We start from the raw sequence: 114,810 nt of genomic DNA on the forward strand, positions 1-114,810 counted from the left end.
CATCTGCTTTGATATCCTTATAGATTACCTGTCGACGATATTTTGGTGCAAAAACCAGATGATACTTGCATTCCCATTTAGTATGGGCTAAACTATTGTTGTCCATTTTGGACCTCCTATGCTTTTATATTTGTGGTTTGCAGACCTACTTTTATTCTAGCATAGGAGTACTTTAATCTAAAGAACTGCCCTCCCCCTGCATAGCAGGGGGTTTATTTTTACTGTGACACAATACAAGCAGAAGGCCCGAAGAATCTGCGGACTCTTCGGGCGTTCTGCTTTTGTACATAGGAATTACTGCTTCTTGTACCCACACTTCGGGCATACACCTTTTTCGTTCAGGGCAATGCCGCACAGGGGGCAGCGATCCTTCGTGCCTTCCGGCTTGTATTCCTGGGATGCAGCATTCACGCCGCTGGTGAAAGTCAGCTTGGCGATATTCAGCTTGTCCTTCAGGAGTTCATAGACGATCTTAATCATGCCCTCGACGGTCATGGTCTCTTTCGTTACGACCAGGCGGCAATCAGGATATGCGGTGGCAAGTTCGGTCTTGAATGCGGGGCCTTTCATCTTGTTGGTCGGAGCGCCATCCTTGATTCCCTGCTCTTCATAGACCTTCAGAATTGCAGGCAGCAGCGGATCGTCTTCCCGCAGAATCAGAGCATGATCGAAATTCTTCAGAACCTCCCATGCTGTCTTCTGAATTTCGTTGCAGGGGAAGACCATATTCACGCCCGGTTCAACAGTGTCCTCAACTTCGATGGTCAGAACGCCGGTATGTCCATGCAGATACTGGGCCTCTCCTTTGAAACCATAAAATCGGTGTGCGTACTGCAGGTCTAACTTAGTAATGCTTCGCATGATAATCCTCCTAAAAATTTGATTTATGAAAAAGCTCGTTTTCGCGCCTTTTCCGAGGTGAATTTATTCCTGAACGGAATCCTGCTGTTTCTTGCATTCCGGACAGACACCATGAAAGATGATGTCATAACCGGTGAAGTCAAATCCATGGGTATCCTTGATCCCATTCTCAAGGCCAGTGACAAAATCCATGTCTACATCAAAGACGCGCCCGCAAACTTCACATTTGACATGGCAGTGGTTGCGGCTGATATGGTCGAAACGGTCGGCGCTCCCTGGAATTTGAAGCCGGCGGATTTCGCCCATTTCAGATAACAGATTCAGATTTCGATATACGGTTGCCTTGCTGATCGTCGGATGCTCCTTGATGATTTCTTCATAAACCTCATCTGCTGTGGCGTGGCAGTGCAATTGATTCACCGCCTCCAAAACTAAGGAGCGTTGGATCGTATTACGTCTTACCATAGCCTTCACCTTATTTATACAAATTTCTTAATGATATAATATATCATTAAGGATCAAAAGTCAAGGTTCTTTTCCGGAAGAATTTTCTGCTCAATCACTTCCAGTTTACCCGCCACTTCAAAGCCATTCCGAACAAAAGGGCGCACTTCTATACTCTTATGACGTAAGTATCGTGCGTCCTTCGACACTTTGTTTCGTCAAGGGAGCTACACTCCCTTGCGACGCTTACGCGTCTATCCCTTGTGACTTGTCAGGCAAATACAAACAAATCCTCCCTATGATCGCTGTGTGATCATAGGGAGGATTTGTTGTTTTATGAGCACCCGTCATTCCCGCAGGGGTGTCGTACAATCAATTATGTAAACAGATGTTTTTCAAAAGGATTCTTATTTGTAGAACTTAACCTTGTCTGCATCGTCAAACAGGTTGATCTTATGACGGATCACCTCGTTCATAGCCTCGATGCACTTAGGATAAATGAACATGGGCTCACGGATTGCCTGATCCTGAAGAACCTTGCGGCACTCCTGATAGAAAGCATCCTTGATATCGCTGGAGATGTTGATCTTGTTTACACCCAGCTTAACGGATTTTGCGATCTCGTCATCGGGATTTCCGGAACCACCGTGAAGAACAAGCGGAATGCTGACGGCAGCCTTGATCTCCTGCAGCCTGTCAAGAGCCAGTTCCGGCTTCTTGTCCTTCGGATACAGACCATGAGCAGTACCGATGGCAATAGCCAGGCAGTCAATGTCAGTTTCCTTGATGAATTTCACAGCATCATCAACCTCAGTGTAGATGATCTCCTTGGAACCAGCCTCACCGTAATCATCAGCAGTACCGATGGTACCAAGCTCTGCCTCTACGGATACGTTAACCGGATGAGCAACCTCTACAACCTTCTTGGTGATGGCGATGTTATCTTCCAGAGAAAGATGAGCACCATCGATCATAACGGAAGTGAAACCGTCCTGGATTGCACGAAGAACCTGCTCAAACTTTGAGCCGTGATCCAGATGTACACATACGGGAACAGTTGCCTTATGAGCCTCCTCGATAACAGCCTTTACAAAGCTGTCCTCAACGAACTCCAGCTCATCGGGATGGATAGCGATGATAACCGGTGCCTGCATTTCCTCACAGGTATGCATAACACCCTTTAAGATCATGTTGCTGCTTACATTGAATGCGGGAACAGCAAAGTTGTGCTCATTAGCTACTGCCAATAAGTCTTTCATGTTCATTAACATAACTTACTTCCTCCTGAATTGCTTTTCTGTTAATTTTTTATAAATACCCTTACGTGTTCATAGTACATCGAATATGTCACGGTGTCAAGTATTAGTTGTATATTTTAGGAGATTTTTTACGATGAGGTTTCGTCAAATTGTGAGGGTTGTATAAATGCATGAAATAATATTTCATTTGTTAGCTTTTTTTATTTTATATTGTATATTGTCTGAAATTTATTTTACAGCACTGATGTGAGCTCCTTTTTTTGTGAATTATTTATCGTATTTTCTCCGGTAACTCCCCGCTGTCTCTTCGCATACCATATAATAACATGACCCTTTCCACCATAAAGGAGGCGCTTTCATGTCCTCTGTCATTACCCTCGATCAGCTAAAGCCAGGTGAAGAGGCAATTCTCACAGGCATCTCCGACACCGTTTCCACAGCCAGACGCTTAAAGGAGCTCGGTTTCCTGCCCGGCACCCCGCTGACCTGTGTACTCATAAAAAAAAGAGGGGAAACCTCTGCCTTCGATCTGCGGGGCACCATGATCGCACTGCGAAGAGAGGACTCTTCCCGGCTCTTCGCCCGCCGCAACGAAAGGAGGAGCTGAACAATGGCTGATCAAGTCAGCACCTCAACTCCAAAACTCTGCCGGGCTGCCCTGGCCGGAAACCCCAATGTGGGAAAAAGCACCCTGTTCAATGCCCTGACGGGTCTTCACCAGCATGTGGGAAACTGGACCGGCAAAACCGTATCCTGCGCCGTCGGACTGTGCCGTTACGAAGACACCGTTCTGGAGCTCACCGATCTTCCCGGCACCTACTCTCTTCAGAGTGATTCTCCCGAGGAGGAGGTCGCAAGGGAAGCCATCCTAAGCAGCTCCTTCCATGTGATCGTGGCGGTCTGTGATGCCACCAGTCTGGAGAGAAGCCTTGGCCTGGTTTTTCAGATCATGGCTCTGGCTCCCAGAGTGATCCTCTGTGTCAATCTCTGCGATGAAGCAAGAAAAAAAGGAATTGTCATTGATTTTCCGGAGCTTGAGAAGCTTCTGGGGATTCCTGTAATTCCTGTAAGTGCAGCCAGACAAGAGGGGCTTACCGGGCTCCTCTCCTGCATTGCCTCCTGCAAAAGCTCCTGCGGCAAAAGCCTGCAAACCTGCGAAGCCCCTCCGGAGCATTACCTGAAAAAAGCATCGGAAGTTTCCCGCCGGGTCACCGTCTATCACTGCCCGGAATATAGAAAAAGAGATCTCCGCATCGACCGGGCTGCAACAGGCCCGGTGACAGGAACTCTCCTTATGCTGATTCTGCTTTTCTTTTTATTCTGGCTTTCCATAAGCGGAGCCAATTACCCCAGCCAGCTGTTGAGCAGCGCCTCCTCCTGGCTGGAAACAAAGCTTCTTGCTCTGGCCAGCCTCGCCGGTATGCCGGACTGGCTTGAGGGGATTCTGATTTTTGGCGTTTACAAGGTTTCCGCCTGGGTGATCTCTGTGATGCTTCCGCCCATGGCCATCTTCTTTCCGCTTTTTACCCTGCTGGAGGATTTTGGTTATCTTCCCCGGGTAGCCTTCAACCTGGATCATCACTTTAAAAAATGCTCTGCCTGCGGAAAGCAGGCCCTGTGCATGTGAAAAGGGCGTACTCTGCCGGCATTCCGGTGCAGATGCAGGTGGTATAGCCCTGAGGAAATTCCCGTTCGCAAAAGCACACTCCCGCTGCCGTCCAGTATCTCTCTCCATCTGCCGATAATGAAAACGGCCGTTCCGGTATCACAGAAAACTGTCCAAAACTGTCTCCGATCCCCTCTCCGGTATATTTCACATAACTTTCCTTGGCAGCCCAGACCATAAAAAACCGTTCATACCGGTTTTTGCAGACCCAGAGGGCCTCCGAAGGATGAAAGAACCGTTCTGCCATTCTGCCGTATCTGGCGGCGGCCGTTTCCTCCTCTTCCCCACGGTTTTTCGTGTGCTCCTGCAGATCCACTCCGATGGGAGTTTCCGAAAGGGCACAGAGCCACCAGTCACCGCTGTGGCTTATGGAAAAATGCAGATCCGGCTGCGCCGGAAAATACGGCTTTCCATAGATGCCTCTGGCCATATGCCAGATATACTCCGGACTGTTCTCCCTCACAAGCCCTGACGCCTCGGCAGCCGCTCTCAGCCGTTCCTCCGGCCTTCTGCTGTCGTCTGCCGGAAACAGGAATATGCCAACTGACGGCCGGCTCATACCTCTGTAACTCCTTTTTTCTTCATATATTATCACCTGTTTCTTACTTCTTATAAATTATACTTATTTTTGCTGATAAAGGCAATAACCATCCGTATTTACGACCTTTTTTCATTTCCATATTTTTCCATTGAAGGAGGTTTTCCCATGTGTCACAATACACCCTCGGCAGGGATCTATATGAGACTCTCCAAAGACGACAAGGACCGGTCCGAAAGCTCCAGCATCACCAATCAGCGAAAGCTTCTTCTGGCCTATGCGAAAGCCCGGAAGCTTCCCGTCACAGAGGAATACGTGGACGACGGTTACAGCGGCACCAATTTCAACCGTCCCGCCTTCCGCCGCATGCTGGCGGATATCGAAAGCCGCAGGATCAATGTGATCCTGACAAAGGACCTGTCCCGGCTGGGCCGGGATTATATCATGACCGGTCAGTATACGGAAGTCTACTTTCCCTCCAGACACGTCCGTTTCATTGCCGTCAACGACGGCTTTGACTCCGCCTCCTCCGACACGGACATCGGTCCATTCAAAAATGTGGTTAACGAGATGTATGCCAGGGATACCAGCCGCAAGATCCGCTCTGCCTTTCTGGTCCGCATGCAGGAGGGAAGCTACGTCGGGAGCCTGGCTCCTTTCGGTTACCGGAAAAGTCCGGAAGACCGGCACCGGCTGATTCCCGACCCTCCGGCTGCAGCCATCGTCCGGAGAATCTTCGAAGCTGCCGGGGAAGGGAGCTCCCCTTCCCAAATCGCAGCTGCACTCAGCCGTCTGGCCCTTCCCACGCCTTCCGCATACCGCACCGGAAAAGAGAGGTCCGGTTCCTGGTCCGCCCGTACCGTCATCAAAATCCTGCGAAACCCTGTTTATCTCGGACATATGGTTCAGGGAAAATCCCGAAAGGTCTCCTTCAAATCCTCCCTTACCATAGCCAATCCTCCGGAAAGCTGGATCGTGGTGGAGCACACCCATGAGCCGCTGATCGATAAGGCTCTCTTTGAAAGAGCCGGAGAATTGCTGGATAGCCGCCGCTGCCGTTCCCTTCCCGATGGCGGCAGGCCCTCTCCATGTGTATGGGGCTCGGATGCAACGCCGTTGGAGTCACCGGCTGCCGGATTATCCATTCCCCACGGGAACGGCTCGTCGCCATTCTGACCAACACCTTTGTGCCCTGCAACGGCCGTTTCCCGACGCTTATCGCCCTGATCTCCATGTTTTTCACCGGAGCGGCCGGCGGCCTTCTGGGCGGTATTGCCGGAGCTCTGATCCTGACTCTGATCATCGCCTTTGCCATTATCATAACTTTTGCCGCCTCCCGGCTCCTGTCAGCCACTGTGTTAAAAGGTAGAACTTCCTCCTTCATACTGGAAATGCCGCCGTACCGGAAGCCCCAGATCAAAAAGGTGCTGCTCCGCTCTGTTCTGGACCGCACTCTGTTTGTACTTGGCCGCGCCGTCATGATTGCCGTTCCTGCCGGTCTGGTCATCTGGCTCATTGCCAACGTCCGGATAGAAGGAATTTCCCTGCTTTCCTACGCTTCCGATTTCCTTGATCCCTTCGGCCGGCTGATGGGACTGGACGGTGTGATCCTTTTGGCCTTTATCCTGGGCTTTCCCGCCAATGAGATCGTCCTCCCCATTATCCTTATGAGTTATCTGTCCGCCGGGACTTTAGTGGAGGCGGGAAACCTGTCCTCCCTTCACAGCCTCCTGACCTCCCACGGCTGGACCTGGGCCACGGCAGTTTCCATGATTCTGTTTTCCCTGATGCACTGGCCCTGCTCCACCACCTGCCTGACCATAAAAAAGGAGACCGGGAGCATCCGGTGGACGGCTGCCGCCGTCCTTCTGCCCACGGTCTTTGGTATTGTTGCCTGTATTGTATTTACTTCCGTCGTAAGGCTCCTTGGAGCAGCCTGATCCGACCGGATTCCTTTAAGGCTCGTCCTTCCACTGTCCAATCACCGGCCATACCTCTGAGGATTCCAGCCCCAGCTTCCAGAAGGCGGCTCCGGCAATGTTGTACTGTTCTACCTTTTCCAGTTTGAGTCTGATGGATTTCTCCTCCTCCAGCCAGATACGCCAGGTGGAACCATCCTCCTCATACTGGCCGTAATACTGTCCCAGCTGCTCCTGCCATTCCGGTGTCACGCCGTGGTCTGCGAGCAGCTGCTTTGCCTCGTCCATACCGACAGCCCTGGAGTCTCTTGCATATCTGCCCTCATAAACCGACAATCCATCATCGTAAAGCACTGCATCGGAAGATGCATGCTCCTCCGGCGTCTCCTGCCATACCCGCATGAAGAAGGGCAGTCCATTGATGATCTTCTCCGCCGGAACGTAATCTAATGTGGAGACGATTCCCTGCTCAGAAAACCCGATGGATGCATTGGTACCTGCGCAGCAGCCCTTATAATGCTCATCGTAGCCCATGATGATCACGTAATCAGCCACCTGCCCCTGTTCCCGCAGATTATACCAGCTTCTTCCCCCTGCCGGAACATAATTGTCGATGGAGAGCACCTTTCCCGCCTGGCGGCAGGCAATGGAGAGTTCCCGGATAAACTGCAGAAAATGGGGCGCGCTTTCTGACTTGATCCCCTCAAAATCCACATTGATCCCGTCCAGATCATAATCCGCTGCTGCCTGCATCAGCTGGCTGACCATATGATTTCTGGCCTCCGTTGAGGAGAGAAGAGTGAGCACATCCACATTACTGTCAAAATCATCAATGAGCGCCCAGACCTGTAGTCCTCTTTTATGTGCCTCAGCCACATAGGAGCTGTCTGCCAGTGAATTCAGGTTTCCCTGATTGTCCGCCACAGAAAACCAGGTTGGAGACAGTACATTTAAGCCCTCCGTTCCTTCCAGATACCAGGAAAGCTCTGCGTTGTCGGCAGCGAAAAACACCTGATGCCAGGCCAGACAGACCTTCTCATCAAGCCTTACAGAGGTATATTCCGGAAGAGATACCTCCGGCTTAAGCTCATATTCTGTACGGTTTTTCAGATATTTTGTCTTCAGATATCCCACAAAACCGTCGGCGGTCCGCACCCTGGTCCAGTCATCCACGCTGTCCATAATGATCAGCGTATCTCCCTTTTTTGTCTTTGTCAGGATCGGACTTTTTATCCCTGCCAGGACCCGGACGGCCGTTTTTCCCGAGGCCTCTGCCTGTTCATACATGCCGTCTCCACCATCAATAAACACTCTTGCCGGAAGGTCCTTCTCTTCGTCGGAAGAAAATTCCGTCATCCTGATTCCGGCAAAGGACGCCATAAAATCAACCGCTATATACAGAGTTCCGTTTTCCTCATAGCAGATCTCGTATCCCACATCCACAGTCTGACCACTCATGGTATAGGTGTGGGAGGACGGTGCAATGGCAAGCGTCTCATTTGCCAGCGAATAGAGAAGCAGTCCCTCATCACTGTAATACCACTTGCCGTCCGCTCCGGCAGCCAGCTCCTCCGACAGGTAAGTCCTGCCCTCTCGGACAGCCGTCAGCCCTTCCTCCTGAAGCCCGTTGCAGAAAACGACTGTGCCATCGGCGCCTTCCCCGTACAGAGCCGCATAATCCGCCCACGCGGTTCCGGGCCCCCATCTGCGGTAAGCCACAAAGGCACAGGCTGCGACTGCCGCCAACAGGCATACAAGGAGCACGATTCCTGCCGGCGATCTTTTTTTCTTGTTTCTTTTCTCAGAAGCCGAACGCTGTCTGCGGTCCGACGACGGCTTACGCACCGTTCTGTCTGATGTTCTGCGAAGCTCTGCCATATCTGTAACCTCATTATCCTCAAATTTCTCCTGCAGACGGCGGCATGTTCCCCGCACAGCGCAGGACAGACTTCTGGATACAGTATAGCATATTTTCGACAAGGGGGTAAAAATTGTGAAAAAAATCAGAGAATATTAAGAATTAAAATGTGTGAGAAAGGAAGCGTTTCCGCTCAGCTGTAATTAAGATTGATTCCTTTTGGCATCTGCGCCGATTCTATCGTATCGTATTTCTTTGAGCTTACCTGTTTCATCCCAGATGTAATCCCCCATGTAGCAGCCGTGTTCCCTCACTGCACAGGCCGAGGCAATCTCCTCCAGGGAACACTCCTCGCCGGACAGGGTGATCTCCACACCGCGTTTTTCGTAGTGCTTCATCTGCTTCAAAAGAGTATCGTAACGCACGCGTTCCTCTTTTGTAAATTTTTTCTTTTTCATAAACCTTCTCCTGTATTTGATTGTAATTTCCATGGGAAAAATCTGCCCGACCGGGCATACTGAAAAGAATGAGAGACTGCTTCTTTTTTATGATAGTATACTCTATGGATTTTTTCAAGGGATAAATCGTAAAAAAATCCCACTTTACATCTGCGCCCTTATTGTTTATACTAATTCCAACCGCAATTTTTGCTCAAGCTTAAGACGAGGAAGTGATTACTATTGAAAATAGAGAAGATCAATGACAATCAGATCCGCTGCACCTTAAACAGCAGCGATCTGACGGACCGGCATCTGAATCTGGGAGAGCTGGCCTACGGAAGTACCAAGGCCCGCAACCTGTTCCGTGAAATGATGCAGCAGGCCTTCAATGACTTCGGCTTTGAGGCCGAAGACAATCCGCTGATGGTGGAGGCGATTCCCCTTTCCGGCGACAGCATCATGCTGATCATTACCAAGGTGGAGGATCCTGAGGAGCTGGATACCCGCTTCGCCAAATTCGCACCTCCGTCCGAGGAAGACCCCCAGGAAGAAATACCGGCTCCCCTTCTGGAGGGTGCGGCCGCTCCCGCTGCCCCGGCAGCGGCATCGGAGTCAAAGGACACCGGAGCCGACAGACTTCGGATTTTCTCCTTCCGTTCCCTGGATGCCGTCACTCAGGCTTCCCAGGTCCTGGGAGATACCTTTGACGGACACAATTCCCTGTACCGGAGCCCTTTAAGCGGAGAGTATTTTCTGGTCATCAGCCGTCAGGGCTACAGCGAAGACGACTTTGCCAGAGTCCTCAACACCCTCTCGGAATTCGGTTCCCGTGTGAAGGGTACTTACGCCAGCGAAGCCTATTATCAGGAGCACTTTGAGCTGATCATCGACGGGCTGGCACTGCAGATCCTGCAGAATATCTGAATCTGTTTTCCAGAAAAAAAGCTCAGGCTGATGTGCCTGAGCTTTTCCTGTTTTTCCTAAACGTTCTTACTGTGCCTTTGCAGCCAGATATTCATTCACTGCATTTACCAGCGCATCGGGATCAATGCCATGTACCATGGCAGCCTCTGCCAGAGACTCGCCCTGTGCGGAGGGGCAGCCGATGCAGTGCATGCCTGCTCCCATGAGAATGGGAATAATTCCCTGGTCCATACGAATTGCCTCGCCGATCAACGTATCCTTTGTCACCTGAGCCATGACGAATTCCTCCTGATTATCTTTAAAATACTTCCGGTGGGTATCACCGACTGTAATGAAAATTATAAACTATTTTCTGTGACATTGCAACCCCGTCATTCTCTCCGATTGCATTGAATTTTGGACTTGAAATTCTATCTTCCATGTATTACAATACACACAAGCAGTAATTTTTACTTTTATATCACAGAAGGAGGATTTCATTATGGCACACGTAATTTCTGATGAATGTGTAGCTTGCGGTACCTGCGCTGATGAGTGCCCCGTTTCCGCAATCACTGAAGGCGACGGCAAGTACGAGATCAACGCTGATGAGTGCGTAGATTGTGGTTCCTGTGAAGCTGTATGCCCCACAGGCGCTATTTCTGCTGAATAATCAGACAGCACTGACCGAGTACATAGAAGCAGCCGACCTCAGTCGGCTGTTTCTTTTTTGTATACATTCTCTGTTCCTGTATCATACTAGCATCAATATTTACAAAAGGAGGCAGCAACATGAAAATCCTGTTTTATGACACAAAAGTTTATGACAAGGAAACCTTCAACCTTGCCCTTCCCGATTTTCCCGAAATCACTGTTGATTACCTGAAAACCGACATTTCTCCCAAAACCGCTGCACTTGCAAAGGGCTATGATGCCATCTGCGCTTTCGTAAGCTCCGATCTTGGAAAAGAGACCCTTGATGTGCTTCATGACTGCAGCGTCCGGCTTCTGCTCATGCGGTGTGCCGGCTTCAACAACATTGATCTGGAAACCGCCAAAAAGTACGGTATGACCATTCTCCGCGTTCCCGGCTATTCCCCGGAGGCAGTTGCCGAGCATGCCATGGCTCTCGCCCTGGCTGTCAACCGTCATCTCCACAAAGCCTACATCAAAGTGAGGGAAAACAATTTCAGTCTCGCCGGCCTCATGGGGTACAATTTTCATCAAAAAACAGCCGGCATCATCGGTACCGGAAAGATCGGTGCTGCCATGGCCAGGATCTGCCACGGCTTTGGCATGAAGGTTCTGGCTTACGATGTATACAAAAATCCTGCTCTGGACTTTGTGACCTATGTGGAGCTTGATGAGCTTCTGGCATCCAGTGATCTGATCTCCCTTCACTGCCCGCTCATGGACAGCACCTACCATCTGATCAACAAGGATACCATTGCGAAAATGAAGGACGGCGTCATTCTGATCAATACCTCCCGCGGAGGCCTGATCAAAACCGACGATCTGATCCTTGGGATCCGCGCCCATAAATTCTTCGGCGTGGGACTTGATGTATACGAGGAGGAGACGCCCAACGTATTTGAAGACCGCTCCGATGAGATTCTGGAGCATTCCACCACGGCAAGGCTTCTTTCCTTCCCCAATGTGATCATCACCTCCCACCAGGGCTTCTTCACCGAGGAGGCGCTGAAGGCCATTGCCTGCACCACTCTTTCCAACGCGAGGGATTTCGAGGCCGGAACGATTCCGGAGTACAATCTGGTGAAATAATGGCAAAGCCGTCCCCGTCAGTGACCTGTCACAGGAAACTGCCGTCGGACGGCTTTTCTTTACTTTTCTTTACTTTTCTTTCTTTTTTCCCCACCACATCCGGTTCTTTTTGATTCCCTTCATGGATATCCTGGTAGCAGCAGCCTCACTCTTCTGCTTCTGGACCCGCTGGCAGGCCCGGATGGTCTCATCCAGCCTGCGGTACCGCTCCTCCTCCCTGTCTTCCCGGTCCCGCATCAGATCATTCATCTCCCTGAGAACCTTTTCTGAGATCTCTCCTCCCATCTCCTGACTCAGGGCGTTTTGATTTCTGCGCAGGGCTTCCGCCAGCACATCCGTCATAATTGCCTGGAACTGCTCCATTTTTTCCGTTGAAGCCGCAAGCGTGCCGTGGTCTTTTTCAGTTCTCTGCAGAGCCGTCACTTCTCCCCGGATTTGACTGTCACCGGCCGCTTCACCAAACACGCGCTCCTGTTCCGCCTCGTTTTCCCACCGGACAGCTTCCTCCTGTTCCTTCTCACGGCCAAAAGGCTTACTCTCGCAGCTTGTCCCCTCTTCCTGCTCCTGACTCATGACCTTCTGCCCATTCTGTTCCTCTGCCGGTTCCGGAGGTGCCTCCTCCGAAGCAGCTCCGGCAGTTCCATCCAACACCTTAAACCGGTTCTTTTCCAATAAAAATCCAGCCTTATCTGCCTCCTCTTTCCTGCTCTCTTCCCGCAGGCTGGTTTTGATGGCCTTCAGCTGGTATCCAAGTTCCTTTAATTCTTTTATCCTCTGAAACAGCGCGATCTGCTTCTCCGTATAGTAACGATGTCCCAACTCGTTCCTGGGTATCTCTAACTTTAACTCTTCCTCCCAATATCGTAACACATGGGCCTCCACCTGAAGCTTTTTGGACGCCTCCGAAATCAAATAATGGGTCAACTTCAAGAAAACTCCTTTCCGTTTTCAATTGATGCAAAGCTTTCGCCCGCGATAAGCCCATTATATCAAAATTATGCCGGTTTGCAATGGCTTTAAACCGGTTTCCTGCCGGTTTTTTTCTGTTTTTTTCCTGACTTTGTCGACTTTTTCCGAATACTGTAGCCAAAAGTTCCTAGCGCCTCGGAAAGACCGCAATAGGCTCCATGGGAATAGGCCATGGGCTTTGCTTTGTCAAAACAGAAGCGGCCCTTTTCATCCAGAAAGGCGCCGTCCACCTGAATGGCCTCCACCTTTGACAGAAACATATGATGGGACCCCAGCTCTTTCACCTCCACCACCCGGCATTCCACATTGACCGGGCTTTCCATAACAATGGGAGCCTCCACGGAGACTGCCGTCCCCGGAGTAAGGCCCGTCTCCTTCCACTTATCCACATTTCTGCCGCTTTTTACACCACAGAAATCCACCGCCCGAACCATGGACTGGGTGGTCAGATTAATGACAAATACCCCGGTCTCCCGGAGCATGTGATAGGAGTAGCGCTCCGGCCGTACAGAAACATAGGCCATGGGAGGGTTTGTACAGACAGTCCCTGTCCACGCCGCCGTAAACAGATTCTGATTCCCCTCTTTGTCCTGGCAGCTCACTAAAACTGCCGGAACCGGATAAATAAAATTTCCAGGTTTCCATATTTCCTTTGCCATTGCGCTCTCCGCTTTTCTTCTATTTTTCCATATTGACAAACTTTGTATAGTCCGGCAGCCAGACCAGATTCACCGTCCCCGTGGGGCCGTTCCTCTGCTTGGCAATGATGATCTCCGCAATATTGGGATTTTCTGTATCCTTGTGATAATAATCATCCCGGTATATGAACATGACCACATCGGCATCCTGCTCAATGGCTCCCGATTCACGAAGGTCTGAAAGCATGGGCCGTTTGTCATTCCGGCTTTCCACCGCACGGGACAGCTGAGACAGGGCAATCACCGGAGCCCCCACCTCTCTGGCCAGTGCCTTTAAAGAACGGGAAATATCCGAAATCTCCTGCTGCCGGTTATCAGAGGCCCGTTTGCCACCCGACATGAGCTGCAGATAGTCGATGATGATCAGATCAAGGCCAAATTCCAGCTTGAATTTTCTGCACTTGGATCGAAGCTCCGAAACCGTAATACCGGGAGTATCGTCGATGATCAGCTTGGAATTGCCGATGATCCCAACACTTTCCACCAGCTTGTCCCAGTCGGAATCCGACAGGTTTCCTGTCCGCAGTGCCTGGGAATCCACCCTGGACTCCATTGCAAAAAGACGGTTCATCAGCTGCTCCTTGGACATTTCCAGACTGAAAATAGCCGTCGTGTAATTCTTTCTAAGCGCCACATACTGAGCGATATTTAAAACGAAGGCTGTCTTTCCCATGGAAGGACGTGCCGCCACCAGGATCAGATCCGACGGCTGCAGACCGGAGAGCCGGTAATCCAGATCCGTAAAGCCGGTGGGAATTCCCGTGATCGCACTCTTGTTGCGGGAAGCTTTCTCAATTTTTTCCAGCGTGTTTAACGCAATCTGACGGATCGGCGTAAAATCTCCGCCGCTTCTGTCCTTTAAAAGATCAAAAATCTTCTTTTCCGTCTCTTCAAGAATGGTGTCTAACTGCTCTTTACCGCCATAACATTCATCGGCAATCTCCTCATTGACCTTAATGAGCCGTCTGAGCACCGCCTTCTCATACACAATCCTCGCATACTGTCTGGCATTGGCCGACGTCGGTACTGCCGTGATCAGATCCCGCACAAATTCCAGACTGCTGATCTCCGGCGGCACATCCTTCTCCCGAAGACGGTCCTGAAGAGTCACCAGATCCACCGGCTTGCCTTCCGTATACAGCTCCACCATGGCCTCAAACATCACGCCATAGCGCCTGTCATAGAAGTCATCGCTGTGAATAATTTCCGTGGCCGTGATGATTGCATCCCGGTCCATGAGCATGGAGCCTATCACTGACTGCTCCGCCTCAATGCTATGGGGCAGTATACGCTTGATTACCGCCTCATCCATGGCTTTCTATGCCTCCGTCACATGAACACGAAGCTTCGCTGTCACTTCCCGGTGAAGCTTCACCAGCACCTCATGGGTTCCCAGGGTCTTGATGGGTTCCTGGATCTGCAGCTTCTTTTTATCCAGCTCCATGCCGTACTGCTCCTTTGCCGCTGCCGCGATCTCCTTGGAGGATACGGAGCCGAATACCTTGCCGCCTTCTCCAGATTTTACCTTGAGCTCCACCGTGCTCTCAGCGATCACAGCGGCAAACTCTTTTGCTGCCTGAAGCTGCTCAGCCGCCACCTTGTCAGCGTGAGCCTGCTGAAGCTTCAGATCATTGAGATTTTTGGCGTTTGCCTCCACTCCCAGCTTCTTGGGCAGGATATAATTCCTTGCATATCCGTCGTTTACCTTTACGATCTGTCCTTTTTTACCCAGGGACTTAACATCCTCCAATAATACAACTTCCATATTACAACTCTCCTTCATCCAGCATTTTTTTGATAGTCGCCTTTACCCGCTCCACGCCCTGTTCAATGGTACAGCCCTTGAGCTGTGCACCGGCAACACTCATATGTCCGCCGCCTCCCAGCTTTTCCATGATCAGCTGCACATTTACCTCGTCAATGGAACGGGCACTGATGTATATTTTATTCTGATACTCTGTGAGAACGATCGATGCTTTGATTCCCACAATGTTAAGAAGCTCATTTGCTGCCTGCGCCCCGATAATGGTAGGGCTTTCCACGCCATCAGCCGGGCAGATGCTGATGGCAAAGGCATCCTCGAAGACCTCCGCATGGCGAACCGCCTCCGCCTTTGCCTTATAATCGGACATGCTGTCGCGGAAGATCTTCCGCACTCTCGTCACATCCGCACCGTTCCTGCGAAGGAAGGCCGCTGCCTCAAAGGTGCGGACACCTGTCTTGTTCATGAAATTGTTGGTATCAATGACGATACCGGCGTACATGGCATCTGCCTCCGCCTGACGGATACGGATATTGTCCCCCATATACTGAAGGATCTCCGCCACCATCTCACAGGTGGAAGACGCATAGGGCTCCACATAGGAAAGCACCGCATTGGTGATGCTCTCTCTCGTCTGACGGTGATGATCAAGCACCACAATGGTGGGAATCATCTCCAGCAGAGGAGAACACTCCGTAAAGTTGGGTCTGTTCACATCAACCACAACAAGAAGAGAATTGCTGTCCGCCATCTCAACAGCCCGGTCGCCGCGGATGAACATATCCTCGGGATAGTCCGGATTGTTCATAAACCGCTCCAGAATCGGCCGGACAGAGGTGGTGATATCATCCAGAACAATATGGGCATTTTTATTCAGAGCGCTGCAGGCCCGGTATATACCGATACCTGCTCCCAGGGAATCCATATCTCCGATCTTGTGTCCCATAATGAACACCTGCTCCCTGGTCTCCACCAGTTCTCTGAGCGCATGGGCCTTCACACGGGCCTTGACCCGGGTGTTCTTTTCCTGAGACTGGGACTTGCCGCCGTAATAGCTGATGGTCTCGCCATCCTTGACCACCGCCTGATCGCCGCCGCGGCCGAGGGCCATGTCAATGGCAGTTCTGGCATACTCATAATTCTGGATATAGCTTCCTCCTCCCATACCCAGGCCGATGGAAAGCGTCACTGCCATGTCATTGCCGATATTGACCGTCTTCACATCCTCCAGGAGGGAAAATCTGGCGGCCGTCAGAGTCTCCATATACTGGTTTTTGATCACAATGAAATATTTATCCTTTTCGATCTTCTTTACAATACCGCCGATGCTGGTAATATACTTATTGATCTTCCGGTCGATCAGGGCGCTCAAAAGAGAACGGCGTACCTCCTCAATACTCTCCAGCGCCTCCTCATAATTGTCCAGATAGATGAGTCCTGCCACCAGCTTCTGATTCTCAATCTCTCTCTGAAACTCGATCTTCTCCGTTTCATCAAAGAGATATGCGGCAATGAGCCCCACCTGGAAGCCGTTTTCCTCCTCGGAGACCTCGTCGCCGGACATATATATGTTTTTCAGATGGAGCCGGTAATACCGGTTTTCATAGGAAACATCAAAGGCCACTTCCTCGTCAAAGGGGGTAAAGGGCCTCTCCCCCACCTCCGGGAACAGATCGGTGATCTTCTTCCTCAGGCTCTTATCCCTCCGCACAACAGCCGCAAAAGCATTGTTGACCCAGAGGATCTTTCCCTGCTCGTCCAGGAGCGCATAGGGAACGTCCAGATCAGACAGAAGCTGCTTCTGTATCTGCGCGTGATTGACCGCGAACAAAAGAAGCTCTCTCATGACCATGGGGCGCTTTGCAAAATAAAACCACAGGGCGATCACCAGATAGATCACTGCCGGTATCGTGCAGATGAGTCCTGCTCTCACATCAAAAATATACGCCACCGCAGTAATGGCGATGACCAGAATCCCCATATATAACGGCCAGCCCAGGAATCCCTGCAGCCACCCTTTCAGCTTCATATCATTTTTCATAGGCTTCTCCTTAAATGGCAGAAAGGCCATCTTGGCTCTATTATACCATTAATAGAGCTTCTTTACAAGAATTTCACTCTCTGAACCGACGGATTTTCCATTGACCTGCTGCCTCCCCGGCATTATAATAGAAACAATGAATAACAGAAAGTCTTTTATAGAAGGCAAGGAGGGTTTTTCTACTATGGTGAACAGAAGCTATTACGGACACGATACTCAGTTTTACGGAGTGGAGGAGCACCGACTGGTGGGTGGTAAGGGTGACGGCATGCGGCTTTTTCAGGTCCGCAACGGAAGCGGCCTGGAATTTACAGTTTCCGCTGACCGTGCCGCCGACATTTCCCGTATTTCCTTCAAGGGTGTGAATATGAACTATATGGGTTCCGCAGGCTATGTGGCTCCCGCTTACTATGACGAGCCGGGCTTTGGGTTTTTGAAGTCCTTCAACTGCGGCTTCCTCACCACCTGCGGCCTTCAGTCCATCGGTACTCCCAGCGTGGACGGCGACGTGCCCTGCCCTTTGCACGGCACCATTTCCAATACGCCTGCCGATCGGATCTATTACACCGAGGAGGATGGAAAAATTGAGCTTCATGCGAAAATAACCGATGCTGAGATCTTCAAGCAGAAGCTTATCTTAAACAGAACGATCTCCTGCGAATACGGCAGCAATAAGCTTACCATCTCCGATACTGTCAAAAATGAAGGTTCCGCAGATGAGCCCTTCATGCTGCTCTATCATATGAATATGGGGTATCCTCTCCTCAGCGAAAAGGCAAGAGTCGCCGTTTCCTCCAAGCATGTGATTCCCCGTGACGAACACGCCGCCAGGGATCTGGACACCTGGGATAAGATGCTGGCTCCCATTCCCAATTTCCAGGAGCAGTGCTATTACCATGAATTTGAAGATCACAAGCCCTGCGCCAAGATCTTCAATCCCGACGCCGGCGTCGGACTGGCCATCCGCTGGGACGAAAAGCAGATCCCTTACATGACCGAATGGAAAATGATGGGCGAGCGCGATTATGTTCTCGGTCTGGAGCCCTGCATCAGCAAGCTGGAGGGCCGCGCAGAGCTTCGCAAAAACGGTACTCTGCAGTTCATCAAACCCGGTGAGGTCCGCCACTTCGAGCTGGAAGTAGAGCTCTTCGACAACGAGGCTGACTGGGAAGCGGCAGAATAACATTCCTGCTCCCATATGCAGAAAGCAGAAAGAAAGTCTCTGTTCCACAGGAGAATAAACATCTGTGGAGCAGAGACTTCTTTTACATAAGACAGCCTCCTTTTAAAGCATCTGATAAACAAGAACGCAAAGCGGCATCGTAATTATGCACAGAAGGGTAGACATCACATTGATAAGCCCTGCGTTCTGCTCATCTTTTTCATACACCTGGGCAAACTGGACGATATTAGACGCCGACGGTGCAGCACTGGCTAAAAAAACCACAAAGAGTATATCCTTTGAGCCCGGCACCATGCCCCAAATGTTACTGAACCACATAAGAAAAGCCACAATCATCGGATAAACGATAAGTCTTCCAAAGCAAACGGCATACACCCGGAGCCTTCTAAAAGCCTCAGAAAAGCGCATGCTTCCGATGATGATTCCAGTGACAAACATACTGACAGGCGCGATGGCCTTTCCTGCAGACGAAACAGCCTCCTCCAGAACTGAGGGCAGTCTCAGCCCCGTCACAGCCATCACAATTCCCGCAAGAATTGCCAGCATACTGCTGTTTAAAAAAAGCTTTCTTAAGGACAGTTGTTTTTCTCCGCTTATCATAAACTTTCCATGGGTCCAGATAAACAGATTCTGTGTGACAATATATGCACTGCAGTAAATGATCATCTCTTCCCCAAGGACAGCACTTACCAGCGGAATAATGAGATTTCCTGCATTTGGATAGATCAACGAAGCCCTCTCAATGACGCTCATCGAAAGCTTTCTGTTCAAAAGCCAGGTCAGAATCAGATAGAGAACATTCACCGCCAGACTCGCTCCGAAGGCAATCAGAAGTCCCCGGAAAGTGTCTTTCGTAAATTCGATCTGAAAGGAATTCACCAGAATGCAGGGTACGATCACATAGAGCGCCAGCTTTGAAATTCCCTTGCTGTCCTCTCTGGAAACTATACCACATTTCACTGCTATAAATCCAAAACCAATCAGGACAAACATTACGCCGATCTGTTTCATCAGCAGCAAAGCCAGATTCATTTTACTCTCCTCTTTTCAGGATCACAGTCCAAACAACCGCTTCGCATTGAGTCCCATTACCTTTTCCGTTGTTTCCTCTCCATAAGCAGACAGCATCTCCAGATAGGCCGCCTTAACCTTTTCTACATTATAAAAGGGAGTATCCGAACCAAACAGAACACGATCTGCTCCTAAGAGGTCAATAGCCCGTTTGACCTTATCCACGCCTATGGCGCTTCCTATCAAATACATATTGGAATAATCCTTTGCTGTCTCAATGACGCGATCGCTGACATCCGGTTCCCCGGCCCCTCCCATATGCACCATCAGGATCGGCATCTCCGGATATCTGGAAGCTGCAGCTGCTGCCCGTCTGGGATCCGTAAACTCCGGATAATCAGCCCCAATATGAAATGCAAGCATCCCGCCAAGCCTGGCAATCACGTCGATGACCTCCATCGCTTCCGGTGAATCAATATAATACTCGTTCTGTGCTCCGTTAAGTTTTACTCCACAGAAGCCGTATTCCTCAAGGCATTTGCGGGCATCTTCTTTGGCTTTCTCCACTCCTTCTCCAATATTCGCCCATCCGAAAGGTACCATACGGGAATTCACCCGGGAAGCTTCATAAATATAGGCATTGCTCTCTGATACATCCTCCACTCCCTGAGGCAGAAGCCATACCAGAGCTTTATCGATTCCGGCCGCTTCCATAATCTTTTCCCATTGCTCTGCCCCTATACTTCCGTCAAAATTTTTATAGGGAGACATGTGGGTATCTGCATCTAAAACGAAATACTTTTTCTCCATCATTTTCTCCTTATTTATATCCTTTATCCATCTCATCCAGCAACCGGATCACATGCTTCGTTCTCTCATCAGTATTTCCCTTTGCCTCAAAAAACGCCTTCAGAAGATCAGGTGCCAGCCATTCTCCAACTATTTTCTCTCCAATACACATCACATTCACATGGTCATGTTCGACACACTGATGAGCACAGTGATAATCATGGACGATAGATGCACGAATCCCCGGAATCTTATTGCAGGCAACCGATGCCCCCACTCCGGTACCGCAGAACATCACCCCCCGCTCTGCCTTTCCTTCCAGAATAGGCGCACATACCTTTTTTGCCATATCCGGGAAATAAACCAGATCATCAGGCCCATTGTTTCCATTGTCGATTACCGTATGCCCCAACGATTCAATATACGGTATCATTACCTTTTTCAAATTGTAGCCTGCATGATCACTTCCAACCGATATAATCATACTCAATTCTCCTGTTCTTTTTTCTGTTTTCCAAGATACGCCTCTGTCACCCGACTGTCATGAAGAAGATCCGCCGACTTTCCGGACAGAGTAATATTTCCTCGCTCCATTATATAAGCACGTTCTGATACGCTCAGTGCCAGGTGGGCATTCTGCTCAACCAAAAGCACCGGCGTTCCATTTTTATTGATTTCCACGATCTTCTCGAAAAGTTCGTCAATAATCAAAGGAGCCAGCCCCATAGAGGGCTCATCCAGCATAAGAAGCTTTGGCTTGCCCATGAGTGCTCTGCCGATGGCCAGCATCTGCTGCTCTCCGCCGGATAATGACCAGGCCAGCTGCTTTCTTCTCTCCAACAACCTGGGAAATATTTCATAAACCATATCCAAAAGCTCTCTGTTATCCCCCGCTCGCAGGCGGATACCCTTTTCGGCAGTAGTTCCCACCAGCAGATTCTGCTCCACAGTAAGTCCCGGAAACACATGGTGCCCTTCCGGAACCTGAAGCAGACTGCTTCTGGATATTTTATGCGGTGCCAACTTTGTGATATCCTTCCCCTGAAAGTGGATACTTCCCGTTTTCGTCACGTGACCGGAGATGGAATTGAGCAGTGTCGTCTTTCCCGCCCCATTGCTTCCGATAAGGGCAACGATCTCCCTGTCATTCACCTCAATCTCCACGCCGTGGAGCGCCTCAATGGTTCCGTAAAAAGAATGCAGTCCCTTAACGTCCAGCATGATTTCCACCTCCCAGATAAGCTTTGATGACCGCCTCATTCTCCTGAACCTCTTTCGGTGTCCCGGTCATGATCTGATGTCCGAAATTGAGCACCGTAATCCGGTCACAGATGCTCATAACAAAATCCATGGCGTGCTCAATGAGAAGTACCGCGATATTTTTGCCGACTGCCGCCTGAATAAGTGCTCCCACATATTCTGTCTCCCGGTTATTCAGTCCGGCAGCCGGTTCATCCAGGAGCATTACACTGGGTTCGCACAGGATTGCGCGGATAATTTCCAGGAGTTTCTGCTGTCCATAGGAAAGCTTATCCACTGTATCCTTCAGATTCACTGTCTCCAGACCGGCAGTTTTCATCAGGACCGCCAGTTCATTGTCCACCTGCCCGCTCTTCTTTTTTCTTTTGTTTGCCAGATCCACTCCCATATAAATATTGGTTTTGATGTCACATCTCCCCAAAAGTCTGGGATGCTGAAAGGTTCTTGCAATTCCCGCCCGCGCCCGCTTATAAGTAGGCTGCTTTGAAATATTCTTATTTCCAAGGACCACCGTTCCCCGGTCGGGCATATAGATTCCTGTGATCAGATTGAGCAGTGTAGTTTTACCCGCCCCATTGGGACCGATCAGCCCGAACACTTCACCCGGGTACATTTCCAGACAGATCTCATCGGCTGCTACAACACCGCCAAAATTCTTGCAGACATCATTCAGCCTTAGGACTGCGTTTTCTGGGTTTGATATATTTTTCATAGAGCGCTTTTCCTCCTCCCAAAATGCCTTCCGGCTGAATAATCATCAGAATCATGATTCCGATTCCATAAATAAACTGCATATAATTCTGTAAAGGCCGTACCCATTCCTGAAGAAGCGAAATAATCAGAGTTCCAATAATGGCTCCGGCCGGAGAAATCGTTCCTCCCAGCATGATCATGATCAAATACATGGTGGACTGCTGATAAGTAAAGGTCTGATAGCTCAGATAGCCGGATAAAAACGCATACAGAGCTCCGGCTGCTCCGCATAATGCCCCCGAAATAGCAAAGGCTATGCTCTTTGTGAGGAGACTGTTGACACCCAGACAATCTGCTGCCAGCTCGTTATCCCGTATCGCCATAAAGGATCTTCCCAGAGGAGAATGGAACAATACCTTGATGATAACATTTACAATCAGACATACCAGAAAAATAATGAAAAATTTTGCTGTCTCGTTATCAGCAGTGAAACCGAAAAGCTGAAACGGCGGAATATCTGATATGCCAAGGGCTCCTCCAGTCACAGGTGTCCAGTTCATGAACAGACCATTTAAAATCGTCATGAGACCAATGGTCGCAAAAGTAAAATAATACTGCCTCAGCCTGAAAAACGCAAAACCAAGAATAAAAGCTAAGAGCGCCGTTCCTGCAATGGCCACTATCATGGCGGGGACAGAACTGACGCCCAGTTTTAATGTCATATTGGCCGTCAGGTAAGCTCCCACCCCCCAAAGCCCTGCTTGGGCAAAAGAATTCTGCCCGCACATTCCAAGGAGTACATACACGCTGAGCACACAAAGATACGCAATCATGGCAATATTCAAAACCCTCAGCATATAACTGGAGGTCACAAATGGAAGCCCGCTGCCAAGAATCAGTACGATCAGGATCGTAATTAAAAAAGGCTTCTTTATGGATTTCAATCCTTCAACCAATGCCGTCACCTACGCTTTCTCCTGTATTTTTTCGCCAAAGATTCCCTGAGGCCGAATCATCAAAATCGCAATGAGTACCACATAGATCAGAACCAGCTGATATGTGCTGGATATATATGCTCCTCCAAAAGCCTCTACAAGTCCGACGATTAGGCCTCCGATAATCGCACCTGGTACACTTCCGAATCCTCCGATGACAATAGCCGCAAAAGCCTTTGCACCGGCTGTGCCACCCATCACGTTGTTAAGAAAGAATATGGGAGCCAAAAGTCCTCCACCCACGCCTGTAATCATTGCAGATAGTGCAAAGGTCAGACCAATGGAAAAAATAACCGGGATTCCTGTGAGAGAAGCCATATACTGATCCTGTGCCGTGGCCTGCATCATATTTCCAATAAAGGTTTTCTCAAGAAGGATATATACTAAAATCATAATTACTGCCGATACAACAATAATCGCAATATGCTGCCACTGAACCGAGGCTGTTCCTATTTTCACGGTTCCTTCCACTACACGGTCCATACTGACCGGAATAGATCCCCAAATCAGTCTGGCTCCTTCCTTAAAAGCGATGGATGCTCCCATGGCGCTGACAATGATAGCCTTAGCCTGGGCATTTCTCAGCGGCCAGTAAGAGCTTCTCATGAAAAGAACACCGACCACTCCCATGGACAAAGACGCAAGGAGCAGTGAAACCACGATTGGCAGATGCAGGATCTGGTTGAAGGTATAGCAGAAATATCCGCCGAACATCAAAAACTCACCCTGGGCGAAATTCATGATTCCCACCGAACGAAAAATCAGAACCATTCCCATCGCAATCAGGCCATACACGATTCCCATTGACATTCCGGAAATCAATAATTGTAGATTCATAGTTCTTCCGCCTTTCTATACTAATGGGGAGCTTGATCCGCTCCCCATCCTCTGTCTGCTATTCGATTACCTTTTCCGACGTAATTTCTGCAATAATTTCCGCCTTCTGGTCTTTCACTCTTACAAGCAGGCCGCCGCGTCCGCAGTCTCCGTTGGTCCGGCAGTCGTAGGTCGTAATCGCACCCGGATAGCTGTCAATGGTATTCATCGCATCTCTTACCGCTGCTCTGTCAGTTGTTCCTGCACGTTCAATTGCCTCACAGATGATAGAAATATGGTCGTAAATCTGAGCTGCAGCCTTACCGCACTCCTCACCATAAAGCTCCTGATATTTCTTTGCAAAAGCATTGCCCTTCTCATTGGGGGTATTCGGAACCCATGCAGACGCGCAGTAAACATCATCAGTGGCATCGCCAGCCAGCTGAATGGTTACCGGATCAGCAAAAGCATTGGAGCCTAAAATCGGAGCTTCAATTCCCATGGACCGGATCTGAGTAACCAGGATCGCCGCTTCTGTCTGGAAGGCTGCTCCGATGATAGCCTCTGCACCCGAATTCTGCACCTGGGCGATCTGAGAGGAGAAATCCTTCGTTCCTGTAGTAAACGGAACCGTTACCATAGGTTCAATGCCGTAATCAGCAAGAGCCTCTGTAAATAATCTTGCCTGGTCAGAGGAAGAAGTCTCTGTATCATGAAGAATCGCAAAACTCTTTAATCCCAGATCTTCAACTGCATATTTAATCAGTGCTTTGCAGAGAGTTTCATCACAGGCCCGAAGCTGGAACAGCCATTTATTATCATTATTGCACATATCCCTCAGCGTAGGAGAAGATCCCTGTGCAGTCGTCAGAATGCTAAATTCCAGGGCGGAGGGTGCCTGAGCCATACCATCATTGGAACTGTCCGGTCCGATTATTGCAACAATATCATCATCCGCAGCCAGTTTCCTGTAAGCATTTACTGCTCCGACATCTGTACCGAGTGCATCCTCGATAACAACCTCAATCGGGCGTCCCAGCACACCGCCTGCGCTGTTGATCTCCTCTTCGATAATCTTTACCGCATTGGATGCATACTGTCCCTCCAGAGCGCGGTCACCGGTCAAAACTGTAGTCAGACCGATTTTAATAGGATCTCCGGACACTTCCGACTCTCCATCTGCTTCTTTGTCCCCTTCTGTTTCTTTTGCCTGTGTTTCCTTTGCTGCTTCTGTTTTTGCCGCAGTTTCTTTCGCTTCTTCCTTACCGGAACCACACCCCACAAGTCCCACCGCGAGGAACACAGCCAACAACAATGCTACTGCTTTTTTCATAGAAATACCTCCCATATTGTATTTTGTAATCCGGCGTTACCATATTTTTATCATCTGTGTAACCGTTTACATTTTAAATTTTATAACCAGATGTGATATTTGTCAATAAAATATTTTTTTATCTTTTTATAATTAGCAATTATGTACATTTATGTGACGAATATTTGTCTATATTGCGTTATGGATTTATCATTTTGTAAACGTTATCATATAGATATTATATTATTGATTGCTTTTAGAAAAGTTTTATATTATAATATTTTTTATTACAGAAACCAAATGGAGGTATTTATGAAAAATATTACCATAAGAGACATTGCCAATCAGGCCGGCGTTTCTGTTGCCACCGTATCCCGTGTAATTAATAATCACTCGAACGTATCCCCCAAAGCAGAAGAACGGGTCCGGAACGCCATTCAGGCCTTCAACTATTACCCAAATCGTGCCGCCAGAGAATTGAAATGTCAGACCTCCAAAACCATCGCCTTTCTGATCGCCGACAGCACTAATGAATACTACAGTCAGATCGCCCAGGCGATCATCCAAATCATAAAAGAATTTGGCTATACTCTGTTCATCTGCAACTGTTTCAATGACAGCGAAATCGAAAAGAATTATCTGACCATGCTGTATGAGCGAAATGTTGACGGTATTATCCTGAACAGCTGCGGAAGCAATGATGACTTTATTGTTGAGCTCAGCCAGAAAATTCCCATAGTTCTGGTTCACAGACGGATAAGCGACCCCTCCTTTCAGGGCGATTTTGTCGATGCAGATTTCGGAAACAGTACCTATGAGATGACCATGCAGCTCATAAGAAATAATCATCGGAAAATCGGAATAATTTCCGGCCCCCTTTCCATCAGTTCTGCCTATGAACGCTTCCGCAATTTCAAACGGGCCATGAAGGAAATCGGCATGGAAATTGATAGCACTTATCCTTATATGGCGGAAGGTCCCCATGATTCCCAGTTCGGTTATCATGCCGCTTCCATTCTGCTTTCTCTCCCCGAGCCGCCTACTGCCATTATTTCCGGCCACAATGAAACCTGTATCGGCCTGCTCCGTTATTGTCAGGAAAAGGGGGTTGCCATTCCGGATCAGCTTTCTGTAGCTTCCCCTTGCAACGTAAACTTAGTGGATCTTTTTTATGTAAATCCTTCTTGTGCACTTCCCGACACCTGGGCTCTCGGTTCCCGAATCGGGCAGATGCTTCTGGATCGAATCCGTTCTGACGATCCAATCCGGAACCGTGAGGTCGTATTTATGCCCAAAATCATTGATGGCAACGCCATTCGTAAATTGCCGGCTGAAAACGAATAATTTTCTCAGATTCTATCATTGAACGTCGGCTCATTCAACCGGAGCATTAAAAGAAGCCCGGCTTAGGCAGACGATTAATTCTGATGCCTAGCTGGGCTCCTTTTCAATTTTTGCATTTTAAAAATCAGATTTTTCCGGATCAATACCGTCCTGTCTTATAACTCCCCGTCCCGTTCTGGAACATGGTCCGGACAGTGGCATAGCTGGCAAAGGCAGTCAACAGATAACCGACAATCAGATCCTTCCAGTACATGGAACTGATCTGCGGCTCCTTCAAAAAGTCCGGAATCGCCCTGTACGCATCAAAGAAGGTAATGGGAACCTCGTTTCGGAAGGCCTTGTAGATCTCATAGGCAAAGCCGATGTTGTGAGCAAAATAAATCATTACGGCAACGATCACCAGACAGACGGCAACACCCGGAACACTGACCTTTCCCCCGAATTTCTCATAGCCCTTCAAAGCGCACACCGCCGATACCAGCCCTGCAATGCCGGCTATATAACCAAACTGATAGATCAGCACCCAGAGGACTCCGCCCAAAAGCGCTCCGAGGAATGCCCCCACAAGGCCGGTCACCATATTGCCCTTTTTCTGTGCCAGATTCTGCCGGTTGCTTTCCAGTTCTCCCACAATGCCGTTATAGCAGCCATCGCACAGCATATCCAGACGGCCGTTTATCACAGAAAGAGTGGTGGGATGATCCTCTCCGCAGGCCGCGCAGCAGGGGGTGTAACCGTTTTCTGTCAGATAAGAGACCAATCTGTCCAGCACCATTCGGATCTGTGAAGCGACCGACCTGGTTCTCTTAAATGCAAGAGCCACCTTTTTCCCGTCATAGGATGCCATCTTGATCTTCTTATTGGCCGAGCGGAGCTCTTCCAGCAGCTTGTCCATGGTATAGGCCGGCGGATTTGCGCCTGCTCTGGCATTGACTGCCACCTCCCAGAGAGTACCGCCATCTCTCACACACACCGGATAACCGGAAATTGTTCCCTGAAGCACATTTTTCGGCCGTTCAACAAGATAATCCGTGCCTTTTATCAGATCTGCTAAAGCCTGTTTCATTCTTCTTTCCCCTCCATAAAATATCTCATACATTCTGCCCCCAGCATGACAACCGTCTCCGCATGGGTAAAATCCGTGACATTCCTGTCATATAACAGGTTGATCTTCGCCGGAAAATCCTCATCGCCATCCCAGAAGATCACGCGCATGGGAATGCAGGAAAAGACCGGCACCTGAAAGGCCGCATCTCCATAGGGGATGGGAAGAAATCCCAGAGCCTCCCCGGCGGCCCGGAACTTAGCAGTCCGCCCGGAAAAATGCTTTGCAAAAGGAATAAGCACCTGTCGTTCAAAAGCCGCCTCAAACACCCCGGCATCTTTCACATCTCTGAAATGCACCCATTCTCCGGAATTTTTCGCTCCCTCTTTGGCATAATAAAGCAGACTGTAGACGGCCATAATCTCATCGAATTCCGGCTCATAATCCGGTTTTTCCGGACAGGTGATACGCCCTGTTTTCCTGTCGATCCGATGAGGGATCCCGAAATAAAGAAGCCGGATGCTGTCCTCATCATAATCATGAATTCCCGCCTTTTCACACAAAGCTGCCGCATCCCAGGTCAGAAATTTCCGCCTCCAGTGCTCCAGCACCTTTTCGTAATTGGAGGAAGGGCTGCCACGTCTTTCCGCTCTGTTTTCTTTTTCCATCAGACAGACACCTCTTTCAAAAACCGGATTTCCTCCGCCCAGCCCGCATCGTCATTTGGTGTTTCCAGTATGCAGGGAAGCCCCTGCACTGCCGGATGGCTGACCAGGCGCCGGAAGGTCTCCTTTCCGATCTGTCCCTCTCCCAGCCTTGCGTGGCGGTCCTTATGACTTCCCAGCCCGTTGAGGCTGTCATTGGTATGTACAGCCTTAAGCCGTTTCAGACCGATCACCCGGTCGAACTCGGTAAAAACGCCGTCCATATCTCCCACAATATCATATCCTGCATCCCACACATGACAGGTATCCAGACAGACCCCCACCTTGTGTGAAAGCTCCACCCTGTCCAGGATTTCTCTCAGATCCTCAAAGGTACCGCCGATCTCACTGCCTTTACCGGCCATGGTCTCCAACAGCACGGTTGTGTGCTGCTCTTCCGTGAGGATTTCGTTGAGGACAGAGGCAATCAGTTCAATTCCCTTTTCTCTCCCCTGTCCCACATGACAGCCGGGATGAAAATTGTAATAATTCCCCGGCGTATACTCCAGCCGCCGGATATCATCAGCCATGGTTTCCCGCGCAAAGGTCCGAAGCTCTTCCCTGGCTGCACAGGCATTTAACGTATACGGTGCATGGGCCACCACCGGCCCCAGTCCGTCGGCCTTTGCCATGGACCGGAATTTCCCTGCATCCTCCGGATCCAGTTCCTTTGCCCTTCCTCCTCTGGGATTTCTTGTAAAAAATGCAAAGGTATCTCCGCCCAGCTTCCGGATCTGCTTTCCCATCGCCTCATATCCCTTTGAGGAAGAAATGTGGCTTCCTGCGTATATCATAAAACGCCCTCCAGTTCCAACAGTTTTCTTTTGATATCCAGTCCTCCGGCATATCCTGTCAGGGAGCCTCCTGCACCGATGACCCGATGGCAGGGAACCACAATGGGAAGAGGATTTTTGTGGTTTGCCATGCCAACGGCCCTTCCGGCCCCGGGATTTCCTATGGTCGCTGCGATCTGTCCGTAGCTTCTGGTCTCTCCGTAGGGAATTTCGGAAAGCGCTGCCCATACCCGGCGCTGAAATTCCGTTCCCTCCGGTCTGAGGGGCAGTTCAAACGTCTTCCTTTTCCCGGCAAAATACTCGGAAAGCTGGCAGACCGCCAGAATAAGAACCGAAGAGGCTTCCCCGCGTGCTTCCTCTGACCTGTCAAAGGCCAATGCTACCGATCCATCGGCCAATTCCCCGGCCGTATTATCGCAGGAAGCTTCTCTCGCAAACAGGATCTTTTTCAGCGCGCCGTCTTCTGCCTCCAGCAAAAGCGGCCCCACCGGCGACTTCATATACATCGTATCCAACTCTTCCGCCCCCCTTTTTCTATACTGTAACATATTTTTTTCTTTTTGACGACCCTTACGGAGAGAAAACCGGCCTACACAGAGCAGGCCCGTATACATCCAGGCTCCGAAAAAGGGGAATGCCCTCTGCCGCCATTTCCTGGATCTGTGTCTTTGCGTAAGCTACTTTCTGATATCCCTGATGTCTGGGGAAGGAATAGTAAACGATGGTCTCAGTTCCCATTTCCTTTGCCCTCTCTGCCATCTGTTTACCGGAAATGTATGCGTCGCCGTCGATAACCAGGTCAGCAGCTGCGTTTATAACATCAGGATTCTCGTTGGGACCGCCTACGATGTACAGAACGTCCGGACGGATCTCTTTTGCCTTGGCAATGGCTGCTGCCGTCTCCGCCGCTTTCGTTTCTGCTGTAATCTCCTCTTGGTTTCACGCGTTAATTCGTTACCTTGTTAATGGTTTTTCCACAAAAAAAACAGGCCCACCAGCCTGCGATCATTCTATCTATCAATGCCAGACTCGTTTCAACAGTACCTTAACTTATGGATATGACAAAAAGACGTACAACAACATACGCCGTTTCTACATTCCATTCTGTTCAGTACCATTATTGTTCTTCCGGTTATCATTTTGTCTCCTTTCTTAAAACCCTATTACCTATCGGTTTTATATGTTTTTGATGGTTATTACACTACCATGGTTGAACTCATTTGCCAATATAAAATTTAATTTTTTTGCACAGACATCTGCAAACACCGGAAACGGGAGGGTCCCCCTCCCAGTTTTTCCATACCACCACAACGGAAATCAGAACATTTCCAAGGCAGATTCCCGGCGTACGCCCGAAGAATAAGGCCGCCGCCGATACCGCTCCCAGAATAAGAAACGCATAAACGCTCCGCCTTTCATTGGGGCGAATCACAACCGCCGCCGAAAAGAAAATATACAGGGACGTCAAAAGCCACACGCTTCTGCTGTAGGGCAGGATTCCCAGAAGTACGCCGAAGCTGACGGCAATGGCCTTTCCGCCATGACCGCTCTTCCAGGCAGGGAAAGCATGGCCGATCACCGGAGCCGCCATAACACCGGCAAACCAGAGACTCACCGGAGCCAGCACCTTTCCCGCCCACATAACAGGCAGCCATCCCTTGCCGATATCCAGAATCAGACACAGGATCCCCATGGGGATCCCTGCATATTTCATCACATTGGAGGTGCCGGGATTGTGATCTTCGCTGACTGCTTCGATATCCATGCCCTTAAAATACCTGGGCAGAATATGTCCGAACAGCACACTTCCCATCCCATAGCCCAGAGCCATGAATAAAAGTGCCGCTATTTCCCCGTTTCTCATCCTGCTACCTCCGTGTTTCAGTAAACTCTCTGTCTCCCCGGCAGTATGCCTCCATATAATCACAGATATCCGACGCAGCCCTTGCATTGATATAATGCTTCTGCGCCTCCTCCATTCTTCTTCTGGCCGCATCGTTTTTGAGAAGTTCCAGCACCTGCCGTCCCGTTTCTTTTTCACCGGCACCCATCACAGACATTCCGTGACCGGAGAAAAAAGCCGCATTTTTTGTCTCGCAGCCGGGAATCGGTGCAGAGTGGACCATGGGGATCCCTTTTGCCGCCGCCTCGGTACTGGTCAGACCGCCGGGCTTTGTCACCAGCACATCGCAGGCATCCATATACAAATCAGCCTGAGGCGTATAGTCAAGGACCAGAACCTTCCTGTTTCCCTGAAACTCCTTCCGGAGCTTTGCCTTTAATTTCTCATTATCTCCTCCAAGAATCAGGATCCTCCCATCTTCGGGAATCCCCTTTTCGATCACTTCCACCATTGCGAAAATATTGCCATATCCCATGCTCCCTGTCATAATCAGAACAAGAGGGCCTTCCGCGCCGATCCCCAGTCCACGTCTTGTCTCCAGCCTGTCCTTCTTCTCCCAGAATCTTTTGGACACGGGAATTCCGACAGGCACCAGCTTTTCCCTGCAGATTCCCCGCTCCTTATATTCCGCGATCAGTTCATCACTGGGAATAAAATAAACATCCATTCCCGTTTCTTCCGTAAATGGAATACAGGTATAATCTGTTGCCACAAAAAAACAGGCGGCATCCAGCGGATAGTGCTTTTTTATATAGGTGATCGCCTCCGCAGGGAACAGGTGAGGCATCACAATACAGTCATATCCCTCTCTTCTGATATAGGAGTACAGTTTTTTGCTGTACAGGATATTGGCAAGATATACCGGAGATTTCCGTTTGGCAGAGCTGATCCTCCCCGCCACCTTGTAAGCTGCACCAAAAGCTTCCGGAAAGCTTGTCGTGGTTTTTACATAAACCTTCGTGGCATGCTTCGATGTCTTCGGACGTGCAAAACGGAGGGCATCCAGCATTTTGCATTCGATGCCCCTCCGCGTCAATTCCTCTTTTACGGCCCGCCCCGCAGCATTGTGTCCCTGGCCGGTATTACAGGAAAGAATTAAAGCTTTCATGACTGCTCCTTTTTATCGATCAATTCAAAAATCGAGTGATTCATCAGAATATAGTAACCACGTATGATCTCCTCAACCGGAATATCCTGCTTTTCGTACATCACCCAGGCTTTGATGACGCTGGCCAGGCTCAGGGAATAATGCTTTGCAATGACTTCCTTTCTCCAGATGTTGAGGCCGGGCTGTTCTTTCAGGGGATATTTCGTCAGACACTCAAGAAAGAAAAGGTACAGATACTGTTCCAGGATTTCCTCAAAGGAATTCTGCCCGGTGACTTCAAAGGCCTTCCGGTAAAAGGCACGCTCCCGCTCCATGTGCAGGACCAAAAGCTTGATCGCTTCCTCCTCCATACCATCATCCAGAAGCTTGCTCATACGCTTCCCCACATCCTCCTGAAACACATCCTCCAGAAGCTCATATTTATCCCGGTAATAATTGTAAAAGGTGGGCCTCAGCACTCCAGCCTCATCGGTGATCATCTTCACGGTGATCTTGTCAAAGGAATGACTCTTCATAAGCTCCTTGAGCCCCTCCTGCAGGAGAACCTTGGTCGCTTCCCTCTTTCGTTCCATTCTGCAACCCCTTCTTCAGTGACCGTTTCCTCATTGCTCAGCAGGTATCATCCGCGCTTCTTGCCATTATATCATAGATCCCCTTTTGCCGAAAGAGACATCTCTCATTTTATTTTGAAGGATCGTCTGACTTCTTCTTGTAATTGCAGTAGCCCTTCTGCACAAAATGCTGTTTCTCCCAGAGAGCTTCTGCCTCCGGTTTCCAGTTTTCTGCATATTCCCGGCATTTATCACAGAGGTGTTCCACGTTCTCCTCTGACTGCAGATCCGTGGAATGAGCTCCGGTCTCATGGACCATTTTCACCAGAATATCCGGATTTTCCAGCATGGGGCAAGGCCTCAGATGATTTTCATTGAAGGGCTGATTATCCCGGTATGCCATAAACAGCGGCTGTTTCAAAGCCTCCAGAAGAGAAACCTCACGAATATTTGCACCGGAATAATGGATAAACACGCAGGGCTCCACGTCACCATTGGGATTGATATGGCAGTAATTCCGTCCCCCTGCAATGCAGCCTCCTACAAATTCCCCGTCATTCTGGAAATCCATGGTATAAATCTGCTTACCTCCCTCTTTTCCGCGAATCTCACGGATCCGGTGGTACATGTATTCTCTCTGTTCTCCGGAAGGTAAAAGCTCGGGAGCAGCCTCATTTCCCACAGGCATATAGTGGAAATACCAGGAAAACCGGCAGCCCTTTTCGATGATCATATCCAGAAATTCATCGGAGGTCACGGTTTCCACATTTTTGCTGGTGTAACAGATAGAGGTCCCAAAGAGCTGACCGCTCTTCTTTAAAAGATCCATAGCTTTCATGACCCTGTCAAACACCCCCTCACCGCGGCGAAGATCATTGACCTCATTAAATCCTTCCAGACTGATGGAAAGAGACAGATTTCCCATCTTCTTCATTTCCTCACAGAAGGCCTCGTCCACCAGGGTACCGTTGGTAAACGCATGGAATGCACAGTCATTATGTTTTCTGCACAGGGCAATCACGTCTTTCTTTCGCATCAACGGTTCGCCGCCGGTCAGCATGTAGAAGTAGATTCCCAGTTCCTTTCCCTGGGTCACAATGTGATCCAGCTCCTCAAAGGTCAGATTCAGCTTATGGCCATATTCTGCCGCCCAGCACCCGGTACAGTGAAGATTGCACGCGCTGGTCGGATCCATAAGGATCAGCCAGGGAATATTGCACTGATGGACCTCCCTCATTTTCCGGATCGTCTTCGTTCCATGAAAAGCCGCTTCAAAGCCCAGATTCAGAGCTGTCATTTTCAGTACTTGAGGATCCAGTTCATCCAGCAGACGATTCACGTACTGCATCCATTTGGAATCCTGATCCCGGATCATCCTTCTGGCTCCCTCATAGGATTCCGAGCGAAACTGATCTCCCATGAATTTTTCCGTCAGATCCACGATCTGCAAAAGTCCGGCTTCCCGATCCTTCTGTACATGCTTCAGTGTTGTATCGATCGCCTTTCCAAAAGCTGCTCTTGCTGCCTTATGTGTCAATGTACCCATAATTTTGTCCTCCGTTTCTTTTTTGTTTCTTTTGTTCCATTGCCAGGGATCCGTCTGTGCCTGTTATGTCAGATACCTGACTGTAATCTCCACGCCGATCCCCGTCAGGATGATTCCGCCAATAATATGTGCCTTGTACTTTTGTTCATATCCCAGCAGATAACCTGTATAAATCCCCAGCACTACGGCCAAAACCGTCATGACCCCCACTGCAGCTGCCTCCTCCAGGAGTCCGGTCTCCATAAAGGCAAAACCAACTCCTGTAAGAAATGCATCCACGCTGGTGGCCATACTCAGAAGACACATTTCCTTTATACTGCCCCAGGCCTCCAGTCGCTCCTGAATCGGACGTCCCCGAATTCCCTTGTACAGCATATAAATTCCGACTCCCATCAGGATAATTGCTGTAAGTCCATACCATATCCTTCCGATTCTGTAAGAGCGCTCTGCAAAAGCCGGAATTACCATAAACAGATTTCCTGCCAGCAAGGAACAGATCTGCCAAACTGAAAAAATCAGACACATCTGCAGCAGCTTTTTCGCCTCAATTTTTCTCACTACCGCGCCCTTGCAGATCGCCACTGCATATACATCAAGGGAAAGTCCTATGGAGGTAAACACAAGCTCCCATCGATTCATACTTTCATCTCCCGTCTCAGATCAGTGCTGTGTTAAATTTAATATTTTATTATTATAAAGTCTTTCGTTTTTTCTTCCCACATACACTTTTCTCGCATTATCGCAAAAAAAATGACACTTTCACAAAAGTGTCATTAAAAGCCGGGTAAAATCGTCTGTTCCGTATGATTGATTTCCTGTTCGAATGCAGGTATACTGTTCTTAGCATCAGTGAACAGCGGCCATCGTGGCCCCTGTTCACCGACGCCGGTATTCCATATGAGATTACATCATCTACCCGCATCACGGGTATCGGAGGAATCTTCCATGAAAAAGATCAAACAAATTGCCTGCATCATCGGCGCAGTTCTTCTGGCCGGTATTTATCTTCTTGCTCTGATATTTTCCATTACCGACCACTCCCAGGCCAAATCCTGGCTGAGTGCTGCCATTTATGCAACTATAGCCGTACCTGTTCTTCTATACGCTTTTCTCCTGATCACAAAGGCTCTGGACAGAAAGCATCACGATGAGGATCCTTCCTGAATCAAAAGCTCCACCGCATGAACGGCTGCCCGGATCGCAAGGGTCGTATCATGACAATGTGGATCGGAAAGTCCCTTCTTTTTCCGTTCCTGATTCCAAACTGTATTCAAAATACATCCGGCCCGAACGCCGAGAACCTGCGCCACGATATAGAGGGCCGCGCTCTCCATCTCCGAGGCCAGGCAGCCGGCTTTGATCCACATCTCCCACTTTTCTTCCAGTTTTTTTCCGCAGGGCATCCGTTCCGGGCTGTGCTGCCCGTAAAAGCTGTCCTTACACTGAACAATTCCCAGATGGAATCTTGCCCCAAGCTCCTTCGCCGACTGGCGGAGTGCAGCTGTCACGTCAAAATCGGCGACCGCCGGAAATGCGAGATCCACATATTCTTTGGAAGTTCCCTCCATGCGGATCGCTCCGTTGGCGATCACCAGATCACCGCCCATGACTTCCTCTGCCATCCCGCCGCAGGTTCCTACGCGAATCATGGTATCCACACCGGTCTGATAAAGCTCCTCCACCCCAATGGCAGTGGACGGTCCTCCCATTCCGGTAGACATAACAAGCACCTTTTCTCCGGACAGCTCCCCGATCCATGTAGTATATTCCCGGTTCTGTCCCAGAAGACGGGGATTGTCCAGATATCCCGCGATTTTCTCTACCCGTCCCGGATCTCCGGGCAGGATCGCATATCTTGCTCCGTGACTGTCGTCAAGTCCGATATGATACATTTTTTCCATGACTACTCCTCCTTCCAGTCCGATGCATATTCCCTCATAATCTCTTCGATCCGCTCCTTCACAAGAGCTGCGATCTCCGTCGTCTTCATTCCCTTGTAATCCTCATAATACAGAGGCTTCAGGTAATGAATCTGCACAGTAAGCTTTTTGATGGAGCTGGTATCGAAAGCCTTATAGCTGTCAATGACCGCCACCGGTACGATGGGACATTTCGCATTGACTGCACTCTTGAAGCTTCCGCCCTTAAAATCCAGAAGATGGTTTCCGTTTCTGCTTCTTGTCCCTTCCGGGAAAATCAGATAATTCCGTCCTTCCTTTACCTCTTTGGTCATCTGGTTGATCACCTTCAGAGACGCCCGGATATCGTCCCGGTCCATGCACTGTCCCTTCAGAAGGATCCGCACCTGCTTCAGAAGAATGGTATTTTCCACCTCCTTTTTCATTACAACCGTAAACGGCTGAGGGGAAGTTTCCAGAAATCCAAGTACATCAAACAGACCCTGATGGTTTGGAAACATAATATAACCGGGTTCCTCAGGCAGATTGGAAAGGCCATGGGGCTCAATAGTCACCCGTCCTGCCCGGTTGGCATGAATGGTAACATGGCGCAGTAGCTCAAACTTTTCTTTCTCCGTATGCCTGTCATTCCTCCCCCAACTCCAGATCTTAAAAAACCAGATGGGAGCCATGATAAACAGCCGAACCACCATCAGCACAATTCGTTTCATTCGGTTCCTCTTTTCTCATCCGAGTTTCGCAGGATCCCGCTTATCGGATACTCGTTTTTCTTTTGGAACATGATACCCCCGGTCTGCCCATCTTACCGCAAACCGGGGGTAATGTTTCTCTTATGCAGTCAAACCGCATCCCTTACCGCTCTATGCGAAAGGATTCTCACTGGGATACAGCATTCCCTTAGGCTGATTAAAACCAATATCTTCTACGCCGAGATAGCGGAAAACATCATAGAGGGCTTTTCCGAAATGACCAAAGGCAACCGCACCGTGATGAGGGAAGTTCTTCTCAACAAGCACATGGCGATAGAAGCGTCCCATTTCAGGAATTGCGAATATGCCGATTCCGCCGAAAGATCTGGTAGCCACAGGCAGAACCTCTCCCTCTGCCACATAAGCCCGCAGCTTGCTGTCGGCAGTGCTCTGCAGACGGAAGAAGGTAATATTTCCGGGTACGATATCTCCCTCCAGAGTTCCCTGGGTGGATTCCTCCGGAAGTGTTCTCGTCATGATCAGCTGGTATTTCATCTCACAGGACACCAGCTTGCCGGATGCAGTATTGCCGCAATGGAAGCCCATGAAGGTATCCTTATGTGTATATTCATATCTGCCCTTAATGCTCTCTGCATACATATCTGCAGGAACTGTGTTGTTGATATCAAGCAGAGTAACCGTATCCTGGCTGACAACGGTTCCGATGTATTCGCTGAGAGCACCGTAAATATCCACCTCGCAGGATACCGGAATTCCTCTTGCAGTCAGGCGGCCATTGACATAGCAGGGAACAAAGCCGAACTGGGTCTGGAAGGCAGGCCAGCATTTTCCGGCGATAGCGACATAGGATCTGGATCCCTTGTGTGCCTCGATCCAGTCTAAAAGGGTCAGCTCATACTGAGCCAGACGGGAAAGCACCTCAGGCTTTTTATTTCCTGATCCCAGGTCTGCTTCCATATCCTTGACCACATCAGGAATTCTCTCGTCATCGGCATGCTTTTTGAAAGACTCAAACAGATCCAGCTCAGAATTCTCCTCAATCTCCACACCCAGATCGTACAGGCGCTTAATGGGTGCATTGCAGGCAAGGAAGTCCTGAGGGCGGGGACCGAAGGTAATGATCTTCAGGTTTTTAAGTGCAACTGCCACCCTTGCCACAGGCAGGAATTCATGGATCATATCTGCACATTCTTCTGCTGTGCCGACGGGATATTCGGGGATATATGCACGGATCTCACGGAGTTTCAGATTGTAGCTGGCATTGAGCATACCGCAGTATGCATCACCACGTCCCTGGATCAGATCCTCCTGGGTTTCCTCAGATGCTGCCACAAACATCACCGGGCCTCCGAACTCTTTGGCCAAAAGAGTCTCAGACGATTCCGGTCCAAAGTTTCCAAGATAAACCACAAGGGCATTGCAGCCCGCTTCGCGTACCTCAGCAAGAGCCCTTCTCATATGAAGCTCATTTTCAACGCAAGTGGGACATTCAAAAATCTCTCCATACTTTTTCTGATATGCCGCAACAAGAGCCTTTCTACGGTTCACAGATAAAGTCATCGGAAAGCAGTCACGACTCACTGCCACTACACCGACTTTAACATCGGGAATATTGTTCATTTTTCCTTCCTCCTTTTATCATGATCATTTCGGCATGCGAATGCCTGTCATGTTTCCAGTATATCACAAACTCTGCTCAAATGCATCCATAATCAGCATTGCAACTGCAGCTCCGGGATCCTTCAGGCTTCTGGAAGCCTCTCCGCGGGTAGCAGCTCTTCCGTGAACAGCGATCATCGACGTGGTATTCTCAAAGCCCTTCTGTGCTGCTTCCTTTGCATCCTTTGCAGCAGCATTCAGATCCTTGCCTGCTGCCTGAGCTGCCTTGAGCGCTTCCACAGCGGGAACCATACCATCCAGGAAGGTCTTATCGCCGACCTTTGCCTTGCCCAGCGCCATAACGCCCTCTGCATAGCCTTCAAAAAGCTCCACGCTCTCAGCCAGGCCTGTTTCGGTCTTTCCGCGAAGCTTCTTGCCTGCCTGCATAAGACCGGAAGCCATCAGAGTACCCATGGTGGAAGGTACTGCGATGGACATGGCCTTGCCTGCCGTGTACAGCAGCTTGCCGGAATCCGTTTCTCCTGTACCGTGAACTGCCTTGTAAGCAGCTGCAAAGCCGTCGGACATGGTAAGGCCCAGATCACCATCGCCTACCACGCTGTCCAGATCAATCAGATAATCCTTGTGTTCCGCCATGATCTCGCTGACCTTCTTGAGGAATTCAACCAGGCTGTTGACATCCTCGCCATTCTTTTCCTCTGCAGAGCCTTCAGCTGCTGTGCCTGCAGCCTTCTTCACATCCATCTTCACAGTGCCTTCCTCAGATACGCTGCCCTGATGGAAGAAGGGAGTCTGTGCGGGTTCCTCAAGAAGAGACTCCAATTCCTCATCCAGCTTCAGAACGGAAATGGATACGCCAGCCATCTCCAGAGCGGTCGCATATTCGCCCACATAATATCTCTTCACTGTAATATTTCTGCTCTTCAGGATCGAATCGATCTTTCTCGTAACGATATACTGCTCATCGAGAGTCGTCGCACCGAGGCCATTGACCAGAACAGCAACACGGCTTCCGTCGATCTCATCAAAATCAGCCAGGATCTTCTCCATCATCTCTTCCACGATCTGATCTGCCGGCTCCAGCTTGCCGCGGCGGATACCGGTCTCACCGTGGATACCCATACCGATCTCCATCTCATCGTCGCCGATGGAGAAACCGGGATGACCCACTCTGGGAACGATACAGGGAGTCAGCGCCACACCCATGGTACGGACGCTTGCCGTAGCTTTCTCTGCGACGCGCTTCACATCATCCAGACTCATCATTCTGTCGGCTGCTGCGCCTGCACACTTGTATACAAAGAAGATACCTGCCACACCGCGGCGGATGCTCTTCTCTCCTTCCGCAGGCAGCGGACCGGAAGCAACATCATCTGCTCCCAGAACAGTCTCCACACGGATTCCCTCCTCAAATTCTGCCATCTCTGCAGCCATATTGAAATTGAAGATATCTCCGTTGTAATTTCCGTAAATATAAAGAACTCCGGCACCGGAATCAATGGCCTTCGTCACTGCCAGCATCTGCTCGGAGCTGGGAGACTGGAACACATCACCCACACAGCAGCCGTCCAGCATACCTCTTCCCACGTAGCCCAGAAACAGAGGAAGATGTCCGGATCCGCCGCCGGTAGCAATACCAACCTTGCCCTCTTTCTTGTTTGCCGTAACCAGGCAGCGCAGATCATCTGCCACATAAGTCACAAGATCCGGATGAGCCACATAAATGCCCTCCAGCATCTCATCTACGTAATTTTCCGGTGCATTGATAATTTTCTTCATTTTAAAACCCTCCACTCAAATTAGTATTGCTAAAATTTTAGTCTTCCTTTTTCTGCTATGATTTAATACTAGCAATTTCCGTTGTTCTTGTCAATATTCTTCCGTCACTTTTTCATTTTCTTTTCCCGTTTTGATCTGTTTTTTATTCAATTCTTCCATATCACCTCCTTCTCAGTCAATAAAATTTTAGATTTCAGAAAAAATTTTTGTTGATTTTAGAACTTTCTCATGCTATAATAATGTCAGTAAACAGAGGACATTACGGTCCTCCTGTACAACGACGCCGAATTCACGAAATATGGGAAGGAGCGAGCCGCTGCAAAACAGTGCCGGCTTGGAGAAACATGAAGGGCAAAAAACAACTGCAGGACATTGCCGCTGAGCTGGGTGTATCACGTGCGGCGGTATCCTTTGTTCTGAATAATAAAAAAGGAGTCAGTGACTCGACCCGCGCTGTCATAACTGCCGCTTTGGAACGATACGGCTATCATGTAAAAAAAGAACTGCCGGACAGCGGAGAGACTTCTTCCGACTCCAGTCATATTTCACGGAGCATCCGCTTTTTAAAATACAAAAATTCTGCCATTCTGGTAGAAGAAAACGGAAATTTTGTCTCTTCCATCATCGATTCCCTGGAGGAAGAATGCCGCAGACTCGGATACAATCTGATCATCACCGCCTTCGGTCCCGAAAACAGGGAAGAGATCTACAGTATGGTATCCGACAAACCTATGGACGGAATCATTGTTCTTGGCACAGAACTGGACGCTGCGGACCTGCCCTTTTTTGAACAGCTTCCCGTCCCTGTCATTCTTGTGGATACCCCCGCTCCGGGTCGTTCCTTAAACTGCGTCACCATGAATAACGAAGAGATCGTGGAAAAGGCCATGGATTATTTTTTCAGTCTGGGCCACCGGGAGATCGGCTACCTGCACAGTTCCATGAATACCGGCAATTTCCGCGTCCGGATGCAGGGCTATCTGAATGCTCTTGCCCGACTCGGGCTGGATTATAAAAAGGAACAGGTGTATTCCATCACCCCGTCTATGACAGGTGCCTACCAGGAAATGAACTCGCTTCTGGAAGAAGGCGCCGATATACCGTCGGCACTTCTGGCTGACAACGACATGATCGCCCTGGGCTGCAGCCGCGCCCTGAAGGATAACGGCCGCCGGCTTCCCGACGACTGCTCCATTGTCGGCATTGATGATATCTCCTTCAGTGCCATCTGCTCGCCGCCTCTGACCTCCGTGCGGATTCCCTGCAAGGAGCTTGGCGCACAGGTCGTGCAGCTTCTTCACTATAAACTGACACATCCCCACACTGCTCCCACCAAAATTCTGGTGGACGGTGAACTGATCGTAAGAGGCAGCGCAGCTCCTGTAAAAAAGGAACCTCACACCCCCAGAGACAGCCGGACTTAAAACCAAAAGGAAACCGCGCCGGCATAAACCGACGCGGCATCAGCTTAATATTTTTCATCGACAGAAAGCATCCGATTAATTGACTTTCTGAATGGAATCAGAATGAAACTTCAGAGAGTACTGAATTTCATGAGGTGTTCCCATAGCTGTCGTATCAGCCAGCACTGCGATATTCCAGTCAAAAACCTCCACTGGAAGTTCAAAGGCAGAATTCCCTTCGCTGTTGATAGGAAGATACTGTTCCTTCCCAATCTTCATATAATCATAATTCTTGCTGCTCCAGATGATCGTGGCATAAGCCCTGCCTTCTGCGACTGTAAACTTTGCCGGCGATTCCACACTGGCTTTTCCGGAGCCTCCGATCAGAGCCACCTCAACGGTATACTCTCCGTCTTCCAGCCCCAGTACATCTGTCGTCGTGACAACCCCCTCATTAAAAGCTTCTGTGGGAAGTGAGTCTGCACGGAACAGAATCGTTCTGTCGTACCATTTTTCCTTCTTTTTGCTGAATGCGGCACAATTCAACGGTTTGTCAAGTGCCTCCACAGGAACCTCAAAGGTATGAACGCCATTCTTCTCCTCGAAAGAAATATAAGAATCCTCCGAAGCTTTCACAGCTTCTTCACCGCTTCCCATGTATACATACAGATAACCGGTTCCTCCCATAGTCATGACAGCCGTCATCTGCCCTTCTTTTACCGTAAGCTCACAGCTCTCAATTTTGAACATGGCAGAGCTGCAGTCTACATTCACCTCATAGCTTCCGTCCTTTACCTGGTCTCCGGTAATAGGAATCATCGTTTCATCACCTACTGCCAGAGTTTCCGCCATCTCATCCGAGGAAGCCACCTTGTTACTTCCTGTTTCAGCCGTTTCTGTCTCTGTAGCAGTTGCCTCTGATGCTTCCGTCTCTGCCGCAGACGTGGATTCCTCTGCAGATGCAGATGTCGTTTCGCCTGTGTTTTTGCTTCCACATCCGGAAAGCAGAAGAATTCCGGCCAGCATCACTGCCAATCCGTATTTCGCAAGTTTTTTCATTTCAAAGCCATTCTCTTTCTCTATTTTTCCGCCGCTGCAGGCCACGTCCAATATCAGTCTGCGATAGAATCAATTGCTTCCTGTGCATGCTGCACGAACAGTTCCTGGATAGCAGGAAGCTCACCAAGCCCCTTGATCACGCATTCGACTTCATAGCCGGCATCTTCAAAAACTGTTTTCCAGCTTCCTTCCTCATCACCTGCCATATCATTGTTTGCATGATCACCGGCAACGATCATCAGCGGCTGAAGAACGACCTTCTTATAATCGCCTTCTTTAACGGCAGCAAGTACGTCATCCAGGGAAGGCGCCGCCTCAACCGTTCCTATAAAATAGTTTTCGTAACCGGCTTCAGTCATCATATCCTGCATCTTCGCATATACCTGATTGGACTCAGCCTCAGTGCCATGGCCCATAAAGCAGATTGCTGTTTCCCCGTCATCATACTGAGTTGTCGCTTCTGTGATTGCCTTAACTACAGCATCGAAATCCTCGTCGCTGGTAAGCAGCGGTTCGCCGATGGCAACCTTCTCAAAAGAATCCGCATATGTGGCGACCTCATCCACAACATCATTATACTCCAGACCGTTCATGAGGTGGGTCGGCTGAATCACCAGATTCTTAACGCCATTGGCAACAGCACGATCCAGTGCCTCAGTCACATTGTCTATGGTAACATTGTCACGGCTTTTCACATGGTCAATGATGATCTGGCTGGTAAAGCCGCGTCTTACAGACCATTCAGGAAAAGCTTTTTCAATAGCCTCCTCGATGGCACCGATGGTAAGCCGACGGTTGTCGTTGAAGCTGGTTCCAAAGCTGATTACCATGAGTTCGTCTTCCCCGATCTCGTCCTGATTTCTCGTGTTGTCAAGGGACGCGTCACCGGTGTCATAGTTTTCCTCATCCTCGTCTTCTTCCGCTGTAGTTTCAGCTGTTGTTGTCTCCTCCGCTTTTTGGGTTTCCACCGCAGTGGTTTCCTCCTTCGTGGTCTCCGCCGCAGTTGTTTCCTCCTTTTTGCTTCCACAGCCGCTTAAAACAGCCGCCGTAAGCATTACTGCCGCAAGCAGTACACTAAACTTTTTGCACATTCTTTTTTCCTCCTGTTTTCTTTCTCTGATGTATATGAATTTTTTCATCAGCAATTCCAGGTACAGGAAAAAGGCACACAAAGTCTATCTGCCATAAAAAAAACCTTTACTCTCATCAAGTAAAGACCTCTCAATCGCACACAGAAAAAAGCTCCGTACAGGCGCATTTTTCAATTTCGGTTAGTCAGTTACTCGTGACCGGGATTTCCCCGCACCTACGACTGGCAGGTTTCCTGACTCATAAGCACCCATGTAAAATCACCTTCCCAGCCTTTCGGCCAGTGGCTGTGTCCAAACACCGGATTTTACACCGCTTATTCACAGTGACGAGTTCGTACAGGACTTACACCTGTTTCCCTTTTACCTGCTCCCAGAGCAGCACCAGACGTTTCTTATTCAATTTTGCGTAATTAATATAACACTTTGTTAATTAAATTGCAAGTTCTTTTATCTGAATTCTTTTCCTTCAGGAAACCAGAAAAAAACGCGGCATACCCTGAGATATACCGCGTTCATTCTTTCACTCTGACGAATCAGGAAATTCTTATTTAAGAGTAACCTTAGCGCCTTCAGCCTCGAGCTTAGACTTAAGCTCCTCAGCCTCTTCCTTGGTAGCCTGAGCCTTAACAACCTTGGGAGCGCCGTCTACTACTTCCTTAGCTTCCTTCAGGCCAAGACCGGTAGCTTCACGAACAACCTTGATAACCTTAACCTTGTTGGGGCCAACCTCGGTCAGCTCAACGTCGAACTCAGTCTTCTCTTCCTCAGCTGCTGCACCAGCACCTGCTGCTGCAACTACAACGCCTGCTGCTGCGGATACACCGAACTCTTCCTCACAAGCCTTTACCAGTTCATTTAACTCTAATACGCTTAACTCTTTGATCGCATCAATAAATTCTGCAGTAGTTAACTTTGCCATTTGATTTTACCTCCATATATTTTTGTATTTTTCTCAAATAATGTCCTATGATATAACCCGGGATACAGCATCGTGTACACCCGGCACGCCGCCACACTCCGCGCGGCAGCAGATCAATTACTCTGCCTTTGCCTCTGCAATCTGGTTGAGAACACGAGCCAGATTGGTAATGGGAGACTGGATGCTGCCAAGCAGCTTGCCAAGCAGTTCTTCTCTTCCGGGGATCGTAGCGATGACCTTGATACCCTCAGCATCATAGTAGGTTCCCTCAACAACACCGGATTTTAACTGCAGCTTGTCTGCCTTTTTTCCAAACTCGTTCAGAATACGTGCAGGAGCAGTCTCATCTGTAGCGGATGTAGCCAGTGCAGTGGGGCCTTCCAAATCTGCCTTCAGGGGCTCGAAAGCTGTACCCTGGATTGCGAAGTTAATCATGGTATTTTTGTATACCTTGTAATTAACGCCGGCTTCTCTCAGCTGTTTACGAAGTGCAGTGTCCTGTTCAACAGTCAGTCCACGATAATCTACAAGTACTGCAGACTTCGCATCCTTCAGCAGGTTGGAAATCTCTTCCACAACAGGCTGCTTCAGTTCTACCTTTGCCATTCTTTTTTCCTCCTTATTTTATTTTCTATCGCCGATGCAGCGCTCCGTCACAGACAAAGCATCTGCATACTGAGGTATACCCTGCGCATCCGAACTGCAGGATATAAAAACCCCCGCATGCCAAGACATACGGGGACATAAGGATTCACATCTGTCAACCTCATTTTCCTCGGCAGGCGCTTACGCTTACACCGGATGGTACCTGCTGTCTACGGCGAGTGTACGGTTTGGCCGTACCAATATAAATTAACACAAAATAATAACTGTGTCAATTTCTTTTTTAAGAAAACAAATCTGTTTTCTCTGTGAAGCCGTCGGTGCCGGAAGCTCACTGTGATCTTCCGGTACCAACCGGCCTCCATGGCTGTTAAGCCATAAACTTCATGGGATTTACCTTCACACCGGGGCCCATGGTGGAAGTCAGAGTCACGCTTCTCAGATACTGGCCCTTCAGTGCGCTGGGTTTTGCTTTTATAATAGCATTCATTAACGTCTGGAAGTTTTCGGACAACTGCTCCTCGGTGAAGGAAGCCTTGCCCAGCGGTACGTGTACAATATTGGTCTTATCCAGTCTGTACTCGATCTTACCGGCTTTGATATCAGCGATAGCCTTTGCCACATCCATGGTAACGGTTCCGGCCTTGGGGTTGGGCATCAGACCCTTCGGTCCGAGTACACGTCCCAGACGGCCAACAACGCCCATCATGTCGGGAGTAGCAACAACTACATCGAAATCCAGCCAGCCTTCGTTCTGGATCTTCGGGATCAGCTCCTCAGCACCTACATAATCAGCGCCTGCAGCCTGAGCCTCGTCAGCCTTCGCATTCTTTGCGAACACCAGAACACGAACAGTCTTGCCGGTTCCATGAGGCAGAACAACAGCACCACGGATCTGCTGGTCAGCGTGACGTCCGTCACAGCCTGTTCTGATATGAGCCTCAATGGTCTCGTCAAACTTTGCAACTGCGGTCTTCTTAACAAGAGCAACCGCTTCTGCCGGATCATACTGGATTGTACGGTCAACTAATTTAGCAGCTTCTGCGTATTTCTTTCCTCTTTTCATGAAATAAACCTCCTAGTGGTAATTGCGGGAATATCCCTCCCACATCTAAATTACATCGTTCAATTAGTCCTCAACTTTAATTCCCATGCTGCGGGCGGTGCCTGCGATCATGCTCATAGCTGCCTCAACGGAAGCTGCATTTAAATCGGGCATCTTAAGCTCAGCGATCTCCTGGATCTTAGCCTTGGAAATGGTTGCAACCTTATTCTTGTTGGGAACGCCGGAACCGGACTTGATATTGCATGCCTTTTTAAGAAGAACAGCTGCAGGCGGAGTCTTGGTTACGAAGCTGAAGCTTCTGTCCGCATATACAGTGATGACAACGGGGATGATCAGATCACCCTTGTCTGCTGTTCTGGCATTGAATTCCTTTGTAAACTGAACAATGTTCACACCGTGCTGACCCAGTGCAGGACCAACCGGCGGAGCGGGTGTTGCCTTACCAGCAGGAATCTGTAATTTAATATAACCTGTTACTTTCTTTGCCATTTTAGGCACCTCCTAAATACTTGTGGTAACGGACGGGATTCCGTCCCAAATAACGGCTTAACGCCTCCCACGCGCTGTCCCGGAAGCTCACCAGCCCCGGACAGACGTTTCAGTTACATCTTCTTGACTTCTGTGAAATTCAGTTCCACCGGAGTTTCCCGGCCGAACATGTCTACATTGATGGTGACACTCTGCTTGCTCTCGTTGATTCCCTTGATGTTGCCCACGGTGCCTTCCCAGGCGCCGGAGATCACAGTCACCGCATCTCCAAGCTCGAAATCAAGAGCGACCTCGCTGCTCTGGATGCCAAGAGGACACATTTCCTCATCGGAAAGGGGCACGGGCTTGGATCCCGGTCCCACAAAGCCGGTCACGCCTCTGGTGTTTCTCACGACATACCAGGTTTCGTCATTCATAACCATGTTGATGAGGACATAGCCGGGAAACATTTTCTTCTGAACCTGTTTCTTCACGCCATTCTTGACCTCTACGACGTCCTGCATCGGCACGGTTACTTCCAGGATCTGATCATGCAGGTTGCGGTTTTCTATTGTTTTCTCAATATCGACTTTGACCTTGTTCTCATAACCGGAATAAGTATGAACTACATACCAATTGGCTTCTGACATATCATCACCCTATCCTTATATCACGAAATTAATGCCGAATTTAATCACCAAATCCAACAATGCAATAATTGCACCAAGAAATACCGTTGTCAGTACTACTGCGATGGTCTGTCTTGTGAAAGACTTCTTGTCCGGCCAGATAATTTTCTTAAATTCTGCCTTCAAGCTTTTGAATAAGCTTTTTTTCTTCTTTGCGCTTTCTTCCATGTCCTTCTCGCTTTCCTGCCGCAGGTCCCTGTTATTTGGTTTCCTTATGCAATGTGTGTGTCTTGCAGAATCTGCAATACTTCTTTGTTTCCATTCTCTCAGGATGTGCTTTCTTATCCTTCGTCATGTTGTAATTCCGCTGCTTGCATTCCGTACATGCCAATGTAATCCTTACACGCACAACTTCCACCTCCGTTATTATTTTTGTAATTCGGGCCAAAAAAAAAGAGCCCTTCGCTTCCATACGCCCATCTACTATACCATAAAAATGACGGCACGTCAAGCCTGAGCGGGCAAAAACTGTGAGTTCCATCATGATATCCCGTACAGACAGGCAAAACTGATGCCGTCTGTACAGGATAACAGCTGTAAGAGTTTCAATTTTTCTAAATCTGAGGAAACATGGCTGTCGCAATGGAAAAATAAATGAGAATTGCGGCCGCGTCCACACAGGTAGTGATGAGCGGCGCCGCCATCAGGGCTGGATCCAGCTTACAGCGCTTGGCCAGCATAGGCAGGCTGCAGCCAATCAGCTCCGCCAGAGTCACCGTGCAGACCAGAGTCAGGCCAATGAGGAAGGCCAGCCTGAGATCCTGTCCGTACTGAATGTAAATGCGGATACCGTTGACAACGGCCAGCGTCGAACTGACGACCGCTGCCACCCGTACCTCTTTCCAGATCACCTTCAGTGCATCCCGAAGGTGAATATCATCAATGGCCATTCCGCGGATGATCAGAGCCGAGCTCTGGGAGCCGCAGTTGCCGCTGGTATCCATCAGCATCGGAATAAAGGAGACCAGCACGGGGAGCGCCGAAAAGGCCGCTTCGTACTTACTGATGATCATGCCCGTAAAGGTCGCCGAAAGCATCAGCACCAGAAGCCAGGGAATCCGGTTCCTCGCATGGCGGAATACGGAGGTTCCGAAATAGGAATCCTCACTGGGAGCCACAGCAGCCATCAGGGTAATATCCTCTGTGGCCTCGTCTTCCATGACCTCCATAGCGTCGTCAACCGTGACGATTCCCACCATGCAGCCCTCCTTGTCCACCACCGGAAGGGCAATAAGTCCGTATTTACGTACCAGGTGGGCAGCCGTCTCCTGGTCATCATGGGTATTGACGGTGATGATGTTGGACTCCATGATCTCTTCCACCGTCTTTCTCTCATCGGAGATCAGCAGAGATTTTGCCGTCACGATCCCAATAAGCTTTTTATTCTGAATCACATAACAGGTGTAGATCGTCTCGCTGTCGATGCCGACACGGCGGATCTTCTCCAGAGACGCCTTCACTGTCATGGAGGGCTTGAGATCCACATACTCCACCGTCATAATGCTGCCGACGCTGTCGTCCGGGTAGCTTAAAATCTGATTGAGCTGCCGCCTCGTCTCCGCATCTGTGTTGGAGAGAATCCGTTCCACCACATTTGCCGGCATCTCCTCCAGAAGGTCGGCGGTATCGTCCAGGAACATGTCGTCCAGAACCGCCCGCAGCTCCCGCTCCGTAAGTGCCTCCACCAGGATCTGCTGTTCTCTCGGTTCCATACAGCTGAAGGTCTCAGCTGCCTCTTCCTTGCCGATCAGTCGGAAAGCCATGATCATCTGCCGCTCCGGCAATTCTTCCAGAAGCTCAGCCAGATCGACCACATTCACATCGGCAAAGGATTCTTTGATTTTCTTATACTGCTTCTCTGCCAGAAGCTCACAAATCTCTTTTGCTGTCATATTCTGCCTCCTTTTCGCAGTTTGCCCAATTAACCGCAGTGCAAACAAACCATGAGACAGAAAGGCCTGTATCTATCACAAAAGCATGGTGAATCTATGGGCCTTCTCTGTCCTGCTTTGTCGGTAACTACCGTCCGAATCCATAAATCCACCACCTTTTCTGAATATTTCTTTTTCAAGAAAAAAGGCATGTCAGTGACAGGTATGACATGCCTTTTCGCTTATTACTTTTATACTATATTTTTCTTTTCCTTGTCAACCAGATTATGTGTAAAATTACTCGTCCATATCCACGGTCACCTTATCCAGATGCCAGATATCATCCACGTACTGCTGGATGGTTCTGTCGGAGGTGAACTTGCCGGAGCAGGCCACATTCATGATTGCTGCCTTTGCCCACCATTTCTCATCCCGGTATGCCGCATCCACCCGCTTCTGAGCCTCTGCGTAGGAACGGAAATCCTTCAGATTGAAGTAGGTATCCGCCTTGCTGGTGCTCAGGGTGTTGAGCAGGGAATTGTAGAGGTCACGGAACAGCTCTGTATTGTTGGGTGCGTAATAACCGTTGATGAGCTGCATCAGTACCCGGCGGATATCCTGGTCGTTGTTGAAGATATCCATGGGATTGTAGCCGCCGTTGGTCTCGTAATTGATGACCTCATCGGAGGACATGCCGAAAATGAATGCATTCTCTTTTCCAACCTCTTCCACGATCTCCACATTGGCACCGTCCATGGTTCCGAGGGTCAGAGCACCGTTCAGCATGAACTTCATATTGCCGGTACCGGAGGCTTCCTTGCTGGCCGTGGAGATCTGTTCGCTGACATCGGCAGCTGCAAAGATCCACTCCGCGTTGGATACCCGGTAATCCTCAATGAATACCACCTTGATTTTACCCTTGATGGACTTGTCGTTGTTGATCACATCAGCCACAGAGTTGATCAGCTTGATGGTCAGCTTTGCGATCTTGTAGCCGGCAGCAGCCTTGGCACCGAAGATAAAGGTTCTGGGAACCATATCCATCTCCGGATTATCCTTTAACTGATTGTACAGATACATCACATGAAGGATGTTGAGAAGCTGTCTCTTGTATTCGTGGAGACGCTTTACCTGTACATCAAAGATGGAGCGGGGATCCACATCGATGCCGTTGTGCTCCTTGATGTATTTTGCCAGACGAATCTTGTTCTGATACTTAATATTCATGAACTCCTGCTGACATTTCTCATCGTCGGCATAAATCGCCAGCTTCTTGATATGGGGCAGGTCGGTGATCCACTCATCGCCAATCTTATCGGTCACCCAGTTGGCCAGAAGCTCATTGCCGTGAAGCAGGAATCTTCTCTGGGTAATACCGTTCGTCTTGTTGTTGAACTTCTCCGGTGTCATCTCATAGAAGTCCTTGAGAACCTTCTTTTTAAGAATCTCCGTATGAAGCTCTGCCACACCGTTAACAGAGAAGCTGCCTGCGATGGCCAGATGCGCCATCTTCACCTGACCGTCATAGATGATGGCCATGCTTCTCACCTTATTCTCATCCCCGGGATAAGTACGGCGGATCTGCTCCACAAAGCGGCGGTTGATCTCCTCCACGATCTGATAAATACGGGGAAGGAGTCTGGAGAACAGCTCCAGAGGCCATTTTTCAAGTGCCTCAGCCATAATGGTATGGTTGGTGTAGGCGCAGGTTCTGGTGGTGATATCCCAGGCGTCATCCCACTCCAGGCCTTCCTCGTCGAGAAGGATCCTCATAAGCTCAGGAACTGCCACCGTAGGATGAGTGTCATTCATCTGGAACACAACCTTCTCCGGCAGCATATGAATGTCATCATGAAGAGATTTGAATTTCTTGATGGCACGCTGCACGCTGGCGGAAATGAAGAAATACTGCTGCTTCAGACGAAGCTCCTTGCCTGCATAATGATTGTCGTTGGGATAAAGAACCTCGACAATATTCTTTGCGAGATTCTCCTGCTCAACGGCATTGCGGTAATCGCCCTTGTCAAAGGAATCCAGATTGAAGGTGTTGATGGGCTCTGCATCCCAGATCATCAGGGTATTCACCACATTGTTGCCGTAACCTACAATGGGCATGTCGTAGGGCACAGCGCGGACAGACTGATAACCGTCCTGAATGAAATGGTTCCGTCCGTCTCTCCACTCTGTACGGACGTAGCCTCCGAATTTCACTTCAAAGGCATACTCGTCACGGCGGATCTCAAAGGGATACCCGTCGCGCAGCCAGTCATCTGGAGCCTCGATCTGATAGCCGTCCTGAATCTTCTGCTTGAACATGCCGTATTTGTAGCGGATACCGCAGCCATAAGCCGGATATCCCAGCGTTGCCAGAGAATCCAGGAAGCAGGCAGCCAGACGTCCCAGACCGCCGTTTCCAAGGGCAGGATCTCTCTCCTGATCCTCGATCACATTCAGATCAAAGCCAAGCTCGTCGAGAGCCTCGCGGATTCCGTCTCTGGAACGGATGTTGATGATGTTGTTTCCGAGAGCACGGCCCATCAGAAATTCCATGGACATATAATACAGGGTCTTTACATCCTGCTTCTCGTATTCCTTATGAGTTGCGATCCATTCGTCGATGATAACATCCTTCACTGCATAGGATACAGCCTGGAACACCTGCTTGGGTGTTGCCTCGCTGATGGTTTTGCGGAACAGATTCTTCACGTTGGCGCAGACTTCCTGCTTAAACTGTTCTTTATTAAACTGGTAACTGGACATAATTCCCTCCTGTTTGGCATTTTGCTCACCCAATATTTAAGGAACGGCCCCCCAGCCGATCATTCCTTTACACGGTTACCTTTTCAACACCAAGCATAACATGTTCACCGTTAATATTCCAGTCCTTTTCATATCCGGTGATTTTTCCGATGAAAATTTCCTCAGCCAGGACCTCGCTCTTGATCTCATCCGTATGCTTCTTTAAGATCTCTGCGATGGCATCATTTTCATCCTGATACAAATTGATATGATCCATAACCTCGAATCCGGCCTCTTTACGCATGGTCTGCACTTTACTGATGATCTCGCGGACAAAGCCCTCCTCCAGAAGCTCCGGAGTCAGGTTGGTATCCAGAACCACCGTCACTTCCTTGTCTGCTTCTGTCACATAGCCCTCCTTCCGGACCATATCAATGAGCAGATCCTCCTCTGTGAGGGATACCTCCGTTCCAGCCAGGGACATGGTCAGTACGCCCTTCGTGCGAAGCTCATCCATGGCGGCATTGCCGTCCAGCTCAGAAAGCGCCTGCTTGATCTGGCCGAGGAGCTTGCCGTATCTGGGACCTACCGTTCTCATCTGAGGCTTGAAGGTGTAGGTAGTAAATTCACGGACATCGTCGGTAAATACAGCCTCCTTCACATTCAGCTCATCCTCCACGATCTCCCGGTAAAACTCTGACAGCTCGAAGGGTGCCTTCACAAACATGCGGCCGATGGGCTGACGGTTCTTGATGTTGGCGGTATTTCTGCAGGCACGGCCCATAACGACCACTTTGAGAACATGCTCCATGTTCTCCTCAAGCTCCTTGTCAATGTGTGCCTCATCCACCGGCGGGAAATTACACAGATGGACACTTTCCGGCGCACTCTTGTCAATACTGCATACCAGATTCCGGTAGATGTCCTCCGTCATGAACGGAATCATGGGAGCTGCTGCCTTCGCGACGGTCACCAGAGCCGTATACAGGGTCATATAGGCGTTGATCTTATCCTGAGGCATACCCTTTGCCCAGAAACGCTCACGGCTTCTTCTCACATACCAGTTGGACAGATCATCCACGAACTCCTGAAGCGCCTTGGCCGCCTCGGGAATCCGGTAATTCTCCAGATTGTTGTCCACGCTTCCTACCATGGTGTTCATCTTGGAAAGGATCCATTTATCCATGACGGAAAGCTTTTCGTAATCCAAAGTATATTTGGTTGCGTCAAAATTATCAATATTCGCATAGAGCACGAAAAATGCATAGGTATTCCAAAGGGTACCCATGAACTTTCTCTGACCTTCCATAACAGCCTTGCCGTGGAAACGGTTGGGCAGCCAGGGCGCACTGTTGATATAGAAGTACCAGCGGATGGCATCTGCACCGTAGGTCTCCAGCGCCTCGAAGGGATCCACCGCGTTGCCCTTGGATTTGCTCATCTTCTGGCCGTTCTCATCCTGTACATGGCCAAGAACGATAACGTTTTCATAGGGCGCCTTGTTGAAGATCAGGGTCGAGATGGCGAGGAGGGAATAGAACCAGCCTCTTGTCTGATCCACTGCCTCGGAAATAAACTGAGCCGGGAACTGCTTTTCAAAAAGCTCCTGATTTTCAAACGGATAATGATGCTGAGCGAACGGCATCGCGCCGGAATCAAACCAGCAGTCGATCACCTCAGGCACCCGGTGCATCTGTTTTCCGCAGTGAGGGCAGGTGATGGTCACCTTGTCGATGAAGGGGCGGTGAAGCTCAATGTCATCGGGGCAGTTGGGGGACATGCTCTTTAACTCCTCAATGCTGCCGATGGCATGCTGATGGCCGCACTCACATTCCCAGATATTTAAGGGAGTACCCCAGTAACGGTTTCTGGAAAGACCCCAGTCCTGAACGTTTTCCAGCCAGTCACCGAACCGTCCCTTGCCGATGCTCTCCGGGATCCAGTTGATGGTGTTGTTGTTGCGGATCAGATCCTCCTTCACAGCAGTCATCTTGATGAACCAGGATTCACGGGCATAGTAGATCAGAGGGGTATCACAGCGCCAGCAGTGGGGATAGCTGTGCTCGAACTTGGGAGCATCGTAAAGAAGTCCCCGCTCATCCAGCCATACTAACACCTTCGGATCGGCATCCTTCACAAAAAGACCGGCAAAGGGAGTCTCCTCCGTCATGTTTCCTTTGCCGTCAACCAGCTGAACAAAAGGCATGTTGCCGTACTTCCGGCAGACTCTGGCATCGTCCTCACCAAAGGCAGGAGCAATGTGTACCACGCCGGTACCGTCTGTCAGGGTAACATAGGTGTCGCATACCACGAAAAATGCTTTCTTATGCTGCTTATCGGCCACCTGCTTTGCGCAGTCGAAAAGCGGTTCATATTCCTTATACTCCAGATCCTTGCCCATATAAGTCTCCAGGACCTCATAGGCAGGCTTTCCGTCCTGGGCCAGACGGCCGAGAACCGTATCAAGAAGAGCCGATGCCATGTAATAGGTATAACCGTCAGCCGCCTTTACCTTGGAATACTCCTCATTGGGGTTTACACAGAGGGCGATATTGGACGGCAGGGTCCAGGGAGTCGTCGTCCATGCCAGAATATAGGCGTCCTCATCCTTGACCTTAAACCGTACAACGGCAGAACGTTCCTTCACATCCTTGTAGCCCTGAGCCACCTCATGGCTGGAAAGAGGCGTACCGCAGCGGGGGCAGTAAGGAACGATCTTGAAGCCCTTGTAAAGGAGCCCTTTGTCCCAGATCTGTTTCAGAGCCCACCACTCGGACTCGATGAAATCATTGTGGTAGGTCACGTAGGGATTCTCCATATCAGCCCAGAAGCCGACCGTGGAGGAGAAATCCTCCCACATGCCCTTGTATTTCCAGACACTCTCCTTGCAGTGGGCAATGAATGGCTCCAGACCGTACTGCTCGATCTGCTCCTTGCCGTCCAGACCCAGCATCTTCTCCACTTCCAGCTCCACGGGAAGTCCGTGGGTATCCCATCCGGCCTTTCTGGGCACCATATAGCCCTTCATGGTACGGTAACGGGGAATCATATCCTTGATGACACGGGTCAGCACATGACCGATATGAGGCTTTCCGTTGGCAGTAGGCGGGCCGTCATAAAAGGTGTAGGTCTCACCCTTTTTCCGGTTGTCGATGCTCTTCTCGAAGATATGATTATCCTTCCAGAACTGCTCTACCTTCTTCTCCCGCTCTACAAAATTCAGATTCGTAGAAACTTTGTCGTACATGGTTTTCCTCCTGTTAAATAAGGTTTACATCCTCCTATATTTTCCCGCCGGAAAATATAAGAGGCTCCGTCCAGAAAAGGACGAAGCCGTTTGTCTTCGCAATACCACCTGTTCTGCATACGCTGCCTGCGCAGTTATATACGCTCCCGTTAACGGTGGATTCCGGCACAGCCTACAAAAACTGTCCTGCGTCCCATGTCTGGAACACCTGCAGCTTCTTCGGCCATGCAGCTCCGGAGTGATATTCGTGACAGTCCTACTCGTCCCGGCCTTTCACCGCCGCCGGGTCGCTGAACCTTTCCGACTGCCCTACTGTCTCCATCACAGCCTGTTGCATATCGCCCCTATTATAAATAGGGAAGAAAAAAATGTCAAGCCCCTGTTGAAATCCCGATTCCAAACCGGGCAAGTCCTTCCACAATGGATTCATAGCCGGTCACCTGCACCGTATGGAGTCCAAACTTCTCTGCAGCCGAAAGATTGTCCGGAAGGTCATCAAAAAACACCGCCGTTTCCGGTTCAATACCAAACCGGGAAATGAGTGCCTCATAGATTTCCGGCTCCGGTTTGATATGCTTCTCCTGATAGGAGATCACCTGCCCGTCCGTATGCTCCAGAAACCGGAAATGAGACAGCCGCTCTTCATAAAAGGTCTTTCCGTAATTGGAAAGAATATAGATCCGGTATCCCTGTTCCCGGAGGTCCTTCAGAAGTCCCGGCGCGTAGGGATATTCATTGACAGCCACAGCGGCTCCCCGGTAAACCCTCCGGATCAGCTCCTCAAAGCCGGGGGCATCCTTCACGATCTCGTCCAGAAGCTCGTCGTCGGGAACGCTCCCCCGGTCCACTTCCTTCCACATGGGGCTTCGGAAAAGTACCCGCTCCACAATGGCATCCTCCTCCGGCGGGAGCTGCCAGCTGTCCAGATAGCCTCTCCAGTCAAAGGCTGCAAGAACATTTCCAATATCAAATATCAGTGTATGTATCATTCGGTCCTCCTGTGAAAAAAGCGCCGGAATCCTCTCCGGCGCTCCTATAAAATCAGATAAGAGGCTTTCTCTCAATTATCTCGGTTCTTCCGGGGCCGTTGGATACCAGTGTGATCGGCACGCCCAGCTCCTTCTCGATCTCGTTGATGTAGTTTTTGCAGTTTTCCGGCAGCTCATCGTAATTCCGAATGCCGCGGATATTACATTTCCAACCGGGCAGCTTCTTATACACCGGCTTGCAGTACTCCAGCTTGGAGGTTACAGGGAAGTCCTTCATAACCTCGCCGTCAAGCTCATATCCCACACAGATCGGAATCTCATCCAGATAGCCGAGAACATCGAGGACAGTCAACGCTACCTCAGTCGCGCCCTGAACCCGGCAACCATAACGGCTTGCCACCGCATCAAACCAGCCCATTCTTCTGGGACGGCCTGTGGTCGCACCAAACTCTCCGCCGTCACCGCCGCGGTTTCTCAGCTCATCCGCCTCATCGCCGAAAATCTCGCTGACAAAGGCCCCTGCGCCCACTGCGCTGGAGTAAGCCTTTACGACAGTCGTAATATTCTTGATCTCATACGGAGGAATTCCCGCACCGATGGCACCATAGGCAGCCAGGGTGGAGGAGGAGGTCACCATAGGATAAATGCCATGGTCAGGATCCTTTAAGGAGCCCAGCTGACCTTCCAGGAGAATGTTCTTCCCTTCCTTCATTGCCTCATGCAGATAAGCGGAAACGTCACATACATAAGGCGCAACCATTTCCTTGTATTCCATCAGCGTTGCAAACACTTCCTCCGGAACAAGGGCCGGCTGATGGTAAAGATTGACCAGCATCACATTCTTCAGTGTGCAGACATTCTTCACCTTATCCATCAGTTCATCGGGGCAGCCGAAGAGCTCGCTGACCTGGAAACCGATCTTTGCATATTTATCGGAATAGAACGGCGCAATGCCGGATTTGGTGGAACCAAAGGATTTTCCTGCCAGACGCGCTTCCTCACAGGCATCCAGGAGCATATGATACGGCATCAGGATCTGCGCGCGATCGGACACAAGGATCCTGGGCGTCGGTACTCCCTTTGCCTCCAGCTCCCTGATCTCCTTAAGCAGATAAGGAATATTCAGAGCCACACCGTTGCCGATGATGCTGGTGGTATGGTTATAAAAAACACCGGAGGGAAGCAGATGCAGCGCAAACTTGCCATAATTGTTGATAATGGTGTGACCCGCATTGCTGCCACCCTGAAACCGGATAATAATATCGGATTTCTCGGCAAGCATATCCGTGATCTTGCCTTTTCCTTCATCGCCCCAGTTGGCGCCTACAATCGCTCTTACCATTCTTTCATCCTCCTAAATTATACGTTTATTTCCGCTTTGACACCCAAAAGCTCTTTATTCTCTTCCAGAATCGGATTTACCACCTCAGCAAGGAATTCCTCCACCTGTTCTTTGGAGCGGCCCACATAACGGGAAGGCTCCATGGTCTTCTTCAGTTCCTCGAGGCTCATATTGAAGGCCGGATCTGCGGCGATCAGCTCCAGCAGATTGTTGTCCTGGCCGTTTACCTTGACATTTTTGCCCGCTTCCATGGAGAGAGTACGGATTCTCTCGTGAAGCTCCTGGCGGTCCCCGCCGGCCTTCACCGCATCCATCATAATGTTTTCGGTGGCCATAAAGGGAAGCTCGGACATGAGCCGTTTTTCAATGACCTTGGGATAAACCACCAGACCGTCCACCACATTCAGGTAGAGATCCAGGATTCCGTCCACAGCCAGGAAGCCCTCCGGTATGCTGAGACGCTTGTTTGCGGAATCATCCAGGGTCCGCTCGAACCACTGGGTGGAAGCCACCAGCATGGGGTTCATGGCATCGGCCATCACGTAATCCGCCAGAGAAGCCATACGCTCGCTTCTCATGGGATTTCTCTTGTAAGCCATAGCCGAAGAACCGATCTGGCTCTTCTCGAAAGGCTCCTCCACCTCCTTTAAATGCTGAAGGAGACGGATGTCGTTGGAGAATTTATGGGCACTCTGGGCAATTCCCGCCAGCACGTTCAGCACCCGGCTGTCTACCTTTCTGGAGTAGGTCTGGCCGGACACGGCATAGCAGCCGGAAAAGCCCATCTTTTCTGCAATCTTTTTATCTACCAGCTTCACCTTCTCATGGTCGCCGTCAAACAGCTCCAGAAAGCTGGCCTGAGTACCGGTAGTTCCCTTGGAACCCAGGAGCTTCATGGTGCTCAGTACATAATCCACATCCTGCAGATCCAGAGTCAGATCCTGCAGCCACAGGGTCGCACGCTTGCCCACCGTAGTCGGCTGTGCCGGCTGAAAATGGGTAAAGGCCAAAGTCGGCTGTCCTTTGTACTTGTCTGCAAAGGCTGCCAGCTCATTGATCACATTGACCAGCTTCCTGCGTACCAGCTTAAGCGCCTCTGTCATGATGATAATATCGGTATTGTCACCCACATAGCAGGAGGTAGCTCCCAGATGGATGATTCCCTTGGCCTTCGGGCACTGAACGCCGTAGGCATATACATGAGACATGACATCGTGACGGACTTCCTTTTCTCTCTGCTTCGCCACCTCGTAATTGATATCATCCTTGTGAACCTTAAGCTCCTCGATCTGCTCCTCCGTGATGGGAAGTCCCAACTCGCGCTCAGTCTCTGCAAGGGCGATCCACAGTCTTCTCCAGGTCCGGAACTTCTTGTCCGGAGAAAAGATGTACTGCATCTCTTTGCTGGCGTAACGTTCTGATAAAGGGCTCTGGTATCTGTCGTACATAATGGTTTCCTTTCTGAAAAAATATTATTTCTGATATTCTCCGCGAATGTCCTCCCTGGGAGGCTCGATGGGATATTCTCCGCTGAAGCAGGCCGTACAAATGGGAAGTCCCTCCGCCATCTGAGGCAGTCTGTCAAGCCCCAGATATCCCAGGCTGTCTGCACCGATCTCCTGCCGGATCTCCTCCACGGTCCTTCCATGGGCAATGAGCTGATCCTCCGACGGGATATCCGTTCCGAAATAACAGGGATGAAGGAAGGGCGGCGCCGAAATGCGCACATGAACCTCTTTTGCCCCGGCTTCTCTCAGCATATTTACGATCCTGCCGCAGGTCGTTCCCCGGACAATGGAATCGTCGACCATGATGATCCGTTTTCCCGCCACAGACTCCTTGAGCACATTCAGCTTCACCTGAACGCTGGACTCCCGGCTCTTCTGCTTGGGCTTAATGAAGGTTCGTCCCACATAGCTGTTTTTCACAAAGGCCGTTCCGTATGGAATGCCGGACTCCTGAGCATAGCCCTGGGCCGCTGCATTTCCGGATTCCGGAACGCCGACCACCAGATCCGCCTCCACCGGATGATCCTTGGCCAGAAAACGTCCGGCCGCCAGTCTGGCGTGGTAAACGCTGACTCCGTCAATTCTGGTATCGGGCCTTGCGAAATAAATATATTCAAAAATACATCTTGCTTCTTTTTCCGGCGGCAGGCACAGACTGGTGTCTGATTTTATGCCGTCTCTCGTAATGCTGACGATCTCTCCGGGCCGCACATCCCGTACAAACTCCGCTCCCACCGTATCGAGAGCGCAGGATTCGGAGGAAAGAATGTAAGCATTGTCCCGCTTTCCGATGCAGAGCGGCTTGAAACCAAAGGGATCGCGGGCTCCGATCAGCTTTCTCGGGCTCATGATGACCAGTGAATAGGCACCGACCAGCTTTCTCATGGCTCTGCCTACTGCTTCCTCCACGGTCTTTGATTTTACGCGGGCTCTCGCAATGTGATAAGCGATCACCTCTGTGTCAATGGTCGTCTGAAAAATCGCGCCGTCATATTCCAGCTCCCGGCGAAGCTCCGGTGCGTTGACCAGATTGCCGTTGTGGGCCAGGGCCAGTGTTCCCTTGATATAATTGAGTACCAGAGGCTGTGCGTTTTCTCTGGTGCTGGCTCCCGCTGTGGAATAACGGACATGTCCCACGCCGATGTCTCCGGGGCTCAGCCGCTCCAGATGCTCCGGCGTAAAGACCTCATTGGTAAGTCCCATGCCCTTGTGGACCAGGACTTTTCCCTTGGGTCCCTCTGTATCGCTGACTGCAATGCCGCAGCTTTCCTGTCCGCGGTGCTGCAGAGCCAGAAGGCCGTAATAAATCGTAGGTGCAACGTCGTGTCTGTCAAAATCATAGACGCCGAACACACCGCATTCTTCATGAATACGGTCGAAATCCTCAAATGTCTCATAAGGCTGCTTGTTCATAAAGTCATCCTCTCCCTGGGTGCTGTCACAGATTTCCTACAAATTTCCATATTCAAAAAAAGCCCATTAACGTCTAAATTATAATATAAGGCCATAGATAACGCAACTGCAAAATTCACCAAAAAAGCGAAAAAACAGCAGAAAACAGCCGCATCTTCCATAAAGATACGGCTGCACCTCTTATACCAGTCTTTTCATGGAGCCTTTCACCGGGTCATATCCTGCACGCCCCGGCTGATATCGGTTCCCACATCATCAATGGCCTTGCTCACATCATTACCCAGATCATTTAAAACACCGTCCCCGTTTCCATTGGCTCCGTTGGTGCCGTTTGTGCCGTTGGTGCCGTTGGTTCCATTAGTTCCGTTTCCGTCACTGGTGCCGTTGATGTTGTTTCCGTCGGTACCGATCATTCCGTTTTCTCCATCGGTCCCGAGGGTTCCATTCTGGGTTCCGTTCTGATTTCCGTTCTGTCCGTTGTTCTTATCGGGCGTTCCGGTTCCGTTTTCACTGCTGCCGGACTCATGAGTCTCCGCACCGTTGCTGGTTCCGTCGTTTGATTTGTTTCCGAAACCGCATCCGGCGAAAAGGCAGACCGTCAGGAAAAGCATTGCCATCACTGTCATAAATCTTCTTTTCTTCATTGCTTTCTCTCCTTCTTACGCATGTTCTATCGTTACTTTGCGCAGAAAGCAGGAAAGCTATGCTGGAAATTTCCGGATTTTTTTAATCCGGTCAGAAAAATCTCCGAAGGCCGCTCTCAGCCGATCACGTCGCTCATATCATAGAATCCGGCAGGCTTTCCCGCCAGGAACTTGGCCGCCTCAATGGCGCCCTTTGCAAATACGGCCTTGGAATAGGCGGTGTGCTTGAACTCAATGACCTCATCGGTGCCCGCAAAGATCACCTCATGCTCGCCGACGATATTGCCTCCGCGGACAGCGCTGATGCCGATCTCTGTTTTGGACCGTTTTGCCCGCTCCTGGGAACGGTCATATTTGTAGCTGTAGGCATTGTCCAGAGCCTCATTCATGGAGTCTGCCAGCGCCAGCGCCGTTCCGCTGGGTGCATCCACCTTCTGATTGTGGTGACGCTCCACGATCTCCATGTCAAAGCCGGCAGGGGCCAGCGTCAGGGCTGCCTCCTTCAGAAGCTTGAGAAGCATATTGATGCCCAGAGACATGTTTGCCGATTTGAGGACTGCCACGTAGGCAGATGCCTCCCGGATCCTTCCCACCTGCTCCTCAGAAAGCCCGGTGGTACATACCACCACCGGAATCCGTTTTTTCACACTGTATTCGATGAGCCCGTCAATGGCCTTTGCCGAGCAGAAATCAATGATAACGTCCGCTTCCACATCACAGGCCTCCAGGGATGAGAACACCGGATAGGTATTCTTGATATGGTCTGACAAATCAATTCCGGCCACGATCTCAATCTCTTCATCTGCAGCTGCAAGACCGGTGATCACCTGACCCATATGACCGTTGCAGCCGTGCATAATCGCTCGTATCATAGTAAAATCCTCCGTTAAAAGATGCTGTACCATTTATGCCAGCGCAATACCATAATCCGTCATGGCCTTCCTGAGTTTCTCCACATGGTCCGGTTCCATCGGGGACAGAGGTCCGCGAAGGGGACCGCACTCCTTGCCGAGAAGATTCATGGCTGTCTTTACCGGAATGGGATTTACCTCACAGAAGAGGGCATCGATGAGAGGAAGGGCCTCCAGCTGAAGTCTTCTGCTCTCTGCAACATTTCCTTCAAGGAAGCTCATGACCATATCGTGAGTCTTCTCAGGCGCCACATTGGAAAGCACCGAGATCACGCCGATTCCGCCCAGGGAAAGGATGGGAACCACCTGATCGTCATTGCCGGAATAAATATCGATGCAGCCGTCAGCCAGCTGAGCCAGCTTTGCGACCTGGGAAATATTTCCGCTGGCTTCCTTGATCCCAACAATATTGGGAACATTTTTCGCCAGATACACAGCCGTCTCAGGAAGAATATTGCAGCCGGTACGGCTGGGTACATTATACAGGATGATGGGAAGCTTCACCGACTCAGCCACTGCAGTGAAGTGAGCGATCAGACCCTTCTGGGTCGCCTTATTATAATAGGGAGTCACCTGAAGGAGTGCATCCGCTCCCAGCTTCTCCGCCTCCACGGAAAGATAAACTGCCGTCTCCGTACTGTTGGAGCCTGTTCCTGCGATCACAGGGATCCGTCCGTTTACTACCTTCACCGCATGACCGATCACATCCAGATGTTCCTCATGGCTTAAGGTAGAAGCCTCGCCGGTCGTTCCGCAGATGATAATGCTGTCGGTTCCGGCCGCGATCTGCTCTTCCAGAAGCTCTGTCAGCTTATCATAGTTTACCGTTCCATCCTCGAAAAACGGAGTGACGATCGCCACGCCAGCGCCTTTAAATACTGCCATTTCTTTTCCTCCTTTAAATTCCGTGACAACCAAAATAGAGCTGACCGGAAGCCAGCTCTTTAAATTCAATGACGGCATTTCAAATATGCATGCCGAAAAATCCTTTAAGTAGCGCTCCATCCGGTTGGATGACAGTCATATGATTCTTCACCATATGCCCAGGAACTCCTATCCAGGCTATTTGTTCCTTCGGCGTCCTCCCCTTTCCTCCGGCCTCCCCTATGCCTGTACATATCCGCCGGGATACTGATGAAAAACGCAACCTCTACATTGGTTATTCAGTTCTTTTGCTTTGGACATCATAGCACTACTTCTTTCCGTTGTCAACCGGAAGTCTAAAAAACCCGCTTTCCGGGCTGAAAAACAGAACGCGCGCGCATCAGACGCCCTTGATATCCACCGTATCGATGCGGGATATCTTATCCACACATCCGTTTAACTCCTCCGGAAATACGATCCCCGTCATAATGATATCCACATCCTCGTCCCTGGCCTCCATAAGCTTCTGGATATCGGAGGGCTCGATGATGCCGTAATCCAACAGACCCAGGATCTCATCCAGGATCAGCACATCGCAGTCACGTGTGGACAGCACCTTCTTGGCAAAATTTACGCCATTGCGCATATTGACCGCTTCCTCCTGTTTCTCCTCGTCACTGAGCTCACAGTACGGTCTCTCTGACTTTTCAAATGAGAACACCTTGATCTCCGGCTCCAGCCGTCTTCCTATCTCAGTTTCCTCATTTTTCCCCTTCAGGAACTGGATCACAACAATATTTTTATTGCTTCCGGCAGCCTTCACCGCCAATCCGAGCGCACAGGCGCTTTTCCCTCTGCCCTCGCCGCACAATACCTGAACAATTCCTTTTTTCATGGCGCACCCCCAGGTTCTACCACTGTATTTCCTGTTATTTTACCACTGTTTCCCAAATAATGCAACTTTATTCGTCTCTGTCTCTATTCGATCCATTCCAGCTTGCTGACAGAGACCTCATAAGCCACCCGTTTTTCACTTTCCGTCTCACTCAGCCTTTTGACATATTCCCGGCTCTGCACCCGGCCCCAGACGCAGATCCTGCTTCCCACCTCAAAACCGGAGGCATATCTTGCATTTCTTCCCCAGGCTATGCAGGGAATGTAGTCGGATTTTCCGTAGGGACGGTTTACCGCCACCAGAAGATCGGCAATTTCCCGTCCAAGGGGAGTTTTTCTGTAGATCGGGGTCTTACATATGTAACCGTCCAGAAAGATCTGATTGGTCTTCGTATAATCACCGAATTCCTCCAGAAAAGCGATCTCCCGGACAAAAACAGACAGCACCAGCCGGTTTTTTGTTCCTTCATGTCGGTTATAGGAACGGAACTGTCCCGACGCCTCCACCAGCATCCCCGTGTAATCTCCGGTGACATCAATGAGCCGTTCGGAAATGAGCAGAGGGATCACGTCCGTCTGTTCGCTGAGCCGGTTGATCGACACTTCGGTCAGATAAAACCCCTCCCCGAACACCTCGTGACTGAAGGTGAACCCCGTTGTAATCTCTCCGATCACAGTGACTTTGTTGTTTTCCATTATTTTCTCTGACATTCGTATTTCTCCTTTCCATATGCTTCGTCCTTCTGACTGCCATTTCAGGCTAATATTATGTGTATTCGCCCCCTGCAGGTTTTATACATAAAATTTTAAATTTTTCTTCATTTACATTTGATACGGTCTATACTACAATAGGAAAAGAAATCTGATTGCATGATAAGGAGAACCCATGAGTTCTGTTGATATTATTGTTCCCTGTTACAATGAGGAGGCCGTACTGGAAACCTTTTACCGTGTGACGGAAGAAACCCTCTCCTCCATGACCGGGTATCAGTTCACCTATATTTTCGTGGATGACGGAAGCCGCGATTCCACCCTTGCAAAAATGAAAGCACTGGCAAAAAGCCACAGCAATGTGCGCTATCTGTCCTTTTCCCGCAATTTCGGAAAAGAAGCTGCCATGTATGCCGGGCTTAAGCATTCCTCCGGCGATCTTGTCATCGTGATGGATGCGGACCTGCAGCATCCCCCCGCCATGATCCCCGAAATGATGAAGGGCATTGAGGAGGGCTACGACTGTGCCGCCGCCAGACGGACCACCCGTGCCGGAGAATCCCGCATTCGCAGCGCCTTCTCCAATCTTTTTTACCGTGTCAGCAACAAAATGTCCGATGTGAAAATGCCGCAGGATGCGGTGGATTTCCGCATCATGACAAGGCAGATGGTCAATTCCATCCTGGAGCTTTCCGAAGTGGAACGGTTCTCCAAGGGAATTTTTGCCTGGGTCGGCTTTGATACCAAATGGTACCCTTATGAAAATGTGGAGCGGACTCTCGGTACCACCAAATGGAGCTTCCGCGGCCTCTTGAAATATGCCATCGACGGGATCACCTCCTTTTCCATTTCCCCGCTCCGCCTCGTATCCGGTATGGGATTTCTGATCTCCATTGTCGCCTTTATTTATATTATCGCGACTCTTATTCAGACCCTGATCTTCGGTATCGATGTACCCGGCTATGTGACGACTCTGTGTGCCGTCCTCTTTCTCGGCGGTATCATTGAGCTGTCCATCGGTATACTTGGCGAATATATTGCCCATATTTATATGGAGGCAAAGGACCGCCCCATTTATATCATCAAATCAACCAATCTGTCTGACCGGGACGGCAAACACGAGTCTGAGCCTCACGCCAAGACAGATCCCTCAGACAATGCTTCATAAACCAGGAAAACCAGAAAGGCAGTAACTTTATTATGGCAAGACTGAAAAACCGTCAGAAAACCACAATGCTGGAGAAAGCCCCCTTTCTCCTTTCCTTTTTTATACCGGTTCTGATCATGATCGGAATCTTTATCCAGCGGCAGATCTATCCCTTCGGGGACAGCAGCTTTCTCCGCACAGACATGTACCACCAGTACGCCCCTTTTATGAATGAATTCATGGAAAAGCTGAAGACCGGCGGAAGCCTCAGCTATTCCTGGAACATCGGCATGGGCTCCAATTTTGTCGCCCTCTATGCCTATTACCTGGCAAGCCCCTTCAACTGGCTGCTCATCATCGTCCCCCAAAGTCTGCTCATTGAATTCATGTCCTATCTGATCGTACTGAAAATCGGTCTTTCCGGACTTTCCTTCTGCTGGTATCTGAGCAGGCATTTTAAAACGAGAGATCTGGGCATTTCCTTCTTTGCCATTTTCTATGCTCTTTCCGCCTACATGGCGGCCTACAGCTGGAATATCATGTGGCTGGACTGCCTGATCCTGGCACCCCTTGTGATGCTGGGGCTGGAGCGGCTTGTCAAGGAGGATAAATGCCTCCTCTACTGCCTGACTCTGGGGCTTTCCATTTTAAGCAATTATTATATCTCCATCATGATGTGCATTTTCATGGTGCTGTATTTCATCGCACTGCTCATCATGGAGCCGAATCATCGGGGTATCTTCAAAAAATGTCTGAATTTCGGAATTTACTCCCTGCTGGCCGGAGGCCTGGCTGCCTGCCTGCTGATTCCGGTGCTCTTTGCCCTGCGGCTGACCGCTTCCGGAGACATAAACATCCCGAAGACCTTAAGCTCCTATTTTTCCTGTTTTGAAATGCTGGCCCGCCACTTTGTCAATGTGGAAACGGAAACGGGACTGGATCACTGGCCCAACATTTACTGCGGTGTCGGTGTGCTCCTGCTCCTTCCTATATATATGACAAACAAACGCATTCCCAACCGGGAAAAGATCGTGAAGGGTGTCCTGTTGTTTGTGATGCTCATCGGCTTCTCCCTGAACATCCCGAATTTTGTATGGCATGGCTTCCATTTTCCCAACAGCCTTCCGGCCCGTCAGTCCTTCCTTTACATTATTGTGCTTCTTACCATGTGCTATGAGGCCTACCGGAATCTGAGATCCAGCACCGGCTCACAGCTCTCCGGAAGCTTCTGGGGTGTGGTGATCTTCATTTTCCTGTGTGAAGCCATTATCACAGTGGAAACCTTTTCCTTCAAGATTTACTATGTGACCCTGCTTTTTGTGGGAATCTATGCCCTGCTCCTTTCTGCTTATAAAAAGGGTAAGATGTATGCTCCCACCCTGGCGATCCTGGCCTTTACCGTCATCGCCGTGGAAGCTAGCATGAACACTGCTGTCACCAGCGTTTCCACCGTGAACAGAACCTCCTATCTGGAGAATCAGGATTCCTACCATGCACTCGCCGAAGCCATAGAAAAAGAAGATTCCAGCCTGTTCCGTATCGAAAAGGACACCAGAAAGACTAAAAATGATGCGGCCCTTGCCGGTTATCGCTCTGCCTCTCTGTTCTCCTCCACCGCCAATTCCCATCTGAGCGATCTGTACAAGGCTCTTGGCCTGGAAGGAAACACCAATGCGTACAGCTTTACCGGTGCAACGCCTCTTACATCGTCTCTTCTGGGCGTAAAATATACCCTGTCCGTCAACGAGTTGGACAGCGAACTCTATACTCTCAAAAATACAGACGGCAATGCAAAGCTTTATGAAAACCGGTTCTCTCTCCCTATAGGCTTCATGGTTCCCTCCGATATGGCGGAGCAGTGGAACTATAAGGGCGCCAATCCGGCTCTCAGCCAGAATTCCTTTGTATATGAGGCGGCCGGCTGCGGAGACATCCTGATTCGAAGCCAGGAGGGCACCTCATCCGCCGGAAAATACTCCTTTACCGTCCCGGAGACCGGCTTCTATTACGTGGATGTGACAAACAGCTCCATCAAGGATGTGACTTTTTCCAACGGCGGCTCCACCAAAAGCTTTTCCAACGTAAATCGTGGATATCTTCTCGACCTTGGAAAGCTGGAGGCCGGAGATACGGTCACTCTGACCACGGAACAGGAGGAGCAGAATTTCACGGCTGACTTCTACCGCCTCAGTCTGACTGAACTTCAGAACTGTATTGATACTCTGAACTCTCAGCCGCTCATCATCGACCATTACACCGATACTACCGTGACCGGACGGGTAAACGCGTCCTCCGACGGTCTCCTTTACACCTCCATCCCTTATGAGGAAGGGTGGACCGTGAAGGTGGACGGCGTGGAAACAGAGCCTGTCATTTTTGCGGATACGATGATCTCCATTTCCTTAACTGCAGGTGCCCACTCTGTGGAATTTTCCTATGAGCCGGACGGCCTGAAGCTGGGACTTATGATCTCCCTCGCCTCAGTCCTTCTGCTGATTCTTCTCAGTACGGCGACTTACGCCTTCCGAAAGAGGCAGAAGGCATTGGCAGAAAGAGACAGCTCGGATGAACAGCCAAAGGTGGAAACAAAACAGTCAAAGGCAGAAGAAAAACAGCCTGAAGAGAAACAGCAAAAACAGGAAACGGAGCAGACTGCCGCTCCACAGATGACAACAGAATCATAACAGATATGCTTTGATAAAGAACAAAAGCAGGAAAGCGAGGAACAATTATGAAATTATGGGGAGGCCGCTTCACCAAAGAGGAAAATGCACTGGTCAATCACTTCAACGCTTCTATTTCCTTTGATCAGCGGTTTTACAGACAGGATATCCGCGGAAGCATCGCCCACGTGACCATGCTGGCAAAGCAGGGGATCCTGACCGATACAGAAAAGGAGCAGATCGTAGAGGGTCTGAACGGAATCCTTTCCGATGTGGAAACCGGTGCCCTGGAAATCGATCCTTCTGCGGAGGATATCCACAGCTTTGTGGAAGCCACCCTCATCGAACGGATCGGGGATGTGGGAAAAAAGCTCCATACAGGAAGAAGCCGGAATGACCAGGTGGCGCTGGATATGAAGCTTTATACAAGAGATGAGATCGGAGAGCTGGATGCTCTCGTCAGGGAGCTTTTGGAAACCATTTTGAAAATCATGGAGGAAAATCTTGAAACCTACATGCCCGGCTTTACCCATCTTCAAAAGGCTCAGCCGGTGACTGTCGCCCACCATTTCGGCGCTTACTTTGAAATGTTTCTCCGCGACAGGAGCCGTCTTTCCGATATCCGCAGGCGAATGAATACCTGCCCTCTTGGAGCGGGAGCCCTGGCCGGAACCACTTACCCTCTGGACAGAGAATACACGGCTTCTCTTCTCGGGTTTGATCACGCAACCAGAAACAGCATGGATTCCGTTTCTGACCGTGATTACCTCATCGAACTGTGCAGTGCCATGGCTACGATCATGATGCATCTGAGCCGTTTTTCCGAGGAGATCATCCTGTGGAATTCCAATGAATACCAGTTTGTGGAGCTGGACGATGCCTACAGCACAGGAAGCAGTATTATGCCGCAGAAAAAGAATCCGGATATCGCGGAGCTTGTAAGGGGAAAGACCGGCCGTGTCTACGGCGCTCTCACCTCCATTCTGACCACCATGAAGGGAATTCCTCTTGCCTACAATAAGGACATGCAGGAGGACAAGGAGATGGTTTTCGATGCCATCGATACCACCAAGGGCTGCCTTGCCCTTTTCACCGGCATGATCGCAACGATGCGATTCAATAAGGAAACCATGAAAAAGAGTGCCATGAACGGCTTCACCAATGCGACCGATGCTGCCGATTACCTGGTAAATCACGGAATTCCCTTCCGCGATGCCCATGGAATCGTCGGACGACTTGTTCTTTACTGTCTTGATAAGGGGATTTCTCTGGATGAAATGAAACTGGAAGAATACAAGGCCATCAGCCCCGTATTTGAAGAGGATATTTATGAGGCCATAAGTCTCAAAACCTGTGTGGAAAAGCGCACGACTCTGGGTGCCCCCGGTCCCTCTGTCATGAAGAGGGTGACTGAGGAATACAAAAAGCTGCTGGAACAGTGATTCTACTGCTTTCCCGAAACCATGATTTTATTGCCGGCTTTCCCTCCGGAAACGGAAGGAAAGCCTTTTTATCATACATTTCATGGCAGTGTTTCTGAAACACCATGGCATACGCTGCCTCTGCACACTGATCCTACAGCTTTGCAAGTTCCTTATACTGGTCCTTCAGGCAGCCGTACAGATTCTTGTAAATCTTATGATACTCGTTGTACTTCTCCGTATGCTCCGGAATCGCATCACAGGATTTATCCGTATGGATCATCTTATCGCAGGCAGCCTCCACGCTGTCATAGATACCGGCACCCACACCGGCCAGTATTGCCACGCCCAGAGCCGGGCCTTCCTTGGCAGCTACGGTCTTTACGGTGCAGCCGTACATATCAGCCAGCATCTGACGCCATACCGCACTTCTTCCACCGCCGCCGCAGGCCATCATATCTTCTACCTGAACGCCCATTTCCTTCAGAATATCGTTGCAGTCCTTCATGGAATAGGATACTCCCTCCATGACGGCGCGAAGCATGTCCTTTCTGGTATGGATCGCCGAAAGGCCGAAGAACACACCGCGGCAGTCCGGATCCAGATGAGGAGTGCGCTCTCCCATCAGATAGGGAAGATAGATCAGGCGGTTCGCTCCAAGAGGCACGCTTTCCACATCGCGGTTGATGTAATCATAGGCATCGCAGCCTTCCTTTTGGGCCTGCTCCATATAATCCTGGCAGAAATTATTCCGGAACCACTGAAGAGAAAGACCTGCACCCTGGGTCACTCCCATCACATGCCAGCAGCCGGGAACGGCGCAGCAGAAGGTATGGACTCTGCCCTTCGGGTCAATGGTCACATTTTTGCTGTGGGCGAATACCACACCGCTTGTCCCGATGGTCGTGAAGGCTCTGCCGTCACGGACCACTCCGGTACCGACAGCTGCCGCTGCATTGTCGCCGGCTCCTCCGACCACAACAGTCTTTTCGGAAAGGCCCGTCAGCTCTGCGATTTCGGGCAGAATGGTTCCTGTCACCTCAGGAGACTCATAAACCTTTGCAAGAAGGCTCTTGTCGATCTCCAGCTTTTCCAGCACCTCATCGGACCAGCAGCGGCCGGGCACATCAAGGAGCTGCATGCCGGAAGCATCCGAAACCTCTGTCGCGTATTCCCCTGTCAGGATCAGCCTTACATAATCCTTGGGAAGGAGAATATGGCGGCATTTTGCATAATTCTCCGGTTCGTTGTTTCTCACCCACAGGATCTTCGATGCCGTAAAACCGGTCAGTGCCGGATTTGCCGTGATTTCAATGAGACGCTCCTTTCCAACTCTTTCTGTGATCTCCTCACATTCCCTGGCCGTTCTCTGATCACACCAGATAATGGAACGGCGGATCACCTCATTATTTTCATCCAGCATAACAAGGCCATGCATCTGTCCGGAAATACCAAGTCCCTTGATATCCTCCCGGTCCACACCGGATTCCTTCACAACCTTCGCAATGGTTTCCAGCGCTGCATTCTTCCAATCCTCCGGATCCTGCTCTGCCCAGCCGTTCTGCGGCTGATACAGCGGATATTCTTTGGATGCAGATGCGATCACGGTTCCGTTTTCATCAAACAGCACTGTTTTTGTTGCGGAAGTTCCCAAATCAATGCCAATCAAATAATTCATATCCAGTTCCTCCAGACCTTCAAAAGATAGCTCTATCTTATCATAAATGTCCTGATTTGACTACCGCTTCACATTTCTTCTCTGAAAGAAAATAACAAAGTTGGGAATCGCCGGGAGAGCCCCCGAAAAGAAGCACCGCCAGAAATGACGGTGCTTGCATTATATCCTATCTGCTTTGAAAAGTCAATGTTAAAATCTTAAAAATTCATCAAAGCAACCCACCCATGAGAATAACCACCAGAAGCGAAAAGCCGTTGGATATAAGCATAGTTCCCATACCAAGGACAGAGCCAAGCTGGCTTTTTATATAGATCTGTTCTTCTTCGTTTTCCCCAATGCGAGATGCCTGCTCCAGCAGCATATCATTGACAGGAAAGCCCATCATACAGTTCATCGTCAGTGCAATCCCTCTCCAGGGACGGAAACCGAATATCTTGGCTGCCACTGCTCCGCAGAGGATCAAAACTGCCGTTGATACCACAAATACAAGAAGCAGTGCAGGCAGATAACCGACCACTGCCTGCCATGGACAATTTGCGAGAGTATTCGCCATGAGTCCCATAAGGCCCAGGATCAAAAGGCCATAGGAATCAGAAGAAAACAGCGGCGCCCGGTCCATGAACCCGACAGCATGAAATACCATACCGAAAAGCAATGCTGTAATATAGGGATTAATAGATAAATCTGAAAACAGGGTACCGTGGAGCAGATTATTGAAAAAAGTCACTGCCATGATAATTCCAAGATAATAAGCCGTACTTTTATACTTTTTCGGGATTCTCTCACAGAGCGGACGCCTGCCCGTTCCAGATGAGGAAAAGCTGAAAACAGATCCTGCCGGAGCATCGGTGACTTTCCGTTTCCTGAACTCCTCCGCCAGTGCCTGGCTCTCTTTTTTGAGGGCAAGTGTGATGACAGGTACGGAAAACACCCCCTGAAACATAAAGATCATCCACGGAAATACAGAATATTCCGGATTGTTCTGCATCATCAGCCGTGAAGCGATGGCGCAGGATGCACCACCCCCTACCACGGAGCCTGGGGAAAGGAGGGCGAGCTCCTTTCCCACAAACGGCATAAGACCAAATCCTGCCGTCAGCACCAGAAGAAATGTTGAGATAATGCAGACGAGTGCATCTTCCCACTTTTTTTTGAGAAAATGCAGATCGATCATCGTTCCGGAATGAACCACCAGAACGTTGTAGGCGATCGTTCCCACAGCGATCATATTTGCAGAAAGCAGCATATCTGCAGGCAGCAGATGAAAAGCAAATCCCAGGATAAAAAGGATGCCGTAAATAAGCGGCATGGGAATCAGCGACCTGACCTTCACCGAAAGCATTACAGATATTCCGGCAATGATCAGGAACACCAGAAAGCTTTTATCAAATGCCCATGTATAATCTGTCATAAATGATCACCTAGTCCTCAACTTCAATTTCGTAACTATCCTCAAACGGCTGAACCCACTGTTCCGGATCCGTATAAGGGATGACCGGCAGCAGCAAATAAGAAGGATGATTGTTGTCCCTGTAGATCTTATAGGAGGTCGTCACATTTCTGGGAATCACGTTCATATTTCCTACCTTTCCTGTCCAGGTCTGAGTATGACATTCGTTGGGGCACTGACTGGTGATCTCAAGTTCCAGCCAATGTCCGGCAGGAATCACCATAGAGGTCGGGTTCATCTCAATGACATACTCCCGTACCTCACCGGGTGTTACAGGAATCGAAATACTGTTGTCATGGACCGGACATCCAATGGTGGATTTCTCTTCATTAAGTGGGTGAGAAGCCCTCAGCGCACCATAACGGAGAAGGGGCATTCTTGTACCATCCGGCAGTACATCAAAGAGACTGCATACAAAATTGGCATCCTCGGCATCAATGGAAGCCCAGAGATGAAGCTCGATGGGCCCTGTGATTTCTTTTGCCTGCGGAAATCTGGATGATTTATATACCAGCTTATTAACCTCTGTAGAAATGGACGGCGGCAGATGGGTAAAGCCATCAGGCGGCAGATCCTTATCCGGCTCCCTATCCCAGCGAAGACGGCCAAATGAGCGCAGATACATCTTCTTCCATTCCGTTCTTGCAAGAGGCCATTCCTTTTCATACCTTGTTCCGGAATTAATGACGCAGAATTTATAAAGCGGCTCATCCATGATACCGGTATCCACACCCTTAAGCCAATGATCATACCAACGCAGACATTCTTCGTTTAATGCCCTGTAGGGAAGTTCCAGACCATCATAGCCTTCTAGTACCCCAAGACGCTTGGGCACATCCAGTCTGTCATCATTCATAGCAGAAAAAATAGGCGGGCTCCACCGTCCCAGAGGTGACCATGCGCAATGCAAATAAACCGGAACCTTCACCTTATCATACATCTGATTTGCGGAACGCTGTTTCCAGTATTCATCATCCAATGGATGCAGCAGATAATCCAGATAGAAGGTGTGATAAGTAGGCGGCCAGGTAGTGAGGATCTTGGTAAAATAGGAATTGACCGCAATATCAGGATCCCTCAGCCGCTCCTCCATCATCTCCTTCATCTTTTCTTCCCCGTACATTTTTAATGACCATGGAACCGGTTTATTGGACGGGCAAAGCTCCCAGTAAATACTCATGTAAGTTGAGGGAACGCCTCCGTAATATCCATGCTGGTAGTAATCATCCACAAATGAGCAGGGCATAATGCATTTAAGGTGCGGCGGCTGCTGTGCTGCAGCCAGAATCTGACAGATACCAAAATAGGAATAACCGATCATTCCGACGTTTCCGTCGCACCAGTTCTCTGCCGCTGCCCACTCGATAGTATCATAAATATCAAGATGCTCCTGAGGATTGTATACACCGTAAAATTCCCCTTCGCTCTTCCCGATTCCTCTTGGATCCGGAATTACATAAGCATAGCCGCGGCTCACAAAATATTCGATGTCTCCTGCCTCCAGGCTATGGTCAAACAGCAGAGATTCCGGCGGAATCGCACCTCGCTTGATCCCCTGCATTTCCTTGCTGTAGGCAGACCAGCTTACCAGAGCAGGAACCGGCCCTGCTCCCTTAGGCAGATAGACGTCCACACAGAGCCGGACCCCATCCCGCAGTGTAAGCCATACGTCAGAATGGAGCTCTGTTTCATATTTGGGACGAGACAGTTTGTCCAGGTTCTTCACGTACCGTTTGTCCCAGTAATTGGGCAGAACGTCAATGCCCAGCACTTCTGTCAGTCTTTTTTTCATATCCCTTTTCCTCCTTCAAATTTTTGATATCTTCAGTTTAACAAAAAATGATGTGGGCCGTTGTCATGCCCACACCATTTTTAGAGGTTTTATCATATGAATGAATTTTATTTTCCTTCCAGTTCCGCCTTGGCTGCCCTTTCCATTTCATGCCAGGGTTCATACGGTTCTTTCATCTTCTTCACAATGTCATAGCCTTCTGTTTTCATTACATACTGTCTGCGGATGATTGTATAAACAATGACCACCACATAGAAACCGATCATCATGATCCAGTTTCTGGGTGCCATCTGGAACAGCACGTAGGCACCAAGCCATACACAGGCCACGCCTGCAGCAACTGTGAGAATACAGTTGAGAACATGAGGGGTCCTGATATAAGAATTCTTATACGCATAAGGAAACTTCACCGGAAGCATAAATACGCTGAAGAAAATAATCGGCAGCAAAAGCAGTCCGGGAATCGTGGTGATCTTTACAACATCCTCCAAATTCAGGCCTGCTACTATCAGTACAACAGCAATAAGAGAATTCAAACATAAAGAATACGCCGGAGCATGATACTTGTTCAGCTTGCTGATGGCTTTTGGAAACAGACCATCACGGGCTGCCGCAAAATTGATGCGAGAAAACATCATCATAGCCGAATTGATACTGGTGACAACTGCCAGGAGTGCACCGCCGGCCACGAAAAAGGTAAACATCGCCGGCCCCATAAATTTCCCGGCTACCGTTGCGAGATTATCGATCTCATAGAAATTAGGCATAACGCCAACGGTAACATATGCCACCAGAGCATAAACAACAGCTGTTGCCAGAGTACTCACCAGATAAGCAATGGGTACGTTCTTGCCGGGATTCTCAATGTCTTCAGCAGAATAATAAAGAACATTGGCACCGATCAGGCTTCCATGCATAATTCCCATCGCCGCCCACAGAGCTCCCAGCTGAAAGGTGGTGGAAATCACTTCTCCGAAAGAAACGACAGTAGCTCCCCAGCCTCCGAAGATATAAATACCAAGAGCCACCAGAAGTACAGCCACACAGATATTCTGTACGGTGGAAGAGAATTTAATGCCCAAACAGGAAATCACAGTAAAGATTAAAATACATACCACTGCTGCAATGGCTTCAGGACAGGAGGGAACCAACATACAAAAATAGGTTGCAAACGTCAGCGCCATTGTAGCGATCTTCAGCACACCAACCGCCAGTTCATTAAAAGCATCCCAGATGCCAAGAATCGGATGTACCAGTCTTGTCAGGTACATATAAGAGCCGCCGTTTGCAGGCAGGGCAGATACCAAAAGCATCTCCGGAATACTGCGAAGGAATACGAAAAATGCTGCACAGATAAATCCGATAACAATTCCGTTTCCGCCGATGATTTTGATTGAAATTGGTGTAGTGGCAAACACACTCGCGCCGATGATACTTCCAATACCCATCAAAATACAGGAAAAAAGCCTCATTTTCTGTTGTTTCATACACATCCTCCTCTTCTTTTTGAAATTTCTTTGCTCAAATATACCAGCTTTTTCCCTTCCGCAATGTCTTGCAGGTGACAGTTTACGCCCTTTATTTTGTTTATAATTCAATTAAATTTTTTACATTTTATTAGGAAATCATGGTAAAATTTTTCTGAATCCCTTCTATTATTGTTCCACTAACATTTTAATTTGGCTACCAGAAAGGACTGATTCTATGGAGGAAAAAAAGAATATCAGCTGTACAGTAAGAGAAACGGCAAATATGCTTCGCATTCTGCAGGCCGCTCCGATCTTTTCCGGGCTTTCTCAGGAACAGCTTACCCAACTGGCGTCTCACTGTAATCTTGTCTTTAAAAAACGGGGATGTGCAATTTACAGAAAAGAGGATGTTTCCAATCAATTTTATCTTATCAAATCCGGTTGTATTATGGAATCTGTTTTTTACGGCAACAGCGCCGATATTGTTGTCAAAATCCGCAGTGACGGCGAATATTTTGGAGAAATGGGACTTCTATCCAATGAGCCCTGCCCCAACACAGCTTTGACTCTGGAAGACACCGTACTCGTCAGCATCCCACAGAAATATTTTCTGGATGCTGTATGGCAGAATACTTCTGTCTGCAAAGTTATTATCCTGGAGCTTATCGACCGCCTGCTCCATTCCGCCCAGCACATGGTCAACAGCCTATATCTGGATGCGCCCGGCCGGCTTGCTTCTACAATTGTTAATCTTACCGTTGGCTCCCAGCAGAAAACCCTGGGTGTCCGTATCACTCAGAGTGCCCTGGCCTTCTCCTGTGGCATGGCAAGACAGACAGCTGCCAGAGTTTTGAGTGAATGGCGTTCTCAGGGCATTATCGCCACAGAGCGGGGCCGCCTCCAAATTCTGGATCTGGATAAGCTTCTTGATATCATCCTGCACAGCGAAATCAAAAACTGACAAGACATTTCCCTTTTACAGTGTCACATTTTTGACAGACGGCATTTTATACCTCTGGTATACTCAAAAAAAAACAGTGAGGGAGGTAAAATAAGCTATGAATCAAGAAGAATTTTTACAGGTAAGCGGTTTAGAAAAGGTTCCCGTTTACTGGGATCGCCGCTATACCAAAAACCTGGATCAATTATCAAAGCCCATCTATACCGTCAAGCTGGAAGAAGATGTCGAGGTCATTCTCCGCGATGGTACAAAAACGTATGTGGATGTTTATCATCCGGCAGAAATCGAAAAAGCGCCTTCCCTGATCGCCTATTCTGCCTACAGCAAAAAAATGCAGAGAATGCGTCACGGCTCTCTGCCCGGCGCTTCCAATTATTTCGACCATAGTCTGGAAGCCGGCGATATGGAGTTTTTCGTTTCCCGCGGCTACACCTTCATCGTGCCTGATGGCCGCGGCATCGGACGCAGCGAAGGCGAATATCTTGGCGTCTACAATCCCCAGGAACAGGAAGATGTTTATGACTATATAGAATGGGCCGCTACCCAGTGCCCCTGGAGCACAGAAAAGGTAGCTCTCGAGGGCTACTCCTATTTCGGTATCATCCAAGCTCTGGCCGCTGCCCTGCAGCCGCCCCATCTTGTCTGCATCATGCCTCTAAGTTATACCGACGACTACTACCAGCACGGTTATTACGGCGGCGTGGCAGATACCTATATGAATATGTACTGGGAGCTCTGTCCTTCCAATAATCCTGTTCCCTGGACCACAAAGATGATGTCCGAGGAGGAGATGAAGAAACGTATTGAGGAGGTGCAGGAGGATCCTGACATTGCCATCAACACCTATTTCAGCAAAATCTTCAACGTATGGCCGCCCAAATATCATACCTTCTATCTGGATTATCTGTTACATCCCCAGGAGGATGATTTCTGGCGCCCCCGTTCCATGAAATATAAATATGACAAGATCAATGTGCCCGTTTATTTCAAATGCGGCTGGGCTCCTACAGGTCGCTGGTCTGCTCCTGTCTTCAATGCCATGAACTCACCTGAGTTAAAGACTTACAAGCGCTGCGGTGTCATGGAAGGCTACAACGGCATGGAGCTTCCTTACCGTTTTATGAACGAAGAAATGCTCCGCTGGTACGATTACTGGATGAAGGGAATCGATACAGGCATCATTGATGAGCCCCCCATGAAACTTAATATCCTAGGCCGCGGTTACCGCTACGAGTACGAATACCCGCTGGCAAGGACCTGTTGGAAGAAGCTGTATCTTCACACCTTTGGAAACCTTCGCTGGGAGCCTGTTGTGGAGGGCAGTTTACCGCCGGACAGCTTTACCCACAGACCGCCTCACATCACTACCGAAGTGGAAAGTCTCACCTACAGGACTGACCGCCTGAGCAGACCCACTGAATTCACTGGCCCTATCGAGCTACACTTGTGGGCCTCCATCGATGCAACCGACGCAAACTTCATCGTAAAACTGTGGCAGATTACTCCTGGCGGTACAAGAATGCCTGTATGCCGTACCGGTTCCCTGAAAGCCTCCTATCCTCTGGATAAAGAAAAGAGCCAAATCGGGCGTCCCGTTCACGATTATACAAAACGAATTCCGGTTGCTCCTGGCGAGATCCGCGAATACGTCATCGAGATCAATCCCATCGGTATGGTATTTCCAGCAGGTTCTCAAATCGAACTGGAAATCAAAGCGATGGATAACTTCCTGCCCCAGTCCGGTGCATGGCAGGCAAAGATGGATCACCTTGGCCCGATTCCCAGTGCCAATACGGTTAATTACAAGATCTACCGGGATAAGGACTATCCATCTTATATATTAATGCCATATATTCCCGAAACGCCCGGCGAATTATGGCTCCAGCCCATCGTTGAGGATGACATTGTCATCGGAGGAAGCGGCGGAGGAAACACTCATTAGCTAAAAAGGGCTTAGTACAACGTCAATAGTCAGTATTATACAAGCTTGTGCAATACTTTACCGTCACACGACATACAAGATCGTTCGGTAGCACATGCTTGTACTATTATTCGCGCCTATTCTTCATACAATCCGGGCTGGGGATGCAAGCTTGTGCAATACTTTACCGTCACGCGACATACAAGATCGTTCGGTAGCACAAGCTTGTACTATTATTCGCGCCTATTCTTCATACAATTCGGGCTGGGGATGCAAGCTTGTGCAATACTTTACCGTCACGCGACATACAAGATCGTTCGGTAGCACATGCTTGTACTATTATTCGCGCCTATTCTTCATACAATCCGGGCTGGGGATGCAAGCTTGTGCAATACTTTCCTTGTTATTCTGATAATTCTATCTATAAAAACGATAAAATACGGCTGTCGGATTTCCCGACAGCCCCTTTTCTGTCAGCATCTCTCCAGCACCACCCCATGGGCAATACCGGGCACGCTTTTCCCTTCGTTGAAGCTGGTGCTGGAAAGGAGCGCTCCCGTAGGAATGAAAAGCACCCTTCTCCATTCTCTGCTCTCCAGCTTCGGAAGGATATAACCAGCCAGCACAGCAGCAGAGCAGCCGCAGCCGCTTCCTCCTGCATGAGTATCCTGGCTGTCCCGATCAAAAATTTCAATCCCACAGTCCATATGACGGTCTGAGATATCATAACCATTGCTTTTCATGAAATCCAGCAGGATCTTCTGTCCTACCACACCAAGATCACCGGTAATGATCTTGTCATAATCCTCCGGCCTCCTGTCAAAATCCTCAAAATTCCTGCAGATGGTATCGCAGGCAGCCGGTGCCATACAGGCACCCATATTCATGGAATCCTTAAGCCCCATATCGACGATCTTTCCCGGTGTGATTCCGCTGATCCTCACATGACCGCCCTGTCTGCCAAGAAGAAAGGCACCGCAGCCGGTGACCGTCCAGCTGGCTGATAACGGCCTCTGGTTTCCGTATTCCAGTGGAAAGCGAAACTGCTTTTCCGCGCTGGCAAAATGACTGGACGCCATAGCCATGATGTAGTCCGCATAGCCGGCTTCCACGATCATAGCTCCCAGACATAAAGCTTCCCCCGCTGTGGAACATGCTCCGTAAAGACCGAAAACAGGAATTTCCAGATCTACCGTTCCAAAAGAAGTGGCAATCAGCTGTCCCAACAGGTCCCCGGAAAACAGATACCGCACCTCACTCCGGACAAGACCTGCGTGTTCGATGGCCAGATCTGCCGTCTCCTTTTGAAGAGCACTCTCCGCGTCCTCCCAGTTTTCACAGCCCACCATGGGATCCGGTTCGATCACATCAAAGCAATCCCCCAATGGGCCCTCACCTTCCTTTTTCCCGACCACAGAAGCGCGGCCAATGATCCTCGGACCTTCCGGGAACTGAATACTGGCCCGCCCCACCTGAAATTCCTTATCCTGCATATATGACCATCCTTTCCTTTTGTTCTGCCACTCTGCTGCCGATAGTGAGATACACATCCCATGTAACCAAAACGGTACATACCAGCTTTACAGTCAGTATGCACCGTTTGGCAGTCTTTATTCAAAATATTGTCTGGGTTCTGTTTTTCTGCACAGTAAATCAGTGCAGACGGTCATAGAATTCCTCTGCTTTTCTTCTTCACAAATGACAGGTGATGATTGCCTGAACCGGCAATGAAATGATAATCAGACGGCAGTGAGCAGGTCTGATACCTGCTCCTCCTGCCAAAAAAGTACTTTCAGATCAACGTTCTGTATCCATCTCTTCCGCAAACTGCTTCACAGAAGAAACCCGGGCCGCCATTCTGATCCATTTTCTCAGGATATCCTGATTCGTTTCGGACATGATCCGCTCCCTCACGGTTTCAGGAATTGATCCGTAATCTTCCAGAAGCTCCAGAACTGCCTCGGCTTTTCCCTCAGCTTTTCCCTCGTCCCGTTCATCCTTGAGTAATTCTCCCAGCGTCATATACTTCTCCTCCATTCTCCGGTTTTCCTTGACACGCTGCACGGAATCCTGAAGACGTTTTACAAATTCATCCTCATAAGCTTCCATGCTCTCTGCCAGATCTGCTTTTACATACCTGAGGAATTCTACCAGAGCATTCGGAGTTTCTTCCGCATTTTTTCCATGGGTGTTTAAAAAGATGCTGATGCTTCCATCGTTCAGATACAGTTCTCCCTCCTCCACACACCTCGGTCTGAAGGTATAGCAGTATCGTCCCAGACCAAACGGATCAAAATCACAGATAAAAATGACATAAGCATCCGACAGTTCTGTATAATCCTGCCCGGAGAGCAGCATCTCCATATCAATCTGACCATGATAATAGCGGACTCTTTTCTCCAGCTCCGGCTTCCTCACAAGCTGCATTTCTACATTATAGTGCTTATTCTCTTTATCTTTTGCGTATACATCCAACCTGACACCCCTGTTTTCCGGATGATAGATCAGACTTTTCTCCCGGATAACATGCACCCGTTCGACCCGGAAGCCCAAAACCATTTCCAGAAATTCCCGGCAGTTTTCCTCCTGGGACATAACCGCGCCAAACATGAAGTTATCCTTAATCGTAAGGTCTTTTAAAGCTTTCTTTTTACCCATATTCCTCCGTTTCCGCAGAGGAATTCTACAAAATCATCATAGCACAGAACAGTTTTGATTACAAGGACCTGCCTGAAGCGCTGTTCGGATCCGGCCGAAAGCCCTCGAAAATAAACAGATCAAACTTCTTCTCCGCTTCCTTTAATTCCTGCTCGGAACGAATGGTCCAGGCCACAGAAAGATTCCGGTACAGATAACGGCAGATCTGTCTGGCCGGATTGCCCGCCCCCTTATGGGAATAAGCAACAAAGTCCGGTTTTGCAAGAAAATTTGTCAGCAGATTCTGCACGATCTCCATGGAAAAGGTCGTCTGCTCTCCTTCCCGGCAAAAAACAGCAGAAAGCTGTCCCCGGATCACCTCCGGCCGATGCCTCTTATACCAGTAAACGGCCAGGGGATGGAAGGATTCCATACAGTAAACGCCGTTATAACCCTGAAGCACTTCATCGGCAAGGCGGCAGACGGTCGTTTTGGAATCCACCATTTTTATTTCCATGATGATCGGTACCTTTCCGCCTATGACCTGGAGCACCTGAGAAAAGAGAGGGATCCGTTCTTCCGTTCCAAAAAGCGGGAACTGTAAAAGCTCCTCATAGGTGAAGGAATTCACTTTGGCATCAATGCCGCAGACTCGTTTTAAGGTATTGTCATGAAACACCACGACCTTTTTATCCTTTGTAAGCTGGACATCCAGCTCGATGCCGTAACCGTTTTCCACCGCCAGCCGAAAGGCAGGAAGAGAATTTTCAGGAGCGGTTGAACCATTGTCATGGAGTCCTCTGTGGGCATAGTACCAGCCCCGGAGAGCCGAATCATCCGGTTTACAGAACATTCTCGGCATAATTGCCACCAGATATAACACCAGAACCACACCAATCACATAGATTGCTTCCAACATGTCACGTCAGTCCTCCACATCAAAATGTTCTAAAAGATCCTTCTTTGCCTCCGGCTTATTATCCCCATGCTTCACCAGTGACATGGTCACAAAGGCAAGACCGCTGAAAAAGACTGCATATGGGAACAGAATCCGGTAAGAGATATGCTGGAGAAGAAAGCCTGATAAAATCGGCGTCACGATCTGTGCCGTCATGGAAAACGTATAATAAAGACCTGTATATTTCCCCACATCGCTGTCCCTGCTCATCTCCACCACCATGGGAAGGGAATTGACGCTGATGGCCGCCCAGCCCACGCCGATGAGAGCAAAGCCCACCTGGATGATCGGATGATAATTTGGCAGAAGAGCCGCCAGCAGATAGCAGGCCGTCATCAGCACGATTCCACCGAGTATGGTCTTCTTTCTGCCGATTTTCGAGGAGATCATACCAATGGGAATATAGCTTAAAATAGCCGCCACAGTAGCCACCATCAGGCAGTTGGCATAGCCGCCGCCCTGGATATCCCATACGGTCATGGCATAGCGGGAAAATGCCGTTGTCACCGCATTGTAAGCCGCAAACCAGAGGAAAATGGAGATCAGGATCAGGATGAGACTGCGCTTCACATCCTTTTCCATGGTCTTCTTCTCTGTTCCGATTTTTCCGGCCTGTCCGCTGTTCTCTTCTCTGTTTTCCTCCGGATATTCCTCAGCCAGCTGCTTTGCCAGCTTCTTTTCCCGGATCGTCAGCAGAAGAAGGACCACGGAAAGAACCATCATCCCCGCCACACCGGCAAATACAGCGAAATAGCTGGGGCGCTTTCCCTCTCCCACCAGGGTGGAGATCAGGATCAGCGTATAGACACCGCCTATGGCACCCATCAGGTTAATGACCGCATTTGCCTTACTCCTTAAGGGCTTCGGCGTCAGGTCCGGCATGAGGGCCACTGCCGGAGACCGGTACATGGCCATGGCGATCAGTGTTGCTCCCAATGCAAAAACAAACATGGGAAAACTCTCCAGCCTGTCGGACAAAGGAAGCAGCATCATGACGGCCACCGCTGCCGCCGTGCCGCCCACAATGAATGGTGTCCGCTTTCCAAAGCGTGTATCCACCCTGTCCGAAAAAGCGCCCACCACAGGCAGAAGAAATACAGCCAGCACATTGTCTGTGGCCATGATGACGCCAATGATCCCATCCTTCAGCCCAAAGGTATTCTGAAGGATCAGCGGAATAATGTTGTCGTACATCTGCCAGAAAGCACAGATAGCCATAAAGGCAAAGCCCACCAGAAAGGTTCTCTTATAATTCAGCTTCATACGTCTCCTCCCTCTTGCCAGGCATCTGAAATCCAGCCTGATCATCGGTCGTTTTTTTTATTATAACGTATCCTGCTGAAAAAAAGAATACACTGCTGCGTAAAGTTTTTCTGATGAAGCTTTCTGAACCAGAAAAGCCCCCGGAAAAGTTTCCCTTTTCCGGAGGTTTCCTGCCGTTTTTATTGGAATCAGTCTTTGTTCCTGCCGCCGGCAGGTTATCAGGCCCAGTAAACCCCCGCCAGCTTAAGAACGCAGTAAAGGATCCCTGCGATCCAGCTCGCAAAAAGACCGTACAGGATCACCGGCCCTGCAATAGTGAATATCTTGCAGCCGATGCCGAATACCTGTCCTTCCTTCTTATATTCAATGGCCGGAGCGGCCACTGAATTGGCAAAGCCGGTGATGGGTACCAGCGCTCCCGCTCCGCCGAAGGTAACGATCTTCGGAAATAGATTGAGGCCGGTCAGAAGGACCGTACTGCCGATCAGGATCAGAAGGGTCCATGCGCTGGCTGAATCCTTCTCCAGACCATTGGCCGTAAAAATATTCATAAAAAACTGACCGATGACGCAGATGATCCCACCGGTCAAAAATGCTTTTGTCATGTTTAAGAGTGTGTTGTGGACCGGTGTGACCTGCTTCACATATTTCTCATATTCCCCGGGCTGCATCTTGGCGTCGGGAGACGGAACTTCCTTTTTCCTTTCTTTCATCATCCTGTACCAGGCCTTTCCTTAAGTGTATTTTCCTGTAAAAAAGAATAAAAATGCGCCGATGCCCTTTCCGACAGCCATTGCCAGAATCACATACTGAATCCCCGCTGCCAGGCGGATTCTTCTGCTCAGGACCGGAAGGGAATTCAGGGTCTCTGCCAGAGACATGATCAGACACCCTACGAAAATACCGGATCCCAGGCCGAAAAGAAGCATCACGGGAAAGCCGCCGGGAATGGAGATCCCATAGAGATTGGCAATGTTCCCCAGCGTTCCTCCTGCCACAATAAAATCCTCCACAAGCCGGATATGCTTCGCTGTGTGAGTTTTGGCGATCAGGCGGATCACCACGCCGATGGTGACAATGAAAGCAAACACACCAGCCGCTATGACACCTCCGGCGCAGAGCCCCACGATTCCAAGAAAGAGCTGTTTAAGAAACATCAATACCGCTCTCCTCCCGTTCCGCATTCTGAATCAATGTGCTGTTGACATCCTTTTCATAGGTCCGCATCTGCACCTCAATGGGCGTCGGATCCTTTGACAGGGCCGCTTTGGAAAAATGGTTGAAAAACACAAGGATTCCGATGGGCAGGCCGATGGAATAGGTAAGCTCCAGAATCGTCGGTCCCGACGGATCGATTCCCATCACCTGACTGTATATACTCTGAAACAACCTGCTCACATCTCCATCGTTATTGAAGGTCATAATGGCAAAAGCCGCCCCGAAAAAAGACACGGCACAGACAAGAGCCGCCTTGATCCAGTCCCAGACCGGCCGTCCCTCCGGCTTCGGCTGATAATCAATGATACAGTCGGTCTCACCGACGTTGTTGATCTCCACCTGCTCGCAGAGCTTTTCCATCCTTGTGATCAGATCCATCACCGACACCACATACCGTTCCTTCTTATTGGCATGGATATTCATGACCTTGATCGCCTTACATTTGCTTTCAATGGTCTTGTCCCGGCACCAGATGCTCCCCAGCTGACTTAAAAAGACTTCTTTTTCGTGGACCTCCGTATTCTGGTTCAGTTTCAGATAAAGGACCTCGCTCATAAATGCTCCGCCGCCTGCTTTAATTTTCCGCAGAGGAATTCCCTGCCGTCCTCAAGGCCCTCCCGGACCATTTCTCCTCCGTCCTTAAGCCTGTCACAGACCATTTCCCCGCCATTCTTCACAGCCTTCACCAGAGTTCCCCTGCTCTCCTGCAGAGTATCCCTCTTATTCATCAGACATCCGGCCGCTACCGCAGCCACTGCTGCCAGGAGCAGCATCCCGATGATCCACTTTTTTGTCCTTGAACAACACATATCATCAGCTCCTTTCCTCTGATGATAGTATGGCAGGCCTGTTCTTTTTTATACGCTACAATTTTTTTCTCATGGTCCGTAATATTTTTTTCTCCATCCTCGATACCTGTACCTGAGAAATTCCCAGTTCCTGTGCCACCTGGGTCTGGGTCTTGTCCAGATAATAGCGCATGGTGATCAGGCGGGCATCCTGAGGGGGAAGCTCCTCAAGAAGCTTCGCAACGACCACCCTGTTTAAGACCCCCTCATCCTCCTGTCTCATATCCTCCAGCTTGTCTATAAGACAGATGGCATTGCCGTCTCCGTGATAAATAATCTTGGAGAGCGATTCCACCTCTGCACCGGATTCCATGGCTGCCGCCAGCTCCATGGGTTCCACCTGCAGCGAGGCTGCCAGCTCTGTAAGGGTAGGTTCCCGTCCCAAAGAGGTTCCCAGCCTCTCCTTTTCCGCACCGGCCCTGGCTGCCATCTCCTTCAGAGAACGGCTGATCTTGATCATCCCGTCATCCCGCAGAAACCGCTTGATCTCCCCGGTGATCATGGGCACCGCATAGGTGGAAAACCGCACATCATAGCTTGTATCAAATTTGTCAATGGCCTTCAGAAGACCAATGCTGCCGATCTGAAACAGATCCTCCGGTTCATGGCCCCGCCCCAGAAACCGGCGTACCACACACCAGATCAGTCCCATATTATCTGCCACCAGCCTGTCCCTCGCCTCTTTATCCCCCGCGTGTGCCGATTGGATCAATTCCATCGTCTCATCCATACACGCCTCCTGCCAAAGTCACCGGCCTTTTCCGGCTTCCAGCCGCTTTGTCATCCGGACCACCGTCCCCCGCCCCGGCTTCGAATCCACCGTAACCTGATCCATAAAAGCCTCCATGAAGGAAAATCCCATACCGGACCTTTCCCTGGACGGTTTTGAGGTGTAAAGAGGCTCCATCGCCTTTTTCACATCGGCGATTCCGACGCCTTCGTCCCGCACCTCTGCCTCAAATTCCCGTTCTCTTATGGTAAGCTTCATATGTACGATCCCCGGCCCTTCCTCATAGCCGTGGATGATGGCGTTGGTCACCGCCTCCGATACGGCGGTCTTGATATCCTCCACCTCCTCCACAGTCGGGTCCAGCCTCGCTGCAAACACCGCCGCCACCACTCTGGCAAACTGCTCATTGTGAGAATAGCTTTCAAATTCCAGACTGACGCTCTCCTGCTTTTTCATTTTTTCCATCTTATCTGTCTCCTTCCTCACTTCTGTTATCCCAGTCCCGGATGATCCGGTAGATCCCCGACATTTCCAGGATCCGTTTTACTCTGGGGCTCACATTGCGCACATACACGGTCCCACCCATGGCCGCCATCTCCTTGTACCGTCCCAGCAGCATGCCGATTCCGGCGCTGTCCATGAAATCCGTTTTGGAAAAGTCGAAGACAAGACATGTGACCGGCCGTTCTGTCCTGACCTTAGCAATATCCGTCTTCAGCTCCAGACTGCTGTGGTGATCCACCTCTCTGGGCATAAATGCATAAAGCACAGTACCCCTGACCTTATAGCTTTTCCCGTTTTCCATTGATTTATTCCTCTCTTTCCAACAAAATTAAACGACAAAAAAGGATACACACAAATGTCATCCTTTGTATGTATCCTTATTCTGATTCCCATATCCGATATCAATAACCGCGCTGAGCGAGGGCTGCCGCCCCCCAGGTCGTATTCTTGTATGCTTCGTTGTCGATCAGCTGATTGTAGTAGCTGACTGCCGTGGGCCAGTCTCCCAGATTCTGGTGGCAGATGCCCATGTAGAAAATAACCTCCGGATAATCCGGCTGCTTCTCCAGACACTTGGTAAAGTAACGCATGGCCGTTTCCCAATCCCTGGCATCATAAGCGGCCTTTCCACGGTCAAACAGGTTCTGGACGCCGCTGTCATTGAACTCTGAATTCAGGGAATTATAAACGCTCTGGAATTTCTCGTTTGTCACCAGCGACGGGTCAACGGAGGAGATCGAATCCATCGCTCCGATGTAATCCCCGTTGGCCTTCAGGGTCAGCACATCCAGAAGCTTATTGTATTCGTTGATAATGCCTCCCTCACCGGTGTACGCCGACAGTTCGTTCTGAAGCTCGGCCTTTTCCTGGTTTAGACTTTCGATCTGCCCCTCCAGACCGGTAATATTCGTATCCCGCTCGGCAATCTCTTCATTGTAGCTTAATATTCCCTGATTAAAATTGGCATTCAGCGCCTTTTCCTTCACCGGAAGGATCAGGAAATAGGTAAACAGAACACCGACGATCAGTCCCACCGCCAGAAGAAGCACCGTAGCCCAGCTTCCGGTTCCCTCCCGGTAGGTTGGAACAATGGCTTCATCCCGGACGGTCTCCTCCAGAATATCCCGCTCCTGAAGCTTCTTCGCCTGGCGCCTGTTCTTTTCCTTTGCGAGATTCTTTTTATTCTTCGCAATCTCTTTCAGCTCCTCCAGATAGGAAAGAGCCACCGTATTGTTGACATCAATGGTCAGTATGGTCTTAATGGTCTTTTCCGCCTTGGCATACTCTTCCTTCTGCAGATACAAAAGCCCCAGCAGCTGGTAAGCCTTCACAAAGCGGGGATTCATACTGATCACCTTCTTCGCCTGCAGAAGAGCCAGATCCTTGCTGTCGTGACGGGCATAATAGAGTGCCTGATTGAATTTTTTCAGGGTCTGATTCATCTGATTCAGCCGGGACTGTCTCGACTGAAGCTTTTTTAAATACTCGGAGGCAAGGTTGTCCACCGGCTGAAGATTCTTGCTGATGACCCATTCCGCCAGCGCATCCACAGTCTCACCCATCTCAAAGTAGACAAGCCCCAGAAGGTTTCTGGCATTTGTATTTTTCTTATATAAATCAAGACTTTTTTTCAGATAGACCGCCGCTCCGCTCAGATCACGGACCCTGGCCTTCTCCAGACCCACATTATAATAGGTGTTGGAGGCTCTGACGATCTTTCTGTACAATGTCACATCACGGCCGCAGACCTGACAGAATCTGCCGTTTCCCAGCTGATGATGGCAATAAATACATTCCATATCCGTTCCTACTCTCTGACGTCCTGCTCGTACTGTTCCTTCAAAAACTCCACCATGATATCGGTCACATCTGTAATATCCCGGTTCACAATGGTATCCTCCACCTGGTCAATATCCCTGCTGGGCTTGAATTTGGCCAGCTCTTCCTCAAAATTCAGCATTCTGCCTCATCCTCTCCAAAATCAATAAAAAAAGTATATCACAAAATGGACGGCTGCACACCCTCAAAATTTCTTAATATTTTCAATACATGCAGATGAGGGTATTCTACTACAATTTTTCGCATTTTACAATGAAAAAAGGACGACAAAAACTGCCATCCTTCTCCCCGTCTGTCGTTTTCCGGCTCTGTTTCCTTTAACTCTCCGCCCGCAAAAGCTCCTTGATGCTCCCCGCCAGATACAAAGAGCCTGCGATAAACAGAAGATCCTCTTCTTTCTTTTTCTCTCTGGCAAAGGCAAAGGCCTCTCCGATGCTGTCAAAGCTCCATACCGGCCGGTCCGTCTTCTCAAGGAAGGTCCTTTGAATATTCTTCAGGGGAAGGGCCCGGTAGCTGTCAAGCTCTGTCAATATAAACCCGTCAAAATCTGCCCGACGGCAGATCTCATCGATCATGGTCTCGTAATCCTTTTCCACCACCGCGGAAAAAAGCAGATATTTTCTGCCGGCACAGGGGATCTTCGTAACCGTCTCGATGAATACCCGGATGCCGTCATCATTGTGGGCACCGTCCATGAAAATTCCGGGAAGCACCGGCTCCATGCGGCCCGGCCAGGAGGTATGGGAAAGAGCCGCAGAAAGCGTTTCCGGTGCTATGGCAATGGAAGGCTTCCCGCCGCCCGGTCTGCTGCCTGAGGCCAGCACAAAAGCTGCCGTCAGTGCCAGAGAAGCATTCATCGCCTGATAGTCGGCCACAAAAGGAACCGAAAACTCCTCTCCCCCGTAAGGCTCCTTAAAAAGGCGGAAGGAAATTCCCGACTGGCCCCGCTTCGTGATCTCAAAATCCTTCGGGTTTACCGGAAAGGCAGGGGCACCAAGGCGCTCTGCCGTCTTCCTTATGACCGCAGATGCCTCCGGGCTGCTGTCGTCATAGATCACCGGTCTTCCAGCCTTGATGATCCCGGCCTTTTCGGCAGCGATCTCAGGGATGGTCTCCCCAAGAATCTCTGTATGATCCAGACTGATGGAGGCAATGACAGAAAGCTCCGGACTTTCGATGACATTCGTCGCATCCAGTCTGCCGCCAAGTCCCACCTCCAGAACCGTCACATCCACCTTCTTCTCGGCAAAGATCAGCATACCGATCAGGAACAGAAATTCAAAATAGGAAGGGTGGACGATCTCCTCCTGCCTTTCCATGCACAGATCATAAAGCCGGTGGAAGGCATTCAGAAAGACCTCCTCCTCCACCTGCTCCCCGTCGATCAGAAACCGTTCCGTGATGTCCACCAGATGGGGAGAAATAAAAGTACCCACATGGTGATGATTTTCGAGGAGAATTTTGCTCATAAAGGCACAGACAGACCCTTTTCCGTTGGTTCCTGCCACATGGATAAACCGCTGGCCCCGTTCCGGATGGCCCAGAATCTCCAGGATCCGCCGTTCATTTTCCATGGTCGTTTTTTTGGAAAAGCGGGGGATACCGTTTAAGTAGTCCTCCGCCTCTTTTATATTCATTCTTTTCATAACCGCATCCTTATCTGTATTGGTATTAAACGTTCCGTTCCCTACCGATTATAATACAGATTTCGAAAGTTGCAAGCGTTTTATCGTTCCTCCGTCCTTTCCGGCTTCCATTTCCCGGTCTTGTAAAACAGGACTGAAAGAACCGTGGCAATGCTCCAGCCCACCGGCCAGGACAGCCAGATCCCCGTGGATGCAAAGGGTACGGACAGGAGAAAGGCCAGGATCACCCGGAGGATCAGATCCGTAAAGGTGGTGATCATGAAACACTTCATGGCACCGGCTCCCCGCAGCACTCCGTCAGCCATCAGCTTCACCGAGACCACAAAATAGAAGGGAGAAACGATGCGCAGAAACATCGTGCCGGTGGAAAGGGCCGTGCCTCCGGCAGCGTCAGACGGCAGGAACAACGAAATAAGCGGGCCGCCAAAGAAGAAAAAGGCTGCTGCAAAGGGCATTGCCACCAGGAACGCCAGTTTCAGGCCTGCCTGGAAGCCTTCCGAAACCCTCTCCGGCTTTCTCCCGCCCATATTCTGGGCTGTAAAGCTGGAAAGGCCATTGGCCAGAGTCGTAAAGGACGTAATGGTAAAGGTATTCAGCTTGATCGCCGCCGAATAGCCAGCGATCACAGAAGAGCCAAAGCTGTTTACCCGCCACTGAATGAAAATATTTCCGATGGAGATAAAGCTCTGCTGCAATATGCTGGGGATGGCAATGGCACTGATGCGCTTCAGCATTTTCCCCGAAAAGAGCGGCGGTTTCTCCTTTGTCTTCACCTGCCTCAGCCGGTAAAGCAGAGTAAAAAACGCCAGAATGCAGGCTGCACCCTGGGCCAGAAAGGTCGCCCAGGCCACTCCGGCCACTCCCATATGAAAGCCGGCCACAAACCAGTAGTCGAGAAAAATGTTGCTCAGCGAAGAGCCGATCAGAAAATACAGGGGTGTTTTGGAATCCCCGAGGGAATTAAAAATACCCGTACATATATTGTAGAGAAAAAGGAAAAGAAATCCGCCGATATAGATCCGCAGATAAAGGGCTCCGTCGTCAAACACATCCGACGGCGTATTGATCATCTCCATCAAAAGCCCGCTTCCGAAAATACCAAACACGGTCAGTACCACAGACAGCAGAGCCGAAGCGATAAGGCTGGTGGACACTGCTGTTTTCATCTCCTCATACCGTTTCCCGCCAAAAAGCTGGGAAATGATCACAGAACAGCCGATATTGCTTCCTACGGCAATGGCCATAAAGATCATGGTGATCGGATAAGAGGCTCCCACAGCAGCCAGGGCCGATTCCCCGGCAAATTTCCCCGCGATGGCACTGTCAGCAATGTTGTAGAGCTGCTGGAAAATCACACTGACAAACATGGGAATGGAAAATTTCCAGAGCACTGCGGAGGGTTTTCCCTCCGTCAAATCCTTTATCATTTCTGCTTCCTCCTGTTGAATTTTCATCCGACAGGAATTATACTACTTTTGAATCTATTTGAAAAATTTTATTTTTAATGATTATCCATAGAAAATTTCAATGAGGTGTCCCATGTCTGTCAGCTTCGAATACTATAAGATTTTTTATTATGTTGCCAAATATAAAAGTATCACGGCTGCGGCCAGGGCCCTGTTCCTGTCTCAGCCCACAGTCAGCCATTACATCCACAGTCTGGAGGAGGAGCTTGCATGTACCCTCTTTCTCCGTTCCAAAAAGGGAGTTTCTCTGACACCGGAGGCTGAGCTTCTCTTTTCTCACGTGGAAAGGGCCTGCGGAGAGCTCTGGCAGGCTGAGGCAGCTCTGGCCGCCAGTAAATCCTTTGATGCCGGAATCGTCCGTATCGGAGCCAGCGAAATGACACTCCACAATTTTCTGCTTCCTTACCTGGAAAAGTTTAAGACCCTTTATCCTTCCCTCAAACTGAAAATTTCCAGCAGCACCACGCCGGACACGATTTCCGCTTTAAAGGAAGGCGCTATCGACTTTGCCATCGTCATCTCGCCTCTGGAACATTGGGACGGTCTTTCTGTGACTCCGCTCTCTTCCTTCCGGGATATTGTCATTGCGGGAAGCCGCTTTGAAAACCTCCGCGGAAAGGTTATGAGCCTTACAGAGCTTTCCCACTATCCTCTGATCTGCCTTGCTCAAGGCACTGCCACCAGATATTTCCTGGAGCAGCAGTTTTTCGCCTGCGGCCTTACGCTGGAACCGGATGTGGAACCAGCCACTACGGATCTGGTCACCCCTATGGCTGCCCATAACCTTGGCATCGGATTTGTGCCGGAGGACTTTGCTGCCAACGCCCTGGCAGAAGGCAGCGTTTTCCGGATTCCAATAAAAGAAGAGCTGCCGCCCCGCCACGTATGTGTGGTGAGCGACAGCTCCCATCCTGTCTCCCTGGCCGGGAAACAGTTCCTGAAGCTCCTTGTTCCCTGACAGGAGCTTTATTTTTTCAGTTGATTTAAACGTTCCTTCACCTGAGCCATCATCTGCTCATATTTTTCCAGCTTGGCCTTTTCCTCCTGGATCTTGGCCTCCGGAGCCCGGCTGACGAATTTCTCATTGCCCAGCATTCCTCTGGAACGGGCCAGCTCCTTCTCAAGTTTTGCCTCTTCCTTTTCCAGCCGGTCAATTTCCTTGTCAATATCCACCAGCTCGGCAAAGGGCATATAGATCACTGCGCGGGCAGTAACGGCAGAAACGGCGTCCTCGGAAATGCCGCTCTTATCGGCCTGTACAAGGACCTCACTTGCAGAAGCCAGCGTAGCAAAGAATACGCGGCCGTTCTCAAAGATCTCCCGGACAGCGGCATCCTCAGACACCACGAATACCTTGGCCTTCTTGCTGGGCGGCACGTTCATGGAAGTGCGGACATTGCGGATGCTTCTGACTGCCTCCTTGATGGTCTCCACAGCCGTCTCATCCTCGGCAAAGCTCCACTCTTCCTTATATTCGGGCCACCTGGAGATCATAATGGACTCTTCCTCATCCTGCAGATTGCAGAAGATCTCCTCGGTAATGAAAGGCATATACGGATGCAAAAGCTTTAAGGACTGGATCAGAACGGTTTTCAGCGTCCAGAGAGCCGCTGCCTTCGTCTCGTCTGCATCGTTGTACAGACGGGGCTTCACCATCTCAATGTACCAGTCGCAGAATTCTTCCCAGATGAAATCATAGACCTTCTGAAGGGCAATGCCCAGCTCGTACTTGTCCAGATTCTCAGTCACATCCTTTGCCAGGGTGTTGACCTTGGAAAGGATCCACTTATCGGCCCCGGTCAGTTCCTCCAGGCTCACCTGATGAACGGGAGCCTTTTCAATATTCATCATAATGAAACGGGAAGCGTTCCATACTTTATTGGCAAAGTTTCTGCTGGCCTCCACCCGCTCCCAGTAGAAGCGCATGTCGTTTCCGGGTGCATTTCCGGTGATGAGGGTCATACGAAGGGCATCGGCGCCGTACTTATCCACCACTTCGAGGGGATCGATGCCGTTCCCCAGGGATTTGCTCATCTTCCGCCCCTGGGAATCCCGCACAAGGCCGTGGATCAGAACCGTATGGAAGGGCTCTTTGCCGGTCTGCTCCAGGCCGGAAAATACCATACGGATAACCCAGAAGAAGATGATATCATAGCCGGTCACCAGCACATCGGTGGGATAGAAGTAATCCATCTCCGGCGTCTTTTCCGGCCAGCCCAGGGTCGAGAAGGGCCAGAGGGCTGAGCTGAACCAGGTGTCCAGAGTGTCCTCATCCTGTACCATATGGGTCCAGCCGCACTTGGGGCATTTTTCCGGCATTTCCCTGGCCACTACCATCTCTCCGCACTCCTGGCAGTAATAAGCCGGAATCCGATGGCCCCACCAGAGCTGTCTGGAAATACACCAGTCACGGATATTCTCCAGCCAGTGGAGATATGTCTTTCCGAAGCTCTCCGGCACAAATTTCAGCCGGCCGGATTTCAGCGCCTCAATGGCAGGCTTTGCCATCTCGTCCATCTTTACAAACCACTGCTGCTTCACCATGGGCTCAATGGTCGTCTTGCAGCGGTCATGGGTTCCTACATTATGGGAATGGTCTTCAATCTTAACCAGAAGACCCATATCATCCAGTTCCTTCACGATGGCCTTTCTTGCCTCGTAGCGGTCCATTCCTTCATATTTTCCGCCATTGGCGTTGATGGTTGCATCATCGTTTAAGATGTTGATCTCTTCCAGATTATGGCGCTTACCCACCTCGAAGTCATTGGGGTCATGAGCAGGAGTGATCTTTACGCAGCCGGTTCCGAATTCCTTATCCACGTACTCGTCCGCCACAACGGGGATCTCTCTGTTCACAATGGGAAGGATCAGCATCTTTCCAACCAGATCCTGATACCGCTCGTCATCGGGATGAACAGCCACAGCCGTATCACCCAGCATGGTTTCCGGTCTGGTGGTGGCGATCTCCACAAATCGTCCGGGCTCACCCTTTACCGGGTAATTGATATGCCAGAAATGACCCGCCTGCTCCTCATGAACGACCTCGGCATCGGAAATGGAGGTCTTGCACTCCGGACACCAGTTGATGATCCTGGAGCCCTTGTAAATATATCCTTTTTCATAAAGACGGATGAACACCTCGAGCACGGCATCGGAGCAGCCCTCATCCATGGTAAACCGCTCTCTGTCCCAGTCTGCGGAGGAACCCAGCTTCTTTAACTGCTTTACGATCCTTCCGCCGTACTCTTCCTTCCACTCCCAGGCATACTTGAGGAATTCCTCACGGGTCAGATCCTCCTTGTTGATGCCCTCGCTTCTCAGCTTGTCGATGACCTTCACCTCAGTAGCGATGGCCGCATGGTCGGTGCCGGGCTGCCACAGGGCAGAATACCCCTGCATTCTCTTATAACGGATCAGAATGTCCTGCATGGTGTTGTCCAGGGCATGTCCCATATGCAGCTGTCCCGTGATGTTGGGCGGCGGCATTACAATGGTAAAGGGTTTCCTGTCCCGGTCCACCTCGGCGTGGAAATACTTCTTATCCAGCCACTTCTGATACAAACGCTCCTCAATATCCTGAGGATTGTAGGTCTTTTCCAATTCCCTGCTCATGATCAATTCTCCTTTTCCTAACTGAATCCGCTGCAATAAAAATGCCCTTTTCTGTCATCGACAGAAAAGGGCGAATCGTCGCGGTACCACCTTTTTTCAACTGTGGCTGTCCGCCTAAGCGGTGCTGCCGCAGTCCTCAAAAGCCCTGTAACGGGGGCTGACCGAGACCTCCTACTCCTGCCCCGAAGGCATCCGTTTCAGCGGCCCGGCTCAGAAGCTACCTTCCACCGATGCTCTCATGGACAGCCTCGCAGCCGGTGAACCGTCCTCTCTGCATGCGCCGTCGGTGTACTCCTCTTCATCATAGCCTGTAGCGTTTTCAAATCTGCCCAGATTATACTATATCCCGCGAAATTTGTAAAGAGGGAGATTTGATTCCTGAGTTTCCGCGGGAGTTTAACAGCTGAATTCTGTTCTGACAGCACTATTCTGCAGAATCGTATGTACGCACCATCAGCACTTCACTGGACCCACTGACAAAGTGAGACGGACTCACTGTCTTTGACTGATCCGGCTGCAGATCTGTCAATTTAGCCATATATGCAATTCCGCCCACATAAATATCGTCTTCCATACAATACTTGTAAAACAGACGGACACAGGGAATATCCTGACCGGAAATGTTTGTCACTGTCAAGGTATTGTCACCGTTATCTTTGATCCGGATCTGATCCTCAGACAGCTCAAATTTATCCAGGCCGGCCACTTCTGCCGTGATGGAAGAATAATCTCCCTCCTCAAAAGATGCCTTATTTGCTTCCATCGCCACAACAGTGGCACCGGCGGGAAGAGCAGACACTTTGAATAGCAGGCTTCTGTCCCCCTGCACAGCAGTGATCTCGGCATATTCCACATTGGAGGATCCATTATTGGTGACAGCCATGGCAGCTACACCGGAAATATCGGTATCGGAGCCATCTTCAATAAACACACCGTCATAGCCTGCGATCTTTGTCACCGTCAGACCGGAATCCAGCTGACAGGGAAAGGATACAGAACCGGAAACACTCTGTCCGGAAGACTCACTTCCACCGGTCAGATTTCCCAAAGAGCCTGAATTCTGTATCGGATTTGCCGCTGCACCGCCATTGCCCGACCAATTTTCCGTTTCTCCGGATGAAGAAGCTGAATCCTGACCGGTTACACCTTCCGTTTTTTCTTCCGTTTTTTCTTCCGTTTCCCCGATCGTAGAATTCTTTGTCTCTTCAACCACTGTCTCTGTTTTATCCCGATTATTTTCTCTTTTTGCAGAAATTATTTTTGCAACAAGAACAATAAGAACAATTGCAATGATGATCAGCACGGAAACAGCTGCGATCATTGACAGATTGCGGTTTTTTTTATTTTTCTTTGTTATCCTTTTTCCCATCTTTCTAGCCTTCTTTCCTGCTGTCTGACAGCTCTGCTTCCAGGTGTTTGCAGGCTGCCGGATATTCATGGGCCATTCTGCACCGGTACTCCGGTACCTGGTGATAATTTCCGCTCTCTGTATACACCATGGCGGCACAGGCCTTACACTGATTTTTCAAACTACAGCCTTTACAGCGGGCCGGCAGCCGGATCGACGCAGCCAGCTCAGACGCCCTTTTCCAGGCTTCCTCAAAGCCAAGACTGAATACATCTGCATCCTCTCTCGGCGGCAGCATGCCGCAGGGCATGAGCTTTCCGTCCCAGGTTACCCAGAAGCTGCATTTTCCGGCACGACAGCGAATCCCCTCACCTTCCTCGTCGATAATCGGACAGTCCTCGCCCGGATCAGCCAAAAGACCGTCCAGTTCCTTCTCTTTTAAACGGCGCAGAAATTCCTGTTTTCCATTTAACAGCAACTCAACCTTAGCCGAATAATAAGCTGCCTCTTCCGGACTGAAACGATTATTCCAACCAATCTTTCCGGGATCGCGCCGCATCGGAGGGAACATATAGCTGGTTGCCTGAATGATCAGGCCTTCCTTCCGGCAAAAGTCAAAGATGCCCTCCAGATCCCCCACATTATAAGGCGTGATACTGCAGTTGATCTTGACACTGATGCCGGCTTCCTTCAAAAGATGAATGGCTCTCACAGCCTGGGTAAACCCTTTCGGATTTCCGCAGAGCCGGCCATAGGTTTCGTCTGATGCACCATAAAGGGTCATATTGATCCGGACCGGCGGCGTCTCCTTCAGCCACCGGATCACAGATTCGTCAATCAGGGTTCCGTTGGAATTGATGGAAATAATAAAGCCCATCTTGTGGAGCGCTGCCAGGATTTCCTTAAAATCCGCCCGGAGAAATGGTTCTCCTCCTGTCAGCAAAAGATAGAGCATACCGTGTTTTTTGGCTTCCTCCGCCAGAGAGATCCATTCAGCCGCAGTCCGCAAGGGACGGATCGCTTCCTGTTTTTCCCTGTCGATGTGGATATAACACATTTTGCAGTCCATATTACAAAGCGGCGTCAGCTCAAAAGTCCCGTTTAAGGGAATATGAAGCCTGGCGGCTTTTTTATGGAAATACTCCGTAATCGGAGGTTCTACGGGGATCATTAACATCAGAATCAGACTCCTCCTTGATACAAATTCAACAACGCCTGTTTCAATACCTGAACCGATTCAACATCAGGCCGACACTCCAGCCGAAATACAGGGATCTCAGTTGCCAGCATCGAAAGCAGGCTGATACTTTTCTCTACATCATTTCTGCTCCAGCGATGGATCAGAGTTTCCGGATATAAACAGCGGATAGCTTCAGCCGGGGACAGCCTGCGAATCTTGTTTTCTTTCGCCTGCCGAAGAATAACAAGCATGGAAAAAGTGAGTATTCCGGCCGATTTTGAACCGTCAATCCGGTCGCCAGATACCGCTGTTCCAGCGTACACGATACCGGATAAGTAGCTCCTGTGGACAGAATACCTCGAGGAATGCCGCCTCGCCGGTGATGAGCCCCTCATGTACTCCCAGTTCTGCTACTACATCCAACAGGATGAGCAGAAGCGGCGTGCTACCATGCACATCAACCGGAAACCCGGAGAACAGGTGGAGGTTGGCTGGGCTGGGGATCCGGCACACATCATTGACCCGGATACCGGAGAGATCATCAACGCTTATCTCTTCGTTGGGGTTATGACTTACAGCCAGTATCCCTACGTGGAAGCGTTTGTCGATGAAAAACAACCATCCTGGATTACAGCACATGTCCACATGTATGAATACTTTGGCGGCATTGGTACCATTTCTACATGGATCACCGCCGCCCTGCGCAATGAACAGTTCTTTTCCATCAGCGAGTTAACCATGCCATTCATGAAAAGCTGGAAATCTTCAGCCATCGTCCAGTTCAATTATCACATATCCTGTGCCGGAATGCTATACTCAGTTCCGCATGAATGCATAAAACGCAAGGTTGATGTGAGGCTTACCAGTACAACCATAGAAATTTTTTATAATAATAACCGTATTGCTTCCCATCGCCGACTCTATGGTCGTAAGGGGCAGTACAGTACGATTACCGAGCATATGCCGGTTTCCCATCAGCAGTATCTGGAGTGGAATGGTGACCGTTTCCGCAAGTGGGGAGAACGGATCGGAACCAGTACATACCAGGTTGTCGATGGCATCCTGAACTCCAAACGTGTGGAGCAGCAGTCTTACAGGAGCTGCATGGGCTTATTAAAGCTCGCTGACAAGTATTCGGTCGACCGACTGGAAGCTGCTTGTGAAAAGGTTCTTACCTTCACTGCCACGCCCAGTTACAAAAGTATTAAAAATATCCTTGATACTGGCAATGACAGAACGCCGCTTGACGGGCAACGGGCACCTGCTATAAAGACCGCATCTACACAGAGCAGCCATGTGCTTACCAGAGGCGCTGATTACTATCGGAGGTAAGGATTATGACCATTCAAAGCACCTCCGGACGCAAACTCAACCGGACATTGATTGAACGGCTGGCCACTTGTGAATACATCACAGAGCACCGAAACATTTTTATTACAGGAGCCACTGGCAGTAGAAAAACCCATCTGGCTTGCGCATTTGGTATGGAAGCATGCAAACAGCGTTTCAAGACCAGATACATCCGTCTCCCGGGTCTTCTCCTTGAATTGGAGATGGCACGGAGTGATGGCTCTTATAAAAAGGTACAGGCGAAATATGCGAATCCTGTTCTGCTCATCATAGATGAATGGCTTTTATTGAAGCCAACAGAATCCGAGCAACACGACATTCTGGAATTATTGCACCGAAGACGTCGGAATTCATCTACGATCTTCCGTTCCCAGTATGACTCGAACGGATGGTATGACCAGCTTGGCGGTGACGACAGCCCACTTTCCGAGGCCATTCTCGACCGTATCAAGCATGATGCCTACAAAATCAACATCGTTCCTCCGGAACAGCGGTATCCGTTCCTCCGGAACAAGGGTACATTTTCACCAGAATAAACAGGATGCTCATACTTGGTGGCTACCACTCAGGCGCAGCACCGTTCCTGAGATCTTTTTACGAATGTTTTGCAACTTTCGGTATTTTTATTTTACAATAAACATATTAGAAAATCCACAGGAATATTTGGCGCTTCCGGATGATGCTTGAGGAGCATCCTTACCGCCGTAGTCTTCCCTGAAGCTGCTGCTCCTTCAATATAAATAGAAGGGAATACAATGATTCCCTTCTCCAACGCTGCTGTTTTATCTATATAGTACTGATTTTCCATCAAAGGGCCATACTGACTCTTATTTTGCATCGTTTCCATCCTTTGTAAGAATTCCCCCATCAACGAGCTTGTCCAGAAATTCCTGAATGTCTTCCCTGGCAACACTTTCTTCCACATCATATTCATCCAGAATTCCCTGAACCAATTCATCAAATGTGATCTCATTCTGGAGCATATTCCAGAGAGAAACACCTACTTCATTGACTGTGATCAGTCCGTTGAATTCCAGCACCGTCTTCCCGGTGGGAATGATCACATAATCCCCTGCAATTTCCCGAAGGACAAATTCCCTGTCTATTTTCATACTGTTCCAATTCCTTTTTTAAAAAATACACTTTAGTTCATTATATCCCATCTCAAAATAAAATACAAGAGCGATTCATGTAAATAAAAGCGCTGATCAAGTCGAAATCCAAACGATGAAGCTGCAGGAATTTCCGGTTTTTATATCCAAACTGCTTATTTTATAATTCCATATTCCTTCAACAGTTTAATCCTCTGATTCCCGATCCGGACAGCTTCTGAAGCACTGTTGTCAGAAACCTCTCCCAGTTCTTTTCCGTATCTCAAAATCCGCTTTATCCATGCTGCCGGAAGCAGATAGGGATATTTTTTCAGATATGGATAATTTTGCTCCAAATTCCTTGCAGAAGGAAAAAGCGTTTTCAAAACCGGGATCCCCTTTTTCTTTCCCTGTTTATTTGCTGCCACAGCATTCAACGTCATACTGCTGCTGTGTTTTCTGCTCATCTCCGCTCCGCCGTATATTCCTCCGTACAGCAGATCTTCCAGCATAAGAGTTTCATCCACCTGTATGCTTCTCCATTCTTCCGGACAGCATGCTTCCTCCGGATCGAACGTCAGATACTTCTGGCCAATCCGGAATAATGCCGCAGTAAACAGCTCCGCATGAATCTCCCGACACTGTCTCCGGACCAGTTTCCAATCAATTTCACTGCCATACCGATTTGCAAACAGAATGATATCGCATACCTGCCGGATGCCGAAACCGCTGTGGAGAAAATGTTTGAAAGCATGGCATATCAAATAAAACAGGTGATCTGTATATCCCATGGTCCAAACATTATCATTTTGGATATTCTCCTCCACCGCCCGGTCAAATGCTCCTTCAAAGAATTGGTTGAATTCCCCATACGCATCCGATTCCGGCGGAAACAGGCTTTTATGGAGCTCTATATATAAAGGACTGTTTTTCTTTCTGTAGGGCACCTCATATGCATTATATATATCCTGCTTCGGTTCCAACAGATACATCCCATCCTCCGCCATAATCCTATGGCAGACGGGGAACTGCTCAGGCAGAATCAGAATGTCTTCATCACTGGACATCCTGTGATCCGGCTGATGATACAAATTCCGGCAGATAATTCCCTTCACAACCAGCGGCTTGATCCCAGCCTCCCGTAATTTCCGCATAAGTTTCAGAAACTCACTGGTTTTGATGGTCTGCAGCGTGACCGCCTGAACTGTTCTTCTTTTGTAGGGAGAAAAAAACTGCGGAGCAATGTTCTGTGCGGCAGGGCAATCATATACCGCTTCATAAATCATCGGCAGAACATGGTGCGCTTCCGCCAGATTGAACAGAGCCATCCACTCCCCCGGTTCCATCCCATTCTCCCATGTCACCTTTTCATTTTTAAGCGCCGCTTTCAATGCATCCAAAAATAATACCTGTATCTGTTCCATACCTATCCTTATCTGCCGCTCTCCTTCGGCATAAAATCTACAATCACAACTTCCGGGATATTATTCAATCGGGGAACTGTTTCTGTACTGCCCAGACCTCTTGATAATACCATAACTTTACTCTCATCGTCCGAAAAATAAAGCCCACATTCTTTTCCGGGAAACCACCCCTGATCCGGCGCCCAAAGACCGCCTATAAAAGGGATCCTGATCTGCCCGCCATGGGCATGCCCCGCAAAAACACAATCTACATCCCACTCGCTGATGCCATCATTCACAATCCAGCAAGCCGGCATATGACACATCAGAATCGTATATCGCTCCGTATTCTGAAATTCTGTAAGGAATCGGCACTCCTCCGGAGCTGCCTCACCGGTTGACAGATATTCGGCCGGCAGACAATACCCATAAATGCCGCCAATGCGAAGCTGCTGCCCGTTAATGGAAATATCCACATATTCTTTTTCCAGAACAGCCGCCCCGGCTTCTTCGTACATCCCGGCAATATCAACGCCAAATTTTTCCTGATATTCCACTTCATGATTGCCCAGAGAAACATAAACAGGTGCTATGGTACAAAGGCCGGAAATCAAATCACATGCAATGTCCACCCGATCGTCATCAGAATTCAACAAATCTCCAGTAATGAGGATCAAATCAGGAGATTGGGCAGACACCAAATCAACCAAATCATGATTTTTCTCTCCGAACATACTGTTATGCAAATCTGTAATCTGTACTATCCTAATTGATTTCTTGATTTCATCTATCAATATACTGTATGAGGTACAAGTCAAAGAATGTTTCGACTGATAGAAACTTGTACCGACCAATATGACAATAATCAAGAAAAATATAAGGAGAATATTGAACCTTCGACCAATTTTTGATTTCAATCATGTTCCTCCGTTTTTAAAACAAAAGCGATTTTATATTCTCTTTTAAGTTTTTCCCGATAAAATCGAAGAAATCCTTCTCCCATACTATGTGCCTCCAATTTCACTTACATTATTCCGATACTCTTAACTTTCTGACGTTTTCTCACTCAAAATGTACATTCCTTCCATTTATTCTCCATTAATCCATTTAACATAATCAAATTGCTTTTCAAATGTCCGCATTCCAAACCAGTCTTTATCCATACATTGTTCTCCTTGCGGGTTATCTGTTGTTTTCATCGTTACCACATAAGGCAATGCACTGCGGGATCGACTGGAAAAAACCACCTTACCTCGACATGGAATCCTCTCGATTTGTCGTAGCTCATCAATCGTTAAATTTTCACGATCATACATAAGCAGAAATAAGTTATCATAGTTGATACGTGTTTTCCTGCGGTTCCAATCAGCTGCAGCTTCTTCAGCGGATTTTGAATGATTGAAATAAATAGTAATATCGTTCAACCGTGCCACCGGATAATCATACTCAGAATCAATAAATTCCAACTGATATGAAAGATACCTTCGCAGATTTGCAGACAGCTTCAGGAAATCTCGTTGATGAAGCCACAGGTTCACCGTAGGTGAAAGAAATTTTTTTTCCAAGTCGGTGGGATATTACTCCCCCTGCACAATTCGAACAAACAATCGAAAAATTATGGTTTTTCAATCTGTGCCGCATCAGTGACTCATAAAAGTTATTCACCAACATAGATAAAACAGCTTGAATTTTATCGAGAAAACGTCCCATAAAATATACCTCCAAGCTCAATATTTTGTAACAATCCTCCCATTTACAGCAATGATAACTCGTGCAGTAAATAGCTTCGGGCTCCACATTGCTTATCTGTTATAAGTTTCTTAACTGTTTCAGGCAGATCTGTTTCCAATATCTTACCAATATCTTCAACATTATAAACCTGCCGACTCTGAAGTTCAAAGGTGTCCAGCAAGTCCCCGAGCTTTTCCTGATTACTCTTTCGAATAATCGTCGCAAACGGTATCTGATATTTTATGGAGAAAATCGTGCCATGGAACGTATCTGTTACTACATAATCGGCGTGTTTAATGTACGCTAACACCTCCAAAGGAGATGCAATCACATATTCATCTGCCCAAGGCATCCAGAATCCTAGGGTAATAATCTTTTTTTGCTTTTGTTCAGCAAATTTACGGATGGCAACTGCCTCATGCTCCTGTATCCTATCTGCATACGCATATACAATCAGATAATCTTTTAGTTTTACTTCTATTTTATCGACTTCCGGGAAGTTGTACAATAAAACTGGGTCAATATGTTTTTCAGGTGTTCGATGACAAAGTTCATCCACTATTAAGCTAGAATTCTGATCTCTCACAGACAAAGCGTCAAACTTTCCCAACAACTCTCCTACCTCTTGCTTGATTGAGTACTGTTCCAATTTTTCAAGAGTTGTTGAACCAAACGATGCAGCATAGCTGATCAGTTTTCTAGCATTGTGGTCTTTACCAAAAAGCTGCCTGCTATATCCAACCGTAGACTCTGGCTGGGTGCAATTAAATACTTCATCGCTTCCAATAATAAGGAGATCTAACTTAGGAGAATAGTTTCTTTTGTCACTGACACCGAGCGTTGGTAAAAACTTTTGTTGGTAAGCATTACAGAATTCCGTAAATGTACTTCCTATTTTTAACTGCTCATTTCTGTATTTCCGATATGACGATGACATCATATTGATTACTCTTGCTACCAGACACCTACGTTTACTGACTGATTCTTTCACATGAGCGACAGGCGCTTCCGGCTGATAATCTACAAATTCTACAGTTCCTTCCTTACCTGAAAGTTCTTCAACCACTTGTTTTAATCCATATGCCTGTAAAAAGGAACCATAGTTTGTAATTCGCTGCATCGACATAATGCCAATTCTCATAATATCTATCTCCTGTATCGCTTGATAAAAATTCCCACCGTTGTCCGCAATGCATCCCTCATTTGCTGTTTTCTTACCTTTTTTTCTTCCTGTTTCATCACAGCCCCAAGGCAGGAGATAACAGCCGCATCAAATCCCTGCTTCTGATATAGTTTTTCAAATTCAGCACGACAGGATGGATACAGCGTCGGACTGTTTAGCTGAGCGTTCCCTCTGATAGCTTCATCAACAGGGCGCTGTTCTGTAAAAAGATACTTCTGGCATCCCTGAAAAAAGCTCTCCCCCTGTTCTGTGTTAATGAGGACTGCGGAAATTGCCCCCGAATACGGGTGGTCAAATGGTGTTTCCTGCCCCAGCCCCCAGAAGTCACAGACTGTAATGTCTGAAATTCTTTCTGGTTTTGCATAACTGCAATGATAACAAGATTCCCGATAGTTGATTCCCTCCAGAAAAGCTGCAAGATAGGAATCCATACGCCCCAGCTTGGAATAAATCATCGCATTATTTTCATCGAATAGCTGAAAAACATATTCATTATCTCGACGAAATTTCAGGAAAGCTGGAACGTGTTTCCCTTTCACACAATCAATATGTTCCATCAAATGTCGATAAGGAGGAGTCCCATGACAGACAAGATCCACTGTAACCAAATTGTCAGGCTTTTTCCCAAAATATCCCAACAACCCAGCAATTTTGCATGGCAAAGATATAAACAGGACCTTTTGTCCTGCAGTTAATCGCTCCTTTACCTTTTGATAAATATCGGCTGACTCAGAATAGACATATTTTGATTGTTTGAAATCATCCACTATCTCCATCTGATTGGAAAGCGAATGAACTACATGAAACTTTTTCGTATACTTTACTCCTGCAATCCAATACCCCATATCCAATGCATGGCGATAAAAAACAGATGCCGCACCACCGGAGGCACTCGTTTTTCGATCCAAATCATCCAGGCTCCAGGCGGCATATGCATCAAATGGCCGCATCGCTGAAAGTATCGTCAATTCCGGACAAACCCTTTGGCATACTCCACAATGAAGGCAATTTGCCTCTTCGATTTGTGGATAATAATTTCCCATGTGATCTTCCACCATCGAAATACATTTTGCCGGACATTTCTCAACACAAGCCATACATCCTGAACATTTTTCTTTTGACACTAATTCCATACTTTAACACCCTGCACTGCTGTGATTAACAACAGATAATACTACTCCGTCCTTGTAAAATTCCCTATTTGGAATCAAATCAGGCACAAAATTTTTTTCTGCATATTGTGAATACACAATGGTCCCCGATTCATCCTTGAATGCTTCATTGACTGTAAATAACACTTTCGGATACCTGACTGTCTTCCATTGCCTAAAAACTTCATCCGTAAAACCATTACGATCTGTTGCTAAAATCACAATGTTTTTCCAATTAATTCGTTTTTTACGCCGTTCCCAGCTTTCTCTGGCTTCGCTACAAGAATGATAATGCATAAAGTCAATATGTACATCCCCTCCTAAAACACCAATCGGGTATTCTTCTCCCCAGAACAGTTCAAGTTCTGCATTCATATAATACTCCAAATTGCAGACCATCCGAACAAAATCCGGCTCCCTGATAAAGAGGTTGATCGTTGGGGAAGAAAACGGCAATTTCATATCATGGTAGAACACTCCTCCAATACAATTCTGGGAAATAATCGTAATATCTCGATTACGCAACTGTGGACGTATTTTTTCTATTTTTTTCTGCCTGCATATTCTGGAAAATTTCCCCCATCCTCTGGCAAGAACTTGACGAACGGTATACACCCCTGCTTTAATACTCTCCTTCGTCATCGTTACCTTGTATCTATGATAGATTTTCTGGGCACTTTCATTCGCGTTCAGTTTCTTTATCGTTTCTATTTTTTCCTGTGTTGTCAATTTACCAGAATGCATTGCATGATAAATATAGTTACTTTGAAGTTGTTCTATCTGTTTCTGATACCTTTCTTTTGCTTCCAATGTATTGCCGCAAAGATAACAAAGCTGTTGAAAGCGCATTTTTGCATTTTCCCATGTCTCCGCGCCAAAATTGCTCATCAAAGAATTTTCATTCCATCGGATATAATAATATAACGGCTGGTTAATCACCACGCATTCCTGAATTTCAGCTGCCTGCATATAATCCAGAACAAACTGAAAATCCTCACCCATGCTCTGGTTTTCATCAAAGCGAATATGTGCTTTTTCAATCATATCCCGACGAAATATTTTGTTCCAAAGCTGCTGTAGATGCACTTTATCCTTGAGTTCAAAAAGTGTAGTACAAATCGGTAGTTTTTTAGTTTTTTCGCCGTAATCAAATAAAAATATTTCTTTAAAGCCTTGCATTTGATTAACAAAATAAAAGCCACACAAAATCAAAGAATTTGGTTGCTTCTCTGCCATATGAAGCAATGTACTCACATATTTTCCAGAAACCCAATCATCACTATCTACAAAAAGAATGTACTCACCCAATGCTTTCTTAAGCCCCTGATTACGCGTATATGAAACTCCCCTATTTCTATCATTTTGAATGCAGTTTATTTGTGAATACTCTCTTTTGAGCTGTTGACATATCTCCCAACTTCCATCCAAAGAACAATCATCCACTAAGATTACCTGGATTGAACGTTCTAACCCGTATAGAATAGACTCAACGCATCGTTGCAATGTTTTTTCTGCATTGTAAACGGGAATAATTACAGTAACTCTCATATAATCACAATCCGCCTCCGTTCATCTTTTTCTTGCGGGAATCCCAATCAAAGTAAGATTGTCACCAGAGAAAGATTTTGTCACCACTGCATTGGCTCCAACACAAATATTATTTCCAAGAGAAACATCGCCTATTATCTTAGCACCTATTCCCAAATCAAGTCCGTCACCAATCTGTGGTGCTTCATCATTTTTCCCATTATTCCCTATGCAATTTCCACCATGCAGTTTAGCATCCGCTCCAATTTGTGCTTTTTCGTTGACTATAATTTCCCCATGGTGATAGATAGTAAGCCCCGGACCAAATGTATTTTTTGGTATCTTTATCCCTAATTTATTCCCAATATTATTTTTCCTTCTAAAAGACCAGAGGTAAAAGAATGTCCCTACCTTTCCTTTCTTTACATTAAAATAGTATTCTTCTATTCTCAACAAACGAATATATTTTGCGATATAAAAAATAGGATCATGTGTAATTCGGTACACAAATCGTTCTTTTCTACTTTGACAATAATAAAAACTCATATCTCTGGACAAATAGTCTATCAAGTCTTTTTTTGTTTGGATCATATAATCACTCACTTTAACCTATGTGCTGGAACACCACCCATTTTTGCTCCAGCTTCCACATCATGAATCACCACAGCGTTAGCTCCGATTACAGCATTATCTCCAACTGTAATGTTCCCTAATACTTTCGCTCCACAGGTAATCATTACATTATTTCCAATCACCGGAGGATCGCCATGCCCATTATAACCAATTGTTACCTGTTGATTAATCCAACAGTTTTCACCAATCGATTTTGCTGCAATCATAGTAGCAAAGCCATGTTGAATGTACAACCCACCGCCAATTTTCGGTGTTTCAATATAAAGAGTATTCATAGGACGATACCAAAGTGTAATCCAGCAACGGTAAATAGGCCGGTGGTTGTTCCGGTAAATAAACAAATTCCGAAATTCCGGCTTATTGCTCAAGAGCTGCGCCAGAGCAACCATATCAGATTCCCCTATATTCAAGATTGCTTTCCACCGGACAAGATCTTTGTGGAATGCTTCATCGTTCCACTTAATCCCCGGAAGAATAAAGAGCAAACGGAACATCCACGAAATTCTTCTTAGTTTTTGCATAATTAAACCTCATTCAAAAAAGGAATCCAGATTATTCAACGGTTGCGCCATCCTTTTCCTTCTCAAATTCTTCTTTGAACCCCAAAACATCAATTTGCTCAGAGACGGGATAAGGCGATAATCTGGTTTCGTGTGCGGTTTCTCGTAAAAATATTCCTTAAGATACAAACGAATTGACTTCAAATTTTCCTCTGTTGCATTTTCATCCCGGCTGAGAATAATCATCATATTCAAAAAATGATTATCATACACTGCCCTTAGCTGCGGGAAGCAGGCAATCACATTTTTTCTGCGTTTGCTCAGATAATCAATCCGGTCAGAGATAATCTGCCGGGCTGAGGTCGGAGAGTACATAACGCTGGAAGCCCGTTTGCGATAATTATACACAATTTGACTATCGCGTACAATTTTTTTCGCATTTAAAATACCGCGATAAGTAAAGTATTCATCATCAATTTTATGACCGGTTTCAAAAAAAATCTCCTCATATAATGATCTTTTATAAAGTTTATCCCATAACAGTGCACATGTCCAATCTTCTGTAAATAATACCAAAAAATCAATTTGATTTAGTGTCACCTTTTTTAAGACGTGCTCTTCCATATGATCTTTAAATATATCTTGATAGGAACACTGAACAACATCTGCACTTTGCTCTTGCATAACTTGAATCATATGGCTATACGCACCAGGTTCAAGAAAATCATCACTATCCACAAAACTAAGAAATTCCCCAGACGCAATTCGTAAACCTGCATTTTTTGCCGCCGCTGCACCTCCATTAGTTTGATGAATCACTTTGATTCGGCGATCCTTTTGAGCGTATTCATCGCAAATCTCTCCGGATTCATCTGTGGAACCATCATCAATCAAAATAACCTCTAAAGACGAATAGTCTTGGAATAAAATGCTGTCAATACAGGATGGAAGATACGCCGCAACATTGTATACCGGAACTATCACAGATATAAAATCATTCATCAACATCCCCCCGAACACGGTGAAATAATTTATTCAATATCCACTGCACATTTGTTACTTTCTGATCATTCTGCTTTGATAAGCAAGTCTGTACTAAATCCGAAACCATCTCACCTCGCCGAAGCCCTCGATAAAAGGATGCTCGTTGATAAGAGAAAGATGAACTTTTCGTTGCACTTGGATTATACTGGATTGCTTCCTCGTTGCTAATTTCTAAAACTCTAAAATCATTCTGAATATTTTTCCATATCTTTTTTCCTTTTTCAGAATGGACCATCACCAAGGATGTACCCATGTTATCATCAAATTCTGGATACTGGCTCCAAACGCCCCAATAATCACCGATGGTAATATCACTAATTCTTTCTACTCCCTTGAATTTACAGTTGCTACAAGATGGTCTTAAATACAAATTCGATACAAATCCCTGCATAAAGCTGTCTTTATCCTGATGTGCAGAATACACCTTTCCATCTTGATAATCAAAGCGGACAGAGTAACCGTATCTGCTCCACCCAGTTGACTTATCACGCAAATTCACTGCTACAAGCTCTGCTCCATTTGCATCCCGCTGTTTTCTCTCTTCCAAATATTTTCTCCACACAAGTGGGGATGGTACACCATGGCAAATCATATCTACCAGTACCAGATTATCGTACGGGCGTTTTAGGAATGCACTCAATCCTGCTACCTGACATGGCGTACCTACAAACAGAATTTTGCCTCCCTGATGAAGCATCTTCTTAATATATATAAAGCATTGCCCGATCTTACTTTGTGCATACTTTGCGCCACAATAATCCAGCAGTTCTTCTTTGGTTGTTGCTATACTATGAATAACATCAAAATCTTTAGAATACTTTGCCGCACAGACCACCCCGCCCTGCCCCAAGATGGATAGTGCTAAATCAATAAATACACCACCAGATGAACTTTTTCTGCGAATATTCTCATCCTTATTCTGTACCGCAAACGATTCTGTCCTACAAATCGGTTGCACACCTTTATTCGTTAGTACCGGACAGGATTGCTCACACAATCCGCAAGATACACATTTTTGAGAATTAACATTCGGGTACAAGAAGCCCTCCTCATCTTCCTCCATATCAATACAATGGTAGGGGCATATTATTGTACAACTACCACACCCCGTGCAGAGTGTTTTTTCTGCCAACATACTTTCACCTTTCATTTTTACAAATTCCCATAGTTCTCAATATCTTCCGAACTGGCTTTCCTATTAATTCGCGTTCATAATCATTCATACTAAATTTCCATACAGACAATAAAAACACCCCGCTAATTACAATTGCCGCCAAAAGGACATCCAGATAAGATTCAATGCTCCAAAACTGATAAATCAGAACGCTTGCAATTACCGTTGGAATATATCCCGGAAGAATCGAAAAAATTGATTTCCAAAATGCAGGAATATTCATTCCCAAGTATTTATAATTATAATAATTCATAAATACAGTATAACCAACAAACATGCAAATTGTCGTAGCCGCTGCTGCGCCAATACCATCCCACTTTATTGACATTGGAATTGTCATCAACACATTAAATAAAGCAATAAAAAAATAAACAACACTACGGACTTTATGCTTATTCTTTGCCTTTTGAATTTCCAATCCTACATTTTGAAAAGAAGGGATAGACACCGCGAGCATAAGTAATAACCCTATGTAAAACGAATCGCTATAATCATTACCGGCCCACAAACAAACAAAATCATAGCCTATGGTACAATATCCTATTAATACCAGAGAAACCACATAAAACTGAATCCGACCGATTCTGATAAAGATTTCATCCAGTTCCTTCATCGGCCGATTTTGAGCTACTAGCTGATTGACCTGAGGTGAAAAAACCGAAGAAATCGATGTCGAAAAATTTTGGAAATACCCCTTAAAACTGGAACCGACATTATAAATTGCTACGACTGTTGTTCCCTTGGTCGCGCTCAAAACCACATTATCTGTTGAAAACGTAATCTGATCCGTAATAGAATTCAAAAACAAAAAACCCGAGAAAACAAATATCTCTTTGAGTACATCTTTCTGAAACCCCGAAAATGACACCTCAAATTGAATTGCCTTACGTGCATAAAGAAACATTGACAAATACGTCAACAGGCCAATCCCAAAAGAAATCAATGTAATCGTGATAGAACGCCCGCCCTGGGACAGAGCAATAACATTAACAATCGGCTGCACAATACCAGCAATCAAAAGTGCTATTCGTATAAAGAAAAACTGTTCATAGGCCTGCAATGCCATCATAAAAACATTGCAAATAAACGAAACCATCATATTGAGTATTAATATCAGCATGATGACCCGCAGCTTGAACAGTTCCTGGGAAGTGAAGGTTTCCTTAACCAACCTGCCTGCCAAAACAATAAAAATCAAGCCGACAATCAGCACCAGTAAGGATAGCACCGAAAAGACGGTTAAAAACATACCGTTCAGCCTACGTTCCTCATCTCTGTCCCCGCTTGCTCTTGCCCTCGCATTAAAGCGGATATAAGCACCCCCGATTCCAAAGCTTAAGACCGAAAGATAAGATATAAACGAAGATGCTGTTCCATACAAACCATATTCACTTTGCCCCATCATCCGTAGCATATATGGAGTATAAAAAAGCGATATGGTGTTTGTTATGATGATATAAGCATACGACAATAATGTACCTGCTTTACGTTGATTCATTTTCATTTCCTCAAATAATTCTATAATATGTAATTCGCCGCTGATGCAGCCAATTCCTTATAAGCCGGAATCACATCAGCCAGGTGATTTTTTTCTTCATACTCCTGCTCCAGCATTCTTTGAAAATAAAATTTCAAATCATCTTCTCCTTTAATTCCCTGCACCGGCAGCACATACCCCTCCTCCGTTCCAAAAAGATCCTGCGCAATCCCCCGTGACTTCACTGAATAACCAACAACCAATGTTGGCACACAGGAGGAATAGGCTGCAATGGTTGCATGAGTGCGCGCTCCTACAAAAAAACGGCATCGAGCAATATAGCCTTTCAACTCACAACAGTTACCATCCATAATCCTACTCACCCGACTGGAGTCCTCAAACTCATGATGCAGTACATTGATTGGTTCCATGTCATTATTGTATGGCCAAACAACGTGTGGAATCAGACAAACACTCATGTCTGTTTTCTCAAGAATATAGTGAATCAATATACGATAATTTTCAAGGATCAAACTGCCTTCCGTACCATATTTCATAATCAGCGGACTCACATTGATACCAACAGTATTTCCTTCCTGGAACCCTTTTGGCAGCGGCAAGTCTACACGTTCCAGCAGGAATGCCGGATCAGCCACTTTCACTGTATGGGAGTTGATTTCTTTCAGCAGTTGATATGTAATCGTTTCCCGCGCGGTAATCAGGTTAAATCCCGCTAAATCCTCACGAACCTCCGGAGTAATAGCATCCGGGTCAATCGAACACCCCCACAATACAGAAGCTGCACAATATTTCCTTATCTCCTTATCGAACAGAACGGCTTGTTTTGCAGACCACTCATAACAATAATTATCTCCACCAACTGAAATAGCCACATTATCTTTGAACAATTCTCTCAAGAAAACTTCCATGTTTGCTTTTTCACGATGAAGCAGCTTTCGTTTCACCAATGCTTCAAAATAAGCTGGGCTGAACCGTTCAAGTTCCTCCGGGACAACTACCTTCTCAAATCCCTGTGCAGATCCATATTGAATATCCTCAGATCTCGCATTGGACCACAAAATCACATTATTGGGTCCATTTAACAGTTTTGAAGTAGTACGAATAATCGCCTCGCATCCATGGTTTCCGCTCCCCGTATGCATATATAATACTTTTTTGCTTCCCATCGTTTATCCTTTTCTTATCATAATCCAATTCCAAGTGCATTTCTAATTCTACAGGCAGCTTGCAATGATGTTTTTTCAATGCTGAGCCAAATTTTTTCTTTCCGCCCCAGCTCATTCAGAGAATTTGATAAAAACGGGTGTCTTCGAATAACGCCCCTCAAATACTCCATCGCATTCGCTTGATCTTTCTTTTGTATTTCGCAAAGTATTTTTTGACCATGATACATGCAGGAAAACCATAGGCTGCATCTGGCTCTTGTTGCCAGAGCAGGAAAATTATTTTCCAAATAATCCTGCCTGTGTTCCATCGCCTCAATTGCATCCAGACGTTTCAGCGAATATGCCTCGCCCATAATACTTCCACTACGCTGCCAATAATAATAGCCTACATGATCTATCACGCTGACCCGCCCTGCCGCTCCAATTACCTGATAGCTCCAGAACACATCCTCATGGTACTTTCCGACGGGAAATGAAATATGTCGAATTATATCTGCATTATACAATTTATACCACACCGGCTGTTTAATCCAGGATTCTTCAATCAATGCCCGCATAGCTTCTTCTTTACTCAGAACACAATTTCCAGATTCCGTCAACATCCGGGATGCAGTCCCATTCTCCCAAACCATTTTAACACCACATGCAGAAATGTCACTGTTATCTGCTTTCATGATCTCATACAGGCATTGGTACATATCTGGAGCAATCCAATCATCACTGTCCACAAACCCAATCAGATCTCCGTTGGACACTTCCATTCCTGCGTTCCTGGCATCGGACAAACCGCCATTCTTTTTATGAATAACTTTAATCCTGCTATCTTTTTTCGCCCAGGCATCACACATGGCAGGACAATGATCCGGTGAACCGTCATCTACAAGAATGACCTCAAGATTGCTGTATGTTTGTCCAATAATTGATTCCACACACCGATCCAAGTATTTTTCTACTT

The 114,810-nt window shown here is 48.6% G+C and carries 110 protein-coding genes, 3 pseudogenes, 2 riboswitches and 1 other annotated feature (1 of these 116 only partly in view); of the genes and pseudogenes, 19 read left to right on the forward strand and 94 right to left on the reverse strand.

The genetic code is table 11. The features are described from left to right. The 4 genes from QJ036_RS03000 to QJ036_RS03015 all read right to left on the reverse strand — a co-directional run. A partial coding sequence (locus QJ036_RS03000) for a transposase (RefSeq protein WP_283230140.1) occupies positions 1-106 on the reverse strand: 106 nt, incomplete at its 3' end. Between the two features lie 188 nt (positions 107-294). Next, the gene (locus tag QJ036_RS03005; RefSeq protein WP_283229959.1) at positions 295-861 is read right to left on the reverse strand and encodes a 6-pyruvoyl trahydropterin synthase family protein; all 567 of its coding nucleotides are present in this window, start codon (positions 859-861) and stop codon (positions 295-297) included. 63 nt (positions 862-924) lie between these two features. After that, positions 925-1,326: a Fur family transcriptional regulator gene (locus QJ036_RS03010; protein WP_283229960.1), complete on the reverse strand. Its 402-nt coding sequence runs from the start codon at positions 1,324-1,326 to the stop codon at positions 925-927. Between the two features lie 386 nt (positions 1,327-1,712). Then, positions 1,713-2,576 carry a ketose-bisphosphate aldolase gene (locus tag QJ036_RS03015; RefSeq protein ID WP_283229961.1) on the reverse strand — a complete coding sequence of 288 codons (864 nt, stop codon included), beginning with the start codon at positions 2,574-2,576 and terminating at the stop codon, positions 1,713-1,715. Between the two features lie 346 nt (positions 2,577-2,922). Between QJ036_RS03015 and QJ036_RS03020 the strand changes: the two genes are divergently transcribed. Next, complete coding sequence (locus tag QJ036_RS03020; protein WP_283229962.1) at positions 2,923-3,171, forward strand: FeoA family protein; 249 nt, start codon at positions 2,923-2,925, stop codon at positions 3,169-3,171. Between the two features lie 3 nt (positions 3,172-3,174). Further along, positions 3,175-4,191: a FeoB small GTPase domain-containing protein gene (locus tag QJ036_RS03025; RefSeq protein WP_283229963.1), complete on the forward strand. Its 1,017-nt coding sequence runs from the start codon at positions 3,175-3,177 to the stop codon at positions 4,189-4,191. Here QJ036_RS03025 and QJ036_RS03030 read toward each other — a convergent pair. After that, positions 4,148-4,789 (reverse strand): 4'-phosphopantetheinyl transferase family protein, encoded by a 642-nt coding sequence (locus tag QJ036_RS03030; protein ID WP_283229964.1) that lies wholly within the window; start codon positions 4,787-4,789, stop codon positions 4,148-4,150. The genes QJ036_RS03025 and QJ036_RS03030 overlap by 44 nt on opposite strands. 147 nt (positions 4,790-4,936) lie before the next feature. Between QJ036_RS03030 and QJ036_RS03035 the strand changes: the two genes are divergently transcribed. Further along, complete coding sequence (locus QJ036_RS03035) at positions 4,937-5,944, forward strand: recombinase family protein (protein WP_283229965.1); 1,008 nt, start codon at positions 4,937-4,939, stop codon at positions 5,942-5,944. After that, positions 5,842-6,708, forward strand: a pseudogene (locus tag QJ036_RS03040) (nucleoside recognition domain-containing protein); the annotation flags it as partial. The gene QJ036_RS03035 and the pseudogene QJ036_RS03040, both read left to right, overlap by 103 nt. Positions 6,709-6,723: 15 nt before the next feature. Here QJ036_RS03040 and QJ036_RS03045 read toward each other — a convergent pair. Both QJ036_RS03045 and QJ036_RS03050 read right to left on the reverse strand, forming a co-directional pair. After that, entirely contained in the window at positions 6,724-8,565 is a 1,842-nt protein-coding gene (locus QJ036_RS03045) for a glycosyl hydrolase family 18 protein (protein ID WP_283229966.1), read from the reverse strand. 183 nt (positions 8,566-8,748) lie between these two features. Next, positions 8,749-9,003 (reverse strand): hypothetical protein, encoded by a 255-nt coding sequence (locus QJ036_RS03050; RefSeq protein WP_283229967.1) that lies wholly within the window; start codon positions 9,001-9,003, stop codon positions 8,749-8,751. Positions 9,004-9,225: 222 nt separating this feature from the next. On the opposite strand from QJ036_RS03050, the gene QJ036_RS03055 reads away from it, so the two are divergent. Continuing rightward, positions 9,226-9,909: an adaptor protein MecA gene (locus QJ036_RS03055; RefSeq protein ID WP_283229968.1), complete on the forward strand. Its 684-nt coding sequence runs from the start codon at positions 9,226-9,228 to the stop codon at positions 9,907-9,909. Between the two features lie 66 nt (positions 9,910-9,975). On the opposite strand, the gene QJ036_RS03060 is transcribed toward QJ036_RS03055, so the two are convergent. After that, the gene (locus tag QJ036_RS03060; RefSeq protein WP_283229969.1) at positions 9,976-10,185 is read right to left on the reverse strand and encodes a DUF1858 domain-containing protein; all 210 of its coding nucleotides are present in this window, start codon (positions 10,183-10,185) and stop codon (positions 9,976-9,978) included. A gap of 205 nt (positions 10,186-10,390) precedes the next feature. On the opposite strand from QJ036_RS03060, the gene QJ036_RS03065 reads away from it, so the two are divergent. Together QJ036_RS03065 and QJ036_RS03070 are read left to right on the forward strand one after the other, a co-directional pair. After that, the gene (locus QJ036_RS03065; protein WP_283229970.1) at positions 10,391-10,561 is read left to right on the forward strand and encodes a DUF362 domain-containing protein; all 171 of its coding nucleotides are present in this window, start codon (positions 10,391-10,393) and stop codon (positions 10,559-10,561) included. 119 nt (positions 10,562-10,680) lie between these two features. Beyond that, positions 10,681-11,670: a 2-hydroxyacid dehydrogenase gene (locus QJ036_RS03070; protein WP_283229971.1), complete on the forward strand. Its 990-nt coding sequence runs from the start codon at positions 10,681-10,683 to the stop codon at positions 11,668-11,670. A gap of 716 nt (positions 11,671-12,386) precedes the next feature. Here QJ036_RS03070 and QJ036_RS14310 read toward each other — a convergent pair. The 5 genes and pseudogenes from QJ036_RS14310 to QJ036_RS03095 form a co-directional block, all read right to left on the reverse strand. Next, positions 12,387-12,600 (reverse strand): annotated as a pseudogene (locus QJ036_RS14310) (helix-turn-helix domain-containing protein); the annotation flags it as partial. Positions 12,601-12,686: 86 nt separating this feature from the next. After that, entirely contained in the window at positions 12,687-13,298 is a 612-nt protein-coding gene (locus QJ036_RS03080; protein WP_283229974.1) for a flavin reductase family protein, read from the reverse strand. Positions 13,299-13,317: 19 nt separating this feature from the next. Further along, positions 13,318-14,649 (reverse strand): replicative DNA helicase, encoded by a 1,332-nt coding sequence (gene dnaB / locus QJ036_RS03085; protein WP_283229975.1) that lies wholly within the window; start codon positions 14,647-14,649, stop codon positions 13,318-13,320. Positions 14,650-14,655: 6 nt separating this feature from the next. Then, on the reverse strand, positions 14,656-15,102 hold the full coding sequence (rplI, locus tag QJ036_RS03090; RefSeq protein ID WP_283229976.1) for a 50S ribosomal protein L9: 447 nt from the start codon (positions 15,100-15,102) through the stop codon (positions 14,656-14,658). Between the two features lies 1 nt (position 15,103). Continuing rightward, a complete protein-coding gene (locus QJ036_RS03095; RefSeq protein ID WP_283229977.1) occupies positions 15,104-17,140 on the reverse strand; it encodes a DHH family phosphoesterase in 2,037 nt (678 codons plus the stop codon). A gap of 184 nt (positions 17,141-17,324) precedes the next feature. On the opposite strand from QJ036_RS03095, the gene QJ036_RS03100 reads away from it, so the two are divergent. Beyond that, positions 17,325-18,323: an aldose 1-epimerase family protein gene (locus QJ036_RS03100; RefSeq protein ID WP_283229978.1), complete on the forward strand. Its 999-nt coding sequence runs from the start codon at positions 17,325-17,327 to the stop codon at positions 18,321-18,323. A 102-nt stretch (positions 18,324-18,425) separates the two neighbouring features. Here the strand turns inward: QJ036_RS03100 and QJ036_RS03105 are convergent, their stop codons facing one another. Genes QJ036_RS03105 through QJ036_RS03140 form a run of 8 tightly spaced genes read right to left on the reverse strand, consistent with a single transcriptional unit; the run spans position 18,426 to position 25,220 of the window. Next, on the reverse strand, positions 18,426-19,355 hold the full coding sequence (locus QJ036_RS03105; RefSeq protein ID WP_283229979.1) for an AEC family transporter: 930 nt from the start codon (positions 19,353-19,355) through the stop codon (positions 18,426-18,428). A gap of 21 nt (positions 19,356-19,376) precedes the next feature. Continuing rightward, positions 19,377-20,147 carry an amidohydrolase family protein gene (locus QJ036_RS03110; RefSeq protein ID WP_283229980.1) on the reverse strand — a complete coding sequence of 257 codons (771 nt, stop codon included), beginning with the start codon at positions 20,145-20,147 and terminating at the stop codon, positions 19,377-19,379. Positions 20,148-20,154: 7 nt separating this feature from the next. Then, a complete protein-coding gene (locus QJ036_RS03115; RefSeq protein ID WP_283229981.1) occupies positions 20,155-20,607 on the reverse strand; it encodes an RpiB/LacA/LacB family sugar-phosphate isomerase in 453 nt (150 codons plus the stop codon). A 2-nt stretch (positions 20,608-20,609) separates the two neighbouring features. Continuing rightward, positions 20,610-21,344 carry an ABC transporter ATP-binding protein gene (locus tag QJ036_RS03120; RefSeq protein ID WP_283229982.1) on the reverse strand — a complete coding sequence of 245 codons (735 nt, stop codon included), beginning with the start codon at positions 21,342-21,344 and terminating at the stop codon, positions 20,610-20,612. Further along, positions 21,331-22,095, reverse strand: coding sequence for an ABC transporter ATP-binding protein (locus QJ036_RS03125; RefSeq protein WP_283229983.1), 765 nt, complete (start codon positions 22,093-22,095; stop codon positions 21,331-21,333). The genes QJ036_RS03120 and QJ036_RS03125 overlap by 14 nt, the downstream gene beginning before the upstream one ends. Continuing rightward, the gene (locus QJ036_RS03130; RefSeq protein ID WP_283229984.1) at positions 22,049-23,041 is read right to left on the reverse strand and encodes a branched-chain amino acid ABC transporter permease; all 993 of its coding nucleotides are present in this window, start codon (positions 23,039-23,041) and stop codon (positions 22,049-22,051) included. The genes QJ036_RS03125 and QJ036_RS03130 overlap by 47 nt, the downstream gene beginning before the upstream one ends. Beyond that, complete coding sequence (locus QJ036_RS03135) at positions 23,042-23,908, reverse strand: branched-chain amino acid ABC transporter permease (protein WP_283229985.1); 867 nt, start codon at positions 23,906-23,908, stop codon at positions 23,042-23,044. It lies immediately after the preceding gene. Positions 23,909-23,966: 58 nt separating this feature from the next. Then, complete coding sequence (locus tag QJ036_RS03140) at positions 23,967-25,220, reverse strand: ABC transporter substrate-binding protein (protein ID WP_283229986.1); 1,254 nt, start codon at positions 25,218-25,220, stop codon at positions 23,967-23,969. Between the two features lie 291 nt (positions 25,221-25,511). On the opposite strand from QJ036_RS03140, the gene QJ036_RS03145 reads away from it, so the two are divergent. Beyond that, positions 25,512-26,543, forward strand: coding sequence for a LacI family DNA-binding transcriptional regulator (locus tag QJ036_RS03145; RefSeq protein WP_283229987.1), 1,032 nt, complete (start codon positions 25,512-25,514; stop codon positions 26,541-26,543). Between the two features lie 139 nt (positions 26,544-26,682). Here QJ036_RS03145 and QJ036_RS03150 read toward each other — a convergent pair whose 3' ends face one another. From QJ036_RS03150 to QJ036_RS03195, 10 genes are all read right to left on the reverse strand, one after another. Continuing rightward, on the reverse strand, positions 26,683-27,609 hold the full coding sequence (locus tag QJ036_RS03150; RefSeq protein ID WP_283229988.1) for a hypothetical protein: 927 nt from the start codon (positions 27,607-27,609) through the stop codon (positions 26,683-26,685). Next, positions 27,606-28,256, reverse strand: a complete 651-nt coding sequence (locus QJ036_RS03155; RefSeq protein WP_283229989.1) for a DUF3786 domain-containing protein — start codon at positions 28,254-28,256, stop codon at positions 27,606-27,608. The genes QJ036_RS03150 and QJ036_RS03155 overlap by 4 nt, the downstream gene beginning before the upstream one ends. Continuing rightward, positions 28,256-29,086, reverse strand: a complete 831-nt coding sequence (locus QJ036_RS03160) for a deoxyribonuclease IV (protein WP_283229990.1) — start codon at positions 29,084-29,086, stop codon at positions 28,256-28,258. The genes QJ036_RS03155 and QJ036_RS03160 overlap by 1 nt, the downstream gene beginning before the upstream one ends. Next, positions 29,083-29,601, reverse strand: a complete 519-nt coding sequence (locus QJ036_RS03165; protein WP_416388538.1) for a methylated-DNA--[protein]-cysteine S-methyltransferase — start codon at positions 29,599-29,601, stop codon at positions 29,083-29,085. Before QJ036_RS03165 ends, QJ036_RS03160 begins: the two co-directional genes overlap by 4 nt. A gap of 55 nt (positions 29,602-29,656) precedes the next feature. Then, on the reverse strand, positions 29,657-30,013 hold the full coding sequence (locus tag QJ036_RS03170) for a DUF3798 domain-containing protein (RefSeq protein ID WP_283230142.1): 357 nt from the start codon (positions 30,011-30,013) through the stop codon (positions 29,657-29,659). Positions 30,014-30,302: 289 nt separating this feature from the next. Next, a complete protein-coding gene (locus tag QJ036_RS03175) occupies positions 30,303-30,950 on the reverse strand; it encodes a glycerol-3-phosphate acyltransferase (protein ID WP_283229991.1) in 648 nt (215 codons plus the stop codon). A 4-nt stretch (positions 30,951-30,954) separates the two neighbouring features. Continuing rightward, a complete protein-coding gene (locus QJ036_RS03180; RefSeq protein WP_283229992.1) occupies positions 30,955-32,097 on the reverse strand; it encodes an MGDG synthase family glycosyltransferase in 1,143 nt (380 codons plus the stop codon). Next, positions 32,094-32,669 carry a TetR family transcriptional regulator gene (locus tag QJ036_RS03185; RefSeq protein ID WP_283229993.1) on the reverse strand — a complete coding sequence of 192 codons (576 nt, stop codon included), beginning with the start codon at positions 32,667-32,669 and terminating at the stop codon, positions 32,094-32,096. The genes QJ036_RS03180 and QJ036_RS03185 overlap by 4 nt, the downstream gene beginning before the upstream one ends. Positions 32,670-32,778: 109 nt before the next feature. Beyond that, complete coding sequence (locus QJ036_RS03190; RefSeq protein WP_283229994.1) at positions 32,779-34,194, reverse strand: radical SAM/SPASM domain-containing protein; 1,416 nt, start codon at positions 34,192-34,194, stop codon at positions 32,779-32,781. Between the two features lie 63 nt (positions 34,195-34,257). Next, positions 34,258-34,833 (reverse strand): manganese efflux pump MntP, encoded by a 576-nt coding sequence (locus tag QJ036_RS03195; protein ID WP_283229995.1) that lies wholly within the window; start codon positions 34,831-34,833, stop codon positions 34,258-34,260. Positions 34,834-35,139: 306 nt separating this feature from the next. Here QJ036_RS03195 and QJ036_RS03200 point away from each other — a divergent pair, with 306 nt between their 5' ends. Further along, positions 35,140-35,358, forward strand: a complete 219-nt coding sequence (locus tag QJ036_RS03200) for a hypothetical protein (RefSeq protein ID WP_283229996.1) — start codon at positions 35,140-35,142, stop codon at positions 35,356-35,358. Here QJ036_RS03200 and udp read toward each other — a convergent pair. The 4 genes from udp to QJ036_RS03220 form a co-directional block, all read right to left on the reverse strand. Further along, on the reverse strand, positions 35,337-36,095 hold the full coding sequence (gene udp / locus QJ036_RS03205; RefSeq protein WP_283229997.1) for a uridine phosphorylase: 759 nt from the start codon (positions 36,093-36,095) through the stop codon (positions 35,337-35,339). The genes QJ036_RS03200 and udp overlap by 22 nt on opposite strands. Before the next feature lie 2 nt (positions 36,096-36,097). Next, positions 36,098-36,823 carry a lysophospholipid acyltransferase family protein gene (locus tag QJ036_RS03210; RefSeq protein WP_283229998.1) on the reverse strand — a complete coding sequence of 242 codons (726 nt, stop codon included), beginning with the start codon at positions 36,821-36,823 and terminating at the stop codon, positions 36,098-36,100. Between the two features lie 150 nt (positions 36,824-36,973). Next, positions 36,974-38,443, reverse strand: a complete 1,470-nt coding sequence (locus tag QJ036_RS03215; RefSeq protein WP_283229999.1) for an L-fucose/L-arabinose isomerase family protein — start codon at positions 38,441-38,443, stop codon at positions 36,974-36,976. A 63-nt stretch (positions 38,444-38,506) separates the two neighbouring features. Next, positions 38,507-40,222 (reverse strand): dihydroxyacetone kinase family protein, encoded by a 1,716-nt coding sequence (locus tag QJ036_RS03220; protein ID WP_283230000.1) that lies wholly within the window; start codon positions 40,220-40,222, stop codon positions 38,507-38,509. Between the two features lie 344 nt (positions 40,223-40,566). On the opposite strand from QJ036_RS03220, the gene QJ036_RS03225 reads away from it, so the two are divergent. After that, on the forward strand, positions 40,567-41,646 hold the full coding sequence (locus QJ036_RS03225) for a LacI family DNA-binding transcriptional regulator (RefSeq protein WP_283230001.1): 1,080 nt from the start codon (positions 40,567-40,569) through the stop codon (positions 41,644-41,646). 75 nt (positions 41,647-41,721) lie between these two features. Here the strand turns inward: QJ036_RS03225 and QJ036_RS03230 are convergent, their stop codons facing one another. The 21 genes from QJ036_RS03230 to QJ036_RS03330 all read right to left on the reverse strand — a co-directional run bounded on the left by QJ036_RS03230 (position 41,722) and on the right by QJ036_RS03330 (position 64,653). Then, on the reverse strand, positions 41,722-42,684 hold the full coding sequence (locus tag QJ036_RS03230) for a hypothetical protein (protein ID WP_283230002.1): 963 nt from the start codon (positions 42,682-42,684) through the stop codon (positions 41,722-41,724). A gap of 53 nt (positions 42,685-42,737) precedes the next feature. Then, entirely contained in the window at positions 42,738-43,775 is a 1,038-nt protein-coding gene (locus tag QJ036_RS03235; RefSeq protein ID WP_331487469.1) for a sirohydrochlorin cobaltochelatase, read from the reverse strand. A 206-nt stretch (positions 43,776-43,981) separates the two neighbouring features. Further along, a riboswitch (cobalamin riboswitch) is annotated at positions 43,982-44,176 on the reverse strand. 143 nt (positions 44,177-44,319) lie between these two features. Further along, a complete protein-coding gene (gene rplL, locus QJ036_RS03240; RefSeq protein WP_283230003.1) occupies positions 44,320-44,694 on the reverse strand; it encodes a 50S ribosomal protein L7/L12 in 375 nt (124 codons plus the stop codon). Between the two features lie 117 nt (positions 44,695-44,811). After that, positions 44,812-45,300 carry a 50S ribosomal protein L10 gene (rplJ, locus tag QJ036_RS03245; RefSeq protein ID WP_283230004.1) on the reverse strand — a complete coding sequence of 163 codons (489 nt, stop codon included), beginning with the start codon at positions 45,298-45,300 and terminating at the stop codon, positions 44,812-44,814. Between the two features lie 95 nt (positions 45,301-45,395). Further along, positions 45,396-45,533 (reverse strand) — a sequence feature (ribosomal protein L10 leader region). Positions 45,534-45,667: 134 nt separating this feature from the next. After that, positions 45,668-46,363, reverse strand: a complete 696-nt coding sequence (gene rplA / locus QJ036_RS03250) for a 50S ribosomal protein L1 (RefSeq protein WP_283230005.1) — start codon at positions 46,361-46,363, stop codon at positions 45,668-45,670. A 63-nt stretch (positions 46,364-46,426) separates the two neighbouring features. After that, entirely contained in the window at positions 46,427-46,852 is a 426-nt protein-coding gene (rplK, locus tag QJ036_RS03255; RefSeq protein ID WP_283230006.1) for a 50S ribosomal protein L11, read from the reverse strand. Positions 46,853-46,965: 113 nt separating this feature from the next. Further along, a complete protein-coding gene (nusG, locus tag QJ036_RS03260; RefSeq protein ID WP_283230007.1) occupies positions 46,966-47,481 on the reverse strand; it encodes a transcription termination/antitermination protein NusG in 516 nt (171 codons plus the stop codon). Between the two features lie 15 nt (positions 47,482-47,496). Continuing rightward, entirely contained in the window at positions 47,497-47,688 is a 192-nt protein-coding gene (gene secE / locus QJ036_RS03265; RefSeq protein ID WP_283230008.1) for a preprotein translocase subunit SecE, read from the reverse strand. Between the two features lie 31 nt (positions 47,689-47,719). Continuing rightward, a complete protein-coding gene (gene rpmG / locus QJ036_RS03270; RefSeq protein WP_283230009.1) occupies positions 47,720-47,869 on the reverse strand; it encodes a 50S ribosomal protein L33 in 150 nt (49 codons plus the stop codon). A 205-nt stretch (positions 47,870-48,074) separates the two neighbouring features. Then, positions 48,075-49,412 carry a magnesium transporter gene (gene mgtE / locus QJ036_RS03275; RefSeq protein ID WP_283230010.1) on the reverse strand — a complete coding sequence of 446 codons (1,338 nt, stop codon included), beginning with the start codon at positions 49,410-49,412 and terminating at the stop codon, positions 48,075-48,077. Between the two features lie 276 nt (positions 49,413-49,688). After that, positions 49,689-52,151 (reverse strand): glycogen/starch/alpha-glucan phosphorylase, encoded by a 2,463-nt coding sequence (locus QJ036_RS03280; RefSeq protein ID WP_283230011.1) that lies wholly within the window; start codon positions 52,149-52,151, stop codon positions 49,689-49,691. A gap of 67 nt (positions 52,152-52,218) precedes the next feature. Further along, positions 52,219-55,377: an isoleucine--tRNA ligase gene (gene ileS, locus QJ036_RS03285; protein WP_283230012.1), complete on the reverse strand. Its 3,159-nt coding sequence runs from the start codon at positions 55,375-55,377 to the stop codon at positions 52,219-52,221. Positions 55,378-55,748: 371 nt separating this feature from the next. Continuing rightward, positions 55,749-56,366, reverse strand: a complete 618-nt coding sequence (locus QJ036_RS03290) for an HAD family hydrolase (protein WP_283230013.1) — start codon at positions 56,364-56,366, stop codon at positions 55,749-55,751. A gap of 52 nt (positions 56,367-56,418) precedes the next feature. Then, positions 56,419-57,708: an adenylosuccinate synthase gene (locus tag QJ036_RS03295; RefSeq protein ID WP_283230014.1), complete on the reverse strand. Its 1,290-nt coding sequence runs from the start codon at positions 57,706-57,708 to the stop codon at positions 56,419-56,421. A gap of 17 nt (positions 57,709-57,725) precedes the next feature. Next, entirely contained in the window at positions 57,726-59,156 is a 1,431-nt protein-coding gene (purB, locus tag QJ036_RS03300; RefSeq protein WP_283230015.1) for an adenylosuccinate lyase, read from the reverse strand. A gap of 24 nt (positions 59,157-59,180) precedes the next feature. Further along, positions 59,181-60,629 (reverse strand): amidophosphoribosyltransferase, encoded by a 1,449-nt coding sequence (gene purF, locus QJ036_RS03305; RefSeq protein WP_283230016.1) that lies wholly within the window; start codon positions 60,627-60,629, stop codon positions 59,181-59,183. A 206-nt stretch (positions 60,630-60,835) separates the two neighbouring features. Next, complete coding sequence (locus QJ036_RS03310; protein ID WP_283230017.1) at positions 60,836-61,273, reverse strand: hypothetical protein; 438 nt, start codon at positions 61,271-61,273, stop codon at positions 60,836-60,838. Positions 61,274-61,389: 116 nt separating this feature from the next. Next, a complete protein-coding gene (dapB, locus tag QJ036_RS03315; protein ID WP_283230018.1) occupies positions 61,390-62,145 on the reverse strand; it encodes a 4-hydroxy-tetrahydrodipicolinate reductase in 756 nt (251 codons plus the stop codon). A 33-nt stretch (positions 62,146-62,178) separates the two neighbouring features. After that, the gene (gene dapA, locus QJ036_RS03320) at positions 62,179-63,069 is read right to left on the reverse strand and encodes a 4-hydroxy-tetrahydrodipicolinate synthase (protein WP_283230019.1); all 891 of its coding nucleotides are present in this window, start codon (positions 63,067-63,069) and stop codon (positions 62,179-62,181) included. Positions 63,070-63,170: 101 nt separating this feature from the next. Beyond that, positions 63,171-63,345, reverse strand: a riboswitch (Lysine riboswitch). A gap of 103 nt (positions 63,346-63,448) precedes the next feature. Continuing rightward, complete coding sequence (locus QJ036_RS03325; protein ID WP_283230020.1) at positions 63,449-63,943, reverse strand: cob(I)yrinic acid a,c-diamide adenosyltransferase; 495 nt, start codon at positions 63,941-63,943, stop codon at positions 63,449-63,451. A gap of 83 nt (positions 63,944-64,026) precedes the next feature. Beyond that, positions 64,027-64,653 (reverse strand): single-stranded DNA-binding protein, encoded by a 627-nt coding sequence (locus QJ036_RS03330; RefSeq protein ID WP_283230021.1) that lies wholly within the window; start codon positions 64,651-64,653, stop codon positions 64,027-64,029. A 175-nt stretch (positions 64,654-64,828) separates the two neighbouring features. Here QJ036_RS03330 and QJ036_RS03335 point away from each other — a divergent pair, with 175 nt between their 5' ends. The 3 genes from QJ036_RS03335 to argH are packed head-to-tail and all read left to right on the forward strand — an operon-like array spanning position 64,829 to position 69,905. Then, complete coding sequence (locus tag QJ036_RS03335; protein WP_283230022.1) at positions 64,829-65,821, forward strand: glycosyltransferase family 2 protein; 993 nt, start codon at positions 64,829-64,831, stop codon at positions 65,819-65,821. A 32-nt stretch (positions 65,822-65,853) separates the two neighbouring features. Continuing rightward, on the forward strand, positions 65,854-68,484 hold the full coding sequence (locus QJ036_RS03340) for a YfhO family protein (protein ID WP_283230023.1): 2,631 nt from the start codon (positions 65,854-65,856) through the stop codon (positions 68,482-68,484). Positions 68,485-68,528: 44 nt separating this feature from the next. Continuing rightward, positions 68,529-69,905 (forward strand): argininosuccinate lyase, encoded by a 1,377-nt coding sequence (gene argH, locus QJ036_RS03345; RefSeq protein ID WP_283230144.1) that lies wholly within the window; start codon positions 68,529-68,531, stop codon positions 69,903-69,905. Between the two features lie 133 nt (positions 69,906-70,038). Here the strand turns inward: argH and xylB are convergent, their stop codons facing one another. The 4 genes from xylB to QJ036_RS03365 form a co-directional block, all read right to left on the reverse strand. After that, a complete protein-coding gene (gene xylB / locus QJ036_RS03350; protein WP_283230024.1) occupies positions 70,039-71,562 on the reverse strand; it encodes a xylulokinase in 1,524 nt (507 codons plus the stop codon). Positions 71,563-71,770: 208 nt separating this feature from the next. After that, on the reverse strand, positions 71,771-72,973 hold the full coding sequence (locus QJ036_RS03355) for a hypothetical protein (protein WP_283230025.1): 1,203 nt from the start codon (positions 72,971-72,973) through the stop codon (positions 71,771-71,773). 10 nt (positions 72,974-72,983) lie between these two features. Further along, positions 72,984-74,804 (reverse strand): CocE/NonD family hydrolase, encoded by a 1,821-nt coding sequence (locus QJ036_RS03360; RefSeq protein ID WP_283230026.1) that lies wholly within the window; start codon positions 74,802-74,804, stop codon positions 72,984-72,986. Between the two features lie 107 nt (positions 74,805-74,911). Continuing rightward, a complete protein-coding gene (locus QJ036_RS03365; RefSeq protein ID WP_283230027.1) occupies positions 74,912-76,291 on the reverse strand; it encodes an APC family permease in 1,380 nt (459 codons plus the stop codon). Positions 76,292-76,508: 217 nt separating this feature from the next. Here QJ036_RS03365 and QJ036_RS03370 point away from each other — a divergent pair, with 217 nt between their 5' ends. Both QJ036_RS03370 and QJ036_RS03375 read left to right on the forward strand, forming a co-directional pair. Then, the gene (locus tag QJ036_RS03370) at positions 76,509-77,234 is read left to right on the forward strand and encodes a Crp/Fnr family transcriptional regulator (RefSeq protein WP_283230028.1); all 726 of its coding nucleotides are present in this window, start codon (positions 76,509-76,511) and stop codon (positions 77,232-77,234) included. Positions 77,235-77,331: 97 nt separating this feature from the next. Continuing rightward, positions 77,332-79,176 carry a CocE/NonD family hydrolase gene (locus tag QJ036_RS03375; RefSeq protein ID WP_283230029.1) on the forward strand — a complete coding sequence of 615 codons (1,845 nt, stop codon included), beginning with the start codon at positions 77,332-77,334 and terminating at the stop codon, positions 79,174-79,176. A gap of 452 nt (positions 79,177-79,628) precedes the next feature. On the opposite strand, the gene QJ036_RS03380 is transcribed toward QJ036_RS03375, so the two are convergent. From QJ036_RS03380 to QJ036_RS03450, 15 genes are all read right to left on the reverse strand, one after another. Further along, a complete protein-coding gene (locus QJ036_RS03380; protein WP_283230030.1) occupies positions 79,629-80,648 on the reverse strand; it encodes a stage V sporulation protein AD in 1,020 nt (339 codons plus the stop codon). A gap of 304 nt (positions 80,649-80,952) precedes the next feature. Then, the gene (locus QJ036_RS03385) at positions 80,953-81,813 is read right to left on the reverse strand and encodes an Rpn family recombination-promoting nuclease/putative transposase (protein ID WP_283230031.1); all 861 of its coding nucleotides are present in this window, start codon (positions 81,811-81,813) and stop codon (positions 80,953-80,955) included. A 58-nt stretch (positions 81,814-81,871) separates the two neighbouring features. Further along, a complete protein-coding gene (locus QJ036_RS03390; protein ID WP_283230032.1) occupies positions 81,872-82,711 on the reverse strand; it encodes a glycerophosphodiester phosphodiesterase family protein in 840 nt (279 codons plus the stop codon). 6 nt (positions 82,712-82,717) lie between these two features. Further along, entirely contained in the window at positions 82,718-84,013 is a 1,296-nt protein-coding gene (locus QJ036_RS03395) for an MFS transporter (protein WP_283230033.1), read from the reverse strand. A 218-nt stretch (positions 84,014-84,231) separates the two neighbouring features. Beyond that, a complete protein-coding gene (locus tag QJ036_RS03400; protein ID WP_283230034.1) occupies positions 84,232-84,729 on the reverse strand; it encodes a SpoVA/SpoVAEb family sporulation membrane protein in 498 nt (165 codons plus the stop codon). Positions 84,730-84,747: 18 nt separating this feature from the next. Further along, a complete protein-coding gene (locus tag QJ036_RS03405; protein ID WP_283230035.1) occupies positions 84,748-85,170 on the reverse strand; it encodes a stage V sporulation protein AB in 423 nt (140 codons plus the stop codon). Further along, positions 85,160-85,786 carry a stage V sporulation protein AA gene (locus QJ036_RS03410; RefSeq protein ID WP_283230036.1) on the reverse strand — a complete coding sequence of 209 codons (627 nt, stop codon included), beginning with the start codon at positions 85,784-85,786 and terminating at the stop codon, positions 85,160-85,162. The genes QJ036_RS03405 and QJ036_RS03410 overlap by 11 nt, the downstream gene beginning before the upstream one ends. Further along, the gene (locus tag QJ036_RS03415) at positions 85,783-86,040 is read right to left on the reverse strand and encodes a hypothetical protein (RefSeq protein ID WP_283230037.1); all 258 of its coding nucleotides are present in this window, start codon (positions 86,038-86,040) and stop codon (positions 85,783-85,785) included. Before QJ036_RS03415 ends, QJ036_RS03410 begins: the two co-directional genes overlap by 4 nt. 55 nt (positions 86,041-86,095) lie before the next feature. Beyond that, the gene (locus tag QJ036_RS03420; RefSeq protein WP_283230038.1) at positions 86,096-86,809 is read right to left on the reverse strand and encodes a SigF/SigG family RNA polymerase sporulation sigma factor; all 714 of its coding nucleotides are present in this window, start codon (positions 86,807-86,809) and stop codon (positions 86,096-86,098) included. An 18-nt stretch (positions 86,810-86,827) separates the two neighbouring features. Continuing rightward, positions 86,828-87,274 (reverse strand): anti-sigma F factor, encoded by a 447-nt coding sequence (gene spoIIAB, locus QJ036_RS03425; RefSeq protein ID WP_283230039.1) that lies wholly within the window; start codon positions 87,272-87,274, stop codon positions 86,828-86,830. Between the two features lies 1 nt (position 87,275). Then, positions 87,276-87,614 (reverse strand): STAS domain-containing protein, encoded by a 339-nt coding sequence (locus QJ036_RS03430; RefSeq protein ID WP_283230040.1) that lies wholly within the window; start codon positions 87,612-87,614, stop codon positions 87,276-87,278. Between the two features lie 100 nt (positions 87,615-87,714). Continuing rightward, positions 87,715-89,112 (reverse strand): tetratricopeptide repeat protein, encoded by a 1,398-nt coding sequence (locus QJ036_RS03435; RefSeq protein ID WP_283230041.1) that lies wholly within the window; start codon positions 89,110-89,112, stop codon positions 87,715-87,717. Between the two features lie 8 nt (positions 89,113-89,120). Then, positions 89,121-89,273, reverse strand: coding sequence for a hypothetical protein (locus QJ036_RS03440; RefSeq protein WP_283230042.1), 153 nt, complete (start codon positions 89,271-89,273; stop codon positions 89,121-89,123). Positions 89,274-89,469: 196 nt separating this feature from the next. Next, positions 89,470-90,798 (reverse strand): bifunctional folylpolyglutamate synthase/dihydrofolate synthase, encoded by a 1,329-nt coding sequence (locus tag QJ036_RS03445; RefSeq protein WP_283230043.1) that lies wholly within the window; start codon positions 90,796-90,798, stop codon positions 89,470-89,472. 80 nt (positions 90,799-90,878) lie between these two features. Next, positions 90,879-92,225 (reverse strand): MATE family efflux transporter, encoded by a 1,347-nt coding sequence (locus QJ036_RS03450; protein WP_283230044.1) that lies wholly within the window; start codon positions 92,223-92,225, stop codon positions 90,879-90,881. Between the two features lie 112 nt (positions 92,226-92,337). Here QJ036_RS03450 and QJ036_RS03455 point away from each other — a divergent pair, with 112 nt between their 5' ends. Beyond that, on the forward strand, positions 92,338-93,222 hold the full coding sequence (locus QJ036_RS03455; RefSeq protein WP_283230045.1) for a LysR family transcriptional regulator: 885 nt from the start codon (positions 92,338-92,340) through the stop codon (positions 93,220-93,222). 8 nt (positions 93,223-93,230) lie between these two features. Here QJ036_RS03455 and QJ036_RS03460 read toward each other — a convergent pair whose 3' ends face one another. From QJ036_RS03460 to QJ036_RS03470, 3 genes are all read right to left on the reverse strand, one after another. Continuing rightward, a complete protein-coding gene (locus tag QJ036_RS03460) occupies positions 93,231-95,876 on the reverse strand; it encodes a valine--tRNA ligase (protein WP_283230046.1) in 2,646 nt (881 codons plus the stop codon). Between the two features lie 424 nt (positions 95,877-96,300). Next, positions 96,301-97,245: a hypothetical protein gene (locus tag QJ036_RS03465; protein WP_283230047.1), complete on the reverse strand. Its 945-nt coding sequence runs from the start codon at positions 97,243-97,245 to the stop codon at positions 96,301-96,303. A 4-nt stretch (positions 97,246-97,249) separates the two neighbouring features. Then, the gene (locus tag QJ036_RS03470; protein WP_283230048.1) at positions 97,250-98,401 is read right to left on the reverse strand and encodes a radical SAM protein; all 1,152 of its coding nucleotides are present in this window, start codon (positions 98,399-98,401) and stop codon (positions 97,250-97,252) included. Positions 98,402-99,151: 750 nt separating this feature from the next. Between QJ036_RS03470 and QJ036_RS14380 the strand changes: the two genes are divergently transcribed. Both QJ036_RS14380 and QJ036_RS03480 read left to right on the forward strand, forming a co-directional pair. Then, the gene (locus QJ036_RS14380) at positions 99,152-99,736 is read left to right on the forward strand and encodes a Mu transposase domain-containing protein (protein WP_465221479.1); all 585 of its coding nucleotides are present in this window, start codon (positions 99,152-99,154) and stop codon (positions 99,734-99,736) included. Then, positions 99,730-100,290 (forward strand): annotated as a pseudogene (locus QJ036_RS03480) (ATP-binding protein); the annotation flags it as partial. The gene QJ036_RS14380 and the pseudogene QJ036_RS03480, both read left to right, overlap by 7 nt. A gap of 92 nt (positions 100,291-100,382) precedes the next feature. Here QJ036_RS03480 and QJ036_RS03485 read toward each other — a convergent pair. The 16 genes from QJ036_RS03485 to QJ036_RS03555 form a co-directional block, all read right to left on the reverse strand. Next, positions 100,383-100,592 carry a hypothetical protein gene (locus tag QJ036_RS03485; RefSeq protein ID WP_283230049.1) on the reverse strand — a complete coding sequence of 70 codons (210 nt, stop codon included), beginning with the start codon at positions 100,590-100,592 and terminating at the stop codon, positions 100,383-100,385. Next, positions 100,582-100,866 carry a PqqD family protein gene (locus QJ036_RS03490; protein ID WP_283230050.1) on the reverse strand — a complete coding sequence of 95 codons (285 nt, stop codon included), beginning with the start codon at positions 100,864-100,866 and terminating at the stop codon, positions 100,582-100,584. The genes QJ036_RS03485 and QJ036_RS03490 overlap by 11 nt, the downstream gene beginning before the upstream one ends. 155 nt (positions 100,867-101,021) lie before the next feature. Beyond that, positions 101,022-102,269 (reverse strand): nucleotidyltransferase domain-containing protein, encoded by a 1,248-nt coding sequence (locus QJ036_RS03495; RefSeq protein WP_283230051.1) that lies wholly within the window; start codon positions 102,267-102,269, stop codon positions 101,022-101,024. Between the two features lie 8 nt (positions 102,270-102,277). After that, positions 102,278-103,165 carry a metallophosphoesterase gene (locus tag QJ036_RS03500; protein ID WP_283230052.1) on the reverse strand — a complete coding sequence of 296 codons (888 nt, stop codon included), beginning with the start codon at positions 103,163-103,165 and terminating at the stop codon, positions 102,278-102,280. Positions 103,166-103,336: 171 nt separating this feature from the next. Next, entirely contained in the window at positions 103,337-103,813 is a 477-nt protein-coding gene (locus QJ036_RS03505; RefSeq protein WP_283230053.1) for a DUF1919 domain-containing protein, read from the reverse strand. Further along, the gene (locus QJ036_RS14315; protein WP_416388539.1) at positions 103,701-103,958 is read right to left on the reverse strand and encodes a DUF1919 domain-containing protein; all 258 of its coding nucleotides are present in this window, start codon (positions 103,956-103,958) and stop codon (positions 103,701-103,703) included. The genes QJ036_RS03505 and QJ036_RS14315 overlap by 113 nt, the downstream gene beginning before the upstream one ends. A 43-nt stretch (positions 103,959-104,001) precedes the next feature. Then, positions 104,002-105,120: a polysaccharide pyruvyl transferase family protein gene (locus tag QJ036_RS03510; protein WP_283230054.1), complete on the reverse strand. Its 1,119-nt coding sequence runs from the start codon at positions 105,118-105,120 to the stop codon at positions 104,002-104,004. Positions 105,121-105,125: 5 nt separating this feature from the next. Further along, entirely contained in the window at positions 105,126-106,295 is a 1,170-nt protein-coding gene (locus tag QJ036_RS03515; protein ID WP_283230055.1) for a Coenzyme F420 hydrogenase/dehydrogenase, beta subunit C-terminal domain, read from the reverse strand. A 3-nt stretch (positions 106,296-106,298) separates the two neighbouring features. Beyond that, on the reverse strand, positions 106,299-107,861 hold the full coding sequence (locus tag QJ036_RS03520) for a DUF1919 domain-containing protein (RefSeq protein WP_283230056.1): 1,563 nt from the start codon (positions 107,859-107,861) through the stop codon (positions 106,299-106,301). Positions 107,862-107,882: 21 nt separating this feature from the next. Then, positions 107,883-108,431: an LbetaH domain-containing protein gene (locus QJ036_RS03525; RefSeq protein WP_283230057.1), complete on the reverse strand. Its 549-nt coding sequence runs from the start codon at positions 108,429-108,431 to the stop codon at positions 107,883-107,885. 8 nt (positions 108,432-108,439) lie between these two features. Further along, positions 108,440-108,994: a serine O-acetyltransferase gene (locus QJ036_RS03530; RefSeq protein WP_283230058.1), complete on the reverse strand. Its 555-nt coding sequence runs from the start codon at positions 108,992-108,994 to the stop codon at positions 108,440-108,442. Between the two features lie 9 nt (positions 108,995-109,003). Beyond that, on the reverse strand, positions 109,004-109,975 hold the full coding sequence (locus QJ036_RS03535) for a glycosyltransferase family 2 protein (protein ID WP_283230059.1): 972 nt from the start codon (positions 109,973-109,975) through the stop codon (positions 109,004-109,006). Then, complete coding sequence (locus QJ036_RS03540) at positions 109,968-111,167, reverse strand: Coenzyme F420 hydrogenase/dehydrogenase, beta subunit C-terminal domain (protein WP_283230060.1); 1,200 nt, start codon at positions 111,165-111,167, stop codon at positions 109,968-109,970. The genes QJ036_RS03535 and QJ036_RS03540 overlap by 8 nt, the downstream gene beginning before the upstream one ends. Then, positions 111,157-112,689 (reverse strand): lipopolysaccharide biosynthesis protein, encoded by a 1,533-nt coding sequence (locus QJ036_RS03545; protein ID WP_283230061.1) that lies wholly within the window; start codon positions 112,687-112,689, stop codon positions 111,157-111,159. The genes QJ036_RS03540 and QJ036_RS03545 overlap by 11 nt, the downstream gene beginning before the upstream one ends. A gap of 20 nt (positions 112,690-112,709) precedes the next feature. Next, positions 112,710-113,855 (reverse strand): polysaccharide pyruvyl transferase family protein, encoded by a 1,146-nt coding sequence (locus tag QJ036_RS03550; RefSeq protein WP_283230062.1) that lies wholly within the window; start codon positions 113,853-113,855, stop codon positions 112,710-112,712. A 17-nt stretch (positions 113,856-113,872) separates the two neighbouring features. Continuing rightward, positions 113,873-114,810, reverse strand: the 3' portion of a protein-coding gene (locus QJ036_RS03555) for a glycosyltransferase (RefSeq protein ID WP_283230063.1). The gene runs 40 nt beyond the window's last position; 938 of the gene's 978 nt are visible here — the last part of the coding sequence; its start codon lies beyond the right edge, outside the window; the stop codon is at positions 113,873-113,875.

Source organism: Fusibacillus kribbianus (assembly GCF_030053595.1).
GTDB classification, from domain to species: domain Bacteria; phylum Bacillota; class Clostridia; order Lachnospirales; family Lachnospiraceae; genus Lientehia; species Lientehia kribbiana.

What these genes read in the sequence shown, in the direction of transcription:
- rplI (WP_283229976.1), bottom strand. Translation starts at nt 15,102, where the DNA reads ATGGAAGTTGTATTATTGGAGGATGTTAAGTCCCTGGGTAAAAAAGGA.
- QJ036_RS03145 (WP_283229987.1), top strand. Translation starts at nt 25,512, where the DNA reads ATGAAAAATATTACCATAAGAGACATTGCCAATCAGGCCGGCGTTTCT.
- QJ036_RS03195 (WP_283229995.1), bottom strand. Translation starts at nt 34,833, where the DNA reads ATGAATCGATGGGAGCTTGTGTTTACCTCCATAGGACTTTCCCTTGAT.
- QJ036_RS03095 (WP_283229977.1), bottom strand. Translation starts at nt 17,140, where the DNA reads ATGAAAAATGATATGAAGCTGAAAGGGTGGCTGCAGGGATTCCTGGGC.
- QJ036_RS03160 (WP_283229990.1), bottom strand. Translation starts at nt 29,086, where the DNA reads ATGATATACGCAGGAAGCCACATTTCTTCCTCAAAGGGATATGAGGCG.
- QJ036_RS03185 (WP_283229993.1), bottom strand. Translation starts at nt 32,669, where the DNA reads ATGGAACGAAAGAGGGAAGCGACCAAGGTTCTCCTGCAGGAGGGGCTC.
- QJ036_RS03360 (WP_283230026.1), bottom strand. Translation starts at nt 74,804, where the DNA reads ATGAAAAAAAGACTGACAGAAGTGCTGGGCATTGACGTTCTGCCCAAT.
- QJ036_RS03290 (WP_283230013.1), bottom strand. Translation starts at nt 56,366, where the DNA reads ATGATACATACACTGATATTTGATATTGGAAATGTTCTTGCAGCCTTT.
- QJ036_RS03545 (WP_283230061.1), bottom strand. Translation starts at nt 112,689, where the DNA reads ATGAATCAACGTAAAGCAGGTACATTATTGTCGTATGCTTATATCATC.
- QJ036_RS03155 (WP_283229989.1), bottom strand. Translation starts at nt 28,256, where the DNA reads ATGGAAAAAGAAAACAGAGCGGAAAGACGTGGCAGCCCTTCCTCCAAT.
- QJ036_RS03070 (WP_283229971.1), top strand. Translation starts at nt 10,681, where the DNA reads ATGAAAATCCTGTTTTATGACACAAAAGTTTATGACAAGGAAACCTTC.
- QJ036_RS03135 (WP_283229985.1), bottom strand. Translation starts at nt 23,908, where the DNA reads ATGAATCTACAATTATTGATTTCCGGAATGTCAATGGGAATCGTGTAT.
- QJ036_RS03460 (WP_283230046.1), bottom strand. Translation starts at nt 95,876, where the DNA reads ATGAGCAGGGAATTGGAAAAGACCTACAATCCTCAGGATATTGAGGAG.
- QJ036_RS03355 (WP_283230025.1), bottom strand. Translation starts at nt 72,973, where the DNA reads ATGACAGATTATACATGGGCATTTGATAAAAGCTTTCTGGTGTTCCTG.
- ileS (WP_283230012.1), bottom strand. Translation starts at nt 55,377, where the DNA reads ATGTACGACAAAGTTTCTACGAATCTGAATTTTGTAGAGCGGGAGAAG.
- mgtE (WP_283230010.1), bottom strand. Translation starts at nt 49,412, where the DNA reads ATGACAGCAAAAGAGATTTGTGAGCTTCTGGCAGAGAAGCAGTATAAG.
- QJ036_RS03450 (WP_283230044.1), bottom strand. Translation starts at nt 92,225, where the DNA reads ATGATAAAGGATTTGACGGAGGGAAAACCCTCCGCAGTGCTCTGGAAA.
- xylB (WP_283230024.1), bottom strand. Translation starts at nt 71,562, where the DNA reads ATGAATTATTTGATTGGCATTGATTTGGGAACTTCCGCAACAAAAACA.
- QJ036_RS03180 (WP_283229992.1), bottom strand. Translation starts at nt 32,097, where the DNA reads ATGAAAGCTTTAATTCTTTCCTGTAATACCGGCCAGGGACACAATGCT.
- QJ036_RS03295 (WP_283230014.1), bottom strand. Translation starts at nt 57,708, where the DNA reads ATGGTAAGAGCGATTGTAGGCGCCAACTGGGGCGATGAAGGAAAAGGC.
- QJ036_RS03110 (WP_283229980.1), bottom strand. Translation starts at nt 20,147, where the DNA reads ATGATGGAGAAAAAGTATTTCGTTTTAGATGCAGATACCCACATGTCT.
- QJ036_RS03335 (WP_283230022.1), top strand. Translation starts at nt 64,829, where the DNA reads ATGAGTTCTGTTGATATTATTGTTCCCTGTTACAATGAGGAGGCCGTA.
- QJ036_RS14380 (WP_465221479.1), top strand. Translation starts at nt 99,152, where the DNA reads ATGAAAAGCTGGAAATCTTCAGCCATCGTCCAGTTCAATTATCACATA.
- QJ036_RS03490 (WP_283230050.1), bottom strand. Translation starts at nt 100,866, where the DNA reads ATGAAAATAGACAGGGAATTTGTCCTTCGGGAAATTGCAGGGGATTAT.
- QJ036_RS03405 (WP_283230035.1), bottom strand. Translation starts at nt 85,170, where the DNA reads ATGTTTCTTAAACAGCTCTTTCTTGGAATCGTGGGGCTCTGCGCCGGA.
- QJ036_RS03465 (WP_283230047.1), bottom strand. Translation starts at nt 97,245, where the DNA reads ATGGGAAAAAGGATAACAAAGAAAAATAAAAAAAACCGCAATCTGTCA.
- QJ036_RS03330 (WP_283230021.1), bottom strand. Translation starts at nt 64,653, where the DNA reads ATGTCAGAGAAAATAATGGAAAACAACAAAGTCACTGTGATCGGAGAG.
- QJ036_RS03220 (WP_283230000.1), bottom strand. Translation starts at nt 40,222, where the DNA reads ATGAAGAAAATTATCAATGCACCGGAAAATTACGTAGATGAGATGCTG.
- QJ036_RS03310 (WP_283230017.1), bottom strand. Translation starts at nt 61,273, where the DNA reads ATGAAGAAAAGAAGATTTATGACAGTGATGGCAATGCTTTTCCTGACG.
- QJ036_RS03230 (WP_283230002.1), bottom strand. Translation starts at nt 42,684, where the DNA reads ATGAAAAAACTTGCGAAATACGGATTGGCAGTGATGCTGGCCGGAATT.
- QJ036_RS03520 (WP_283230056.1), bottom strand. Translation starts at nt 107,861, where the DNA reads ATGAGAGTTACTGTAATTATTCCCGTTTACAATGCAGAAAAAACATTG.
- QJ036_RS03125 (WP_283229983.1), bottom strand. Translation starts at nt 22,095, where the DNA reads ATGAAAAATATATCAAACCCAGAAAACGCAGTCCTAAGGCTGAATGAT.
- QJ036_RS03100 (WP_283229978.1), top strand. Translation starts at nt 17,325, where the DNA reads ATGGTGAACAGAAGCTATTACGGACACGATACTCAGTTTTACGGAGTG.
- rplK (WP_283230006.1), bottom strand. Translation starts at nt 46,852, where the DNA reads ATGGCAAAGAAAGTAACAGGTTATATTAAATTACAGATTCCTGCTGGT.
- QJ036_RS03035 (WP_283229965.1), top strand. Translation starts at nt 4,937, where the DNA reads ATGTGTCACAATACACCCTCGGCAGGGATCTATATGAGACTCTCCAAA.
- QJ036_RS03010 (WP_283229960.1), bottom strand. Translation starts at nt 1,326, where the DNA reads ATGGTAAGACGTAATACGATCCAACGCTCCTTAGTTTTGGAGGCGGTG.
- dapB (WP_283230018.1), bottom strand. Translation starts at nt 62,145, where the DNA reads ATGATACGAGCGATTATGCACGGCTGCAACGGTCATATGGGTCAGGTG.
- QJ036_RS03540 (WP_283230060.1), bottom strand. Translation starts at nt 111,167, where the DNA reads ATGAAAGGTGAAAGTATGTTGGCAGAAAAAACACTCTGCACGGGGTGT.
- QJ036_RS03390 (WP_283230032.1), bottom strand. Translation starts at nt 82,711, where the DNA reads ATGTTGGAAGCAATCTATGTGATTGGTGTGGTTCTGGTGTTATATCTG.
- QJ036_RS03050 (WP_283229967.1), bottom strand. Translation starts at nt 9,003, where the DNA reads ATGAAAAAGAAAAAATTTACAAAAGAGGAACGCGTGCGTTACGATACT.
- QJ036_RS03080 (WP_283229974.1), bottom strand. Translation starts at nt 13,298, where the DNA reads ATGGCAAAGGAAATATGGAAACCTGGAAATTTTATTTATCCGGTTCCG.
- QJ036_RS03410 (WP_283230036.1), bottom strand. Translation starts at nt 85,786, where the DNA reads ATGAGCGAGGTCCTTTATCTGAAACTGAACCAGAATACGGAGGTCCAC.
- QJ036_RS03495 (WP_283230051.1), bottom strand. Translation starts at nt 102,269, where the DNA reads ATGGAACAGATACAGGTATTATTTTTGGATGCATTGAAAGCGGCGCTT.
- QJ036_RS03015 (WP_283229961.1), bottom strand. Translation starts at nt 2,576, where the DNA reads ATGTTAATGAACATGAAAGACTTATTGGCAGTAGCTAATGAGCACAAC.
- QJ036_RS03190 (WP_283229994.1), bottom strand. Translation starts at nt 34,194, where the DNA reads ATGGGTACATTGACACATAAGGCAGCAAGAGCAGCTTTTGGAAAGGCG.
- QJ036_RS03005 (WP_283229959.1), bottom strand. Translation starts at nt 861, where the DNA reads ATGCGAAGCATTACTAAGTTAGACCTGCAGTACGCACACCGATTTTAT.
- QJ036_RS03420 (WP_283230038.1), bottom strand. Translation starts at nt 86,809, where the DNA reads ATGGATGAGACGATGGAATTGATCCAATCGGCACACGCGGGGGATAAA.
- QJ036_RS03435 (WP_283230041.1), bottom strand. Translation starts at nt 89,112, where the DNA reads ATGGAATGTATTTATTGCCATCATCAGCTGGGAAACGGCAGATTCTGT.
- QJ036_RS03200 (WP_283229996.1), top strand. Translation starts at nt 35,140, where the DNA reads ATGAAAAAGATCAAACAAATTGCCTGCATCATCGGCGCAGTTCTTCTG.
- QJ036_RS03115 (WP_283229981.1), bottom strand. Translation starts at nt 20,607, where the DNA reads ATGATTATATCGGTTGGAAGTGATCATGCAGGCTACAATTTGAAAAAG.
- QJ036_RS03235 (WP_331487469.1), bottom strand. Translation starts at nt 43,775, where the DNA reads ATGTGCAAAAAGTTTAGTGTACTGCTTGCGGCAGTAATGCTTACGGCG.
- QJ036_RS03225 (WP_283230001.1), top strand. Translation starts at nt 40,567, where the DNA reads ATGAAGGGCAAAAAACAACTGCAGGACATTGCCGCTGAGCTGGGTGTA.
- QJ036_RS14315 (WP_416388539.1), bottom strand. Translation starts at nt 103,958, where the DNA reads ATGGGACGTTTTCTCGATAAAATTCAAGCTGTTTTATCTATGTTGGTG.
- QJ036_RS03400 (WP_283230034.1), bottom strand. Translation starts at nt 84,729, where the DNA reads ATGATGAAAGAAAGGAAAAAGGAAGTTCCGTCTCCCGACGCCAAGATG.
- QJ036_RS03510 (WP_283230054.1), bottom strand. Translation starts at nt 105,120, where the DNA reads ATGAGAATTGGCATTATGTCGATGCAGCGAATTACAAACTATGGTTCC.
- QJ036_RS03280 (WP_283230011.1), bottom strand. Translation starts at nt 52,151, where the DNA reads ATGTCCAGTTACCAGTTTAATAAAGAACAGTTTAAGCAGGAAGTCTGC.
- nusG (WP_283230007.1), bottom strand. Translation starts at nt 47,481, where the DNA reads ATGTCAGAAGCCAATTGGTATGTAGTTCATACTTATTCCGGTTATGAG.
- QJ036_RS03140 (WP_283229986.1), bottom strand. Translation starts at nt 25,220, where the DNA reads ATGAAAAAAGCAGTAGCATTGTTGTTGGCTGTGTTCCTCGCGGTGGGA.
- purF (WP_283230016.1), bottom strand. Translation starts at nt 60,629, where the DNA reads ATGAACAAGCAGCCTTATGAGACATTTGAGGATTTCGACCGTATTCAT.
- QJ036_RS03045 (WP_283229966.1), bottom strand. Translation starts at nt 8,565, where the DNA reads ATGGCAGAGCTTCGCAGAACATCAGACAGAACGGTGCGTAAGCCGTCG.
- QJ036_RS03120 (WP_283229982.1), bottom strand. Translation starts at nt 21,344, where the DNA reads ATGCTGGACGTTAAGGGACTGCATTCTTTTTACGGAACCATTGAGGCG.
- QJ036_RS03340 (WP_283230023.1), top strand. Translation starts at nt 65,854, where the DNA reads ATGGCAAGACTGAAAAACCGTCAGAAAACCACAATGCTGGAGAAAGCC.
- QJ036_RS03375 (WP_283230029.1), top strand. Translation starts at nt 77,332, where the DNA reads ATGAATCAAGAAGAATTTTTACAGGTAAGCGGTTTAGAAAAGGTTCCC.
- QJ036_RS03385 (WP_283230031.1), bottom strand. Translation starts at nt 81,813, where the DNA reads ATGGGTAAAAAGAAAGCTTTAAAAGACCTTACGATTAAGGATAACTTC.
- QJ036_RS03455 (WP_283230045.1), top strand. Translation starts at nt 92,338, where the DNA reads ATGTCTGTCAGCTTCGAATACTATAAGATTTTTTATTATGTTGCCAAA.
- rplJ (WP_283230004.1), bottom strand. Translation starts at nt 45,300, where the DNA reads ATGGCAAAGGTAGAACTGAAGCAGCCTGTTGTGGAAGAGATTTCCAAC.
- spoIIAB (WP_283230039.1), bottom strand. Translation starts at nt 87,274, where the DNA reads ATGGAAAAAATGAAAAAGCAGGAGAGCGTCAGTCTGGAATTTGAAAGC.
- QJ036_RS03445 (WP_283230043.1), bottom strand. Translation starts at nt 90,798, where the DNA reads ATGAAAAGAATGAATATAAAAGAGGCGGAGGACTACTTAAACGGTATC.
- secE (WP_283230008.1), bottom strand. Translation starts at nt 47,688, where the DNA reads ATGGAAGAAAGCGCAAAGAAGAAAAAAAGCTTATTCAAAAGCTTGAAG.
- QJ036_RS03105 (WP_283229979.1), bottom strand. Translation starts at nt 19,355, where the DNA reads ATGAATCTGGCTTTGCTGCTGATGAAACAGATCGGCGTAATGTTTGTC.
- QJ036_RS03370 (WP_283230028.1), top strand. Translation starts at nt 76,509, where the DNA reads ATGGAGGAAAAAAAGAATATCAGCTGTACAGTAAGAGAAACGGCAAAT.
- QJ036_RS03530 (WP_283230058.1), bottom strand. Translation starts at nt 108,994, where the DNA reads ATGCAAAAACTAAGAAGAATTTCGTGGATGTTCCGTTTGCTCTTTATT.
- QJ036_RS03020 (WP_283229962.1), top strand. Translation starts at nt 2,923, where the DNA reads ATGTCCTCTGTCATTACCCTCGATCAGCTAAAGCCAGGTGAAGAGGCA.
- dapA (WP_283230019.1), bottom strand. Translation starts at nt 63,069, where the DNA reads ATGGCAGTATTTAAAGGCGCTGGCGTGGCGATCGTCACTCCGTTTTTC.
- QJ036_RS03415 (WP_283230037.1), bottom strand. Translation starts at nt 86,040, where the DNA reads ATGTGTTGTTCAAGGACAAAAAAGTGGATCATCGGGATGCTGCTCCTG.
- QJ036_RS03025 (WP_283229963.1), top strand. Translation starts at nt 3,175, where the DNA reads ATGGCTGATCAAGTCAGCACCTCAACTCCAAAACTCTGCCGGGCTGCC.
- QJ036_RS03175 (WP_283229991.1), bottom strand. Translation starts at nt 30,950, where the DNA reads ATGAGAAACGGGGAAATAGCGGCACTTTTATTCATGGCTCTGGGCTAT.
- QJ036_RS03525 (WP_283230057.1), bottom strand. Translation starts at nt 108,431, where the DNA reads ATGATCCAAACAAAAAAAGACTTGATAGACTATTTGTCCAGAGATATG.
- dnaB (WP_283229975.1), bottom strand. Translation starts at nt 14,649, where the DNA reads ATGGATGAGGCGGTAATCAAGCGTATACTGCCCCATAGCATTGAGGCG.
- QJ036_RS03470 (WP_283230048.1), bottom strand. Translation starts at nt 98,401, where the DNA reads ATGTTAATGATCCCCGTAGAACCTCCGATTACGGAGTATTTCCATAAA.
- QJ036_RS03150 (WP_283229988.1), bottom strand. Translation starts at nt 27,609, where the DNA reads ATGAAACAGGCTTTAGCAGATCTGATAAAAGGCACGGATTATCTTGTT.
- QJ036_RS03395 (WP_283230033.1), bottom strand. Translation starts at nt 84,013, where the DNA reads ATGAAGCTGAATTATAAGAGAACCTTTCTGGTGGGCTTTGCCTTTATG.
- QJ036_RS03440 (WP_283230042.1), bottom strand. Translation starts at nt 89,273, where the DNA reads ATGCTGAATTTTGAGGAAGAGCTGGCCAAATTCAAGCCCAGCAGGGAT.
- QJ036_RS03215 (WP_283229999.1), bottom strand. Translation starts at nt 38,443, where the DNA reads ATGAACAATATTCCCGATGTTAAAGTCGGTGTAGTGGCAGTGAGTCGT.
- QJ036_RS03485 (WP_283230049.1), bottom strand. Translation starts at nt 100,592, where the DNA reads ATGCAAAATAAGAGTCAGTATGGCCCTTTGATGGAAAATCAGTACTAT.
- QJ036_RS03430 (WP_283230040.1), bottom strand. Translation starts at nt 87,614, where the DNA reads ATGGAAAACGGGAAAAGCTATAAGGTCAGGGGTACTGTGCTTTATGCA.
- QJ036_RS03030 (WP_283229964.1), bottom strand. Translation starts at nt 4,789, where the DNA reads ATGAGCCGGCCGTCAGTTGGCATATTCCTGTTTCCGGCAGACGACAGC.
- QJ036_RS03535 (WP_283230059.1), bottom strand. Translation starts at nt 109,975, where the DNA reads ATGAATGATTTTATATCTGTGATAGTTCCGGTATACAATGTTGCGGCG.
- purB (WP_283230015.1), bottom strand. Translation starts at nt 59,156, where the DNA reads ATGTACGACAGATACCAGAGCCCTTTATCAGAACGTTACGCCAGCAAA.
- QJ036_RS03550 (WP_283230062.1), bottom strand. Translation starts at nt 113,855, where the DNA reads ATGGGAAGCAAAAAAGTATTATATATGCATACGGGGAGCGGAAACCAT.
- udp (WP_283229997.1), bottom strand. Translation starts at nt 36,095, where the DNA reads ATGGAAAAAATGTATCATATCGGACTTGACGACAGTCACGGAGCAAGA.
- QJ036_RS03380 (WP_283230030.1), bottom strand. Translation starts at nt 80,648, where the DNA reads ATGCAGGATAAGGAATTTCAGGTGGGGCGGGCCAGTATTCAGTTCCCG.
- rplA (WP_283230005.1), bottom strand. Translation starts at nt 46,363, where the DNA reads ATGAAAAGAGGAAAGAAATACGCAGAAGCTGCTAAATTAGTTGACCGT.
- QJ036_RS03060 (WP_283229969.1), bottom strand. Translation starts at nt 10,185, where the DNA reads ATGGCTCAGGTGACAAAGGATACGTTGATCGGCGAGGCAATTCGTATG.
- QJ036_RS03515 (WP_283230055.1), bottom strand. Translation starts at nt 106,295, where the DNA reads ATGGAATTAGTGTCAAAAGAAAAATGTTCAGGATGTATGGCTTGTGTT.
- rplL (WP_283230003.1), bottom strand. Translation starts at nt 44,694, where the DNA reads ATGGCAAAGTTAACTACTGCAGAATTTATTGATGCGATCAAAGAGTTA.
- QJ036_RS03325 (WP_283230020.1), bottom strand. Translation starts at nt 63,943, where the DNA reads ATGAAAAAAGGAATTGTTCAGGTATTGTGCGGCGAGGGCAGAGGGAAA.
- QJ036_RS03365 (WP_283230027.1), bottom strand. Translation starts at nt 76,291, where the DNA reads ATGAAACAACAGAAAATGAGGCTTTTTTCCTGTATTTTGATGGGTATT.
- QJ036_RS03210 (WP_283229998.1), bottom strand. Translation starts at nt 36,823, where the DNA reads ATGAAACGAATTGTGCTGATGGTGGTTCGGCTGTTTATCATGGCTCCC.
- QJ036_RS03065 (WP_283229970.1), top strand. Translation starts at nt 10,391, where the DNA reads ATGGCACACGTAATTTCTGATGAATGTGTAGCTTGCGGTACCTGCGCT.